Consider the following 81,699-nt stretch of genomic DNA (forward strand, 5'->3'; position numbering starts at 1 on the left):
TTTAGGTCAAAAGCAGCGCATAGCTACCATAAGAGCCTTTTTAAAACCAAGTAATTGTCTTGTTTTAGATGAGCCAAGCAGTGCAATCGATCCCATTATGGAAAAAGAGTTTTTAGATTTTATTTTTAAAAATTCGCAATCTAAGATGGTTTTAATTATTACGCACCTCATGAGTAGCGTCAAACAAACTGATGAAATTATTGTGTTAGATCAAGGCAGACTGATAGAACAAGGCAACTTTGAAACCCTTATGAAAAAACAGGGATTATTTTATGAATTGTTTTTGAAGCAACAATACTCATAAGCGATTGAGCGCTTCCTTGATTTTAAACGCTATTTCAAAAAATGTTTGGTTATTTTTAGGTATAATCTCAAAAGAATCAAATTTAAATAAGGGATACCACCATGTTTGGGAATAAGCAATTGCAACTCCAAATCAATCAAAAAGATTCTGAGATTGCGGAGTTAAAAAAAGAAGTCAATCTCTACCAAAGCCTTTTGAATTTGTGCTTGCATGAAGGTTTTGTAGGTATTAAAAACAATAAAGTGGTTTTTAAGAGCGGGAATCTTGCAAGTTTGAATAATTTAGAAGAGCAAAGCATGCATTTTAAAGAAAATGCAGAGAGCGTTGATTTGCAAGGGGTTTCTTATTCTTTAAAGAGCCAAAATATTGATGGCGTGCAGTATTATTCATTGGCTAAAAAAACAGGTTGTGTGGGGGAATACCATAAAAGCGATTTGTTTAAGACTTTTTGCTCGAGCTTAAAAGAGGGATTAGAGAACGCGCAAGAAAGCATGCAATACTTCCATCAAGAAACGGGCTTGCTCTTAAATGCAGCTAAAAATGGCGAAGCGCATTCTACTGAAGGGTTAGGGACTGTTAATAAAACAAGCCAAGACATTGAATCGCTTTATGACAAGATGCAAAACGCCACTTCGCTAGCGGACTCCCTAAACCAACGGAGCAATGAAATCACTCAAGTCATTTCTTTGATTGATGATATTGCAGAGCAAACCAATCTCTTAGCCCTAAACGCCGCTATTGAGGCCGCACGAGCGGGCGAGCATGGGAGAGGGTTTGCGGTGGTGGCTGATGAAGTGAGAAAACTCGCTGAAAAAACCCAAAAAGCCACTAAAGAAATCGCTGTTGTCGTTAAAAGCATGCAACAAGAAGCGAATGATATTCAAACCAATACCCACGATATTAACTCCATTGTAGGCTCTATTAAGGGCGATGTGGAAGAATTGAAATCCACCGTAAAAAACAACATGATTGTTGCGCAAGCCGCAAAATACACGATTTATAATATCAATAACCGGGTGTTTTGTGGTCTAGCCAAACTTGATCATGTGGTCTTTAAAAACAACCTTTATGGCATGGTCTTTGGCCTTAACTCCTTTGATATTACCAGCCATAAGAGTTGCCGCTTAGGCAAATGGTATTATGAGGGTGCGGGTAAAGAGAATTTTTCCAACACTTCAGGCTATAGGGCTTTAGAAAGCCACCATGCGAGCGTGCATGCTGAAGCTAACGATTTGGTTAAAGCCGTTCAAGAAGACCACATTACTGATTCAAAATACCTAGAGCATAAAGTGCATTTAATGGAAGATAGCGCTAAACATGTTAAAGAAAACATTGATAAAATGTTTTATGAAAAACAAGACGAACTCAATAAAATCATTGAAAAAATTCAAAAAGGCGAGTGATTGAAGTGCATAAAGTGTTTTCATGTTTTCTAAATCTTTAGAAGCCTTATACCATGCCAAACGATACCGCAAAAGAGAGTTGTTTGATCCTTTACTAAGGGATTACGCTTCTAATGATTATTTGGGTTTGAGCGTTAAAAAAGATTTGCTTGAAAACGCTTTTTGTAAGCTCCAATCCTTTAATTCCCATTCCCCCAAAGCCTCCATGCTCGTGAATGGCTACCACCCTTTGCATGCACAATTAGAAAACCAATTAGCCGCTTTGCTAGGGTTTGAAAGCGCTCTTTTAGTGGGGAGTGGTTTTTTGGGCAATCTGGCTTTAATAAACACCCTTTTAGTCAAAAACGCTCTCTTGTTTATGGACGAACGCTACCATGCAAGCGGAATTTTTAGCGCCAAAGCCAAACCTAGCCAGGTGGTTTTTTTCTCGCACAATGACGCTAAAGATTTGAAACAAAAACTCTTTAACGCCCCTAAAAACAAACTCAAATTCATAGCCATTGAGGGGGTTTATTCTATGGATGCGAGCATCGCCCCTTATGATTTTTATGAAATCATTCAAGAAATCCCTAACGCTTTTTTAATCGTAGATGAAGCCCATAGTTTTGGGACTATCGGCGAAAATTTACTAGGCTTTTTAGAATATCATCGCATCAAAGAAAGAAAAAACATTATCAAACTCAGCACTTTCTCTAAAGCGCTTGCAAGCTATGGGGCGTGTATTTTAGCCCCCTTACAAGTGGTAGAGTTTTTAACCAATCGCGCCAAAAGCGTGATTTACACCACCGCTTTAAGCCTGTTAGACACCGCTTTGACTTTAGCCCATTTAGAATACTTTATCGCGCAAAAACAAGAATTAAAAAAGGAGCTTAGCAAACACCAACAGATTATTTTTGAAACCTTAGGTATTAGAACGCTCGCAGGATTTTTTACTCTAGAATTTGAAAACAATCCCGATCTTTTAAACGCTCATCATTTTTTGAAAGAAAAAGGGTTTTTAGTGGGAGCTATCCGCCCCCCCACGGTTTCTAAACCCCTTTTACGAGTTTCTTTATCCCTCAAAAACAGCCTAGAAGACACTAAAGATCTTGCGAACACCCTTTTAAATTATTCTAAAATACAATCTTCTTTTAAGAGTGATTAAATGCTAAAAAAGATTTTTTATGGTTTTATCGTTTTATTTTTGATTGTCATGGGGTTATTAGCCATTCTTATCGCTCAAGTTTGGGTAACTACGGATAAAGATATTGCTAAAATTAAAGATTATCGCCCAGGAGTCGCTTCACAGATTTTAGACCGAAAAGGGCGTTTGATCGCTAATATCTATGATAAGGAATTTCGTTTTTATGCGCGTTTTGAAGAAATCCCCCCACGATTTATTGAAAGCCTTTTAGCGGTAGAAGACACCCTCTTTTTTGAACATGGGGGGATCAATTTAGACGCTATCATGCGCGCTATGATTAAAAACGCTAAAAGCGGTCGTTACACTGAAGGAGGTAGCACCCTAACCCAACAACTCGTTAAAAACATGGTGCTCACACGAGAAAAAACATTAACCAGAAAACTCAAAGAAGCTATCATTTCTTTACGCATTGAAAAAGTCTTAAGCAAAGAAGAAATTTTAGAGCGTTATTTGAACCAAACTTTTTTTGGACATGGGTATTATGGCGTGAAAACCGCAAGTTTAGGGTATTTTAAAAAACCCCTTGACAAACTCACGCTTAAAGAAATCACCATGTTAGTCGCCTTGCCTAGGGCTCCGAGTTTTTATGATCCTACCAAAAATTTAGAATTTTCACTCTCTAGGGCTAATGATATTTTAAGGCGGTTGTATTCTTTAGGCTGGATTTCTTCTAACGAGCTCAAAGGCGCTCTCAATGAAGTGCCAATTGTTTATAACCAAACTTCCACGCAAAACATCGCTCCCTATGTCGTGGATGAAGTGTTGAAACAATTGGATCAATTAGACGGGTTAAAAACTCAAGGCTATACCATAAAACTCACGATAGATTTGGATTACCAACGCTTAGCGTTAGAGTCCTTGCGTTTTGGGCATCAAAAAATCTTAGAAAAAATCGCTAAAGAAAAGCCAAAAACTAACGCATCTAATGAAAATGAAGACAACTTAAACGCTAGCATGATAGTTACAGACACAAGCACCGGTAAGATTTTAGCTTTAGTGGGGGGGATTGATTATAAAAAAAGCGCTTTCAATCGCGCCACGCAAGCCAAACGGCAATTTGGGAGCGCGATCAAGCCTTTTGTGTATCAAATCGCTTTTGATAATGGCTATTCCACGACTTCTAAAATCCCTGATACCGCGCGAAACTTTGAAAATGGCAATTACAGTAAAAACAGCGAACAAAACCACGCATGGCATCCTAGCAATTATACTCGCAAATTTTTAGGGCTTGTAACCTTGCAAGAAGCTTTGAGCCATTCGTTAAATCTAGCCACGATCAATTTAAGCGATCAGCTTGGCTTTGAAAAAATTTATCAATCTTTAAGCGATATGGGGTTTAAAAACCTCCCTAAAGACTTGTCTATTGTGTTAGGGAGCTTTGCTATCTCACCCATTGATGCGGCTGAAAAGTATTCCCTCTTTTCTAATTATGGCACCATGCTTAAGCCCATGTTGATTGAAAGCATCACCGATCAACAAAACGATGTCAAAACTTTCACGCCCATTGAAACCAGAAAAATCACCTCCAAAGAGCAAGCTTTTTTAACCCTTTCAGTGCTGATGAATGCGGTAGAAAATGGCACGGGGCGTTCAGCGCGCATTAAAGGTTTAGAAATCGCTGGCAAAACCGGGACTTCTAATAACAATGTTGATGCTTGGTTTATTGGCTTTACCCCCACCTTACAAAGCGTGATCTGGTTTGGGAGAGATGATAACACACCTATTAGTAAAGGAGCGACAGGGGGGAGTATTGTGAGTGCGCCTGTGTATTCGCATTTCATGCGTAACATTTTAGCGATTGAACCTTCTTTAAAAAGAAAGTTTGATGTCCCCAAAGGCTTGCGTAAAGAAATCGTGGATAAAATCCCCTACTATTCAACCCCCAATTCCATCACGCCCACCCCCAAAAAAACAGGCGATAGCGAAGAACGCCTATTATTTTAAGCCTACATGGCTATAGGGACTTTAATGTCTCCGTAATTGATAGAATCTTTAAAGATTTCTTCCACTTTAGCCACAAGGATGCTCACCGCTTGATTGTCTAAAGACATTTTATGCAACCCTTCGCTTAAAGCGTCCTTATCAAAAGAACGCGCGCGCACTAACGCAAACACTTCCTCATTGTTAGGATTGATATAAATCCCTAAACGATCCACATTCATCAAGCTGTCAAAAATGGGCTTTGTCATTTGGATAAACATTTCATTAGTGATCTTTTGCTTGATGCGGTTGGATTTGGAAAGGTAAGCCTCTTTGAGTTTGTGCACAATATTTTGCGCCACTCTTATTGTCGCTCTTTTGGTAGCGATTTTTTCTATCTCTTCAGTTGTCTTACCATCTACAATGTGCGAGCTATCCACCCCTTGCGTGAGATACTGGCTGCGATTTTGCAACATCCAATAAGGCACATCTTGCAAGAAAGAATTTCTTTGTGAAGTGTTTGGGCAAGTGCAAGCTTGCAACATCAAAACACCCAGTCCGCACAAAACTAATTGCTTGCTTTTTAAGAAAGATTTTTCTAACACGCTATCCCCTTTGATTTTGATTTTACAGAGTGTAACACAAATCTTTAAAATTTTAAACAATAATTAGGGAAAAAAATAAAAAAATAAAATGATTAAAACTTTGTTTAAAAAATCAACACGCAGTTAAGCATTAGAATAAGCCGGGTTCTGTCAATGGATGGCCATTTATCTGGGAAATATTTTGCAATATTCCTCAAGCGAAGCGTGTATCAATTTAGACTTACCATGCGCTTCTTGCTACAAATTGGGTTTGCCAAACAAGCTAAATTGCTTTAGCTTTGGTGGGCTCTTACCCCACCCTTTCACCCTTACCTTAAAAAGGCGGTTTGCTTTCTGTGGCACTTTCCCTTAGCTCGCGCTAGCCATCCGTTAGATGGAATTTTGTCTAATGTAGCCCGGACTTTCCTCTATTTATAAAAATAGCGACCATCTTCTAATGCGTCAGTATATTAGAAAAAAGTAGCTTTAAAAGAGTTTAAAAATCAAGGGTATAGAGAATATTTTTATTATCCTCATAGCTCACAAGGACAAGCTCATTATTTCTAAACCCCCCAGCGCTGATATTTTTAATCTCTTTAGGCAAGCCATAAACTTCAAGGATCTCTTCTTTTGTGGGGTCTATGACTAAAAGCGTGTTAAATTCCTTACTGAATGCATAAAGTTTATTGTCTTTTAAAGCTAACGCGCTAATAACTAATTCGCCCAATTCTCTTTTTTCTTTAAGTTTGGCATGGCCTAATTCAAGAAGAAACTCCGCATGCACTTGTTTATCGCTATTGAGCATGGAGATGATGATCAAATCCTTATAGCGTTTGTTAGGAGCGCTGATCAAATAAGTCAATTTAGCCCCTCTTCTTGCAGCGCTAATGTAATAATTTTTCGCCCTAGAAGTTTTTAAGCGGCTGCGTTCCACTTCATCAAAAGAGTTAGCCCCTTCTAAAAAATAAGGGTAATTTTTAAGTGCGTTAGCGTTTTTGTTAGGAGTGATTTCTACGCTCGTTTTATTATTGCCCATGATCACAATGTTTTCATCTTCATTGAAATCCGCCCCTACAAACGACCCCACCGTCGCGCTATAATAACTATCCAACACCATGTGGCTATGAATGGTTTTCAAATCGTTACCCGCAAGATAAAGGCCTTGGTTTTCTGTGATAAGCATCGTATTGTCTTCATTGAAATTCAAATCCGTAATCGCGCCATTCAATTTCAAAAAAAGCTCTTCTTTTTTTTCAATCTTTAGAGTTTTAGTAATTTCTAAAGGCGAATGGTTGTAATCATTGTCTTTAGGTAAAGCGCTCAATTTCAAAGGCTCGCCCACATCTCTTCTGCCCAAAACGCTTCGTGGGAATTTCAAATGATCCCAATTCTCCATAGACCAGACAGCTTCTTTCAAATTCCAAGAAAAGCGCACCGGATCGCTTTGCCCTATGTAAGGGAAAGGCCCTGTAGAAACAAACGCTTGAATTGCATTAGAACCCACCACAATAAAGAAAACACAAAACACGCTTTTTTGGAGTGCGTTTAATAAACGATCTTTAAAAGGTTGGGTATTAGGGGCAAAAAAGAGTAAAAGCGCTAACAGCACCACCACGCTAAAAAAGACAAAAAGCGCCCAAAACTGCGTGTGCAAGCCCAAAATAGCGAGTGCAAAGCCCTGCCCCACATCTTCTAAAGCATGACTACCCGTATGATAAAAGCTCTCATATAACCCGCTACTAGCCATGAGCAATAGTAAGGCAATGTATTTAGGCTTAAACCCAAAACGCACCACCAAAAGCGCCACAGCCCCTATTAAAATCATGTTGATGCGTTGCGCCCAGCAAAAAATACAAGGCGAATCTTTCAAAACATAGCCAAAATAAAAATTCGCCAAACCCACAGGAAAGATTAAAATCCCTAAAATCGCCAAAGAAAAAAGATTATAAAATCGGGTTTCTTTATTCATGCATCCCCCTTATAGATTCATGTTAGGCAAAACGCTAGAGCTGTGGGCTATAAAAATAATAAGCTCCACCAACCACACCACAATCAAAATCCCAAACGCCCAATTTTCTTTTTCAGGCTTTTTAAACGCTATCAAAATAGCGGCCAGACTTAAAATCAGTCCTAAAAACTCCATGCCGTTCCTTAAAATTTTCGTAGGATTATACTCAAAAACAAAATAAATAAAAAATGAGAACCAAGACCACTCAAGCGGTTTTAACCCCTTTTCTTTTCAGTCAATACACCACGCTTAAACGCTCCTTAAAGCCAGCATTGAGGTTGAGAAAGGCTTCTAAATCTATCTCTTCATAGCCGTCTAAAAACACCATTTCGTTTTTGCTTTTCGCTAAACGCTCTAACACTTCTTTATCGCACGCTATGCAAAAGTAAGCGTCTTCGCATTTGTAGAGTTTGTCTTTGATGATGATTTCTAGCGTTTCATTGAGAACTTTACCGCATTGTAAGGCTAAATTTAGGGCTTTGTCAAAGGGCGTTAAATCCGATCGGTTAAAAAGCGTTATTTCTTCTTTGTCGTTTGTGATTTGCGCTTTGTCTTGCAAGCTAAAAACTTTAAAGCCCAAATCCAAATCGTTTTCTTTGGATGACTCCAGTATTTTTTGAGCGGCTCTTTTGACCCTTTCTATCGTAATATCGCTAATGACAGGCTTTGGGCTTTTTAAAACATTCTTACAAAAATCATAAGCGCTTTCATCTTCTTTTATCTCTTCATCAATTTGAACTAAAATAAATTCCCTATTGCCTTTATCTTCTGCGTTTAATTCCATCACCGCATGCGCGGTTGTCCCACTCCCGGCGAAAAAGTCTAAGATGATGTCGCCCTCGTTTGGCGTGGTTGAATGCAGAATGATTTTTTTCATAAATTCTACGCCTTTTGGATAAGGAAAATATTCTCCCATTCCCAAATTTAAAAGTTCTTTAGTCGCTGCTTGGTTCATATAGTAATTATCGCTAAATATCAAACTATCAAAAGTCTTTTTTGTGGTTTTTAAATCTTTCAAATAGTGTTTATATATAAAAATGCGCTCGTTTTCTTTATGTTCTTTTTTAAATACTAAACGCCCCTCATTAATAAAATTTTGTATTGTTTTTTCTGTAAAAACCCAAGACCTTCCTTCTGGCGGATATTCAATAGCTTTAGTATATGGATTAGTAAGTGGAAAATTTTGTATTTTAGCATAACCTGGTTTTGTAGGATTACCTGATGTCCACGCTCCATTAGGATCGTTATCGGTGTTTTTGTAATTCTCTAAATTCTTTTCTCCCCCCAAGAGATTGACAAATTCTTTATTTTTCGCATAACAGAGTAAAAATTCATGTTGGTAATTGACGCCCGTTTTAGCGTCATTAGTCGTGCTTTTAGTTTTTCTAATGAAATCAGCCACAAAATTATCCTCCCCAAAAATCTCATCGCACAAGATTTTTAAATTCGCGCATTCGTTATCGTCAATACTGATGAAAATCACGCCGTCTTCTTTAAGCAAATCGCGCGCTAATTTTAAGCGAGGCAGCATGAAAGAGAGCCACCCGCTATGCGTCTTGCTCCCTTGATTGTTTTTAAAAAATTTCAAGCTCTCGCTTTCTATTTCCTTTCCGTTTTCATCTGTTTCCATTAAGCCCACTTCCCTTAAAATCTTTTGATAATCTTTCCTGAAATTATCCGGATAAATAAATTCATCGTTTTTAGTGTTGTAGGGCGGATCAATGTAAATCATCTTTATTTTTTCGCTGTAAGCGGATTTTAAAAGTTTGAGCGCATCAAGATTGTCGCCTATGATAATAGCGTTGTTGGGGTGTTTGCTCGCTGAAGTTTGGGGCGTAAAGCTTTCTTGTAATTTGAGTTGTTTTTGGCAAGGTTCAGAATAAAGGGCGTTAGCAAGCCCTTTTCCCGTCCAAGTGAGCTCATAGCCGCTTATATTATGCATGCTTTCATTGAAGCCTAAAAGCATTTTGATAGCGCTCAAGCTCACTTGTCCGTCTTTTACCGTTTGTGGGAAGTTCTTTAAAAGCATGTCAAAAAGGGGATTCTTTTCTTGCTGGCTTTGGATAATGTTGATACCCATTCTTTTGGCTTTATCTGTCATGGCGTTTCCTTTAATGCGTTTTTAAGCGCGTTTAATAAATCTTGTTTGTTAATGCGTGTGGCAAAAACGACTCGTATTTCTTTTTTCGCGTTCTTTAAATTTTGAGATAGTGTTTCAAAAAAGATCTTAGCGTAGTCAATTTTACGCTTTTCATCTTGCGGGATGTCGCTCTCTTTTTCATAACCTTTGGTTTCGCAAACAAAAAAGATTTTTGCACCCTTTTCATCTTTAAGCAAATAAGCAAAATCAGGCTCATAGTTTTTATAAGGCGTTGGGATTTTAAATTTAGGGAGCTTGGCAAAAACTTCTATGCTTTTACCTTCCAGTGTTTGCACCCCCTCTTCACTCACTTCTTCTTCAATTTTAGAATCATAAATGATCGTATCATAAAGATAGTTTTGGTTTGGAGTTTGCGCGCTTTTGTATTTGCCTAATTTGTGTTTTTCAATCTCATTTTTGGGCGAGCCATCTTCAAAATAGAGCGGATCGGTTTTATCAAAAGCCGTGTTAGAAAAGGCGTTTTGACAAAATCCATAACTCACGCAAGAAAGCAAGTTTTCATGCAACTTATCTTTAATGATGCCTTTAAGCAATTTAAAGGCTTTTTTGGGTGAGTTTGTAAAATGCTCTTTGTTTAAAGCGTTGTAGAGTTCAAGCGTGAATTTTAAGGGTAAGCACTCATCTTTGGCAAAGTCAAGTAGAAGCGTGCTTATTTCTTTTTGTAAGGCGTTAGCGTAGTTTTTGATTTTTAGGGTGCTTGATTGCTCTGTGATGATCTTATTGGTTTGTGGGTCATACCTTTTGCTTTCAAAGATGATTGCCTCACACATCACATGGCTTTCATTAAACGCTTTGGCGATAGATTCTATCAGCTTGGTTTTTTGGATATTTTGATAGCTTAATTGGCTTTGCGCGTTGATGGTTTGCCATAACTCTTTAAATTCCTTAGCTAAATTTTGGCGGATTTTGACTTTTTCTGGAGGCTGATTGGCGTTTATAATTTGATCGCGCTTGTTGGTTGGATCTTCAGCCATTTTAAAGGCGCTTAAAACGGCGTGATATTCTTCATCGCTTAAAAAGCTTTTTATCCTTTCTTCGTTGTTTTGCATTATCTCGCAAATAGGGGCAATGATTTTGTAAGCGTTGTTGGTTTCGTCAAATTCTACGGCGTTTAATGTTTCTAATGCATCGCAAAATTTATTGATCTTTCTTTCATTAAGCCCTAACCTGGCTAAAATCTCTCTGTCTAGCACGCTGCCACCACCAATAAAGCTACTCGCTTCAATCTCTTTTTGCAAATCCTCTATAAAGCCCACTTCTTCGCCACTCACTAGCATGTCAAGGTGGTTTATTTTATAAAAGGCGTTGTCATTGCCTTTTAAAAATCCATGCGTAACGCGCTTGCCCTCTTGATTAAGCGCGATTCTTAACCCGCGCCCCACTTGCTGATGGCGGCTTGTTTCGCTAGTGGAATTTGCCAGTTTAATAAGGGTAAAAATGTTTGGATTATCCCAACCCTCTTGCAAAGCCCACACGCTAAAAATAAAACGCAAAGGCGTTTGAAATGAAAGCAGTTTTTCTTTTTCGCTTAAAATCATCTTAATGTCATTGGCTTCAATATTTTCTTTGTTGCTTTCTTTTTTGCCTTTATTGAGCGCTATGCTATCGCCGCTAAAATAGCCTTGATGGACGCGTAAATTACCGCTCTCATCAAAATCTCTTTTCAAATATTCTCTATAGCTTGGCGATAAATTTTCCTTTGCTAGAATTGAAGCGCGTTTGAGTTTGTAAAGCCTTTCAAATTCGGTTTTAATAAAGGGCGTGCCTTTGTTATCAATTTGCCTAAAATCCTCAATTTTTGGGATAAAAAATAGGCTTAACGCTTTGATGTCTTGGTCAAATAAAAACGCCTCTTTTTCAAAATGCAAGTCAATGGCTTTTTCTAAAAGGGTGCTGATTTCATCTTGCGTGAGTTTATAAGAAGCCTTTTCAAGCGTAGCGCCATCGCTCAAATAAGCCTTATCTTTGGTGGTTTTGACCAAGCTAACGCCGTTAAAAGAAGCGTTAATTTTGCCTAAATCCTCTCCTTTTGAAAGCGTGATTTGTTTAAGAATGCCCGCTTTGTAAAAGGCAATTTTTGCGCTTTTTGAATCCGCATTGAGCAAAAACGGGCTTTGCGCATCTTGCATGACAGAATGGATGCGGATTTGTTTGACAAGGTAATTTCTAAACGCACTGATTGAATCCAAACAAAAGGCTACATTGCTTAAAGCATGCTCTTTTTCTTTGGCAAAAGTCGCCCCAAAGCGAAAATAAAGCGCGCCTATTTTACTAAAATACTTACCAAACGCCTCACCTTTAAGCAAATGCGGCTCGTCTATGATAGAAATAGGCTTTAAATCAGCGATATTTTCAAAAATGCTTTTGGTGTTAAAAAGGTTTTCGCTGTTTTTATTGAGTATGTTTTTTTCGCCCTTGTCAATCGCGCTGTTAGTGAGGAGCAAAACACTCAGTTCGTCTTGGTTTTTAATGTAATGATTGATAATGTTGCTTGGCGATTTAACCCCTTCATAAGTGTAGGTTTTCAGGTGGCGTTTAAATTCTAAATAAAAATAATCTTTCGTAAGGCGGATATTTTGCTTAACCGACTCCAAAATGGCTTTTCGTGGGACAAAGATGATGAATTTATTTTGCCCATAAGCCTTATGGAGTGCAAAAATCAAATTCAAATAAGTGAAAGTTTTGCCCGTGCCTGTCTCCATTAAAATATCAACATTAAGCTTGCCGCTTAAATTTTTGACAGGAATTTCGCATGCAGCATGAAATTGATTTAAACAATCTTTTAGATTTAAGGCGTCGTGGCGCTTAAAATCAAAGCCATCTAAAAGCGTAACAATGTTATTAATACACTCTTGCTGATAGTCTTGTTTTTCAAAAATCATTGGTGTTTTTGCCTTTGGTGTTTACGAGCGCCTTAATCTGAAAGTGGTAAAAAAGCAAAGCCCCTTTTTAGAGCTTGAGTTATCTTGAACCCATCGCAATCAAGTTCTCAAAAATTTATTAAGAAAATCAATTCAAAACAAGAGTTTAGAGCCATTAAGCCCTAACTTTCAAAGCTTCTAAAGCATGTTTTTTGCCAATTTCAAAGGCTTTTTTGTTCGTTTCAGCGACTTTTGCAGGGACTTTTTTAAGCATGGTGTCTAGCACGATATTTTCTTCTACGCATTTAGTAAGCTCCACGGTAATGGCTAACGCCACCACAGATTGCGTGATAATGTTACCCACTTCATCTTTAGCGATACTAATGATAGGGATTTTATAAATTTGATACTTTTCTTCATCTTCTTTAGTAGGGGTTACCAAATTGGGATCAATGACAACGATACCGCCTTGTTTAATATCGCTTTTAAACTGGTTGTAGCTGATTTGAGCGACTGAAAGCATGAAATCAATCTCGCCCTCTTTAGCATAAGGGAAAATAATTTCATCTTTATCTAGCAAAATATCCACTTTAGTGGGCCCTCCACGCACTTGCGAAGTGTAGGTGGAAGTCTTAGTGCCATAGCCCCCACTCACGATCTTAGCTTCAGCTAAAATCTCTCCCGCTAACAGCACGCCTTGCCCTCCAACGCCCGTAAATCGTAATTGCGCTTCCATTATTGTTTTCCTTGTGCTTTTTCAATGATTTCTTGATACGCTTCGCAATATTCCTTCCTGTCCGTGTCATGCTTTAAAACGCCTGTAGGGAATTTATCCACCCTTTCTTCAGGGCTCATGGCTTCAAATTGGCGTTTGCTCACCAATCGGCTTTCCATCCATTTTAGCATTTGAGACGCTTCGCCCATTTTATTCTTACGCCCTAAATTGATATGGCAATTACTATGGACATCAAAGAAGCTAAAACCCTTGTGCGAGAAACCTTCTTTAAGCACTTTTTCTAATTTCTGAGGGTCTAAAACGCTCTCTCTAGCCACAAAGCTCGCCCCAGCAGCGGTGGTTAAAGCGCATGGGTCAAATTGGTTATCAATATTCCCCCATTGAGCCGTAACCGTCCACATGCCATTAGGCGTGGTGGGCGAAGTTTGGGAGTTGGTCAAACCATAAATGAAATTATTCACTAAAATAAAATTCAAATCAATGTTTCTTCTGCATGCATGCATGGTGTGATTGCCTCCAATAGCAAAGCCATCGCCATCACCAGAAACCACGATCACATGCTTACTAGGGTTAGCCATTTTAATCCCTGTCGCATACGCTACGGCCCTGCCATGCGTGGTATGAACGGTGTTGCAATTCACATATGAACTCATACGCCCGCTGCAACCAATCCCGCTCACCAAACACACATCATCCATTTTCCAACCTAAAGCGTCAATCGTGCGGATAATGGATTTTAAAATCACGCCATCGCCACAGCCCCAACACCACAAAGTGGGTATTTTATCCACACGCAAATATTCATCATAATTAAACGCCATTTTAAAGCTCCTTCAACTTTGCGATGATTTGTTTGGGCGAAATCGTGCGCCCATTGGCTTGCCCAAAGAAATGCACCTTTCTTTGCATAGCCCTTTCAATTTCTTCTAAATACTGCCCTTTATTCAATTCAATCACAAGGATTTTTTCGTATTTGTCCCCTATTTCTTTCAAGCGTTTAGCCGGGCTTGGCCATAAGGTTTTAGGCCTGAAAAAGCCGACTTTTTGCTTGCTCTCTTTGTTGTAATCTTTCAAGGCTTCTTTAACCGCTAGAGAAACCGAACCATAAGCGATGATAATAATTTCAGCACCCTCTAAATCCATTTCCTCATTTTCATTGATAATGTCTTGTTTGGATTCAATCTTATTAAATAATCTGTCAATCAAATCCCCCCCGATTTTAGCGTCTTCAGTAGGAAAGCCAATAGGCCCATGGTGCAAGCCTGAAACATGGTAGCGATAGCCTTTAAAGAAAGGGTTTAAGACAGCCGGCTCATCTTGCGCGACCCCATAAGGTTTGTAGTCTTTTTTATCGCCCACAAATTCCTTACGATTAATGGTCATCTTTTGCACTTCTTCTAAATCCGGGATTTGCACCTTGCCATACATATGCCCCACGGTTTCATCCATGAGCAAGAATACAGGAGTCATGAGCATTTCAGCCAAATTGAACGCGCGAACGGTCTCTGTGTAAGCTTCTTCCAAACTAGCAGGAGCGAGCGCAACGGCTTTAAAATCCCCATGTATGGGGTGTCTTAAAAAATTCACATCGCCTTGAGCCACACGAGTGGGCATTCCGGTTGATGGGCCTGAACGCATCACATCAGCGATCACTAAAGGGATTTCTGCCATGAAAGAATAACCGATTTGCTCCACTTTCAATGAAATACCAGGCCCAGAGCTTGCTGTCATAGACTTCGTCCCGCTCATGCTCGCTCCTAAAGACACGCTAATCCCGCTGATTTCATCTTCCATTTGGATAAAATGGCCGCCGCATTTGGGTAAAGCCACGCTCATCGCATGCATAATATCCGAACTTGGCGTGATAGGATAGCCCCCAAAAAACCGACACCCCACTTCAATCGCCGCTTTAGCGACTAATTCATTCCCATCAGAAATAATCTCACGCATTACTTGCCTCTCCCTTCTAAAATAGTCTCTTCTAAGAGCATGTATTTATTGGCCTTAACCTTTTCGCTTCTTTCTTGGGCTTCTTTAGAAACTTTAGCGAATTTGAAATCCTTCCTGTCAGCCACATAAATCGCAAAATCCGGGCAGTGCAACTCGCATTGCACGCAACCGATACAGCTCTCTGGGTAGGCTACTTTGGCCACTTTTCCAAGCACCCTTTCTTTTTCAATCCCCATGCCAAGAACCCCAGCAGGGCATACCGATACGCAAATATCACAACCCTTACACCTGTCTTCATTCACCCAAACGGCAACCCCATCTGGAGCGCTCATTTTAGCCATTCATTCTCCTTTGTGCTAAAAGCTGTATTTTAAAGCCCTAGCAATCAAAATTTGCCTAAAATTGTAGCAAGCCTTTTTTAATAAAATCTAAAATGCTTTAATAGTAGGAACTTAAAATTAAAATGAGAAAATACTAAACACTTTTTACTCAATTTAAAAGAAAAAACGCCCCATTTACCTTAATTTTAAAAATGATTATTAGAAAGATTAATGTTTTTTAAATGCTCCTTATAAGTCGCGCTGAAAGCATGTTTTTTATCCGGCATTTTCACAAAATACAAGAAATCTGTTTTTTTAGGGAAAACCACGGCTTTGATTGCTTCTAGGCTCACGCTCCCTACAGGATTTTTAGGCAAGCCCTTAAATTTATAGGTGTTATAGGGGGTGTTATCGGTTTTAATGCGTGCTTTGGTTACTTTAGCGTGTGAAAATTCCTGATAATTCAAAGCCCCATCCATTTGCAAAGGCATGCCTTTTTTCAAGCGGTTAAAAATCACGCTCGCAATCAAGGGCATTTCTTCAACATTAGCGGCTTCTTTTTGCACAATGGAAGCGAGAATGATTTTTTCAAACCACTCTTCTTTATGGTAGTATCCAAGCCATTGTTTGCTTAAAGCTTCGTGTTTTTTGAGAGATTGACTGATCAAAGTTTGCATGATTTTAAAAGCGTCCTCCCCTAAAGGCAAATGATAAGTGTCTGGCCATATCACCCCATCTTCTATCACAGCGCCATTCAATCGTGGAGCGATGCTTTCATAAGCCTGATTGAGATCGCTTGTTTCTAGTTGGTAAGTCTCGCTCAAAATTTGCGTGAAAAAATAGCGGGTTTCTCCAGGGATTAGAGTCGCGCTTTTTTGCGCCGCTTTCGCTTTAATCAAACGGACTAAAAAATCCCCCTTTCTTAAAGCCCCATCGCCCATATCAATATAACCTTTTTTAGGCATGCCAATTAAGCGTAAAAAAAGCAAATCCAAAGCGTTCATATCCACGCCTTGCTCTTTTAAAGAAAAAAACACTTTTTTGAGCGAACCTTGCGGGACAACCACCACTTTGTTAGGATAAATTGGTATACTTAGATAAAAAAGAATACTAATGAATAAAAGAAAACATGTATCCAAGAAAGTATTTAATGTCATTATCTTGTTTGTGGCAGTATTCACTCTTTTAGTTGTCATTCACAAAACCCTTTCAAACGGCATTCACATACAAAATTTAAAAATCGGGAAGCTTGGCATTTCTGAATTATACTTAAAACTTAACAACAAGCTTTCTTTAGAAGTTGAACGCATTGATCTCTCTTCTTTCTTCCATCAAAAACCCACTAAAAAGCGTTTAGAAGTTTCTGATCTGATTAAAAATATCCGTTATGGCATCTGGGCGGTGTCTTATTTTGAAAAACTTAAAGTCAAAGAAATCATTTTAGACGATAAAAACAAAGCCAATATCTTTTTTGATGGGAATAAATACGAGTTGGAATTTCCAGGAGTCAAAGGGGAATTTTCCCTAGAAGACGATAAAAATATCAAGCTTAAAATCATCAATCTGCTTTTTAAAGACATTAAAGTCCAAGTGGATGGCAACGCCCACTATTCACCTAAAGCTAGAAAAATGGCGTTCAATTTGATTGTCAAGCCTTTAATCGAACCCAGTGCTGCAATTTATTTGCAAGGGCTAACCGATTTAAAAACCATAGAATTAAAAATTAACACTTCTCCAATGAAAAGCCTAGCGTTTTTAAAGCCTCTTTTCCAACGCCAATCGCAAAAAAATTTAAAAACATGGATTTTTGACAAGATCCAATTTGCTAGCTTTAAGATTGATAACGCTTTAATCAAAGCTAATTTCACTCCCAGCGAGTTTGTCCCATCGCTTTTGGAAAATTCTGTAGTTAAAGCCACTTTGATTAAACCTTCAGTCGTTTTTAATGATGGCTTATCGCCCATTAAAATGGATAAAACCGAATTGGTTTTCAAAAACAAACAGCTTCTCATACAGCCCCAAAAAATCACTTATGAAACCATGGAATTAACCGGCTCTTACGCCACTTTTTCCAATTTGTTAGAAGCCCCCAAGTTGGAGATTTTTTTAAAAACGACCCCTAATTATTATGGCGATAGCATTAAGGATTTATTGAGCGCTTATAAAGTCGTTTTACCTTTGGATAAAATCAGCATGCCATCTAGCGCGGATTTGAAACTCACCTTACAATTCTTGAAAAACACCGCCCCCTTATTTAGCGTTCAAGGTAGCGTTAATTTGCAAGAAGGCACTCTCTCGCTCTATAATATCCCCCTTTATACGCAAAACGCTAATATAAGCTTAGATATTACCCAAGAATACCAATACATTTACATAGAAACTACCCACACCCGCTATGAAAACATGCTGGATTTAGACGCTAAAATCGCTTTAGATTTGAATAAAAAAACCCTTTCTTTGGATTCTTTAGTCCATAAAATACGATTCAACACTAACAATAGTGTCAACATGCGTTCTTATGGCTTGAATAACGACCAAAATAACCCACAGCCCACTAAATTTTCTTTGGATTTAAAAAGCTTGCATTCTATCATTCAAGAGGGTGAAAACTCAGAGGTGTTTAGAAGAAAAATCATAGACACCATTAAAGCCCAAAGTGAAGACAAATTCACCAAAGATGTTTTCTACGCTACAGGAGACACTCTTAAAAACCTTTCTTTGAATTTTGATTTTTCTAACCCCAACCACATGCAATGGAGCGTGCCGCAACTTTTATTAGAGGGTGAATTTAAAGATAACGCCTATGTTTTTAGAATCAAAGATTTGAAAAAAATCAAGCCCTATTCCCCTATTATGAAATATTTCGCCTTAGAAGATGGCTCTTTAGAAGTTTCTACGAGCGATTTTATCAATATTGATTTTTTCGCTAAAGATTTGAAAATCACTTTACCCATCTATCATAGCAACGGCAAGCAGTTTAATTCCCTCTCTTTATTTGGATCTATTAATAAAGATGAAATTTCTGTCTATACTCCAAGCAAAAGCATATCCATAAAAGTTAAGGGGGATCAAAAGGATATTACCCTTAATAACATTGATTTGAGTATTGATGATTTTTTAGATAGTAAGATGCCAGCGATTGCGGGATTATTCTCCAAAGAACGAAAAGAAAAGCCTAGCTCTAAAGAAATCCAAGATGAAGATATTTTCATTAGCGCCAAACAACGCTATGAAAAAGCCCACAAAATTATCCCTATTTCTACACGCATTCATGCTAAAGATGTCGTGTTGATCTATAAAAAAATGCCTTTTCCTTTAGAAAATCTTGATATTGTCGCTCAAGATGACAGAGTGAAAATTGATGGCAACTATAAAAACGCCATGATCATGGCGGATTTAGTGCATGGGGCTTTGTATCTTAAGGCCCATAATTTCAGCGGGGATTATATCAATACCATCCTCCAAAAAGATTTCGTAGAAGGGGGCTTATTCACGCTTATTGGAGCTCTTGAAGATCAGGTTTTCAATGGCGAATTGAAATTCCAAAACACAAGCTTAAAGAATTTCGCCCTCATGCAAAATATGATTAATCTCATCAACACCATTCCCTCTCTCATTGTCTTTAGGAATCCTCATCTAGGGGCTAATGGCTATCAAATCAAAAAAGGGTCTGTTGTTTTTGGGATTACTAAAGAATATTTAGGGTTAGAAAAAATTGATCTTATCGGTAAAACGCTTGATATTGCTGGCAATGGGATCATTGAATTAGACAAAAACAAATTGGATTTGAATTTAGAAGTTTCCACTATCAAGGCTTTGAGTAATGTTTTAAATAAAATCCCTATTGTGGGCTATCTTGTCTTAGGAAAAGGAGGCAAAATCACCACTAACGTGAATGTCAAAGGCACGCTAGATAAGCCTAAAACTCAAGTAACTTTAGCATCAGATATTATCCAAGCGCCTTTTAAAATCTTGCGCCGTATTTTCACACCCATTGACATCATCGTAGATGAAGTCAAAAAAAACATTGATTCAAAAAGGAAGTAAAATGACGCTCAATGAAGCCATTAAAGACAAAGTTTATGAAATCGTAGAAATCGCTAACTGCGATGAAGCCCTTAAAAAACGCTTCCTCTCTTTTGGTATCCATGAAGGGGTTCAATGCACCCTTTTGCATTATTCCATGAAAAAGGCCACGCTTTCGGTTAAAATCAACCGCATTCAAGTGGCTTTAAGATCCCATGAAGCGCAATACCTTGTCATCAAAGAAAGCGTGTGAAAATGGGTTTAAAACGCGCTAAAACTCACCAAAAAGCCCAACAAATCAAAGAGTTGCTCTTAAAACATTACCCCAACCAAACCACCGAATTGTGCCATAAAAACCCCTATGAATTGTTAGTGGCTACCATTTTAAGCGCTCAATGCACGGACGCTAGAGTGAATCAAATAACGCCCAAGTTATTTGAAAAATACCCGAGCGTGAATGATTTAGCGCTCGCTTCTTTAGAAGAAGTTAAAGAGATCATCAAATCCGTTTCTTATTTTAATAATAAAAGCAAGCATTTAATCAGTATGGCGCAAAAAGTGGTTAGGGATTTTAAGGGCGTTATCCCCTCTACGCAAAAAGAATTGATGAGCCTAGAGGGCGTGGGGCAAAAAACCGCTAATGTGGTGCTTTCAGTGTGTTTTGATGCAAATTATATAGCGGTAGATACCCATGTGTTCCGCACGACACACCGATTAGGTTTAAGCAACGCTAACACGCCCATTAAAACCGAAGAAGAACTCAGCGATCTTTTTAAAGACAACCTGTCCAAACTCCACCATGCTTTAATCTTGTTTGGCCGCTACACCTGCAAGGCTAAAAACCCCTTATGCGGCGCGTGTTTTTTAAAGGAATTTTGCGTTTCTAAGGCTAGCTTTAAAGCGTAGTGGCTTTATTTGTTATAAAATTTATAGTAAAATTAAGATTTCATAATCAAAGTCAAATCATTCTTGAAAGAGTAGAGTTTAATGCCAGAAACAGAAGCTAATAAGTTGAAAATAGCCGAAAAAGAAAAAGAGAAAGCGAATAAAGAAAGAGAATTAGAGCTTTCCACTTATTTAGAAGAACTCATTTGCGATTATAAAAATCTTTTAGACATGGAGATTGTTTTTAGCGCGGAACTTGGCTCTACACAAATCCCTTTATTGCAAATTTTGCGTTTTGAAAAAGGCTCTGTGATTGATTTGCAAAAACCCGCCGGAGAGAGCGTGGATACTTTTGTGAACGGGCGGGTTATTGGTAAGGGTGAGGTGATGGTTTTTGAAAGGAATTTAGCCATTCGTTTGAATGAAATCCTTGATTCTAACGCCATTGTGTATTATCTCGCTAAAAATTCATGAGATTGTTGTTCTTGTTACTGAGCGCTACTTTGATGTTACTGGCTGAAGAAAAAATACCTTTAAATGATGACGCCCCCATTAAATTGGTTCATTGGCAAAATGCATTAAAAGAAATCCAACCTGATTCAAACGCTCTAACAACACCACCTATAAAAGCCGTGCAAACCACGCTCACTTTTGAAACGCCTTTTAACAAAACGCCTAAAATCATGGAAGTTGAAGGGCAAAAGGTGATCGTTTTAAAAAACGCTAAACTAGATTCTAAAAAAATGATGGATTTTAAAGAAGCCTCTTTGAATGCCTTAGAAATGTTTTCCTATCAAAATGACATCTACCTCTTGTCTAAAAAAGCTAAAGCGGAATTAGAAATCCAAGCTTCAAACAGCAAGGATAAAAAACAGCTCCGCTTTCTTTTTTTGCCTAAAGGTTTTCATTTAGCCCCACCGCCTAACCTGAAAGAAAAATCTCAGCATGCCAATCTCGCAAGCCAAGATGAAAAAGAGCGAGCCAAAAACCCCTCAAACGCTCTAGAGTTAAAACCCCCACTGGATTTAAGCCATGCTTACAAGGCGCTAGCGGTTATTGCTGCCTTACTCTTAATATTGTATATAATCAAAAAAAAAATTGTTCCCACACAAAGGTCTTTTTCTGCAAAAGATTTTAAGTTAGAAGTTAGTGTTTTGGGTCGTGTTGGTGCGAACCATAAAATCATTTCCATAGAAACTAATAAGGAGCGTTACTTGGTCTTACTAAGCGATAAATACGGCCTGCTTTTAGACAAAATAAGCCCAAAAACATCTAAAGAAGAACTGATTAAAGAAGCTGAAAATAATATAAAGAATTCAAAATTAGGAAATTTATATGCCGGAAAATTCTAAACTACAACCTGCTAAATTAGGGAAAAATTTTGATCCTGTGGATCATTCTAATAGGAATTTTTTCTTTTCTCTCATTCTGTCTGTATTGTTGCACTGGTTGATTTATTTTTTATTTGAACACAGAGAAGATTTTTTTCCTTCAAAACCCAAGCTCGTTAAATTAAATCCTGAAAATTTATTGGTTTTAAAAAGAGGCCATTCGCAAGATCCCAGTAAAAACAACCCGGGCGCTCCTAAACCCACGCTGGCTGGCCCTCAAAAACCCCCAACACCCCCCACCCCACCCACACCCCCAACTCCGCCAACCCCACCAAAACCTATAGAAAAGCCAAAGCCTGAGCCTAAACCAAAGCCCAAACCAGAACCCAAAAAGCCCAACCACAAACATAAGGCTCTTAAAAAAGTGGAAAAAGTGGAAGAGAAAAAAATAGTAGAGGAGAAAAAAGAAGAGAAAAAAATCGTAGAGCAGAAAGTAGAACAAAAAGTAGAGCAGAAAAAAATAGAAGAGAAAAAACCTGTCAAAAAAGAATTTGACCCTAACCAGCTTTCTTTCTTGCCTAAAGAAGTTGCACCACCCAGAAAAGAAAATAATAAAGGCTTGGATAACCAAACCAGAAGGGATATTGATGAATTGTATGGCGAAGAATTTGGGGATTTAGGCACAGCCGAAAAAGATTTCATCAGGAATAATTTAAGGGATATTGGGCGCATCACGCAAAAATATTTAGAATACCCTCAAGTAGCGGCTTATTTAGGGCAAGACGGGACGAATGCGGTAGAGTTTTACTTGCACCCTAATGGCGATATTACCGATCTTAAAATCATCATTGGCTCTGAATACAAAATGCTTGATGACAACACCTTAAAGACCATTCAGATCGCTTATAAGGATTACCCACGCCCCAAAACTAAAACCCTCATTCGTATTAGAGTGCGTTATTACTTAGGAGGCAATTAAGGAGACAGCATGGAAATCACGCTTTTTGACCCCATAGACGCCCATTTGCATGTGCGAGAAAACGCGCTTTTAAAAGCGGTATTAAGATATTCTAGCGAGCCTTTTAGCGCTGCGGTGATCATGCCTAATCTCAGTAAGCCCTTGATTGACACTCCAACCACCCTTGAATATGAAGAAGAAATTTTAAACCATTCTTCAAACTTCAAGCCTTTAATGAGTTTGTATTTTAATGACGACTTGACTTTAGAAGAACTGCAACGCGCTCACGAAAAAGGCATTAAATTTTTAAAACTCTACCCCAAAGGCATGACCACAAACGCGCAAAACGGCACTTCGGATTTGTTGGGTGAAAAGACTTTAGAGGTTTTAGAAAACGCCCAAAAATTAGGCTTTATTTTATGCATCCATGCAGAACAAGCTGGGTTTTGTTTGGATAAAGAATTTTTATGCCATAGCGTTTTAGAAACTTTTGCCCTTTCATTCCCTAAACTCAAAATCATTATAGAGCATTTGAGCGACTGGCGCAGTATCGCTTTGATTGAAAAGCATGACAACCTCTATGCGACTTTAACTTTACACCATATCAGCATGACTTTAGATGATTTATTAGGGGGGAGTTTGAACCCGCATTGTTTTTGCAAGCCTTTAATCAAAACCAAAAAAGACCAAGAAAGGCTTTTATCCCTTGCTTTAAAAGCCCACCCTAAAATCTCTTTTGGCTCTGATAGCGCTCCGCATTTCATTTCTAAAAAGCATAGCGCTAACATCCCGGCGGGCATCTTTTCTGCCCCTATTTTGTTGCCTGCGTTGTGCGAACTTTTTGAAAAACACGACGCTTTAGAAAACTTGCAAGCCTTTATCAGCGATAACGCTAAAAAAATCTATGCGCTAGACAATTTGCCAGCTAAAAAAGCGCGTTTGTCTAAAAAACCCTTTATAGTCCCTACACACACGCTTTGCTTGAATGAAAAAATCGCTATCTTAAGAGGGGGCGAAACGCTATCTTGGAACCTTCAAGAAATCGCCTAAAGCATGCCGCCTTTTTCGTGGGGCTTTTTATCGTTTTATTTTTAATTATAATGAAGCGCCAAACCCCCCCCCTATGCTTTTGCACACAATCAAACCCTTGTTACTCAAAACCCCCCCTATTTCACGCAACTCACTATCCCTAAACCAAATAACGCTTTAAGCGTGCATGCGAGCGCTTTAATCAGCTTGCCTAATGATAATCTTTTGAGCGCTTATTTTAGCGGCACTAAAGAAGGGGCAAGAGATGTGAAAATCAGTGCGAATCTTTTTGATGGCAAGACTAATCGCTGGAGCGAAGCCTTCACTATTTTAACTAAAGAAGAGCTTTCTCATTATTCGCATGAATACATCAAAAAACTAGGTAACCCTTTACTTTTTTTGCATGACGATAAAATTTTGTTGTTTGTCGTAGGGGTGAGCATGGGCGGATGGGCCACTTCTAAAATCTATCAACTTGAAAGCGTTTTAGAGCCGATTCATTTTAAGTTTGTGCGAAAACTCTCTTTAAGCCCTTTTTTAAACTTAAGCCATTTGATAAAAAATAAACCCTTAAGCACCACTGATGGCGGTTTTATGCTACCGCTCTATCACGAATTAGCCACCCAATACCCCTTGTTGTTGAAATTTGACAAACAAAATAACCCAAGAGAGCTTTTAAGGCCTAATGCCCTAAACCACCAGCTCCAGCCAAGCCTGACCCCCTTTAAAGATTGCGCTATCATGGCGTTTAGAAACCATTCTTTTAAAGATAGCCTCATGCTAGAAACCTGTAAAACCCCCACCGCTTGGCAAAAACCCATGCTTACGAATTTGAAAAACTTGAATGACGCTTTGAATTTGATCAATTTAAACAAAGAATTGTATTTGATCCACAACCCTAGCGATTTATCACTGCGTCGTAAAGAACTCTTGCTTTCTAAATTAGAAAACCCAAACTCTTTTAAAACCTTAAAAATTTTAGATAAAGCGGATGAAGTGAGTTACCCAAGCTATAGTCTTAACTCTCATTTTATAGATATTGTCTATACCTACAACCGCTCTCATATCAAACACATCCGTTTTAATATGGCTTATTTAAAATCCCTTCTCAAGTGATTAATGATGCTTATATCTTCTTCTTACACGCTGAGTTTTATATGGCTTTTTTTAATTTTCTTTTTTTTCAAAAATAAGCCATTGGGTTTAAGGTTTTCGCTCTCTTTTATAAGCGTGATTTTAAGCAATATCGCTTTTAAAGACTCTCTATCGCTCAACGCCTTTTTAAGCAGTTTTACAGCCCCCTTAAGCCCCTTTAGCTGTCTTTTGATCCTTGCGTATGCGCTCTTTTCTTGCCGCTTCCTCCAAAAACCTCCTTTAGAAACCTTGCAATCTTATAGCGTCATGCTGTTTTTCAATCTGTTGCTTTTGACAGATATTTTAGGGTTTTTGCCTTTTTCAATTTATCATCATTTCATGGCTTCTCTTATTTTTAGCGTGCTTTTTTGTGGCAGTTTATTTTTAAGTAGCCCCTTATTAGGCGTGATCGCTTTAGTAGCGTTATCCAGTTCGCTTTTGATGCGTTCTAATTTTCAAATCTTAGATTCTTTATTGGATTTCCCCTTGCTTCTTTTTGTCTTTTTTAAGACTTTATCTCTTGTTAAAAAAAGGTTGTATTAACGCTTATGAAATCCCTATCCCATGCCCTTTTTTCGCTCTTTTTAAAAGGTTTTTATTTCACCTTTTTTATGAGCTTGTTGTTTGTGTTCAATCGTATCGGCTTTATCCTTTATACGGGCTATTATAAGCATGCTTTAAAAAACCCTATTTTTGATGAAATCATCAAAACCCTATTCAATGGAGCCAGATACGATAATCGTGTGGTCTCAAGCTTAGCGATTCTTTTTATCATCATCGGGTTATTGGGGTTATTTATCCCTAAACACCAAACCAAAATGCTTAATATTGTGGCGTATTTTTCTATCGCTATTATCCTGTTTTTAAACATTGCAAACATTGTTTATTATGGCATTTATGGGAATGTGTTTGATGAAAATTTATTGGAATTTTTGCATGAAGACACGCTCACGATTTTAAAAATGAGCGGGGAATACCCTATTCTTTCTAGTTTTTCACTCTTTGTGATCCTTAGCGTTTTAACCTCTTTTATCTATTTCAAACTCCAAAACGCCCTTTTTAAACCCAAAAATGTTCATCAAACCACCAAACCCCTTAAAACTTTCATTTTATTTGCGCTTTTTTCCCTCACGCAAATGTTTTACATTAACGCGCAATTGAGCTTTGTGGGCGCGTCTTTAGATCTCAGCATAGAGCCAGCCAAAGATCCTTTTTTAATGAAAATCACCCCCGGAGCGTTTCGCAACCTTTATCTTTTGGCGCGCAATTACAGACAAAGCCATAACCTTAAATTCAGCGATTTTGCTAAAGAAACGCCTTTAGAAGTGGCGAAAAATTATTTCAATCTTAAAGAAAACCCCCAAAACAACCTCTATGAGTTGCTAACTCAGACAAGCCACAACAATTCCAATCAAACCATTCAGCATGTTTTTTATATCGTTTCAGAGTCCCTGAGTTCATGGCATTTTGATCCAAAATTTGACGCCATAGGGCTAACGAGCGCTTTACAAGATTTGGTTAAAAAAGAACATGCCTACATGCTTTCTGCTTTTATTGAAAGCGCCCCACGAACCGTTAAAAGCCTGGATGTCCAAATCACAGGCTTGCCTTATATCAATGATAATAACTTAGTCAATTCAGGGGTGATTCTCCCTAGTTTTCCTATGGCGATTGGCAATATCACAAAAACTCTGGGTTATAAAAACAACTTTTATTATGGGGGTAGCGGGATTTGGAACAAATTAACCAGTTTCACCAAAAAACAAGGTTTTCACGCCCTTTATTTCAATAACCATCTCTTAGAATTTGCCCAAAACAAGCCCTACCCTAAACCCATAGAGAGCAACTGGGGAGTGCATGATAATATTTTATTTGACTATATTTTAGAAAACACTAACCCCCATGAAAAAACTTTCAGCATGGTGATGACTTTAAGCAACCATGCGATCAAAAATGTGAATCTCAAAGCCTTTGGCGTGCCTTTAGAAAAAATCCAAAAATTTGTGGAAAAAACCCCCAAATCAGAAAATCTACCGGACGCTAATTCTTTAGGGCATATTTACTGGTATGACAAAGTGATAGTCAATTTCATCAAAAAAGCCAGCCAAAAATTCCCTAACTCGCTTTTTATCATCACAGGAGATCACTTTGACAGGAGCTATGAATACGCTAAAAACGATTTATATACCATTAAATCCGTGCCGCTTATTTTATATGCCCCTACTTTAAAGCCTAAAAAAATCAGTCAAGTCGGATCGCATTTAGACATCGCTCCTACGATTGTTGAATTAATCGCTCCTAAAGGTTTTCAATTTGTGAGTTTTGGAAAACCCTTATTTTCTAACAATACAACAAACCCCCCAAGCCACCCCAATTACACGCTAGGTTATGAAGCGATCGCTACCAAAGATTATTTTTATAACCCGAGTTTGGGGTTAAGGTATTTGAACGAAAGCCCTAAAGAGCCAAAGGATAAACAAAACGACAAGAAACAAAACGACAAAACAGAAGCTTCTAAGTTTTACCAGCAATTAGAATCCCTAAAAGCCCTTAGTTTCTACTTGCTCTATCATGGGGCTAATCTTAAAGATTGACAAACTGGGTTTTTAATTCCCTTAAACGCATGATTTTTGCTACAATAATAGGATTTTAATTATATAAAGGATAAATAAGCATGCCAAATAGGGGCGTTGTTTTATTAGACGGGCAAGCGTTAGCTTATGATATAGAAAAAGATTTGAAAAATAAAATCCAAACAATAACCGCACAAACGCATAAACGCCCCAAACTGGCCGTGATTTTAGTGGGAAAAGACCCTGCTAGTATCACTTATGTCAATATGAAGATCAAAGCATGCCAAAGGGTGGGCATGGATTTTGACTTAAAAACCCTCCAAGAAAATATTACTGAAGCCGAATTGCTGTCCTTGATTAAAGATTACAATACCGATCAAAGCATTTCAGGCGTTTTAGTCCAACTCCCTTTGCCCAGACACATTGATACTAAAATGGTTTTAGAAGCCATTGATCCTAGTAAAGATGTGGATGGTTTCCACCCCCTTAATATCGGCAAACTCTGCACCCAAAAAGAATCGTTTCTGCCAGCCACCCCTATGGGCGTGATGCGTCTTTTAGAGCATTATCATATTGGAATCAAGGGCAAGGATGTGGCAATTATTGGAGCGAGCAATATCATTGGAAAACCTTTAAGCATGCTCATGTTAAACGCTGGGGCTAGCGTGAGCGTGTGCCATATTTTGACTAAAGACATTAGTTTTTACACCCAAAACGCTGATATTGTCTGCGTGGGCGTGGGTAAACCTGATTTGATTAAAGCGAGCATGTTAAAAAAAGGGGCTGTAGTGGTGGATATTGGGATCAACCACTTGAACGATGGGCGTATCGTGGGCGATGTGGATTTTACCAACGCACAAAAAGTCGCCGGTTTTATCACCCCTGTGCCTAAAGGCGTGGGGCCTATGACGATCGTTTCGCTTTTAGAAAACACTCTAATCGCTTTTGAAAAACAACAAAGGAAGGGATTTTAAATGAAATTTTTACGCTCTGTTTATGCTTTTTGCTCCAGTTGGGTGGGGACGATTATTATCGTGCTGTTGGTTATCTTTTTTATCGCGCAAGCCTTTATCATTCCCTCTCGCTCTATGGTAGGCACGCTCTATGAGGGCGACATGCTCTTTGTCAAAAAATTTTCTTACGGCATACCCATTCCTAAAATCCCATGGATTGAGCTTCCTGTTATGCCTGATTTTAAAAATAACGGGCATTTGATAGAGGGGGATCGCCCTAAGCGCGGCGAAGTGGTGGTGTTTATTCCTCCCCATGAAAAAAAATCTTACTATGTCAAAAGGAATTTTGCCATTGGAGGCGATGAGGTGCTATTCACTAATGAGGGGTTTTATTTGCACCCTTTTGAGAGCGACATGGACAAAAATTACATCGCTAAACATTACCCTAACGCCATGACTAAAGAATTTATGGGTAAAATTTTTGTTTTAAACCCTTATAAAAGTGAGCATCCGGGTATCCATTACCAAAAAGACAATGAAACCTTCCACTTAATGGAGCAGTTAGCCACTCAAGGCGCAGAAGCTAATATCAGCATGCAACTCATTCAAATGGAAGGCGAAAAGGTGTTTTACAAGAAAATCAATAGCGATGAATTTTTCATGATCGGCGATAACAGGGATAATTCTAGCGACTCGCGCTTTTGGGGGAGTGTGGCTTATAAAAACATCGTGGGTTCGCCATGGTTTGTTTATTTCAGTTTGAGTTTAAAAAATAGCCTGGAAATGGATGCAGAAAATAACCCCAAAAAACGCTATCTGGTGCGTTGGGAACGCATGTTTAAAAGCGTTGAAGGCTTAGAAAAAATCATTAAAAAAGAAAACGCAACGCATTAAGGTTTTTTGTGCAATTTTTTGATTCCTCTTTAGAAAGTTCTATTACCACCTTAATGAAAATCCTAGCCCTTTTAATCGCTATCATAGGGCATGAGATCATGCATGGCTTGAGCGCGTTTTTATTCGGGGACAGGAGCACGAAAGACGCTAATCGTTTGAGTTTAAACCCTATCAGGCATTTAGACATGATGGGTTCGGTGCTTTTACCGGCTTTATTACTCATTTTTCAAGCCCCTTTTTTGTTTGGGTGGGCCAAACCCGTGCCTGTGGATATGCGCTACATTGTCTCTCAAAAAGGCTCTTTAGCATGCGTAGCGGTGAGTTTGGCTGGAGTAATTTATAATTTCATTCTGGCCGTTCTGCTCGCTTTCATCACGCATTGGAGCTTCCAACAACTAGGGATCAACGCTTTAAGCATTGATGAATTGAATCTTTATCAGCTCGCTTTAGTAACCTTTCTCATTCAAGGCATTCTCTATAATCTTGTCTTAGGCGTTTTCAATAGTCTCCCTATCCCGCCTTTAGATGGCTCAAAAGCGCTCGGCTTTTTGGCGTTGCATTTTAAAAGTGCGTTTTTATTGGAGTGGTTTTCTAAAATGGAACGCTACGGCATGTTGGTTGTGTTTGTCTTTTTATTTATCCCCCCTTTATCGGAGTTTTTTATCCATGCCCCCACAAGATTTTTATTTTCCTTACTCCTTTCTTAATCTTTTATCAAGGAGAGCTTATGAATAAGCCTTTAAATATTGCTCAAGTTTTCATAGGAAGCGATCATGCAGGGTTGCATCTTGCAGAATTTGTCCAGCGTTTTTTAGAAGACAAACAATTTAAGATTCAAGCTTTTTTACCCACGGCTAGAGTGGATTACCCTGATTATGCGAAATTAGTGTGCCAAAAAGTCCTAGAAAATGCGCAAAGCTATGGTATTTTAGTGTGCGCCACAGGGATAGGCATGAGCATGGGCGCTAATCGTTTTAAAGGCATTAGAGCCGCTTTATGCCTTGATGCTTACATGGCTAAAATGACTCGCTTGCACAATAACGCTAATGTCTTGTGCTTGGGCGAAAAGATTAGTGGTATTGGCGTGGTGGAAAGCATTTTGGAAGCGTTTTTCTCCACCAAATTTGAACAAGGCCGCCATGTGTTGCGCATCCAAAAGCTAGACGAATCGCTGAAATCATCAACCTAATATAGTATAATGGTATGGTTTCGCTAAAAAGGATATTGTAATAGAATGTTTACCCAATGGTTTATCATCACTATCGCTGTTGTTTTTATCCTTTATATGGGTGTACGCACTTTCTTTTTTAAAACCGTGGCCAAACGGCAAGAGCGCACCAACGCATCCATGAAGCTCACCTTGCAAGAAGCTGAAATTTTAATCCAAAAACACCAGTTGCAACTCCAAAGAGCCTTAGGCAATATTGATATTCTCACCCAAGAAATGAGCTCGTTAAAAACAGAACTGAAAGCCCTTAAACAAAGGAACTCCGAATACAAAGGCGAATCGGATAAATATAAAAATCGTATTAAAGAATTGGAGCAAAAAATAGAAGCTCTTCTCTAAAAACGCTATAATAAATCAAAATTCTACAACCAATCAGTTATACTTAATAAGGATATTCAAATGAATGAAACGCTCAAACAAGAACTTTTACAAAACATCAGAGAAGTGAAAGATTACCCTAAAAAAGGGATTTTGTTTAAAGATATTACCACGCTACTCAACTACCCTAAACTTTTTAACAAACTTATTGATGCGCTCAAAAAACGCTACGCCCCTCTCAATATAGATTTTATCGTGGGTATTGAAGCGAGAGGGTTTATTTTAGGATCGGCTCTCGCTTATGCGCTTGGGGTGGGTTTTGTGCCTATGAGGAAAAAGGGCAAACTCCCCGCGCACACCCTATCTCAAAGCTACAGCCTGGAATACGGGAACGATAGTATAGAGATCCACTCTGACGCTTTTAGGGAGGTTAAGGGGGTGAGAGTGGTGCTAATTGATGATTTATTAGCCACTGGAGGCACGGCTTTAGCGAGCCTTGAACTTATCAAAGCCTTACAAGCTGAATGCATAGAAGCATGCTTTTTGATGGGCTTAAAAGAATTGCCGGGCATCCAACTTTTAGAAGAACGAGTGAAAACTTTTTGTTTGTTAGAGTGCTAAAAGGGTGAGTTTTGGAAGAATACATCATTGAGTTATGGAATCAGCATGCGGCGACTTGGGGGTATCTTATTTTATTTGGGTGGAGCATTTTAGAAGGCGAGATCGGACTTATTCTAGCCGGGATCGCTAGCTATACCGGTCATATGCATTTAGGGTTAGCCATTTTAGTCGCAGGGATTGGGGGTTTTGTGGGGGATCAAATCTATTTTTACATCGGCCGCACCAATAAAGCTTACATCCAAAAAAAGTTAGAAAAACAACGCCGAAAACTAGCCCTAGCCCATTTATTGTTGCAAAAACACGGCTGGTTTATCATTTTTATCCAACGCTACATGTATGGCATGCGCACCATCATTCCCATTAGCATAGGCCTCACGCGCTATAGCGCTTTAAAATTCGCTATCATCAATCTCATTAGCGCGATGGTGTGGGCGAGCATTACCATTATTCTAGCGTGGTATTTGGGAGAAGAGTTATTGCATGCGTTAGAGTGGCTTAAAAAACACCCTTATGCGCTAATATTACTATTAGTATCTTTCTTGGCGTTAGTGCTATGGTATTTCCAATACTATAGTAAGAAAAACCGCTAGAGTGCAATACAATTGTTGAAAGATATGAAATTAAAAAAGGAGACTTTATGTTAAAAATCAAATTAGAAAAAACCACTTTTGAAAACGCAAAAGCTGAATGCGGTTTAGTTTTTATTATCAATAAGGATTTTAGCCACGCTTGGGTCAAAAATAAAGAGTTGCTAGAAACCTTTAAATACGAAGGCGAAGGCGTATTTTTAGACCAAGAAAATAAAATCCTGTATGTGGGCGTTAAAGAAGACGATGTCCATTTATTGAGAGAAAGTGCGTGTTTGGCCGTTCGTACCCTTAAAAAACTCGCTTTTAAAAGCGTTAAAGTGGGGGTTTATACTTGCACAACGCATTCTAAAGACAACGCGCTTTTAGAAAACCTGAAAGCGTTGTTTTTGGGCTTGAAATTAGGCTTGTATGAATACGACACCTTTAAATCCAACAAAAAAGAAAGCGTTTTAAAAGAAGCGGTTGTCGCTTTAGAATTGCACAAACCTTGCGAAAAAACTTGTGCGAATTCTTTAGAAAAGAGCGCTAAAGAAGCGTTAAAATACGCTGAAATCATGACAGAAAGCTTGAATATCGTTAGGGATCTAGTCAATACCCCCCCTATGATTGGCACTCCTATTTATATGGCTGAAGTGGCGCAAAAAGTGGCTAAAGAAAACCATTTAGAAATCCATGTTCATGATGAAAAATTTTTAGAAGAAAAGAAAATGAACGCCTTTTTAGCGGTCAATAAAGCCTCTCTTGCTATCAATCCTCCTCGCTTGATCCATTTAGTCTATAAGCCCAAAAAAGCGAAGAAAAAAATCGCTTTAGTGGGTAAGGGCTTGACTTATGATTGCGGAGGGTTGAGCTTGAAACCGGCCGATTACATGGTTACCATGAAAGCGGATAAAGGCGGTGGCTCTGCGGTGATTGGGCTTTTAAACGCATTATCTAAACTAGGCGTGGAGGCTGAAGTGCATGGCATTATTGGGGCTACAGAAAACATGATAGGCCCAGCTGCCTATAAACCAGATGATATTTTGATCTCCAAAGAAGGCAAGAGCATAGAAGTCCGTAACACTGATGCTGAGGGGCGTTTGGTTTTAGCGGATTGTTTGAGCTACGCTCAAGACTTAAACCCTGATGTGATCGTGGATTTTGCGACCCTTACTGGGGCATGCGTTGTAGGCTTAGGCGAATTCACTTCAGCGATCATGGGGCATAATGAAGAGTTAAAAAACCTCTTTGAAACTTCAGGGTTAGAATCCGGCGAATTATTAGCCAAACTCCCCTTTAACCGCCATTTAAAGAAATTGATTGAATCTAAAATCGCTGATGTGTGCAATATTTCTTCTTCACGCTATGGCGGTGCGATCACAGCGGGCTTGTTTTTAAATGAATTTATTAGAGATGAATTTAAGGATAAGTGGCTACACATTGACATTGCAGGCCCTGCTTATGTGGAAAAAGAATGGGATGTGAATAGCTTTGGAGCGAGTGGGGCTGGCGTGAGAGCTTGCACAGCTTTTGTGGAAGAGCTTTTGAAAAAGGCTTGAAATGGGCTTGTCTGTAGGCATTGTGGGTTTGCCTAATGTGGGCAAATCCAGCACCTTTAACGCGCTCACTAAAACCCAAAACGCGGAGAGTGCGAACTATCCTTTTTGCACCATTGAACCCAATAAAGCCATTGTGAATGTGCCTGATAGGCGGCTTGATGCGTTGGCTCAAATCGTAAAGCCTGAACGCATTTTGCATTCTGTGGTGGAATTTGTGGATATTGCCGGATTGATTAAGGGAGCGAGCAAGGGGGAGGGTTTAGGCAATCAGTTTTTAGCCAATATCAAGGAATGCGAAGTGATCTTGCAAGTGGTGCGCTGTTTTGAAGATGACAATATCACGCATGTGAACGATAAAATTGATCCTTTGAATGATATAGAGATTATTGAATTGGAGTTGATTTTAGCGGATATTGCCACTCTAGACAAAAGGATCGATCGCTTGCAAAAAGCCCTAAAAAGCTCAAAAGACGCTAAAAATCTTTTAGAATGCGCTTTGAGTTTAAAAACGCATTTAGAAGAATTAAAACCGGCGAAAACTTTCCCCTTGAATGCAAGCGAGGCTTTTTTGGAGTTGGACAAGGAATTGCGTTTTTTATCTCATAAAAAAATGATCTATGCCGCTAATGTGGGCGAAGAAGATTTAAACGCGCTCAATGAGCATGCTAAAAAAGTCCAAAATTATGCCAAAGATCAAAAGAGCGAATTTGTCGCCTTGTGCGCTAAATTAGAAGAAGAAATGGTTTCTATGAGCGAAGATGAAGTCAAAGAATTTTTGCAAAGTTTAGGCGTAGAAGAAAGCGGGCTAGAAAAGACCATTCGTTTGAGTTTTAAGGAATTAGGCTTGATCAATTATTTTACCGCTGGAGTCAAGGAAGTGCGATCATGGACGATTAAAAAAGGCTCTAGTGCGCCTGTGGCTGCTGGGGTGATCCATAAGGATTTTGAAAAAGGCTTTATCAGAGCTGAAACCATCAGTTATGATGATTTTATCGCTTATAAGGGCGAAGCCGGGGCGAAAGAAAAGGGAGCGTTACGCATTGAAGGTAAGGACTATATCGTTCAAGATGGCGATGTGTTGCATTTTCGCTTCAATGTCTAGTGTCTTTTCAAACAAGCGTTACTAGTTTCTCATAAGAATTGACACCCAACAAGAAACTTTTTAAAAAAATCTATATAGAGTTAAGCGATATTTGCGGGTTGCAATGCAGTTTTTGCCCTAACCCTAAAAATATCAGAGGCGTGATGCCTTTAGAATTATTTGAAAAAGTTTGTAAAGAAGTGGCCCCCTTAACCCCAATTATCACCTTGCATGTCTTAGGCGATCCTTGCAAACTCAAAAATTTAAACCATTATTTAAGCACCGCTAGACGCTTTTCTTTGAAAGTGGATTTGGTTACTAGCGGGGTGTATTTGCACGATTTTGAAACACTCCTACAAGATGCAATCTATCAAATCTCTATTTCTTTAGACGCAGGGCTAGACCATCATAACAAAATCAACCAGCACCGCTACATCCAAAAAATTTTAGAATTTTGCCGCTACAAATGTGAAAAAAATAGCGAAGTGTTTTTGAATTTACGCATTCAAGACAGTACCCTTGAAAAACACCAGAATTTGATCAAGCCTTTTTTAGAAAGCTTTGAATGTATTTCTTTAGAGACTCTAATATCGCAAGGCCGCGCTCGTTTGTTTAAAAAAAGTTTTTTGAATATCCAAAAGACCTTTAAATGGCCGAATTTGAACGCCCAAAATCCTTTAAACCAAGAATCAAAAATCCCCTATTGTTATGGGCTTATTAAACAAGTCGCTATTTTATCCAATGGCGTTGTCGTGCCGTGCTGCATGGACACGCAAGCTCATATCAACCTTGGCGATTTAAACCATATGCCCCTAAAAGATATTTTAAACAGCCAAAAATCTATAGCTATCAAAACCCATTTTTTAAAGGGCGAAACACTAGAACTTTTATGCAAAAACTGTTCCTACCCTTTGATCCGCTACAAAAAATGAAATTTGTATCTATTAAGATATGGGTTTAAATTTGCGTTCGCATTGAATGAGGTGTTTGAAAATTCTTCATAAGAATGGTCTCTTATATATCATTTTTAAAAATTTCGTTGTGAGCCATAGGGCTTATATCATTCGCATGCTTTTTGATCGTTTTGGATAAAGTAATTTTCATACAATCGCAGTAACGCAATAAAAAACGCCGTGATAGTAGGCCCTACAATAATCCCCCAAAAACCAAATTGTGAAATCCCAGCAATCATGGAAAAGAAAATCAGCATTTCATTGATTTTAAGGGTGGTTTTAAAGATTCTTTTTTTGATGAAAACGATTAAAATTGGCTTGATCACGCTATCAATCAGCACGCTAATCAATAAAATGGAATACAAAGCGATAAATATCGTCTCATTCACATTCCCATGATAAAGCTCATAAATCGCTATAGGGATCCAAATCAAAGCCCCCCCAACAGCCGGCACCAAAGACGCTAGGCCGTATAAAATCCCCAAAGACCAGCCGTCATGCCCAAACCATACGATCATCACCCCAAACGCCACGCCCTCTAAAATAACCGTGATGAGAGAAGTTAAAAGCACAATGCGTAAAATCCCAGCCACTTCTTCAAAAATCTTTTTGCTTTGATTCATTCCAAGAGGCAAGACCCCTAAAAAATAACGATAAAATCTCTCCCCATAATAAAAAAAGAAAAACAACAGCCCCAAGATAAACAAAGCGTCTGTAATGAGTTTCAAGCTGTATCTTCCCACATAGCTGCTTATTTTCAACAAATAACCCGTGATGGAAGCGGCACTAAAATTTTCTAAAAACTTGCTCGCTCCATCATGAATGGCAGGAAAATGCGACAAATTTTCGGTGATTGTCCCCTTAAGCCATTTGATTAGGGCTGAAAATTTTTCAAAATTGATTTCAAAAATGATATTAGAACTTTTATAAACAATAAAATACAACGGCACGATCAAAACGCTCGCTAAAATTAAAACGCATAAAAACGAACTGACAACATTGAAAAAACGCTTATCTAAAAAAACTTTCACTTGAAAAAACCCCACGCACAAAAGCCCAGCAATCAGCGCATCCATTAAAAAATCTTGATACAAATAGATCATCCAATAAAAACCAATCAAAAAAAGAATCCAAAAGAAATACTGAGCTTTCATGAAATTATCCCCATTAAACTGAACCAAAAATTATCAAATGTTAGCTAAAAAACGCTCTTTTAAGGATAAAAAACCTCTTTTAACTTATAATTAAAATTAAAAAGGCTTGCAATCAATGGTGTTTTACAAATATTCAGGGAGCGGGAATGATTTTTTAATCACGCAAAGCTTCAAAAAAAAAGATTTTTCCAATTTAGCCAAACAGGTGTGCCATAGGCATGAGGGTTTTGGGGCTGATGGGCTTGTGGTCGTCTTACCGAGTAAAGATTATGACTACGAATGGGATTTTTACAATTCAGACGGCTCTAAAGCTGGCATGTGTGGGAATGCGAGCCGTTGCGTGGGGTTATTTGCCTACCAACATGCTATAGCCCCTAAAGAGCATGTTTTTTTAGCCGGAAAAAGAGAGATTTCTATTCGCATAGAAGAACCCAATATCATAGAGAGCAATCTCGGTAATTATCAAATCCTAGACACCATACCCGCTTTAAGATACGAAAAATTTTTTTCAAGCGACAGCGTTTTAGAACATATCCCTACTTTCTACCTCATAGATACAGGAGTGCCGCATTTGGTGGGATTTGTAAAAAATAAAGAGGGGTTAAATTCTCTTAACACGCTGGAATTAAGGGCTTTAAGGCATGAATTTAACGCTAATATTAACATCGCTTTTATAGAAAATAAAGAGACGATTTTTTTACAAACTTATGAAAGGGGGGTTGAAGATTTCACGCTAGCTTGCGGGACAGGCATGGCAGCGGTTTTTATCGCCGCGCGCATTTTTTATAACACGCCTAAAAAAGCCACTCTCATCCCTAAAAGCAACGAATCTTTAGAGCTTTCTTTAAAAAATGATGGGATTTTTTATAAAGGAATCGTGCGTTATATTGGCATGAGTGTTTTGGGCATGAGTGTTTTTGAAAATGGGTGTTTTTGATCATTATTTCTTGTAATGGTAATGATTTTGTTGTAATTAAACATAATGCGCTATCATTTGCGAGTTGTTTTTAGCAATATAAAAAATATCCTAAAGGAATAAAACCATGCAAGCGTTAAAATCATTGCTTGAAGTGATTACAAAACTCCAGAATCTAGGCGGCTATTTGATGCATATAGCTATTTTCATCATTTTTATTTGGATTGGAGGGCTTAAGTTTGTGCCGTATGAAGCCGAAGGGATCGCTCCTTTTGTGGCTAATTCCCCTTTCTTTTCTTTCATGTATAAATTTGAAAAACCCGCATACAAACAACACAAAATGTCTGAATCCCAATCCATGCAAGAAGAAATGCAAGATGACCCTAAAATCGTTGAAAACAAAGAATGGCATAAAGAAAACCGCACTTATTTAGTGGCTGAAGCTTTAGGGATCACGATTATGATCCTAGGTATTTTGGTGCTTTTAGGGCTTTGGATGCCTTTAATGGGCGTGATTGGGGGCTTGCTTGTCGCTGGAATGACGATCACGACTCTATCCTTTTTATTCACAACGCCAGAAGTGTTTGTCAATCAGCATTTCCCATGGCTTTCTGGGGCTGGAAGGTTAGTGGTTAAAGACTTGGCGTTATTTGCTGGAGGCTTGTTTGTGGCCGGATTTGATGCGAAACGCTATTTGGAGAGTAAAGGGTTTTGCTTGATGGATCGCTCATCGGTAGGGATTAAAACTAAATGCTCTAGTGGGTGTTGCTCTTAAAGAGCGAATACCTTAAAGTAGGCTTAAAGCCTACTAGAAGAATCATAATTGATAGAAGAATCTTGGTTAGCACCTTTTTTGTAAATGATTGTTTTTAAAATGTGGCGTTTGACAAAGGAATTGACGCTTTCTACTTCTTCATCAGCTAGTCGTCTTAAAACATCATGCTCTTCTTTGGAGAGATAAAAAGTAACTGAAAAATTGCGTTTCAACTCATCTACAGCGACACGCTTACGACCGGGTTTTATATTTTTATTTCCTAATTCCATTAAAATTTCCTTTTTTAGTTAGTATGTTATAACATCATAGTATTCTAACATGAAATAAACGCCATTTTATATTAAATCTAAAGAAAAATATTTTTAGATGTGCTAGAATACCCATTTGTTACAAGATAAGCTTTTTTATCAAAAAAATGATGACATAGGGGTAACAAGTGGCAATAAACACCTTTTTAAAACATTCTTTTTTAGTCTGTTTGTTAGCGGTTAATTCTTACGCTTTTGATTGGAATATTTTTAAATACAATCTGGGTTTCAATATGTTCATCATGGACCATGAAGGCTCAACGCCTTATTGGGTCAATACTAACACCAATCTTAAAACCCGTTTGACTCCAAATTTTGGGATCCAATTTTATACAAGAGGTGTGGAGCAAAGCTTGACTGTAGGGGCGTATTTTTTTCAAAACTTCCATAACTACAGCACTAATTTTCCCTGCCGTTGGGGGCCTACTATGTATTATAAGGCTAGGGGAAAACGTTTTACTTTTTATGGTGGCATCTTTCCTAGGAAAAATCTCTTAGGAAGGTATGGTTTGAATATTTTTGCCCCTTATTATTGGTTTATAGATCCCAACGCTAAGGGGTTTTTATTGCAATTTCAAAACCATTATTCGCCTTCAAAACCCTATTATGGGCATGCGGAGTTTATGCTAGATTGGTTTGGAGGCAATTGTTACAACACTTGTAAATTCGGGAGAAATCCTTATGGTAACGCGATGGACAGGTTTCAAATGAACGGCTCTGTCGCTTATAATTTCTTTAAGGATTTATTGGGTATTGGAGGGTATTTTGTCTTGTTCCATAATGAAGACAAATACCTTTTGAATGGGGCTGATGGCATGCAGTTTAATGAAAAAAAAGCGATTGACAACAATAATATTTATCTTATGGATCGCCTCTACTTTAACGCTTACATAGGGACAAGCCTTTTAGACATCGCCCCCTTTATGGAAAAACTCAACGCCAGTTTTGGCATGGTTTCTGAATTAAGCCGATTAAGGCAAATCCACAAAAATGTGCCTTTTATGAACAGCGTGGGCGGGCAATTTGATGTGGAGATTCAATACAAAGGCTTTGGCATCCACAATTTATTTTTCTTCGCCAAGACCCCAGAGATGCCTTTTTATAACCAATACCAGTATGTTGAAATGTATTGCACGCCTTCGTATTGCCCCACGCCTATTTATCGTGGCGTGCCATTCTTTCAAGCCAACATGTATAACCGTTTTGATTTTTATTACAATTGGAAAAACGACTTCGCATCGGTCCGCATCAACTTCGTGCTTAATGCGATGCGTGGGGGCTTTGATAGGAGCTTGCCTTGGTCAGAATCTTACCAAGTGTATATGACGGTTGCCTTTGATCCTTATAACCTTATTAACAAAATTGCTAGAAAAAAGTGAAAATTCTTGACAACCAGTTAATTCGTCTTATATAATGCTGTTTCATTTGTAGCCATTGTTAAGCAATGATTTTAAGCTATGGAAAAGAGGTGATAGCAATATGCCAGGGATTAAGGTTAGAGAAGGCGATGCGTTTGATGAAGCTTATAGGAGATTCAAAAAGCAAACCGATCGCAATCTAGTGGTAACAGAATGCCGCGCTAGAAGGTTCTTTGAATCCAAGACTGAAAAACGCAAAAAACAAAAAATCAGCGCTAAAAAGAAAGTTTTGAAGCGTCTTTATATGTTAAGGCGTTATGAATCAAGACTATAAGAACTTGAACGAATTTAAAATTTAAGGATTATTGAATAATGCAATTCACAGGGAAAAATGTTCTCATTACCGGGGCTTCTAAAGGCATTGGGGCCGAAATCGCCAAAACTCTCGCTTCTATGGGGCTGAAAGTTTGGATCAATTACCGCAGTAATGCTGAAGTGGCTGACGCTTTGAAAAATGAGCTTGAAGAAAAAGGCTATAAAGCGGCTGTCATTAAATTTGATGCGACTTCTGAAAGCGATTTTGTTGAAGCGATACAAACCATTGTCCAAAGCGATGGGGGTTTGTCTTACTTGGTGAATAACGCCGGTGTGGTGCGCGATAAATTAGCGATCAAAATGAAAACAGAAGATTTTCACCATGTCATAGACAATAATCTCACTTCAGCGTTTATAGGTTGCCGAGAGGCTTTAAAGGTGATGAGCAAAAGCCGTTTTGGGAGCGTGGTTAATGTCGCTTCTATCATTGGTGAAAGAGGTAATATGGGGCAGACAAACTACTCAGCGAGTAAGGGGGGGATGATTGCGATGAGCAAGTCCTTTGCTTATGAGGGAGCTTTAAGGAATATTCGTTTCAACTGTGTAACGCCAGGCTTTATAGAAACCGACATGAACGCCACTTTGAAAGACGAACTCAAAGCGGATTATGTTAAAAACATTCCTTTAAACAGGCTAGGGTCTGCTAAGGAAGTGGCAGAAGCGGTAGCGTTTCTTTTGAGCGATCACTCTAGTTACATCACTGGAGAGACTCTCAAAGTCAATGGCGGGCTTTATATGTAGTCCTAAACAAAGGATTCTTTTAGCGATAAAAGTTTGTAAGTAGCAAAAATCATGCTAACATTATGAGGTTATTCTAAAACAAAGAGGTTATTATCAAATGGGGATTATTTACTTAATATTGTTTCTCATTGTAATTTATTTGTTGTATAGGATTTTAGATGTTTTGGAGCAAAAATAAACGCTCCAATGATTCAATTTAATTTTTACAAAACAAGGGAGTTTTAATCATGGCTTTATTTGAAGATATTCAGGCAGTTATTGCTGAGCAGTTGAATGTGGATGCGGCGCAAGTTACGCCAGAGGCGGAATTTGTGAAGGATTTGGGTGCGGACTCTTTAGATGTCGTGGAATTAATCATGGCGTTAGAAGAAAAGTTTGGCATTGAGATTCCTGATGAGCAAGCGGAAAAAATCGTCAATGTGGGCGATGTGGTGAAGTATATTGAGGACAATAAACTAGCTTAATCTTTTTAACTTGGAGCGGTTTGTCTCCAGGTTTTAGTCAAAAATTTGGCTTTAGCTAAAATCTAGTTTTATTGAATGAAAGTTTTTGAAATGAGGAGCTATTGGTGCGTCGGATTGTAGTAACTGGAATGGGAATGATCAATTCGCTAGGTTTAAATAAAGAAGATTCTTTTTTAGCGATCGCTAAGGGAGAATGCGGTATCAAACACATAGAAAGTTTTGATGCGAGCGCGTTTCCTGTGCGTATTGCTGGAGAAATCACTGACTTTGACCCTACAGAGGTGATGAATCCCAAAGATGTTAAAAAGGCGGGTCGTTTCATTCAATTAGCCTTGAAAGCCACAAGAGAGGCGATGAAAGATAGTGGGATTTTAGACGCTCACAATAGATGCCCTGAAGAATTGGCAAATCGCATGGGCGTAAGCTCTGGCTCTGGGATTGGCGGGTTAGGCAATATTGAAGCGAATTCCATTTTTTGTTTTGAAAAAGGCCCTAGAAAAGTCAATCCCTTTTTTATCACTTCTGCGTTAGTGAATATGATTGGTGGTTTCACTTCCATTGAGTTTGGCATTAAAGGGCCTAATCTCTCTAGTGTAACGGCTTGTGCAGCAGGCACTCATGCCATTATTGAAGCCGTTAAAACCATTCTGCTTAATGGGGCTGACAGAATGCTCGTCGTGGGAGCGGAATCCACCATTTGTCCTGTAGGGATTGGGGGGTTTGCGAGCATTAAAGCCCTTTCTACAAGGAATGATGAGCCTAAAAAAGCTTCAAGACCTTTTGATAAGGATCGCAATGGTTTTGTGATGGGCGAAGGCGCTGGGGCTTTGGTGCTTGAAGAATACGAGAGTGCGAAAAAAAGAGGAGCAAAAATTTATGCAGAATTTGCCGGATATGGCGAGAGCGGCGATGCTAACCACATCACAGCCCCAGCCCCTGAGGGCGAAGGGGCTTTTAGAGCCATGAAAATGGCTTTAGAAATGGCAAAAGTGGAAGTAGGCTATGTGAACACTCATGGGACAAGCACGCATTATAACGATTGGTATGAAAGCATCGCTCTAAAAAATGTGTTTGGCTCTAAAGAAAAAGTCCCTCCCGTCAGCTCCACTAAAGGGCAGATTGGGCATTGCTTGGGTGCTGCGGGTGCGTTGGAAGCCGTTATTTCTATCATGGCCATGAATCAAGGGATCTTACCTCCTACCATCAATCAAGAAACGCCTGACCCAGAATGCGATCTGGATTATATCCCTAATGTGGCCAGAGAAAAACAAGTGGATGCGGTGATGAGTAACTCATTTGGTTTTGGTGGCACTAATGGTGTTGTGATTTTCAAAAAAGCCTAGTTTTACAAAGTTAGGATTTTGAATGGCCATTTATTTAGAGTTTGAAAATCATATTAAAGAGATTCAAAATGAAATTGAATTAGCCCTTATTAGAGGCGATGAGGACGCTAAAGAAATCTTAGAAAAAAGATTGGATAAGGAAGTTAAAAGCATTTATTCCAATCTCACTGATTTTCAAAAACTCCAATTAGCAAGACACCCTGACAGACCCTACGCTATGGATTACATTAATCTCATCTTAAAAGATAAGTATGAAGTCTTTGGGGATAGGCACTATAACGATGATAAAGCGATTGTGTGTTTTATAGGGAAAATTGATAATGTTCCGGTTGTGGTGATCGGAGAAGAAAAAGGCAGAGGGACTAAAAACAAGCTCTTAAGAAATTTTGGCATGCCTAACCCTTGTGGCTATCGTAAAGCTTTGAAAATGGCAAAGTTTGCTGAAAAGTTTAATTTGCCTATTTTAATGCTTGTGGATACAGCCGGGGCGTATCCGGGGATTGGTGCAGAGGAAAGAGGCCAGAGTGAAGCGATCGCTAAAAACCTCCAAGAGTTCGCTTCTTTAAAAGTCCCTACTATTTCTGTAATTATCGGTGAAGGGGGCAGTGGTGGCGCGTTAGCGATTGCGGTAGCTGATAAATTGGCTATGATGGAATATTCCATTTTTAGCGTTATATCCCCAGAAGGTTGTGCGGCAATTCTTTGGGATGACCCTAGCAAGACTGAAGTGGCTATTAAAGCGATGAAAATCACGCCTAGAGATTTAAAGGAGGCGGGGCTTATTGATGATATTATTTTAGAGCCTAGCAAAGGGGCTCATAGAGACAAATTTTCAGCGGCTAACACGATCAAAGAGTATTTTTTAGACGCTCTAAGGACTATCCAACAAGACCCTCATTTCCTTGACAACCGCTATCAAAAATTGATGTCGCTTGGCTCGTTTGTGGAGGGCATGAATTAGATCTATAAAAAACTTTGCCTTAATGAAATCTTGATAATTGGTTCTTTAACTTTTAAAATTGTGTGTTTAAACTTTATTTTAAACCCATTCTCTTAAAGAAATAAGGGGTGTTTTGAAATAATTCCCCAACTAAAATCCCCCCTAAAGACCGCTTTAAAAATACCGCTTGAATAAAATCAAACTCTCTACTATCCAATCTTAAAAAATGCAATATTGTTTAGATTTCATAACCAACGCTCAATAAAAACAAAACCAAATTCTTCACGACTTGCTATCATTTTAGAAAAAAGCGGATATTTTACATAGTTTGTAAAATAATATAAAAAATATCATTGTGTTACCAATCTGCTATCTCTCTCCTTTTGTTTGAATATAAAAAGACAATCATCATGCTCAGCGTATTGAATGAAAGCATTCTTATTTTACAATACAAAAGTTAGGTCTAATGGTATTTTAAAAAAGAAAGAAATCCCATGGTTATATATGAAAAAATCAAAAGTCGCTTTTCTAGGAATTGGTCTTTAAGGAATAGGGGCAGGCATTTTGCATATTCAAGCGTGTATTTTTTCTCACTTTTTGTCATTACAGCGGTTAATAGAAGTAGCGCAGTTGCTTGGTTATTGATGCCTGAACATTTGATTGGGTGGTTTTTGATTTCTTTTAGTGGGGAATTTGTAGCAGACATGGCGTTTGGCAAAAAAAGTAAAATCCTTAAAACCCGCTTTGGAATTTCTATTGTGAGCGGCGTTTCACTATTGCTTGGCGCTTTACCAGCGCATTTGTTTTTTGTATGGTTTGGTTTTATTAATTGGTGGGCTGTCTTTTTTATAGAAGCGGGAGCTGATCTATTGGTGGGCTGTGTGATACAAAAGATTTTTTTTGGTAAATATTGGGTGGATCGCTATTGTTAAGGCTCTCTTTTTTTAAGTCTAAAAGCACATTTTCTTATATTCCAATCAATTGGATAAGGGTTACCCCTACTTAAGGCATCGCATCAAAAACCACGCTGATTCCGTTTTTTAAAATGATAGGGTTTTTCGCGTCAGTGATATGGATAAAACGCACGCCATTGAGCAAATTAAGAGCGATTTCTTGTTGTCTGTTTTCTTTAGCAATGATTTGAATGATCTTTAAGTTTTCATCATAAAAAATGATTTTGGGTTGCCACAAAGGGTTATTAGAGCTTATTTTTAAATACGCGTTTTGATTCACGCTCAGCCAGTATTTCCCGCTCGCTTCCTTAAACTCCACAGGATCGCTGCTCAAAACTAAGGCTCTCGCGTTAGGGAGCTTGACTTCTTGTAAAGAAAAATCGTATTCCCACTCTTTCAAGGATATGCGCCTAATATCCACAAAATCAAAACCATGCCTTTTCATCGTCTCTATCAAAATGTTAGGGTCTAAAACATATTCCGTTTTAAGCTCGTATGAAAAAACATTCTCACCTGAAGAGCTTTGCATCTTAATGGGCAAAACATACGAATACCCCATCATGTTCAAAGAATTATTGATGCTTTTGGCAAACGCCAGGGGATTGCTTGAAGCCTTAAAAGTGATTTTTAACATGCTTGGCTTGTCAAAATTAAAAGACAAAAGCCCGTTTTCTTTGAGAGTGTTGAGCAGTTTCAAAGAATCCAAACGCCCCATTACATAGAAAGCCTTACGATTTTTAAACAAACGCTCTAAAAAAAGCTTGTTCGTATGGTAAGCTCGCTCCCCCATTAAATTCTCAACCTTATCGTTTAAAGCGTCAGCGCTTAATAGCTTTCCTCCAACAATAAAAGCTAAAAAAAGGTTTTTCATTGCTGGAGTTCTTTGTATTGGGCCTCATTGATGAGCGTTAAGCCTTTATTTGGCTCGTATAAAAATCGTTTGGTTTTGCCATCGTTATATTCTTGTTCTTGATGGTTGTTTTTAAGGCTAAGATGCCCATGCCCAAAACGCAACAACAAGCGGTGGTTTTTGGTTTCTAAAGAATAATTTTTTTTAAAAACCTTTTGAAAGGAGTTTTTTTTCTCATCTAAATCAACCACTTCCACCCAAATATCTTTTTTAGGGATAATATAAATGGTATTAGGATCTTCTTTGATCGCTTCTTTTTCTTGCTTGTCTTGTTCTGTTGGTTTTTCTTCTAGTTTAGGCGTTGGCTCTGGCTTGTTTTCTTCTGTAGGATTAGCTTTATTGAAAGAATTCTTTTTAGTGCCGGATTTAATAGCGCTTTCTTGCCCTCTTTCTTCTTTTAAAGAAGAGCTGTTTTGAATGATAACGACCGCCAAAATAATGACAACCACTCCTAAAACCAAAACAAAGGGTTTCCATTTGGAAGATTTTTTGGATAATGAAGTATTGGCCTGATTGATGCTATAATCTATCTCAACTTTCAAAGGGTTTTTTGTTTTTTCTTCGGGGTCTGTTTCTTGATTTTGCTCTTCGCTCACACCCTCTTTAAAAGCACACGCCTTATCAAATTCTTTCATCCATGCGCTCAAATCAATTTTATACTCGCGCTCTAAAATCTGTATAAAACCCCTAGCATGCACCCTTGATAAAGACTCATAGCGTTTTTCCAAGATAGAATGGATATTTTTAGAAGCGATTTTAGTCGCCTTGCAAATTTCTGCCACTCCAACTTCTTTTAAAATCTGCAAATTTTTATCTAAATTTTTAAGCGATAATTCTTCTAAAGCCGCACCAGAAATATCTTTAGAAATGTTTTGAACATCAGAAAGATCTAAATTTTCTAAACTTTTTTTATTCTGTTCCATTCAATTGACCACCTAGTTGATTTTATCCATTAAGATCCCTGCTGCCACGCTCACATTGAGCGAATCAAAGTCTCTTCGCATCTTTACGCTCAATATGGTGTCCATTTTAGCAAGGATTTTTTTAGACAACCCCTCATGCTCGCTCCCCAAAAAAAGAGCGCATTTTTTTAAGGACAGATTTTCTGCTTGGCTAGAGCCTTGCATGCTCGCGCCCAAACATAAAAACCCGCTCGTTTTCAATTCATTGATTAAATCCAGCGTGTTAGGCATAACGCTAAAAGGCAAATCATACATAAGCCCCAAGCTGGATCGCACAATCCCCTCATAAGCCAATTCTTTAGCAAAATCTAAAATAACGCCATCCATTCCTAAGCAATACGCGCTCCTAAAAATACCCCCAATATTCCCCACATCCGTAATCCCGCAAAGCACCAAAAGTTTTTGAGCTTTCTTAACCTCTTTTAAAGAAACCGCTAAAGGCAGTTCTACTTTAGCCAAAACCCCTTGATGATTCCCCCCCCTAGCCAAGCTTTGTGCTTTTTTATTATCCACTTTGATGATATTAGAGCATGCTTTTTTGAGCGCGAAAAAAAGCTTTTTGTCTATTTCTTTAGAAAGATAGATTTCTTGCAATTTTTCTTGATGAGAGTTTAGAATATGCATAATCACCTGCTTGCCATAAATTACTGCTTGCATGCTAAACCCCTTTTATTGATCTTTTTCTTCTAACAAACGCTGGAAATAAAGCTCTTTAGCGTTTTTTTGTGTCATAGCGGCTTCAATTTTAGCCTTAATTTTAGGAGGTAAATCCAACTCCAATAACGCCGATAGCCCCATGCAAGGCTCTATTTTTTTCTCGTTCAAAAGCACTAAAACCCATTCCCCTTGGATATTATTTTGTTGCAACCGCTCTATGATTTGAGAAACCTCTCCTAAATAATATTGCTGGTGGAGTTTAGTAAGCTCTTTAGCCGCAAACAAATGCATGCCTTGAGCCAAATCGTTTAAATCCTTTAAAGTCTCCAACAATCGGTGCGGGCTTTCATAAAAAACCACCGGGGTTTTTTCTTCTAAATACGCTAAAGCGTTTAAAATTTTAGCGATTTTTAAGCGCCTTTCCTTACTCTTATGAGGTAAAAAGCCAGCATAAAAAAACCGCCCTTCTAAAAACCCGCTCGCGCAAAACGCCGTAGTGAGCGCATTAGCCCCAGGCAAAACATCGTATTGAATGTTATGTTTTAAAGCGTAAGCGGCTAAACTCATACCTGGATCGCTCAAACTTGGCATGCCTGCATCGCTCATCACAGCGATTTCTTTGTCAAAAAAAGAAAGCTCTATTTGGTTTAAAAATTCCTGATCGTTGTGTGAATGGAAGGCGATAAACTCCCTTTTTTTAGTAGCGATATTTGGGAAAGAATGGCTAATAACAGGGTTTTGTGCGAGCAAGTGCAACAACCTCTTACTCACCCTTGTATCCTCACACAAAAAAACCTCGCAACGCTCTAAAACTTCTAAGGTGCGCAGCGTGATGTCAGCGAGATTACCTATAGGAGTGGGCAAAAAATATAGCACAAAAAGCCACGCTTTTTAAAAGAGTTACTTCAAGTTGTAGCGTTGCTTGAATTTCTCTACTCTCCCTGCAGTGTCAGCGATCTTATCGCTACCAGTATAAAAAGGGTGGCAAAAGCTAGAAATATCAATACGCATTTCAGGTTTGGTGCTTAAAACCTCAATTTCTTTCCCGCTCGTTACGCAAGTAACTTTGCATGGGATATATTCGGGGTGAATGCCTTTTTTCATCAAGTATCCTTTATTTTTAAATTTAAACTTAAAATTATAGCATAAGTCATAATAAATTAAAACCACTCTAAAGTTAAAATAAAATTTGACTTTGTTAAAAAAATTATGATAGCATAGCAAAGCATTACGGAATTCAACACTTGTGGCATGGGCCACTTATTAGCATCTTTTGGTTACACTAATTTTTTAAGAATGCTTTAGCTTTTTGTATTTTTATCTTAATTGCAACAAACTAGAAATCTCTTTTTGTTAAAAGGAAATTTAATGAACGAAAACGCGCCTACGCACAAAAGTTCGCACAAAGTCAAAACACACACGCCAGTGAGCGGTTATCACATTGAAGATTTACGCACCTACCCTACTGAAAAGCTTTTAGAAATCGCTAACAAGCTCAAAGTGGAAAACCCCCAAGAATTCAAACGACAAGACTTGATGTTTGAAATTTTAAAAACCCAAGTTACGCAAGGCGGATACATTCTTTTTACCGGGATTTTAGAAATCATGCCTGATGGCTATGGCTTTTTAAGAGGGTTTGATGGGAGTTTTTCAGACGGGCATAACGACACTTATGTCAGCCCTTCTCAAATCAGGCGTTTTGCTTTAAGGAATGGCGATATTGTTACCGGTCAAGTGCGATCCCCCAAAGACCAGGAAAAATACTACGCCCTTTTAAAAATAGAAGCCATCAATTATTTGCCTTCAGATGAGATTAAAAACCGCCCTTTGTTTGACAATCTAACCCCCCTATTCCCTGATGAACAAATCAAATTAGAATACGAACCCACTAAAGTTACCGGCAGAATGTTAGATTTATTCAGCCCTGTGGGGAAAGGTCAAAGGGCTTTGATCGTTGCGCCGCCACGGACTGGGAAAACAGAGCTGATGAAAGAACTCGCCCAAGGCATCACTTCTAACCACCCTGAAGTGGAACTGATTATCCTTTTAGTGGATGAGCGCCCTGAAGAAGTTACGGATATGCAACGAAGCGTTAAGGGTCAAGTTTTTAGCTCCACTTTTGATTTGCCCGCCAATAACCACATAAGAATCGCTGAATTAGTCTTAGAAAGGGCTAAAAGGCGAGTGGAAATGGGAAAAGATGTGGTGGTTTTATTGGATTCTATCACCCGTTTAGCCAGAGCGTATAACGCTGTAACGCCTTCAAGCGGTAAGGTTTTAAGTGGGGGCGTGGATGCGAACGCCTTGCACAGGCCCAAGCGCTTTTTTGGAGCGGCAAGGAATATTGAAGAAGGCGGGAGCTTGACGATTATCGCTACGGCGTTGATTGAAACGGGATCTAGAATGGATGAGGTGATTTTTGAAGAATTTAAAGGCACCGGGAATAGCGAAATCGTTTTAGCGAGGAATATTGCAGACAGGCGTATTTATCCGGCCTTTGATATTTTAAAATCCGGCACACGAAAAGATAATATCTTGCTTGGCAAAGACCGCTTGACTAAAGTGTGGGTTTTAAGGAATGTGATGCAACAAATGGATGATATAGAAGCCTTAAGTTTTGTGTATTCTAAAATGCAACAAACTAAGGACAATGAAGAATTTTTAAATTTAATGAATGAAAAATAAAATCCCTAATTAATCCCATTAAATTAAAAAAGTGTCATGAAAATAGGCGTTTTTGATAGCGGTGTGGGAGGGTTTAGCGTTTTAAAAAGCCTTTTAAAAGCGCAACTATTTGATGAAATCGTCTATTATGGCGATAGCGCTAGAGTGCCTTATGGCACTAAAGACCCCACCACGATCAAGCAATTTGGCTTAGAGGCTTTGGATTTTTTCAAACCGCACAAGATTAAATTATTGATTGTGGCATGCAACACAGCGAGCGCTCTGGCTTTAGAAGAGATGCAAAAGCATTCCAAAATCCCTATTGTGGGCGTGATTGAGCCAAGCATTTTGGCGATCAAACAACAAGTAAAAGATAAAAACGCCCCTATTTTAGTGCTAGGGACAAAAGCGACGATTCAATCTAACGCTTATGACAACGCCCTAAAACAACAAGGCTATCTGAATGTTTCGCATTTAGCCACTTCTCTTTTTGTGCCTTTGATTGAAGAAAATATTTTAGAGGGCGAATTGTTAGAAACTTGCATGCGTTATTATTTCACTCCGTTAGAGATTTTACCTGAAGTGGTTATTTTAGGTTGCACGCATTTTCCCTTAATCGCTCAAAAAATTGAGGGCTATTTTATGGAGCATTTTGCCCTTTCAACGCCCCCCCTACTCATCCATTCTGGCGATGCTATTGTAGAATATTTGCAACAAAATTACGCCCTTAAGAAAAATGCACACGCATTCCCTAAAGTGGAATTTCATGCGAGCGGCGATGTGATCTGGCTAGAAAAACAAGCTAAAGAATGGCTCAAATTGTAAAAGGACTTGACATGTTTAAAGATTTTTATCGCACCACCCTCTCTTTTTTAAAGCCTTTATTGCTTTTATTGGGTTTATTGTTGCCGTTTTCACTTTGTATAGCTGATGAATATATTAGCATAAGTGATGATTGGGATGAAAGGGCGCGAAATCATAAGACATATTATTTTGAAAATGGTTTAGACCATTTTAATCAAGGCCAATACAAACAAGCCTTTAAAGATTTTAAATTGGCGCAAGAATACAGCATTGGGCTTGGCAGCGTTTATTTAGCCAAAATGTATTTGGAGGGAAAGGGCGTGAAAGTGGATTACAAAAAAGCACAATTCTATGCACAAAACGCTATCAAAGGGTATGGGAGTGGGTTGTTAGGGGGCGCTCTTATTTTAGGACGCATGCAAGCAGAAGGCTTAGGGATGAAAAAGGATTTGAAACAAGCGCTTAAGACTTACAGGCATGTGGTTCGCATATTTTCTAATAAAAGCACAAATTTTGTTAACAAGTTTGGATCAAACCTTGCGGAATTTACTAGTATGCTTATTGGATCGCGATTCATTGATCTTTCAGGTTTGAGCGCGAATCCTATAAAATTTGGAAAGAAGTTTGGAATACTTGTTATGAAATCCACTCAAATCAAAGATAAGACACTTCTTTGGGAAGATATTGCTGAAATTTCAAGCAATATTATTTTACTCAAACAACAAATGGGGGAGATCCTTTATAGGATTGGGATCGCTTATAAAGAAGGGCTTGGCACTAGAAAGAAAAAGGACAAGGCTAAAAAATTCCTGCAAAAATCCGCAGAATTTGGCTATGAAAAAGCCATGGAAGCTCTGTAGTTTTTAATCAAACTTGTATCAAAGCTTAAGGATTAGAAAAATCCGCTTAGATTACCCTCATTAAAACAAAGCCTTATTTTTCTTATTTTTCCATTATGATAGACACTTGATTGTTTTCAATCTCTATATAGAGTTCTTTTTGAGAATTGGAGCTATAAGAGAGCTTGTTTTGCTGGTAGGCTTTGTAATCTTGGTCAAACGCCACATAAAACAAGCGTTTGTTTTGGGAGTTGGGGTAAGGGATCACATTGATAGAAGAAAAAGCGATATTCTTTTTTTCATTTTTCGCAAACACCCTTTTTTTATACTCTTTAAAAGCGTTAAATTTCATGCCGTCATAACGAGTGAAATTGGGGTTATAAAAACGCATGTAGCGTTCAAAATCGCCCCTAGCCCAGGCTTCTTTCCATTGAAAAAGGGAGCTTAAAATCATGCTCAATTCTTCTTTGGTGCTAGGGAAAAACTTGTCTTCATAGGTGATGAGGAACGCTTTTTCGCCTTTTAATACCTTATCATAAGAGCTTAGAATAGGGTTTTCAATCGCAATACAGCCCTTGGTGTTCAATTCATTCCGATCGCCATTTAAAGGCATTCCATGCACCCAAATGCCATGCCCGGTGCGTTTTTTCAAAGTGTCATACAAATTAGGGTAATTCGTTACAAAAGCCAAAACGCCATAATATTGATCCAAGCGCTCTAATTTCTGCGTGATACGATACACCCCAATAGGCGTGGCCAAATCGCCCTCTAAAGTTTTATCGCCCTTTTTAGAGCCTACAAGGGCTTTAGAGCTGTTGATTTTTTTAAGCATGTTGTTGTCTATTTCATAAAACTCCAAACTGGGCTTGGATTTATCCGCCACAAATAAAAACTGCTTGTTTTGATAATAGCCAAAATCCGTGTCCTTATTTTGAAGCTCTTCTGCCCAAAAAGATTTATCCGCTAAATAAGAATCCAGCTTTTGACCCACCACTTCCAAGCCTTGCTTTTGATAAAGGCGCATGATTTCTAACAAACGATCACTAGCATTCAAGCCCACAAACCCCATCAATAAAGCCGGTAATATTTTTTTCAATCCCTATTCCTTTGATAGATATAGCCTAGTTTTTGCAAGCTTTTTTCTTCCTTGCTCCATGATTTTTGAGCGATCACTTGCAAGTTTAAAAAAACCTTTTTTTCGCCCACTTCTTGCATTTTTAATCGCGCGTTAGTCCCGATGCGTTTGATATTCACCCCGTTTTTGCCTATCACGATTTTTTTTTGGCTTTCTTTTTCTACGATAATATGCGCATACACCTTGTCTATGCGTTCTTCTTCTATAAATTTATCAATCATCACATCGCTTTCATAAGGGATTTCATCGCTCAAAAAATCAAACAAACTCTCCCTAATGATTTCCTTATAAATATCGCGCATTTTTTCATCGCTCATCAAATCCTTTTCAAAAAGCCATGTGCTAGGGCTTAAATGCTTGCTGATGCATTCTAAAAGCGCGTTTAAATTTTGAGATTTTTTCGCGCTCAAAGGCACTAGGGCTAAAAATTGCGAAGCGTATTGTTGATACTCTTGTAATTTTTGCAAAACCTGCTTGTGCGTGGCCATATCAATCTTACTCAAAGCCAAGATGTGGGGTTTTTGGCACAAACTCAAAAACTCTTCATACCCTTTTAAATCGTCATGCACAGAAGCTAAAAAAACGCACAATTCGACATCGCCCATCGCTTTTAAAGCCTGTGAGAGCATGCATTGGTTGAGCAATTTTTCTTGATGATGAAGCCCTGGTGTGTCTAAAAAAATGATTTGGCTCTCATACCCTTCTTTATCTTTGAAAGGCACGATGCATTTCATCAATTTTCTGGTCGCATTAGCCTTATGCGAAACAAGGGCTAAATGAGCGTTTAATAAAGTGTTTAAAAGAGTGCTTTTTCCAGCGTTTGGTTTGCCTATAAGAGCTACAAAGCCTGCCTTAGTTTTCATTATAAAATATACTTCACTAAATTTTCATCAGCCACTAAATCCTCTAGCTTGGATTGAACCAATTCTTTAGTGATAGTAACGCTTTGCCCAGAATAATCCTCCGCTTCAAAACTAATGTCTTCTAGCACTTTTTCAATGGTGGTGTGCAACCTTCTAGCGCCTATATCTTCGCTTTTTTGATTGGCGTTATAAGAAAGTTTGGCTAACTCTTTGATCGCATCGTCTTCAAACGCAATTCCTACGCCTTCCACTTGTAAAAGGGCTTGGTATTGCTTGATGATAGAGTTTTTAGTTTGGGTTAAAATCATATACATGATTTCTTCGGTTAAATTCTCTAACTCCACCCTTAAGGGGAAACGCCCCTGCAATTCAGGGATCAAATCGCTTGGTTTAGAAAGATGAAAAGCCCCGGCTGCAATGAATAGAATATGCTCTGTCTTAATAGAGCCATACTTCGTATTCACCACACTCCCCTCTACAATCGGCAACAAATCCCTTTGAACCCCCTCTTTACTGGGATCTTGACGGCTTCCTTCTTTAGAGCTTACAGCGATCTTATCAATTTCATCAATAAAAATCACCCCTGAACTTTCCGCACGCTTCAAACCCTCCATTTTAATGGCTTCGCCATCTAAAAGCGTGTCACTGATTTCTGCTTTTAGGGCTTCTTTAGCCTCTTTAACGCTTAAAGTTTTTTTGACTTTATCCTGTTCTTTATGGAAAACTTTAATCAAGTTTTCTTGAACCCTTAAAATTTCAGGCGGCACATTAGAATCAATCTCTATGCTTTTTTTACGCACTTCAATTTCAATTTCTCTACTATCCAACTCGCCTTGCACGATCCTTTGTTGCATTTTTAAAAGGCTGTTAGCGTATTCTTGTTTTTTTTCTTCGCTCACGCCACTAGGCAAGGGGGGTAGGAGTTTTTTAGCGATTTTTTCTATAACCGCTTCTTCAATCTTGTCTTTTAATTTTTCTTTATGCTCATTTTCCACTAAAAGCACGCTGTTATTGACTAAATCCCTTACCATAGACTCCACATCACGCCCCACAAAACCCACTTCTGTGTATTTGCTCGCTTCCACTTTCACAAAGGGGAGTTCCATGATTTTTGCTATTCTTCTTGCAATTTCCGTTTTACCCACGCCAGTAGAACCAATCATTAAAATGTTTTTAGGCGTGATTTCTTCTTGTAAGGATTTTTCCAGTTGCAAACGCCTGTAACGATTCCTAAAAGCGATAGCGATAGACTTTTTAGCTTCCTTTTGCCCAATGATGTATTCATCTAAATAAGCGACAATTTCTCTTGGGGTCATATTCAATTTAGACATTAAAGCTCCAAAATTTTAATATTTGTGTTGGTGTAAATGCAAAGATCCCCTGCGATTTTTAAGGACTCTTCTACAAGTTTTCTAGGCTCTAAATGAGCGAAATGATCCAAAGCCCTAGCCGCACTCAAAGCGTAATTCCCCCCACTCCCAATAGCAGCGATCTTATTGTCTTCAGCCTCTAAAACATCGCCCGTGCCGCTCAAAATGAAAATGTGATCCAAATTTAAAACGATCATCATCGCTTCCAGTCGGCGTAAATACTTATCTTTGCGCCATTCTTTACTGAAATCCACCACGCTTTTAAACAAATCCCCTTTTTTGCTCTCTAAAATGCGTTCAAACATATCAAACAAACTAAAAGCATCCGCGGTGCTCCCGGCAAACCCGCTTAAAACCTGGTTGTGATACAAGCTTCTGATTTTTGTCGCATTGGCTTTGACCACGCAATTACCCAAAGTTACCTGCCCATCGCCTCCAATGAGCGCGAACTTCTTATTATCAAATTCCCCTCTATAGCCCAAAATCGTCGTCGCTTCAAACATTTTCTACTCAGCCACCACATCAATTTTAAACGCACCCACAACTCCCGATCCAAGCTTGACTTCAATCTCATAAATCCCTGTGCTTTTAATTGGGTGTTTGAGTTCAATGTCTTTTTTATCTAAATTTAAACTCGCATGTTGCTCTTTCAAACGCTCCGTGATCTCTTCTTTAGTGATCGCTCCAAATAAAGAGCCGTTCGCACCGACTTTTTTATGGATAGTCAGCGTGATGGTCTGTAAAGTTTCTACCATTTGCAATTTTTGTGCCTTTTCTAGGGCTTCTTTTTCCGCTTTCTTTTTGACTTCGGCTTTGTATTTATTGATCACTTCGTTAGTGGCGAGTTTGGCTTTTTGGTTAGCGATTAAAAAGTTATTCCCATAGCCATCTTTAACCTCACACACTTCACCCGCTTTGCCTAAATTTTTCACATCTTCTAATAATAGAACTTTCATCATATCCCCTTTAAGTTGTAAGTAATTTGTAATTATACTCTTTATTTTAATAAGTTGGGTTTTTATTGCCTGTTCTTACCACCCATCTGCTTTTCTAAAATTTGTTTGATCAACCCCAAACAATAAGGGATATCCTCTTTTGTTTCTAGTTTGACTTCTATGTCCCCATTCCCCAAATGACCTTTATTAGTCATATCCCTTGCCAGATTTTTTTCGTCTTACAGTTCATTAAATGGCATATTCAAATACAATTTTAATCCATTTTTTAGCGGGACAATATCCACAAAATTTTTGTCAAACATATAAGAGATATACTCTTGATTAAATTTTTCGGTTATCCTTTCATCAAGAGCTTTAATCTCTTTGCTTAAAATATCAAATAATTCCCTTGAATGAGAACCAAACTTATAAGAGCTTAAATCATAAACCTTTTTTTCTTTCTTGGGTTTATACTTCTCTAATGTTTCTGCATCTAGCTTGGGGTAAGTCCAAATCTTTAAAGCCCAATCCGCTAAATCATTAGCTCTTTTTTCAATCTCTTTTTCGCCAAAAACTTCCAAATCTTTCAAACTTTGATTGAGTCTCAATGGGCTTTGTTTGAAGCCCTTCTCCATATCTCTTTTTTCTTGGAAAGAATTGTTACTATACTTCTCGTTATAACCGGTTAGAGTGAGATTCCCTATTGTGTGGAGGTATTTCTCGTGTATCACTTCAAAATTTTCACCCAAATCCCTTTGCCATTTTGGAGTAAGGGTTTGAGGCATTATATGTTCTATATTGCATTTTTGAGTATCGACCGGTTCTTTTGTGTCAAAATTTTCTAACCTTTCAAGAAAGTATTTATTTTTTTTAAACTTATAAAAATCTATCGTAATAAAAGAATCTTTAAATTCAGAATCTTTAGGAAATTTTCCTGTCGTCTTTTCCAATGATAAAAAATGTGCTTCTATACTTTCAAGATATTGATCTTTATTGATTTTTTTTGTAACAAAGGGAAAGATTTTATTGAGACCTTTTGATCCAGGCCCACACACCGCCCTTCTGCAAATATAGCTCTCTGTTAAAGCGATAATAGGGATAAAATCCTGCTTGGATAAAACGCCATCCTTATAATCGCTATAAAGCTCTAGTAATAGCGGATATACCACATCCATCTCTAAATCCACCAAAAAACCTAAAGCCTTGTTTAAATCTTTATCGGCTTCTTTTTTGAATGCAATCTGGCAAAAATACCCGCAATATTTTTGCAAATCTTTTAATAAATCCTCTATTTCTATCCCTTCTTTTTGCTGATAATCCTTGAAAGCCTCATAAACTCTTTTCTCATTGGGAATCTTTCCTATTTTGATCGTGAGGTAATGCCGGACAAATTGATTAAACAATGTTTCATTTTGTTTAAAATCCTCTTCCATAGCCCTCCAATATTGATTATAAAAGCCTTCTTGCTTTTCAACCTCCGTTTCCATTACGATATAGTTTCTGATCAAATCTGTTTGCGTGAGTTCGATACCTTTTGAGTTCATGCTCTCAAAAATAAGTTGAGGATCATCTTTTCCTTTTTCTAAAGCAATCCAAACTATCATGAGTTTTTTTAATCCTTTAAAAATCGTTTCTAGTTTGCCGGTGTTTTTACGGATCCATTCTTCAAATAATTTAAAATTTTCCATTATTTTTAACGAAGGCTCATTCGGTTTTCTTCTGTTTTCATCAATCAAAGATAGCAAGGTATCTTTATCAGAGTCTGAGAGGATGAGTCTGAATTTCTTATCGCCGTCCTTACCGCTGTTGATAAGATAGCCGTCCTCTATTTCTTTACGCTTATCGCTCCAATGATCTCTCAAAGTGGTGAGTAAAAGCGTGATAGTGGTGAGCCTTTGTTGGCCATCAATAATGAGTAGTGTATTGTCAGAGTGCGTAAAACCATCTAGCACATACAAAATAGAACCGATAAAATGCCCTTCTATTTGATCGTTTCCACCCGTTTTGATAATATCATCCCATAATTCTTCGCATTGTTCCTTTTCCCAACTATACACTCTCTGATAGATGGGGATGACAAATTGATTGTTTTGATTTTCTTCAAAAAATTTTAATAGTGTGGTGGCTTTTGCATCCATAATACACTCCTTGATTTAGCGGATTTTACCGCATGCATCTTAATCAAACTTGATACAGATTTTACTTTTTTACCCCATAAATGCTATAATCACCCCTATCAATCAAACTCAATTCATAACAATTAAAGGTGGTTAATGATAGTAAGAACTCAAAATAGTGAAAGCAAAATCAAAGAATTTTTTGAATTTTGCAAAGAAAATGAAGTGGAATTTGTGGATTTTAGATTCAGCGATATTAAAGGCACTTGGAATCACATCGCTTATTCTTTTGGGGCTTTAACGCATGGCATGTTTAAAGAGGGGATTCCTTTTGATGCGAGTTGTTTTAAAGGCTGGCAAGGCATTGAACACTCCGATATGATTTTAACCCCCGATTTGGTGCGTTATTTCATTGACCCTTTTAGCGCGGATGTGAGCGCGGTCGTGTTTTGCGATGTGTATGATGTGTATAAAAACCAGCCTTATGAGAAATGCCCTAGAAGTATCGCTAAAAAAGCCTTACAGCATTTAAAAGATTCAGGTTTGGGCGATGTGGCTTATTTTGGCGCGGAGAATGAATTTTTTATCTTTGATTCCATTAAGATTAAAGACGCTTCCAATTCCCAATACTACGAAGTGGATAGCGAAGAGGGCGAATGGAATCGGGATAAGAGCTTTGAAAACGGCGTGAATTTTGGGCATAGACCGGGCAAGCAAGGGGGCTATTTGCCTGTGCCGCCAACGGATACGATGATGGATATTCGCACAGAAATCGTGAAAGTCTTAAACCAAGTAGGGCTAGAAACTTTTGTCGTCCATCATGAAGTCGCGCAAGCGCAAGGCGAAGTGGGCGTGAAATTTGGGGATTTAGTGGAAGCGGCTGATAATGTCCAAAAACTCAAATATGTGGTTAAAATGGTCGCTCATTTAAATGGGAAAACCGCCACTTTCATGCCAAAACCCCTATATGGGGATAACGGGAGCGGGATGCACACCCATGTGAGCGTTTGGAAAAACAACGAAAACCTTTTTAGCGGCGAAACTTACAAGGGCTTGAGCGAGTTGGCGTTGCATTTTTTAGGGGGTGTGTTGCGCCACGCTAGAGGGTTAGCCGCTTTCACTAACGCTTCCACTAATTCTTACAAACGCTTGATTCCGGGATATGAAGCCCCATCTATTTTAACTTATTCGGCTAATAACAGGAGTGCGAGCGTGCGTATCCCTTATGGGATTTCTAAAAATAGTGCTAGGTTTGAATTCAGGTTTCCTGACAGCTCATCAAACCCCTACTTGGCTTTTGCAGCGATTTTAATGGCAGGTATGGATGGCGTTAAAAATAAGATCGATCCCGGCGAGGCGATGGATATTAACCTTTTCAAATTGACTTTAGATGAAATTAGGGAAAAAGGTATCAAACAAATGCCCCACACTTTAAGGAGATCGCTAGAAGAAATGCTGGCCGATAAGCAGTATTTAAAAGAGGGTCAGGTCTTTAGCGAAGAATTTATTCAAGCCTATCAGTCTCTTAAATTCAACTCTGAAGTGTTCCCATGGGAGAGCAAACCCCATCCTTTTGAATTTATCACCACTTATTCATGCTAAAACAATGAGTGGGTTAATAATCCCACTCTAAAAGTTTAGAATAAGGAAAAAATACCTTGTTCTCAAAAAAGTGGTTGGAAAAATTGATTTTCTTTGTTTTTTGGATAAGTTACTTAACGCTCTTTAATTTTTTAAAAGTGGGGTTTTAGTCGCCTTAATTTAAGATTTTATTTTATGGTAGAAATTTATTTTCTTTAAGGGAACAGAGGGTATCTAAAATAACACCCCTAAAAACCCAAGACCGCTTAAGAAGATACCACCTGACTTGGTATCAAGCTCTTTAATTCTTAATTATAAAAATGCTTTTAGTATTTTTTATCTTTTAAGAAACCCACCTAAAACCCAGTGCCGGTTTAGTCAGTGTGGTAAGGGCTACTAAAATCTTTGGGTGTGTGGCGTGCTTTTTCCTCTACAAACAAGCGTCTTTAACGCAAGCAACACGCAAAGCGTCAAAATAAGTCTCAACGCTCGCGCAACCGCCGAGTAAAGACGCTCCAATAAACACGCCATTTCTAATGGTTTTCATTTTATATCCTTTTGTTTTAAAATTTTTAATAACTTACATACTTTAATCATGCGTCTATGATAGTTAAGATTTATTATGAAACAAAAAGTAAATAAAACTCAAAATAATCAAAATAACGCCCTAAATCCCAACCAGAAACGCTACCCTTTGTAATCCTTGATAATTTTTGCTATAATAAAGCCCTAACTAAAATTTCTCCTTTTATTTTGGTTAGGCTTCTTGAATTAGAATTATAGTAGGGTTTACCACACTTGCCTTGTGTTATTAACCACACAAGACAAGATCAATCCTTAAAAAAACAAACCCTTCCAATACAGCTTGATTGTCAGCAATATCCCTTATAGCAGTAAAAGCCCTTTAATAAGGCTAATAAATGGCGGTGATTTCATTATAGAAGCGTGCATCTATACAAAAAGAATTAAAACATTCAACCAAACATTTCGCTAATTTCATATTTTTTAGCGGCTTTATCCTTAAGCCACAGAGCCACTTCTAAAGCCCCTTTAGCAAAAATAGATCGGTTAGTCGCCGTATGGCTAAGCTCTATGTATTCGCCCTCTAAATAAAACCCTATCGTGTGCTTCCCAGCGACATCGCCCCCCCTTAAAGCGGCTATGCCAATGCTTTCTTTAGAGCGCAAACCTTCTCTGTGAGTGGTGAGAGCGTTTTTTTCATCATACCCCCTAGCCTTAGTGCAAGTTTCATACAAACTCAACGCCGTGCCGCTCGGGGCGTCTTTTTTGAGATTGTGGTGCGTTTCTATGATTTCAATATCCGCATCTTTTAATTTCAAAGAAGTTAAAAAGGCTAATTGGTTGAGCATCATAATCCCAATAGACATGTTGTGCGCGTGCAAAAGCGGCGCTTTTAAGGCTAATTGTTGCATTTTTTCTAGCGTTTCTTTTTCTAAACCGGTTGTGCCAGAAACTAAAATTTTAGGGCATTCTAAAAGAGCCTCTAGCAAATGATCCACGCCTTTAGGTAAAGAAAAATCAATCACGCATTCGCATGCCCTCACAAACGCTTTTAAATCATTGGTTACTAAAGGGGCGTGTGAAAAAAAGCTGAAATCGGTTTCGCATTTTTGTCTGACAAACACGCTAGATAGCACCAATCCCTTATACCCCCCTTTTAATTCTTCTAAAAGCAGTTTCCCTATACGACCGCTCGCTCCATAAACACCAATTTTCATGCGCTTTCCTTGCTTTAAACCTTACAACCCCATTTTAAAAGGGTTTAAAATATTATTAGGATCAAGGGCTTTTTTAATGTTCCTAAAAAGCTCCATTTCACTATGATTGAACGCTAAAGGCATGAATTTGGCTTTAGACAAGCCTATGCCATGCTCCCCACTTAAAGTCCCCTCCAAACTAATGGCGGCCTGAAAAATCTCTTCCATAGCCTGATGCCCTTTTTCTAAATCCCTTTTGGGATCTTCTAGCATGATATTCACATGCACATTGCCATCGCCCGTATGCCCAAAGCAAGGGATTTTAAAGCCGTATTTTTGGCTTATTTTAGCGACTTCTTGCAACAAACTCGGCAAACTCGCTCTAGGAACGGTAACGTCTTCATTCAATTTCTTTTTACCATAAACGCTAATGCTTTGGGAAGCGTTACGCCTTGAAAACCATAAATCCTGCTCTTCTTGTTCGTTTTGAGCGATCTTAAAATCCACGCAACCATTGGCTTTAAAATGCTTTTCTATCTCATTGAGTTGCCATGCAATCTGCTCTTTAACCACGCCATCCACTTGAGTGATGAGTATCGCTCCAGCGTCTTTGGGTAAGCCTTTAGAAAATCGTTCTTCAACCGCTTTGATGCTCAAATTATCCAAAAATTCCATCGCTACAGGCGTAACCCCACTGCTCATTGTCTTATAAACGGCGTTCATGGCGTCTTCAATATGGTTAAAAACCCCCATCGCGCTTTGTTTTAGGGGCGGTTTGGCTAAAAGCTTTAAAGTGATTTCAGAAATCACGCCCAAACACCCCTCACTAGCGATCATCAGCCCTGCAACATTAAAGCCGGCGACATCTTTGATCGTTTTTTTACCTGCCCTTATGATTTCACCATTCGCTAAAACCACCCTTAAAGCCATGACATAATCTTTAGTGATTCCGTATTTAGCCGCACGCATGCCGCCGGCATTTTCAGCGACATTCCCCCCTAAAGTGCTTTGATTTTCACTCGCTGGATCTGGGGGGTAGAAGAGATTCAATTTTTCCACTTCGTTTTGGAAATGCTTGTTAATCACGCCCGGCTCGACTCTAGCGATTAAATTTTTAGTGTCAATCTCTAAAATCTTATCCAAATGCTTTTCTACGCTTAAAACTAGCCCCCCGCTCACGCTCAACGCCCCCCCTGTAAAACCGCTCCCAGCCCCCCTAGGCACAACGATGATGCGATGCTCGTTGCAATATTTTAAAATCTGACTGATTTCTCGCTCGTTTTTAGGGAAAATCACACCACTAGGCAAATGCCTTTCTTTAGTAGCGTCATAGCAATAAGCGTTCAAATGCGCTAAATCGGTGAAAAAATCCTCTCCCCCTACTAGGTTTTTAAAGTATTTGAGGTGTTGTTGGTCTAACATGTTATTTTTTACCCGCTTCTAGTGCCTTTCTTCGCTCTTCAAGCTCTTTTTCATCTCTTTCTTGATGCTCTCTCGCTCTTTGTTCAAATTCTCTCGCTCTTTGTTCGGCTTTGGCTTTTTTCTTTTCTTCTTTCAAGCGGCGTTTTTCTTCTTTAGAATTTGGTTTTTTCTCTTCTTTTTGAGCCTTGTTCTCTTTAGGAGCGTTTTGTTTTTCGCCTTGTTGGGTGGCGTTATTTCCATTATCTGGCTCTTTAATGGCTTCTTGCTTGATTTCTCGCTCATTTTCTTTGGCATTGACTTTTTCATTGCCTTTATCCATTTCTAAAGCTTTTCTTCTTCCTTCAGTCTCTTTTTCGTCTCTTTCATCATGCTCTTTTTCTCTTTCTTCCAATTCCATAGCCTTTTTGGTGGCTTTGGCTTTTTTCCTTTCATCTCTTAAATAGCGCCTTTCTTCTTTAGCATCAAGTTTGTGCTCTGCTTTTTGGTAGTTTTTCTCTTCTAAAGTGGGAGCGTTTTCTGTGCCTTGATTGGCTTTTTTAGGCTCTTTAATGACCTCTTGCTTGATTTCTCGTTTAATTTCTCTAGAATCAATCTTTTCTTCTTTCTTTTTAATCCTTACTTCTTTGCGTTTTTCTTTTTTCACTAAAGCGTCATAGTAAGCGAAGTAATTTTTAGACTGACTGCCTGAAAAAAGTTTCCCTAGCGTGCCTGCATCAATGCCCTCAACCCTAGAAAAAAACGGCGTAGAAGTTTTAGTAACGCCGCTTGTATCCAACTCTCTTTTTTCTAAAATTTCAAAACTCTCACAGCTTAAAATATTGAGCGTGTTCGTGGTTACAATATAAATCACCCCCACGCTATAAACATTGCACGCTTTCCTTAAATTAGCGATTTTTGGGTCAAACCCATTCAAAAAAGTAACCAACAAATCAGAACTAATAAAATTAATATCAGTGTTAGTCGCTCTGATTTGCTCATAGAGTTCATCATTAGGAGCGATTAAAAACGCTTGGTTGTTGAATTGCCTAAAATAGACTAAATCCCCCTTTCTAGCGACCATTCTTGGAGTGGGTAAATGCCTTTGTTTCATAGACTCAAACGCTCTGAATTTAGCCGTTGCGACTCCATTTTCAACGGCAATAATGACCACTTCAGAATTAACGATTTCATAATCTGAAAGTTTAGTAACGACAAAACCAAACTCCCCCACTTGCAAATCATGAGCAGGAAAACGAATGATTTTTTTAGGCAAATCCACAAATTCTATACTCACTCTTAAGGGTTCTTGCCAAGAGGCTGATTGCAAGCTTATAAAACTCATTAAAAGAAGTCCTATCAAAAGCCTTAACATACAATTCCTTTTAAACATTTTTAAACTTTTTTAAATGCCACAAAATGGCTAAAGACAATCCGGTGGTTTTAGCGTATTGAAAATCCCTTATAAAATCAAGAGCTTTTGATCGCTCTAAAAACAGCACTTCAATCTTTTCTGTATCAATCCCCCCACCCTTTGAAACTTTCAAATCCGCACACACTTCAGCGTAATAGAGCGTTTGCAAACTCCCGCTCAACCCAGTCGCGCTATAAAATTGGCCTATTGTTTCTAAATTTTTAGGGCTAATTTGATAACCGCATTCTTCTAGCGCTTCTTCGCAAGCGATTTCTTCTAAACTCTTATTAGCCTTATCCACAAGTCCCGCGCACAATTCATAAGTGTATCCGTCAATATTTTGATCTTGATCGCGCTTAAAATGAAAATTACGTGCATAAATGGCTGGGCGGAATTGTTTCACAATCACAAAGCAATCGGATTCTTTTTCATAGAGTAAAACCGCCACGCTGTCTAAAGACTTAATAATATCCCATGTTTTCTTAGTATTCTCTTCATTATAATGCATGCGTTTTAATTCTATGAAATTAGAGCTAGAACAAGGCTCTAAATACACACTAGAATCATCTATTAAAGATTTTTGATTGAAAGCATTCTTAAAATAAGACATTAAAACCCCTCTAAAAGATAAAATGAATTTTTTTCAAAGGAATGGGTTTTCAAAAGTTCTTCTAATTTTTGCTTAGAATGCTGAGCTTTTTCTAAAAAAACCTCTCTTTGCTTGCCGTGTAATTTGCTTTTAGCGGTGCGGATATAGCCTAAAGGATTAATGGGGCGGGAGTTTTTATACACGCCAAAATGCAAATGCGGCCCGGTGCTAAAACCCGTGCTTCCCACTCTTCCTATGATTTGCCCTTTTCTAACGAATGATCCTTTTTTCAACCCCTTAGCAAACATGCTCATGTGAGCATACACCAAACGCAATTCATTCAAATGGATTTCAACCACATTCCCATACCCCACCTTAACCCCTATAAAACCCACACGACCATCTGAAGCAGAATGGATCAAACTGCCATGTTTAGCCGCATAATCCACGCCGTAATGAGGCCGTCTGACTTTTAAGACAGGATGGAACCTCCCATACGAAAAAGGCGAAGAAATGCGGGTGTATTTCACCGGGGTTTCTAATAAAAACCCTGCCACTTCTTGCGCTTTTGAGTCATAATAACGCCCGTTTGAATGGGAAAAAAGATAGTATTGGTTAGAGTGAGAGCTGACCATTGCCATTTTGATAGTCGGCTGGCCAAACGCTTGCCCCACACGATAATCTCTTGTATAAACGATAGCGATTTTATCGTTTTTTGCCAGGCGTTTAAAAGGCACGCTTTTTTTATACGCGTTCATCAATTGGTTGGCTAAAAGGGGGTCATTGGTGGCTTTGACAATATCTTGATAGGGCGAAGTTTGTAAGGAAAGGAGAAGGGTTTTTTCTTTACGAGTGAAAATAATAGGGATAAAGTCTAAAAAATAATCCTCCCCTTTTTTGTAAATATGGATTTGCAAATCCTGGCTTATAGGGATAAGGGCTTGAATGAGCGTGTTGTTAGCATCTCTTAAGGTGTAGTAGGTAACATTACTTTGAATTTCAGCGCTCAATTCTTTATCTTGAGAGCTTAGGTTGTAGTAGAGTTTTTGAGGGATATGGTTTTTTTCTAAAAACCCTAACAGCGTGAGCTTATCCCACACAAGCCTTTCACCCACCAATAAAGTTTGCTTTTTAACCATTCCATCGGCTTTTAAAAGAACCCCATGGGATAAAAAAGCAACCATTAAAGAATAGATAACATTTAAAATAATTTTCTTATGAAAAAATACCATGCAGTTGTTTAATGCCTTCAATTGAATCTGTATTTTATTAGTATAACATAAGCCATTAAAGAAAAACGATACAAGTTTAAAGCCTAACCTTGTTTTTATAGCTTTATGAAGCGCGTTTTATTGATGCATGGTGGTTTCTCATAAATGGTTTTATCCCGTCTTATAGCGTTGGATATTCCTTTTTAATCAATCCGTATCATTGTTAATTTTGAAGTATTTTTTCTAAAATCTTTAACACATCGTTATGGTACACTTGGCTTAAAAGTCCAAAAGTTTTAAGCATTTCTAAAAACACAAGAGCGTTGGTTTTATGGATAATCAAAAGAGCATGCTCTTTGAGCATAGCCGTTCTATTTAATAAGGGGGTAGCGGTTTTTAACTCCAAAATAGAAAAGCAAAAATACAGCATGGCTTGGGTTTTAGAGCCGTATTGTTGTTCCCTAATAACAATTTCGCTCAACTGATTATCATTAAAAGAATGAATGAGTAAAGGATAAGAAATGCGTGAAAGTTCAAAATCCATGCCACCAAATTGATGTAATCTAAATCTTTCTCTTGTAATCGTGAAATTATCTTCTATAAATTGTTTTTGTTTTTCTAAATATTTTAAAGTATTTTCTAAATTTTCTAAACTGATTAAACCTAATTGCTTAGCGTAATCAATCATTTCACTTAATTCATAAAGAGTTTTTACTTTATTATTAGCCCCTAAAAAATGATATTTTTCATCTTTTAAAGTAGTGAGTTCAAATTTTTCTTTATCTTTAATGGGGACATCATAACCGATTTGCCACTCTACATAATGTTTTAAACTAAAAGGGATTTTTCTAGTCGCTGTTGAAAGACCATAATCGCTAAAGGCATGTCTGATTTTCACACGCACTTTGCCTGAAATTGAAGTTAAAGGAATAGAAACTTCAATCGCTTTTTTACTATCATCAATCCTAATCAAACTCACAAGGGTGTCCTTGAAACAATTTTTTAAAATATTCTAAACGCGCTCTTTTATCTTTTAAAAAAGCGTCTTTAATTTCTAAAAAAGCGAAATGATCAATGATAATATCCAAATTACCAAAATAATAAGGGATTTTAGGGGCGATTTCCTTAAAATAATGGATATATTGGTAATAAATCAATTTGTCTTGACTGATACGCACCGCATTAGCACTTGGTGCGTTTAAAAAAGTCTTGTTGCGTTTGAGAGCGTTAATGTCTCGCATAGGGAAAAAATAGCCCACGCATGCACCAACCTTTTTAGCGTTAGGGTATTTATCCACATAATTGGCTATATAGTCAAAATCGTTTAAGCATAGCGTCGTATCGCAATCAGTTGGAAAAACAAAACGCCTAATCTCTGCATAGTCCATTCTCCCTCGCTCATATAAAGCTATCACAATAGGAAATTCGTTACTCTTAGTGAAAGATTTAGAAGAAACAACCAAAGCGTCTAAAAGCCTGTAATGATCCTTAAATAGTTTTAATTGCTTAAAATTAGCCTCTTTGATGAGATAAGATAAAGGGTGTAACACGCAAATAAACGCCGGCTTTAAAATTGCAAAAGATTTTAAAAAACTTATCCCTAAATCCCTAGATTTCAAATCGTTGTCTATTTCAAAAATGAAATCTTTATTTTTAATATCTTTTTTGATAAAGGAAGTTCTATCGTTATAGGGGGGATTTCCCACGACGATTAAAGGCTCATCTTGGCTAATGCCATAATTTTCTCTTTTAGGATTAACTAGAGCGTTTATCATTAAAGCACCACACTTAGGGTCAATATCCGCTCCTATTTTTTTAGGGTGGTGGAGTTTTAAAAACTCTTTATTGCCACATGCGGTGTCTAAAAGCGTGTAGTTTTCAATACCAACATGCTTTTTTAAAAGCTTGTAAGCACAATCCACTAAATAAGGGGGCGTGTAATAAACCCCTAAATTCACGCTCTCTTGCTTGGTTAAATGTTTAGGGGTTCTAATCAAAATCCCTTACACATCTAGCTGTTTCACGTCTTTAGCATGCGCTTGGATAAAGGCTCTTCTAGGCTCTACTTCATCGCCCATGCAAAGCGAAAAGACTGCATCGGTTTTTTCCAAATCTTCAATTTTGAGTTTGATGAGACTGCGGTTTTCTTTATGCATGGTCGTTTCCCATAAATCATTAGGGTTCATCTCGCCTAGCCCCTTATAGCGCTGGATATTCGCTCCCTTTTTAGCGTGATTTTCCACTTCTTCTAAAAACGCCAAAATATCCTTATTTTCCAAGAAATCTAAATTATACTCCATAAGCTTTTGATAGGTGTAATTCGCTTCTTCAAACAACACTTCTTTAAAGAGATTGTCATCTAAATTAAATTCCACCAAGCCTTTAGGGGTTTGCGCATGCAAATGCAAGCTTTCTTCAGTAGCAAAAGAGCGTAAGATCTGATAATTCAAGCCCTCTAATTTTTCTAAAATGCTTTTTTCTAAAACTTTCATATCAAGGCTTAAGGCGTCCTTAGTTTCAATGAGAAAGCGTAAAATTTCTAGCAAGTTGTAGCGTTTTTCTAATTCCAAAAGCGCGTAGCGGTAATGGCGCGCCACTTTTAACAAATTCATCAAATCGTTCTTGCCAATCCCTTCAATATCCACCGAATTGATGCCATGCTCAATTAAAAAATGATCCAAAGCGACGCTGTCTTTAAGATAAATTTCTGTTTTGCCTTTCTTGTATTTATAAAGAGGGGCTTGAGCGATATAAACATGCCCTTGTTCAATCAGCGGGCGTAAATAACGATAGAAAAAAGTCATCAGCAAGGTTTGGATATGGCTCCCATCCACATCAGCATCGGTCATGATAATGATTTTATGATAGCGCAATCTTTCTATCTCAAAACTCTCTTGAATGCCGCACCCAAAAGCCGTGATCATGTTTTTAATTTCTTCTGATTTTAGGATCTTTGACAAATGGCTTTTTTCCACATTTAAAATCTTACCCTTTAAGGGCAAGATCGCTTGGAAAACCCTATCGCGCCCTTGTTTAGCGCTCCCGCCCGCGCTATCGCCCTCCACTAAAAAGATTTCACTCTCTAAGGGGTCTTTACTCTGGCAATCGGCTAATTTTCCAGGCAAGGTGCCGACACTCAAATTATCTTTTTTCCTTGTAAGCTCTCTGGCTTTCTTGCTGGCTTCTCTGGCTTTTGCGGCTAGTAGGGCTTTATTAGCGATGATTTTGGCTTCGTTAGGGTTTTCTTCTAAAAACTGATGGATTTTATCATAGACTAATTTTGAAACCAACGCGCGCGCATACGAACTGCCGAGTTTGGATTTAGTCTGCCCTTCAAACAAAGGCTCGCTCATTTTCAAGCTCACAACAGCGATCAACCCCTCTTTAATGTCTTCAGAAATGGGGCGCGACTCTTTGGTTTTAATGTTATTGTCAATGTATTGTAAAATCGCCTTAGACAAGCCCATTTTAAAGCCCGCCTCATGCGTGCCGCCCTCAGAAGTTTTAATGTTATTCACAAAGCTTAAAGTGTTTTCATTGTAATCATCAGTATACGCTAAAGCGACTTCTATAGAAGTGTGCGTTTCTTCATCCATGCTTTTAAACGCAATAATGGGGGTGAGTAATTCTTTTTTAGCGCTGTCTTTAACGAATTGTTTCAAGCCGTCTTCATAGAAATAAGTCTCTTGCAGTTGGGTTTTTTCTTCTTTGAAAGAAATTTTCAAGCCGTCATTAAGATACGCCATTTCTTTGAAGCGCTTTTGTAAAATACCCGCTTGAAATTCAACGACCTCCATCACGCTTTCATCAGGGAAGAATTCAATAGTCGTGCCGCTTTCCTTAGCGCTTTTGGTTTTGCCAATGATTTCAAGCTCGCTAATGGGGATACCCTTTTCAAACTCTTGGCGATAGATTTGACCCTCTTTTTTAATGGTCATGATCAAGCGTTTGCTCAAAGCGTTCACAACCGAAACGCCCACGCCATGCAATCCGCCTGAAACTTTATAAGTATCGTTATCAAACTTGCCCCCCGCATGCAAAATCGTTAAAACCACGGTGCAAGCGGGGATTTTTTCCGTGGGGTGGATATCTACAGGAATGCCTCGCCCGTTATCTTCTACAATGCATGACCCCTCCTCAGTCAAAGTGATATTAATCCTATCGCAAAAGCCCGCCATGCTCTCATCTACAGCGTTATCCACGACTTCATACACCATGTGGTGCAACCCACCCACATTGGTATCGCCAATATACATTCCAGGGCGTTTCCTAACCCCCTCTAAGCCTTTTAAAACCTTAATACTATGGCTCTGGTAATTTTGCATTCAAATCAGCCTTTATAGTGTGATTGGCATCATCAAAGTGGAAATTTTAGCGCTCAAGTGGCTTTGCTTTTCATCAAGGGGTTCTTGGATCAAAAAAGGCGAAGAAGGCTCATTGCATTTTAAAACAAATTGCGTTGTCCCTAAAGCGTTTAAGGCTTCAAGGAAAAATTTAGCGTTCACGCCCAAATGAAAGGCTTTTTCAATATCCAAACCTTTTTCAATCTCAACAGAGGTTTTAGCCGTTTCGCTATGTTCAGAATCCAAAGATTCAAACAAAGCGTTGTTTTTTTCTAAAGTGAGTTTAATGGTGGAGCTTAAAGAACTGCACAATTTAATGCTCTCTTTAAATTCTTCCTTGCCTAAAGTGAAAGAAGAAGTGTATTCTTTGGGGAGGATTTTTTGATAATCAGGGTAATTCCCATCAATGAGCTTGGTGAAAAAAGTGTGCGTTTCGTTTTCAATTACCGCTAACATGCCATCGCTTTTAAAACTGAAATTTTCATAAAAAAGCTTAAGGATTTCTAATAAAGCTCTTTTAGGTAAAATACAAGAGATGTCTTCTTCAGTGGAATGGATAGAGACTTTTTCTAACTGCGTGTAAGAGAGTCGTTTGGTATCCGTGCCTACTACTGAAAGGGTTTGATGTTTTTGATCAAATTGCATTAAAATACCGGCTAATTCCCTTTTATGGCTGGTTTGCTCAATCACAGGAGCGATCTTTTTAAACGCATCTGTTAAAAAGGGGGCATTGACTTCCAAACTCACTTTGGGATCAATAACAGGGAATTCAGGGAACTCATCAGCATCAAACATGGGGAGTTTGAAAGAGCTTTTATTCTGTTTGATCACCAAGCTGTCATCTTTAGTCTCTAAAATAATATTAGAGTCTTTTAAACATGAGATAATATCCAAAAACTTTTTCCCGTTGATCGTGCCAACGCCCTCTTTATCGGTGGATTGCGTAGAAATATAGCTTTTTAGCCCAATATCGGAATCGCTAGCCTTTAAAAAAAGCTTTTCTTTAATGACTTCTAAATGGATGTGTGAAGCGATAGAAGAAGCGTCCTTTTTATCCAAAAAAGCTTGCAAGTAGCGCAAAGCATTTTCTAACTCGTTTTTACTAACACTGATTTTCATAGCTGAATAATCCCCTTGAATTTTTAGTCTTATTATAGCATAAAAGAACGCTTTTTTAAGGGTTCAAGCGTATTCCTACCCCTATACGATTGGAAAAAACATCGTATTCATACAAGCCATCGCCATAGCCGTTAAACCACTGTGCATAAATCCCCACAAAAGGGTTAATGCGGTAGGTATAGCCTAAGCGGAAAGCTCCATGCCAGCGATCATAACGCCAGTATTGCGTGAAAATATCATAAAGTTGCAATTCAAAATGGTGGCGCCCTCTCCTGTAATCAATTTTAGCGTTACCATACCCCATGTAATCAATCAAATTAGGGTTGGATTGATCATAAGGAACATAGGGCCAATAAGCGACCATGATTTTCAAGCCCCCCTTTTCCCACACCAAACGAAACACAGGGCGTTGCCCCGCGCTCACCGAGCGGCACCCCCCCCAGCGCACGTCTTTTTGCCCGTTATAATCTTTAACGATTACAGGCCCTCCTGGAAACTGGTTTTCAGGATTACCCTCTTTATTAAAAGGTTGGTAACATTGCGCGCCTCCCACGCCATTAGAAATGTGCTGCCAACCTATCCAAATTTCAGAAAAATTCCCTATCTTACCCCCAAAAGGTTTAAAATTAATAGGATAAACATAGATGAGTTCAGGCATGAAATTCATCATTCGCATGGGAGCGGATTGGGGGTCATTGTAAATTTGAAACCAGTTAGTTTGGGTATAAGCCAAATAAAGCGTGCCTTTAGTCCAAAGAATATGCCTAAATACAGGCACTCTAAAACTGATTTGGAACTTAAACTCATTGCGTTGATACGGGTTGATATTGGGGTGGTACCATTGAAAAATGGGGGTGAAACTATGATAAAAAGGCAGAAAGTAAGTGCCTAGATAATCCATCATGTTTAAATATTTTTTAGCAAAATCCACCCAAGAATGTTCTTTGGGGGCTTTTTGTGGAGGGAGATACCAGGCATTAGACAAATCGTTTTGCGTTTTAATGATGTGCAAATCCTGTTTGCGCAAATAGTAGTTATAATCCACCTTAAAATTATCTTGTGAAAATTTTTTGCCTTCTAACTGACAAACTACAAAAATCATAAAGAGCAAAATGCTTTTCATCAAGCATCCTTATTTCACTTAAATTGCAAGATGAAAATCGCTAAAATCACTACAGGCGCGATAAAACGAACGCTAAAATGCCACGCTTTGAAAGCGTTTGCATTAAAAAAATGCTTTGTGGCTAAAAAAGAACGCTTTTTATTTAAAATCCATCCTATAAACAAGACTGAAAACAAGCCTCCCAAAGGCATTAAAAACGAAGAAGTGATGAAATCCAGCCACCCAAACACGCTCTTATGCGCAAAGCTCAAAAACTTAGCGTATCGTTCATTCATAGAAAGAATGACTAAAACGCCTAAAACATACACAACAACCCCTATCCATAGCGACGCTTGAATGCGCGAGAAATTAAAACGATTGATGAGATAAAGCGCTAAAGGCTCTATCAAAGAAACCGTGGAAGTGATCCCGGCAAAAACAAGCGCCATAAAGAAAAAAAGCGAAACGATCTGTCCGCTGATTCCCATTTTAGCGAAAGTCAAAGGCAAGGAAATAAAAACAAGCCCCGGCCCTTGAGACACATCCGCATGGTATTCAAACACAAAGGTGAAAATCATCACCCCAGCAATCAAAGAGATTAAAATACCGGGCAAGACAATAAATAAAGAGCTTTTGAGTAGGTTTTCTTTTTTGGGCGTAAAAGCTGAATAAGTAATGATCGTGCCTACCCCTAAACTCAAAGAAAAGAACATCTGCCCCAAAGCGTCCATAACAACCTTAAAATCAATCTTTTGAATCTCAAAATTAAATAAAAAGTGCAAAGCCTTAGGCATGCTTTCTAAAGTCATCGCATAGATTAAAAGCCCTATAAAAATCACAAACAATAACGGCATCAGCACGACATTTAATTTTTCGATCCCCTCTTCAATCCCCCTAGAAACAAACCAGATTGTCGGCAATAAGCATGCGCTAAAGCCAATAACAGGCCAGATTAAACTGCCATTTTGGAGCATGCTAAATTGCATTTTGGCTTGCTCTAAATCTTTAGGCAAATCAAAAGTTACTACAAAAAGATAGTAAAGCACCCAGCCTAACACCACCGCATAAAAGGATAAAATGAGAGGGCCGCCTAAAATAAAAAAAGAAGTGAAAGGGTAATATTTTTTCCTTTTAGGATCTAGTATTTGATAATTAGAAACAACATCTTTTTTACCCAAATTCCCAATCAGCATTTCTACTAAAAGCATAGCAATGCCTAAACTCAAGGTTAGCACCAGATATAAAAGCACAAACGCGCTCCCCCCATTATGACCCACCATATAAGGAAAGCGCCAAATATGCCCTAAACCGATAGAGCTACCCAAAGTGGCTAAAATAAAGCCTAATTTAGAAAATTTTCCCATGCCAAATATTCTAATAAATCTTGCTCAACCAAATAGAAAACACAATTAAAGGGGTGATGTATTTAAGCAAGAAATACCAAGTTGCAAACAATTTAGGGCCTAAAAAGTGCGTGCTCAAAAGACGCAATTTTTCTTTTTTCAAAACCCAGCCCATAAAAATAAAGGTTGCCATCCCACCTAAAGGCATGATAATGGTGCTTGATGCAAAATCCAACCAATCAAAAAGACTTTTTTCAAAGAAAGTGAGGTAATCTTTATAATCCTTATGGAGCGAGAAAATCAACACCACGCCTACCACAAAAATTAGCGCTACAAGACCCCAAGTAACCTTAAAACGAGAGTATTGATACTTTTCGGTAAGATACATCACGCTTGGTTCTAATAAAGCCACCGTAGAAGTGATGCCAGCAAAAGCGAGCGCGAGCAAGAAAAGAATCGAAACAAGAACGCCTATCGCTCCCATTTGGCCAAAAACTACCGGTAAAGAAGTGAAAATTAACCCTGTGCCTTGTGAGACATTAGCCCCGTATTCAAACACAAAAGTGAAAATCATAAGCCCTGCCACAAGAGAAATTAAAATCCCTGATAAAACCACCCAAATCGTGCTTTTAAGCAAATTCTGCGTTTTATCCGTAACCGCAGCATAAGTGATATTGATCCCTAAACCGATGCTTAAAGAAAAGAAAACCTGCCCCAAGGAATAAGTGAACACTTGAGAAGTCAAATCTTTTGGTTTGAAATCAAACATGAAATGGAAAGCTTTAGAAAAAGAATCCATGCTCATCGCATAGAAAAGCAAACCAAAAAAAGTGGCAAAGAGTAAGGGCATTAAGACTAGATTGAGTTTTTCAATCCCTTCTTTAATCCCCCTAGAAACAATCCATCCGGTTATGAATAAAACGCTAAAAAGCCCAATGGATTGTAGCCCTATAGACTGCAAAGTTTGAGTAAAAATTTGTTCAGATTCTTGGATATTGTTAGGCAAATTAAAACTAACACTCACCAAATAATAAAGCACCCAGCCTAAAATCGTGCCGTAAAAAGTCAGTATTAATGGCCCAGAAATAAGCAAAAGCCCTGCGTATTTCCAGCGTTTTTTGGGGTTAATGTCAAGCTCTTTAAAGGCTTCTATTACATTTTTTTGCGTGCTTTGTCCTAATAGCATTTCAGCGATAAACATCGCCGCGCCAACGCTTAAAGATAAAAATAAAAACAATAAAACAAAAGCACCCCCACCACTCACCCCAGTCATGTAAGGAAAGCGCCAAATATGCCCTAAACCTATCGCGCTCCCTAAAGCCGCTAAAACAAATCCTAATTTAGAAAAATGATTACCCATATCTTAACTACCAAACTCCTTGTAAATGATTAGAATTAAAGAGCGATGTCTTCAATCGTCCAACTATTGCTGTATTAGTTTTCTAAAATCTTTAAAAATTTTAAGATTTAAGGAAAAACCCGCTTCAAAAATACCTAAAAAACATAAAGCAACGCCCCTAGATTATACTATAGTTAAGTTACATATTGTATAATTTTAAGAAAATTTCATTATTTAAGTAAGGGGAATTAATGCGCTGTAGGGTATATTACGAAGATACCGACTCTGAAGGCGTGGTCTATCATGCGAATTATTTGAAATATTGCGAAAGGGCTAGGAGCGAGTTTTTTTTTAAACAAAAGGTCTTGCCAGAAAATGAAGAAGGCGTGTTTGTTATCCGCTCTATCAAAGCGGATTTTTTCACCCCCGCAAGCCTTGGGCAGGTCTTAGAAATAAGAACGCAAATTAAAGAATTAAGGAAGGTTTTTGTGGTGCTTTTTCAAGAAATTTATTGCATCCAAAACGCTTCTTTAGAGCCTATGAAGCCTTTTAAGGTCTTTGCTTCAGAAATCAAGTTTGGCTTTGTCAATCGCTCTACATACAGCCCCATTGCCATTCCTAAATTGTTTAAGGAGCTGCTCAATGCCGTCTGATTCAGAAAAACCCACCATTATTTACCCTTGCCTTTGGGATTATAGGGTGATTATGACCACTAAAGATACAAGCGTGTTAAAAGAGCTTTTAGAAACCTACCAACGCCCCTTTAAATTGGAATTAAAGAACACTTCTAAAAACGCTAAATTTTATAGCTTTAATGTTTCTATGGAAGTTTCAAACGAAGCAGAACGGAACGAGATTTTTCAAAGAATTTCACAAGTAGACGGAGTGGTTCAAACGCTTTAATCCTTTAAAACAAACGCTTTAAATTTTTCACCCCTTTCTTTATACGAAGAAAATTGATCCAAACTGGCCGCGCTGGGTGAAAGCAAAGCGATTTCATTTTGTAATAAAACGCTTTTAATTTCTTGAACCGCTTTTTCTAACTCCAAACAAACCTGACAAGAAACATTAAATTCTAACGCTAAGGCTTGGATGATAAAAGCGCTTGATCCTATCGCATAAAGGCTTACTTCATGATTTTTAAATTCTTCAAAAAGGGGGGTTAAATTGACCCCTTTAATATCGCCCCCTAAAATCAAATGGATTTTTTGGTTTTTAAAGGTTTTTAGAGCTTGCAAGGTGGCATCAATATTCGTGGCCTTGCTGTCATCTACCCACAAACGCCCTTCTTTATCCCTAAATTCCTCCATTTTATGCGAGCCAATTTTAAAAGCGTTCAGTCTTTTAAGGGCGTTTTCTCTATAATCTTGCCATTTTAAATTCTTTATTTTTAAAAATTGCTCATAAACTAAAAGGGCTAAAGCCGCGTCTAGTAAAAACGCTCCCTTAAAAAAAAGAGCGTTAGAAGGGATTTTTAAACGCTCTAAAACCTCTTCGCTTTTGTCAAAAAAGATTTTTTGCACTTGCGAGTTTTGAACGCTTGAATGCTCTTTGAATTTTAAAGGGAGGATAGCGAGCGAAGTTTTAGGCATCAATGTTAAAACCTTGAGTTTAGCGTCCAAATAATTTTCAAAATTGCAATGCCAAGTCAAATGATCAGCTTCTACATTGATGAGCAAGTAGATTAAAGGGTAAGCCTTATTCGTGTAATGCAAAGAAAAGGAGCTTGTTTCTAGCACCCACAAGGGCGATTGTTTTTCAAACAATTCAATCAAGGGCGTGCCGATATTCCCCCCACTCACAGCCTTAAAATCTTCTAAAAGCAAGGTGAGCATTTCTGTCGTGGTGGTTTTCCCGTTAGTGCCGCTAATACTGATTATAGTGGGCGTGAAAACCAAATCAAACAAGCTATTAATATAATCGTATTCGCTCACTAAATGCTTGGCTTTTATGACTAAAGGGTGCGTGAAACTAATGCCCGGGCTGACTACCTCTAGTTGGGAATCATTAGGGTTAAAATCCTTACTGGGATAGCAAAGAAAACCCTCGCTATCCTTATGAAATGAAGGGAATTTATCATCAAAAAATTTGACTTCGTTATGGTTTTTTTTAAAAAAACGCCCCAAAGCTAGAGTGGTTTTTCCATGCCCCAATAAAGAGATTTTCATTTTAACGCACCTTCAAGCTTAAAAGAGCGACTAAATTGCTCAGCATAGAAATGATCCAAAAACGCACGATCACCTTGTTTTCTGCCCAGCCCTTTTGCTCAAAATGGTGATGGATAGGCGCCATTAAAAAAAGGCGTTTTTTACGGGTTTTATAGCTCCCTACTTGCAAGATCACAGACAAAGTTTCTACCACAAAAATAGATCCCATTAAAACGAGTAAGATTTCATTATGCGAAACAATAGCGTTATAAGCGATAAACCCTCCCAAAGCCAAGCTCCCGCTATCGCCCATAAACACGCTTGCCGGGTTGCAGTTATACCACAAAAAGCCAAAGAGCGATCCCACTAACGCCAGCGAGACAACAAACAATTCCCCCACATCTATGACTTTAGGATAGAGCAAGTATTTAGAAAATTCCGCATTCCCTGCCACATACACAAAGATAGAAAGGCTTAAAAGGGTGAAAATGCTAGGCACGCTCGCTAAGCCGTCTAACCCGTCGGTTAAATTCACCGCATTGCTCGTGGATAAAAAAACCAACACCCAAAAACCAACCGCTAACATCGTGGGCATTTCAAACAAGGGGTTTTTCAAAAAAGGCGCGTATAAAAAAGTGTCCAACCCCTTAAGGCTCAACAAAACAGACACCACAAGCGAAAGGACAAACAGCATGCCAAATTTCATTTTTGCGCTCATCCCGGCGTTATTTTGTTGGTTGATTTTAGTGTAATCGTCTCTAAAACCCACAAAACTAAAGCCCACTAACACGATTATCCCTAACAACACATAAAGATTGCCCAAAGACGCGCACAACACACTCGCAACAATGGTTGCAAAAACAAAAACAATCCCTCCCATCGTAGGGGTATCCTTTTTATTCTGGTGGTTTGGCACGAAGCTAGAAATGGGCTGGTTAGCCTTTTTAGCCTTGGCCCATAGAATGAATTTAGGCATTAAAAAAAGCGTGAGGAAAAAGGCTATGAAAAACCCTAACCCTGCTCTAAAGGTCAAATACTGGAAAAGATTGATATTGAAATAGCCATATAGTAAAGAATAGAGCATAAAATCCCCTAAAACCGCCATGCTTGAAATTTAGAAAAAAGAAAATTGTAGCGCAAATTGATTTACTTAAAAATAGCATGAATAGGGTAGGATAGAAGTTTATTTTAATTTTTAGGAGTTTTTTATGGAGCGTTCGCTTATTTTTAAAAAAGTTAGAGTTTGTTCTAAAATGCTAGTGGCTTTAGGGCTTTCAAGCGTGTTGATCGGTTGCGCGATGAATCCAAGCGCTGAAACAAAAACACCAAATGGCACCAAAAATCAAGTTCAAACTCATGAAAGAATACAAACAAGCTCTGAACATGTTACGCCGCTAGATTTTAATTATCCAATACATATTGCTCAAGCCCCACAGAACCACCATATTGTAGGTATTTTAGCGCCACGCATTCAAGTGAGCGATAATCTAAAACCCTATATTGACAAGTTTCAAGACGCTTTGGCCAATCAAATCCAAACTATTTTTGAAAAAAGAGGCTATCAAGTGTTGCGTTTTCAAGATGAAAAAGCTTTAAATGTGCAAGATAAGAGAAAGATTTTTTGCGTTTTGGATTTGAAAGGGTGGGTAGGAATCTTAGAAGATTTGAAAATGAATGTAAAAGATTCCAATAATCCTAATTTAGACGCGCTAGTGGATCAAAGCTCAGGCTCTGTGTGGTTTAATTTTTATGAGCCAGAAAGCAATCGTGTAGTCCATGATTTTGCTGTGGAAGTGGGGACTTTTCAGGCAATGACTTATACTTACAAAAACGGTAATTCTGGAGGGTTTGATTCTTCAAACAGCATTATCCATGAAGAATTGGAAAAGAATAAAGAAGATGCGATACACAAGATTTTAAACAGAATGTATGCGGTTGTCATGAAAAAAGCTGTAACAGAACTTACAGAAGAAAATATCGCCAAATACAGAGACGCTATTGATAGAATGAAAGGTTTTAAAAGTTCTATGCCTCAAAAAAAGTAGTTCTTAAACGAACCATTTAAAAATTAGCCTTAAAATCAGTCTTTTTAAAGGCTATTTTAAGTATAATGCAAAGTTTATTTCAATATTTAAGGATACACAATGGCAAAAAGATGCGCTTTAACTTTTAAAGGACCTATGATAGGCAATCATGTCAGTCATGCGAACAACAAAAATAAGCGCCGCTTACTCCCTAACTTGCGATCGATTAAGATCCAATTAGACGACGGCACGACTAAACGCATTAAAGTGGCTGCTTCCACTTTAAGAACCATGCGTAAAGGGGCTTAATTTTTAGAATTTCTGTCCGTTTTGATTGTAGGGGTGGTTTTGATGTTTTTGATAACCTTTTTAAAACTCCCCTTAAAACTAAACTTCTTTTTGAGATTAAAACACAGCTTAGGTTTAGCGTTTTGATTAAATTTAGAGGTAAACGCTTTCAAAAGAATTTATTTTGATCTAGGAATTGGTTTTGTTTGAAAAGTTGAAATTTTTTAAAATCAAAAAAGACGATGAAATTCAGCCAGAAGTCAATTTAAATTCTGAAATCTATGAGCAATTTAAGGTCTTTAGACTCCCGCTTATTTTAATCCAATTGCTTGTGCTTTTAGGCACTCTGGGATACTTCGCCCTAGAAAATTATAGCCTTATGCAAGCTTTCTTCCAAACGACTTACACCATGACAGCTACAGGGTTTGGCGCTTTAAATGAAAGCCAGTTTGGGCCTATAAGTATTTTTTTAACTTCCATTTTAATGTTTTTTGGGGCAGGAATCATTGCCTTTAGCGTGGCTATTTTAGTTAGCGTGGTTAATAAAGGCACGCTTACCAGATTGATTAAGGAGAAAGGTATGATTTATAAAATCGCGCGCCTTAAGGATCATTACGTCATTTGTTACCACAACGAATACACCATTGAATTGAGCAAGCAGTTCCGCTCCGCTCAAATCCCCTTTGTGGTCGTGGATAATGACCCTAGTTTTGAAGAAGAAGCCATTAAGCACAAATACCCCTACTATATCATAGGCGATCCGCACACCAATTTAGCCATGCTCAAAACCCACTTAAGCAGCGCTAGGGGCGTTGTGGCTTTGTCTAAGATTTTACCGGTGAATGTGGCGTTAATGGTGAGCGTGCGCTTGTTTGAAAAGGAATTGAAGCGCAAACCTTACTACATCATTGCGAGCGCGCATAGCGATGAAGGCTTAGAAAAATTAAAAAAATTAGGGGCTGATATGGTGGTTTCCCCTACAAAACTCATGGCACAGAGAGTGAGCGCGATGGCGGTGCGTCCGGATATGGAAAATATCTTAGAGCGCTTTATCAATAAAAAAGACACGCTTTTAGACTTAGAGGAAGTGATTGTCCCTAAAACCAGCTGGCTTGTGTTAAGGAAATTAAAAGAAGCCCATTTTAGAGAGATCGCTAAAGCGTTTGTGATTGGTATCACTCAAAAAGATGGCAAATACATCCCCATGCCTGATGGAGAAACGATTATTGCAAGCGAATCCAAACTATTAATGGTTGGCACTTCAGAAGGCGTTGCGACCTGTAAGCAACTCATTGCCAACCATCAAAAACCCAAAGAAGTGGATTACATTTCCTTGTGATTGATACAGCCCTTTTTAAATAAAAAAGGCTTGACTCTCATCAAATATGGATAATAAAATCTAAAAAATGCTAAAAACATTTTTTACAATCCATAGCAAAGAGCTTGGCGTTAGCCAAAAAGTTTTAGCCATTCATGTTTGATGAGAACAGATCCAAGATTTAAACGGATTTGAGGCTTATTTTTCTCAAACCCATACGCTCAATGAGAGTTAATTATAACCCTTTTAAAGCCCTCTTTGTTAAAAGGATTCTTGAACTTTTTTAAACCATGTTTTAATTTGTCCTGTGATTTATTTATCATGCTCATTCTCTTCGCATTTTTGAAGCGTTGCCCTAAATTCCGCACAAAACAAATATTCATCAATCTTCCAACCTAAAATTTTACTCTCCTTTCTTGCTTTTCTCTAGCGTGTAATCGCTTAAATCCTTGATCTCTTGCTCCCATCCGCCGTTAATATAGATAGTATTATAAACATAATACGCACCCACAAACAAGCCGCTAAATTTCGGCTTTAAGGTTTCTAAAAGTTCGTTAAATGCGGTTTTTTTCGCTTCCGTGATCTCGCTTGTGGCTTGTTGTTTTTCTTGCGTGATGTTGTTTAAAACTTCTTGCTTATT

General features: G+C 38.3%; 78 protein-coding genes, 1 other RNA gene and 3 pseudogenes. 42 read left to right on the top strand and 40 right to left on the bottom strand.

Features of this window, described 5'->3' with window-relative positions:
* The 4 genes from QU01_RS03720 to pbp1a all read left to right on the top strand — a co-directional run.
* A partial coding sequence (locus QU01_RS03720) for an ABC transporter ATP-binding protein (RefSeq protein ID WP_033762391.1) occupies positions 1-304 on the top strand: 304 nt, incomplete at its 5' end.
* 101 nt (positions 305-405) lie between these two features.
* Positions 406-1,707, top strand: coding sequence for a chemotaxis chemoreceptor TlpD (tlpD, locus tag QU01_RS03725; protein WP_033739350.1), 1,302 nt, complete (start codon positions 406-408; stop codon positions 1,705-1,707).
* 22 nt (positions 1,708-1,729) lie between these two features.
* Positions 1,730-2,851, top strand: coding sequence for an aminotransferase class I/II-fold pyridoxal phosphate-dependent enzyme (locus tag QU01_RS03730; protein ID WP_033762388.1), 1,122 nt, complete (start codon positions 1,730-1,732; stop codon positions 2,849-2,851).
* Positions 2,852-4,834, top strand: a complete 1,983-nt coding sequence (gene pbp1a / locus QU01_RS03735) for a penicillin-binding protein 1A (RefSeq protein WP_033762386.1) — start codon at positions 2,852-2,854, stop codon at positions 4,832-4,834.
* A gap of 2 nt (positions 4,835-4,836) precedes the next feature.
* Here the strand turns inward: pbp1a and QU01_RS03740 are convergent, their stop codons facing one another.
* From QU01_RS03740 to mltG, 11 genes are all read right to left on the bottom strand, one after another.
* Positions 4,837-5,415: a tumor necrosis factor alpha-inducing protein gene (locus QU01_RS03740; RefSeq protein ID WP_025451062.1), complete on the bottom strand. Its 579-nt coding sequence runs from the start codon at positions 5,413-5,415 to the stop codon at positions 4,837-4,839.
* Positions 5,416-5,538: 123 nt separating this feature from the next.
* Positions 5,539-5,855, bottom strand: an RNA gene (gene rnpB, locus QU01_RS07875) — RNase P RNA component class A.
* Between the two features lie 35 nt (positions 5,856-5,890).
* A complete protein-coding gene (locus QU01_RS03750) occupies positions 5,891-7,363 on the bottom strand; it encodes a disulfide bond formation protein B (protein WP_033762382.1) in 1,473 nt (490 codons plus the stop codon).
* Positions 7,364-7,372: 9 nt separating this feature from the next.
* On the bottom strand, positions 7,373-7,537 hold the full coding sequence (locus QU01_RS03755; RefSeq protein WP_000394803.1) for a hypothetical protein: 165 nt from the start codon (positions 7,535-7,537) through the stop codon (positions 7,373-7,375).
* Positions 7,538-7,637: 100 nt separating this feature from the next.
* Positions 7,638-9,503 (bottom strand): site-specific DNA-methyltransferase, encoded by a 1,866-nt coding sequence (locus tag QU01_RS03760; protein WP_033762381.1) that lies wholly within the window; start codon positions 9,501-9,503, stop codon positions 7,638-7,640.
* Positions 9,500-12,445: a restriction endonuclease gene (locus QU01_RS03765; RefSeq protein ID WP_033762380.1), complete on the bottom strand. Its 2,946-nt coding sequence runs from the start codon at positions 12,443-12,445 to the stop codon at positions 9,500-9,502. Before QU01_RS03765 ends, QU01_RS03760 begins: the two co-directional genes overlap by 4 nt.
* A gap of 154 nt (positions 12,446-12,599) precedes the next feature.
* Positions 12,600-13,160 carry a 2-oxoacid:acceptor oxidoreductase family protein gene (locus QU01_RS03770; RefSeq protein WP_000388033.1) on the bottom strand — a complete coding sequence of 187 codons (561 nt, stop codon included), beginning with the start codon at positions 13,158-13,160 and terminating at the stop codon, positions 12,600-12,602.
* Complete coding sequence (locus QU01_RS03775) at positions 13,160-13,981, bottom strand: 2-oxoglutarate ferredoxin oxidoreductase subunit beta (protein WP_000885323.1); 822 nt, start codon at positions 13,979-13,981, stop codon at positions 13,160-13,162. The genes QU01_RS03770 and QU01_RS03775 overlap by 1 nt, the downstream gene beginning before the upstream one ends.
* Position 13,982: 1 nt before the next feature.
* Entirely contained in the window at positions 13,983-15,110 is a 1,128-nt protein-coding gene (locus QU01_RS03780) for a 2-oxoglutarate synthase subunit alpha (protein WP_033756399.1), read from the bottom strand.
* Positions 15,110-15,451, bottom strand: a complete 342-nt coding sequence (locus QU01_RS03785; protein ID WP_001096895.1) for a 4Fe-4S dicluster domain-containing protein — start codon at positions 15,449-15,451, stop codon at positions 15,110-15,112. The genes QU01_RS03780 and QU01_RS03785 overlap by 1 nt, the downstream gene beginning before the upstream one ends.
* Positions 15,452-15,636: 185 nt before the next feature.
* The gene (gene mltG / locus QU01_RS03790) at positions 15,637-16,626 is read right to left on the bottom strand and encodes an endolytic transglycosylase MltG (protein WP_033762378.1); all 990 of its coding nucleotides are present in this window, start codon (positions 16,624-16,626) and stop codon (positions 15,637-15,639) included.
* On the opposite strand from mltG, the gene QU01_RS03795 reads away from it, so the two are divergent.
* From QU01_RS03795 to QU01_RS03890, 20 genes and pseudogenes are all read left to right on the top strand, one after another.
* Positions 16,544-19,477, top strand: coding sequence for a DUF3971 domain-containing protein (locus QU01_RS03795; RefSeq protein ID WP_033762377.1), 2,934 nt, complete (start codon positions 16,544-16,546; stop codon positions 19,475-19,477). The two genes, mltG and QU01_RS03795, sit on opposite strands and share 83 nt — an antisense overlap.
* Position 19,478: 1 nt before the next feature.
* Complete coding sequence (locus QU01_RS03800; protein WP_000174139.1) at positions 19,479-19,709, top strand: FeoA family protein; 231 nt, start codon at positions 19,479-19,481, stop codon at positions 19,707-19,709.
* Between the two features lie 2 nt (positions 19,710-19,711).
* Positions 19,712-20,362, top strand: a complete 651-nt coding sequence (gene nth / locus QU01_RS03805; protein WP_033762376.1) for an endonuclease III — start codon at positions 19,712-19,714, stop codon at positions 20,360-20,362.
* 81 nt (positions 20,363-20,443) lie between these two features.
* Complete coding sequence (gene fliN / locus QU01_RS03810; protein WP_001115284.1) at positions 20,444-20,815, top strand: flagellar motor switch protein FliN; 372 nt, start codon at positions 20,444-20,446, stop codon at positions 20,813-20,815.
* On the top strand, positions 20,812-21,693 hold the full coding sequence (locus tag QU01_RS03815; RefSeq protein WP_033762374.1) for a hypothetical protein: 882 nt from the start codon (positions 20,812-20,814) through the stop codon (positions 21,691-21,693). Before fliN ends, QU01_RS03815 begins: the two co-directional genes overlap by 4 nt.
* On the top strand, positions 21,677-22,651 hold the full coding sequence (locus QU01_RS03820; RefSeq protein ID WP_001114790.1) for an energy transducer TonB: 975 nt from the start codon (positions 21,677-21,679) through the stop codon (positions 22,649-22,651). The genes QU01_RS03815 and QU01_RS03820 overlap by 17 nt, the downstream gene beginning before the upstream one ends.
* A gap of 9 nt (positions 22,652-22,660) precedes the next feature.
* Positions 22,661-23,680, top strand: a complete 1,020-nt coding sequence (gene pyrC, locus QU01_RS03825) for a dihydroorotase (protein WP_033762372.1) — start codon at positions 22,661-22,663, stop codon at positions 23,678-23,680.
* A pseudogene (locus tag QU01_RS03830) lies at positions 23,656-24,775 on the top strand (3-deoxy-d-manno-octulosonic acid hydrolase subunit 2). The gene pyrC and the pseudogene QU01_RS03830 overlap by 25 nt, the downstream one beginning before the upstream one ends.
* Before the next feature lie 6 nt (positions 24,776-24,781).
* Positions 24,782-25,336, top strand: coding sequence for a 3-deoxy-d-manno-octulosonic acid hydrolase subunit 1 (locus tag QU01_RS03835; protein ID WP_033762397.1), 555 nt, complete (start codon positions 24,782-24,784; stop codon positions 25,334-25,336).
* Between the two features lie 5 nt (positions 25,337-25,341).
* Positions 25,342-27,387: an LTA synthase family protein gene (locus QU01_RS03840; protein ID WP_033762367.1), complete on the top strand. Its 2,046-nt coding sequence runs from the start codon at positions 25,342-25,344 to the stop codon at positions 27,385-27,387.
* A gap of 80 nt (positions 27,388-27,467) precedes the next feature.
* On the top strand, positions 27,468-28,340 hold the full coding sequence (gene folD / locus QU01_RS03845; protein ID WP_033762366.1) for a bifunctional methylenetetrahydrofolate dehydrogenase/methenyltetrahydrofolate cyclohydrolase FolD: 873 nt from the start codon (positions 27,468-27,470) through the stop codon (positions 28,338-28,340).
* Positions 28,341-29,213 carry a signal peptidase I gene (gene lepB, locus QU01_RS03850; RefSeq protein WP_033762364.1) on the top strand — a complete coding sequence of 291 codons (873 nt, stop codon included), beginning with the start codon at positions 28,341-28,343 and terminating at the stop codon, positions 29,211-29,213. It begins immediately after the preceding gene.
* A gap of 8 nt (positions 29,214-29,221) precedes the next feature.
* Positions 29,222-29,920, top strand: a complete 699-nt coding sequence (locus tag QU01_RS03855) for a site-2 protease family protein (protein ID WP_033762362.1) — start codon at positions 29,222-29,224, stop codon at positions 29,918-29,920.
* 20 nt (positions 29,921-29,940) lie between these two features.
* On the top strand, positions 29,941-30,402 hold the full coding sequence (gene rpiB / locus QU01_RS03860) for a ribose 5-phosphate isomerase B (protein ID WP_033762360.1): 462 nt from the start codon (positions 29,941-29,943) through the stop codon (positions 30,400-30,402).
* Positions 30,403-30,447: 45 nt separating this feature from the next.
* Positions 30,448-30,780 (top strand): hypothetical protein, encoded by a 333-nt coding sequence (locus QU01_RS03865; protein WP_000495091.1) that lies wholly within the window; start codon positions 30,448-30,450, stop codon positions 30,778-30,780.
* Positions 30,781-30,840: 60 nt separating this feature from the next.
* Complete coding sequence (gene apt, locus QU01_RS03870; protein WP_033762358.1) at positions 30,841-31,380, top strand: adenine phosphoribosyltransferase; 540 nt, start codon at positions 30,841-30,843, stop codon at positions 31,378-31,380.
* 11 nt (positions 31,381-31,391) lie between these two features.
* On the top strand, positions 31,392-31,970 hold the full coding sequence (locus tag QU01_RS03875; RefSeq protein WP_000393416.1) for a DedA family protein: 579 nt from the start codon (positions 31,392-31,394) through the stop codon (positions 31,968-31,970).
* A gap of 47 nt (positions 31,971-32,017) precedes the next feature.
* Positions 32,018-33,508 carry a leucyl aminopeptidase gene (locus QU01_RS03880; RefSeq protein WP_033762356.1) on the top strand — a complete coding sequence of 497 codons (1,491 nt, stop codon included), beginning with the start codon at positions 32,018-32,020 and terminating at the stop codon, positions 33,506-33,508.
* Between the two features lies 1 nt (position 33,509).
* Complete coding sequence (gene ychF / locus QU01_RS03885; RefSeq protein WP_033762354.1) at positions 33,510-34,610, top strand: redox-regulated ATPase YchF; 1,101 nt, start codon at positions 33,510-33,512, stop codon at positions 34,608-34,610.
* 38 nt (positions 34,611-34,648) lie between these two features.
* Positions 34,649-35,521: a radical SAM/SPASM domain-containing protein gene (locus QU01_RS03890; protein ID WP_033762353.1), complete on the top strand. Its 873-nt coding sequence runs from the start codon at positions 34,649-34,651 to the stop codon at positions 35,519-35,521.
* Between the two features lie 128 nt (positions 35,522-35,649).
* Here QU01_RS03890 and QU01_RS03895 read toward each other — a convergent pair whose 3' ends face one another.
* Positions 35,650-36,696, bottom strand: coding sequence for an AI-2E family transporter (locus QU01_RS03895; protein WP_033762351.1), 1,047 nt, complete (start codon positions 36,694-36,696; stop codon positions 35,650-35,652).
* A 115-nt stretch (positions 36,697-36,811) separates the two neighbouring features.
* Between QU01_RS03895 and dapF the strand changes: the two genes are divergently transcribed.
* Positions 36,812-37,633, top strand: a complete 822-nt coding sequence (gene dapF, locus QU01_RS03900) for a diaminopimelate epimerase (RefSeq protein WP_033762349.1) — start codon at positions 36,812-36,814, stop codon at positions 37,631-37,633.
* A gap of 106 nt (positions 37,634-37,739) precedes the next feature.
* Complete coding sequence (locus tag QU01_RS03905; protein WP_033762347.1) at positions 37,740-38,387, top strand: YkgB family protein; 648 nt, start codon at positions 37,740-37,742, stop codon at positions 38,385-38,387.
* A 23-nt stretch (positions 38,388-38,410) separates the two neighbouring features.
* Here the strand turns inward: QU01_RS03905 and QU01_RS03910 are convergent, their stop codons facing one another.
* Complete coding sequence (locus QU01_RS03910) at positions 38,411-38,656, bottom strand: ribbon-helix-helix domain-containing protein (RefSeq protein WP_000418870.1); 246 nt, start codon at positions 38,654-38,656, stop codon at positions 38,411-38,413.
* A gap of 167 nt (positions 38,657-38,823) precedes the next feature.
* On the opposite strand from QU01_RS03910, the gene QU01_RS03915 reads away from it, so the two are divergent.
* The 7 genes from QU01_RS03915 (at position 38,824) to QU01_RS03945 (ending at position 44,848) form a co-directional block, all read left to right on the top strand.
* Complete coding sequence (locus tag QU01_RS03915; protein WP_033762345.1) at positions 38,824-40,074, top strand: hypothetical protein; 1,251 nt, start codon at positions 38,824-38,826, stop codon at positions 40,072-40,074.
* A gap of 100 nt (positions 40,075-40,174) precedes the next feature.
* On the top strand, positions 40,175-40,387 hold the full coding sequence (gene rpsU / locus QU01_RS03920; RefSeq protein ID WP_001117778.1) for a 30S ribosomal protein S21: 213 nt from the start codon (positions 40,175-40,177) through the stop codon (positions 40,385-40,387).
* Between the two features lie 38 nt (positions 40,388-40,425).
* The gene (gene fabG, locus QU01_RS03925; protein WP_001160855.1) at positions 40,426-41,169 is read left to right on the top strand and encodes a 3-oxoacyl-ACP reductase FabG; all 744 of its coding nucleotides are present in this window, start codon (positions 40,426-40,428) and stop codon (positions 41,167-41,169) included.
* 227 nt (positions 41,170-41,396) lie between these two features.
* Complete coding sequence (acpP, locus tag QU01_RS03930; RefSeq protein ID WP_001163091.1) at positions 41,397-41,633, top strand: acyl carrier protein; 237 nt, start codon at positions 41,397-41,399, stop codon at positions 41,631-41,633.
* 104 nt (positions 41,634-41,737) lie between these two features.
* Positions 41,738-42,976 (top strand): beta-ketoacyl-ACP synthase II, encoded by a 1,239-nt coding sequence (locus tag QU01_RS03935; RefSeq protein WP_033762343.1) that lies wholly within the window; start codon positions 41,738-41,740, stop codon positions 42,974-42,976.
* A 22-nt stretch (positions 42,977-42,998) separates the two neighbouring features.
* On the top strand, positions 42,999-43,937 hold the full coding sequence (gene accA / locus QU01_RS03940; protein WP_033762342.1) for an acetyl-CoA carboxylase carboxyl transferase subunit alpha: 939 nt from the start codon (positions 42,999-43,001) through the stop codon (positions 43,935-43,937).
* 473 nt (positions 43,938-44,410) lie between these two features.
* Positions 44,411-44,848, top strand: coding sequence for a hypothetical protein (locus QU01_RS03945; protein WP_033762340.1), 438 nt, complete (start codon positions 44,411-44,413; stop codon positions 44,846-44,848).
* Positions 44,849-44,918: 70 nt separating this feature from the next.
* Here QU01_RS03945 and QU01_RS03950 read toward each other — a convergent pair whose 3' ends face one another.
* From QU01_RS03950 to rpmE, 5 genes are read right to left on the bottom strand one after another with little or no spacing between them, the layout of a single operon-like run.
* On the bottom strand, positions 44,919-45,740 hold the full coding sequence (locus QU01_RS03950) for a hypothetical protein (protein ID WP_033762339.1): 822 nt from the start codon (positions 45,738-45,740) through the stop codon (positions 44,919-44,921).
* Positions 45,737-46,702: a hypothetical protein gene (locus QU01_RS03955; RefSeq protein WP_033762337.1), complete on the bottom strand. Its 966-nt coding sequence runs from the start codon at positions 46,700-46,702 to the stop codon at positions 45,737-45,739. Before QU01_RS03955 ends, QU01_RS03950 begins: the two co-directional genes overlap by 4 nt.
* A gap of 12 nt (positions 46,703-46,714) precedes the next feature.
* Positions 46,715-47,398: a 23S rRNA (guanosine(2251)-2'-O)-methyltransferase RlmB gene (rlmB, locus tag QU01_RS03960; RefSeq protein WP_033762328.1), complete on the bottom strand. Its 684-nt coding sequence runs from the start codon at positions 47,396-47,398 to the stop codon at positions 46,715-46,717.
* Between the two features lie 12 nt (positions 47,399-47,410).
* Positions 47,411-48,274 carry a 16S rRNA (cytidine(1402)-2'-O)-methyltransferase gene (gene rsmI / locus QU01_RS03965; RefSeq protein ID WP_033762325.1) on the bottom strand — a complete coding sequence of 288 codons (864 nt, stop codon included), beginning with the start codon at positions 48,272-48,274 and terminating at the stop codon, positions 47,411-47,413.
* A 24-nt stretch (positions 48,275-48,298) separates the two neighbouring features.
* Positions 48,299-48,502, bottom strand: coding sequence for a 50S ribosomal protein L31 (gene rpmE / locus QU01_RS03970; protein ID WP_000715278.1), 204 nt, complete (start codon positions 48,500-48,502; stop codon positions 48,299-48,301).
* Positions 48,503-48,766: 264 nt separating this feature from the next.
* Here rpmE and rho point away from each other — a divergent pair, with 264 nt between their 5' ends.
* The 3 genes from rho to QU01_RS03985 are packed head-to-tail and all read left to right on the top strand — an operon-like array spanning position 48,767 to position 51,726.
* Positions 48,767-50,083: a transcription termination factor Rho gene (gene rho, locus QU01_RS03975; protein ID WP_001004709.1), complete on the top strand. Its 1,317-nt coding sequence runs from the start codon at positions 48,767-48,769 to the stop codon at positions 50,081-50,083.
* Positions 50,084-50,119: 36 nt separating this feature from the next.
* Entirely contained in the window at positions 50,120-50,887 is a 768-nt protein-coding gene (gene murI, locus QU01_RS03980) for a glutamate racemase (protein ID WP_033762323.1), read from the top strand.
* Between the two features lie 11 nt (positions 50,888-50,898).
* Entirely contained in the window at positions 50,899-51,726 is an 828-nt protein-coding gene (locus QU01_RS03985; protein WP_033762320.1) for an HP0519 family Sel1-like repeat protein, read from the top strand.
* 82 nt (positions 51,727-51,808) lie between these two features.
* On the opposite strand, the gene csd6 is transcribed toward QU01_RS03985, so the two are convergent.
* The 6 genes and pseudogenes from csd6 to QU01_RS04015 all read right to left on the bottom strand — a co-directional run bounded on the left by csd6 (position 51,809) and on the right by QU01_RS04015 (position 58,146).
* On the bottom strand, positions 51,809-52,801 hold the full coding sequence (gene csd6, locus QU01_RS03990; RefSeq protein WP_033762318.1) for a cell shape-determining L,D-carboxypeptidase Csd6: 993 nt from the start codon (positions 52,799-52,801) through the stop codon (positions 51,809-51,811).
* Complete coding sequence (era, locus tag QU01_RS03995) at positions 52,798-53,703, bottom strand: GTPase Era (RefSeq protein WP_033762316.1); 906 nt, start codon at positions 53,701-53,703, stop codon at positions 52,798-52,800. The genes csd6 and era overlap by 4 nt, the downstream gene beginning before the upstream one ends.
* On the bottom strand, positions 53,703-55,034 hold the full coding sequence (hslU, locus tag QU01_RS04000; protein ID WP_033762314.1) for an HslU--HslV peptidase ATPase subunit: 1,332 nt from the start codon (positions 55,032-55,034) through the stop codon (positions 53,703-53,705). Before hslU ends, era begins: the two co-directional genes overlap by 1 nt.
* Positions 55,034-55,576, bottom strand: a complete 543-nt coding sequence (hslV, locus tag QU01_RS04005) for an ATP-dependent protease subunit HslV (RefSeq protein WP_000461017.1) — start codon at positions 55,574-55,576, stop codon at positions 55,034-55,036. The genes hslU and hslV overlap by 1 nt, the downstream gene beginning before the upstream one ends.
* A 3-nt stretch (positions 55,577-55,579) precedes the next feature.
* Entirely contained in the window at positions 55,580-56,029 is a 450-nt protein-coding gene (gene rplI / locus QU01_RS04010; protein WP_000866291.1) for a 50S ribosomal protein L9, read from the bottom strand.
* Positions 56,030-56,091: 62 nt separating this feature from the next.
* Positions 56,092-58,146, bottom strand: a pseudogene (locus QU01_RS04015) (GmrSD restriction endonuclease domain-containing protein).
* A gap of 135 nt (positions 58,147-58,281) precedes the next feature.
* Here QU01_RS04015 and glnA point away from each other — a divergent pair.
* Positions 58,282-59,727 (top strand): type I glutamate--ammonia ligase, encoded by a 1,446-nt coding sequence (glnA, locus tag QU01_RS04020; RefSeq protein ID WP_033762312.1) that lies wholly within the window; start codon positions 58,282-58,284, stop codon positions 59,725-59,727.
* Between the two features lie 409 nt (positions 59,728-60,136).
* On the opposite strand, the gene QU01_RS04025 is transcribed toward glnA, so the two are convergent.
* The 13 genes from QU01_RS04025 to QU01_RS04085 all read right to left on the bottom strand — a co-directional run bounded on the left by QU01_RS04025 (position 60,137) and on the right by QU01_RS04085 (position 75,303).
* Positions 60,137-60,253 (bottom strand): hypothetical protein, encoded by a 117-nt coding sequence (locus QU01_RS04025; RefSeq protein WP_033762311.1) that lies wholly within the window; start codon positions 60,251-60,253, stop codon positions 60,137-60,139.
* Positions 60,254-60,680: 427 nt separating this feature from the next.
* A complete protein-coding gene (gene dapB, locus QU01_RS04030) occupies positions 60,681-61,445 on the bottom strand; it encodes a 4-hydroxy-tetrahydrodipicolinate reductase (protein ID WP_033762309.1) in 765 nt (254 codons plus the stop codon).
* A 21-nt stretch (positions 61,446-61,466) separates the two neighbouring features.
* Entirely contained in the window at positions 61,467-62,846 is a 1,380-nt protein-coding gene (gene glcD / locus QU01_RS04035) for a glycolate oxidase subunit GlcD (protein WP_033762307.1), read from the bottom strand.
* 1 nt (position 62,847) lies between these two features.
* Positions 62,848-64,197, bottom strand: coding sequence for a plasminogen-binding protein PgbA (pgbA, locus tag QU01_RS04040; protein ID WP_033762305.1), 1,350 nt, complete (start codon positions 64,195-64,197; stop codon positions 62,848-62,850).
* Between the two features lie 10 nt (positions 64,198-64,207).
* A complete protein-coding gene (locus tag QU01_RS04045) occupies positions 64,208-64,846 on the bottom strand; it encodes an NUDIX hydrolase (RefSeq protein WP_033762304.1) in 639 nt (212 codons plus the stop codon).
* On the bottom strand, positions 64,846-66,057 hold the full coding sequence (csd3, locus tag QU01_RS04050) for a peptidoglycan DD-metalloendopeptidase Csd3 (RefSeq protein ID WP_033762303.1): 1,212 nt from the start codon (positions 66,055-66,057) through the stop codon (positions 64,846-64,848). The genes QU01_RS04045 and csd3 overlap by 1 nt, the downstream gene beginning before the upstream one ends.
* Positions 66,058-66,259: 202 nt before the next feature.
* Positions 66,260-67,015: a R.Pab1 family restriction endonuclease gene (locus tag QU01_RS04055; protein ID WP_033762300.1), complete on the bottom strand. Its 756-nt coding sequence runs from the start codon at positions 67,013-67,015 to the stop codon at positions 66,260-66,262.
* Entirely contained in the window at positions 67,002-67,994 is a 993-nt protein-coding gene (locus QU01_RS04060; protein WP_033762394.1) for a hypothetical protein, read from the bottom strand. Before QU01_RS04060 ends, QU01_RS04055 begins: the two co-directional genes overlap by 14 nt.
* Positions 67,995-68,039: 45 nt before the next feature.
* A complete protein-coding gene (gene gyrB / locus QU01_RS04065; protein ID WP_033762299.1) occupies positions 68,040-70,361 on the bottom strand; it encodes a DNA topoisomerase (ATP-hydrolyzing) subunit B in 2,322 nt (773 codons plus the stop codon).
* A 12-nt stretch (positions 70,362-70,373) separates the two neighbouring features.
* Positions 70,374-71,498 carry a DNA polymerase III subunit beta gene (gene dnaN, locus QU01_RS04070; RefSeq protein WP_033762297.1) on the bottom strand — a complete coding sequence of 375 codons (1,125 nt, stop codon included), beginning with the start codon at positions 71,496-71,498 and terminating at the stop codon, positions 70,374-70,376.
* Between the two features lie 55 nt (positions 71,499-71,553).
* Positions 71,554-72,621 (bottom strand): phospholipase A, encoded by a 1,068-nt coding sequence (locus QU01_RS04075; RefSeq protein WP_000836126.1) that lies wholly within the window; start codon positions 72,619-72,621, stop codon positions 71,554-71,556.
* Between the two features lie 14 nt (positions 72,622-72,635).
* Positions 72,636-73,964 carry a sodium-dependent transporter gene (locus tag QU01_RS04080; RefSeq protein WP_033762295.1) on the bottom strand — a complete coding sequence of 443 codons (1,329 nt, stop codon included), beginning with the start codon at positions 73,962-73,964 and terminating at the stop codon, positions 72,636-72,638.
* 10 nt (positions 73,965-73,974) lie between these two features.
* Complete coding sequence (locus tag QU01_RS04085; RefSeq protein ID WP_033763531.1) at positions 73,975-75,303, bottom strand: sodium-dependent transporter; 1,329 nt, start codon at positions 75,301-75,303, stop codon at positions 73,975-73,977.
* 230 nt (positions 75,304-75,533) lie between these two features.
* Here QU01_RS04085 and ybgC point away from each other — a divergent pair, with 230 nt between their 5' ends.
* Together ybgC and QU01_RS04095 are read left to right on the top strand one after the other, a co-directional pair.
* Positions 75,534-75,935 carry an acyl-CoA thioesterase YbgC gene (gene ybgC / locus QU01_RS04090; RefSeq protein WP_001203785.1) on the top strand — a complete coding sequence of 134 codons (402 nt, stop codon included), beginning with the start codon at positions 75,534-75,536 and terminating at the stop codon, positions 75,933-75,935.
* Positions 75,925-76,185, top strand: a complete 261-nt coding sequence (locus tag QU01_RS04095; protein WP_033753806.1) for an HP0495 family protein — start codon at positions 75,925-75,927, stop codon at positions 76,183-76,185. The genes ybgC and QU01_RS04095 overlap by 11 nt, the downstream gene beginning before the upstream one ends.
* Here QU01_RS04095 and murD read toward each other — a convergent pair.
* Together murD and mraY are read right to left on the bottom strand one after the other, a co-directional pair.
* The gene (murD, locus tag QU01_RS04100; protein ID WP_033762292.1) at positions 76,182-77,450 is read right to left on the bottom strand and encodes a UDP-N-acetylmuramoyl-L-alanine--D-glutamate ligase; all 1,269 of its coding nucleotides are present in this window, start codon (positions 77,448-77,450) and stop codon (positions 76,182-76,184) included. The two genes, QU01_RS04095 and murD, sit on opposite strands and share 4 nt — an antisense overlap.
* Before the next feature lies 1 nt (position 77,451).
* Positions 77,452-78,513, bottom strand: coding sequence for a phospho-N-acetylmuramoyl-pentapeptide-transferase (gene mraY / locus QU01_RS04105; RefSeq protein WP_033762290.1), 1,062 nt, complete (start codon positions 78,511-78,513; stop codon positions 77,452-77,454).
* 124 nt (positions 78,514-78,637) lie between these two features.
* On the opposite strand from mraY, the gene QU01_RS04110 reads away from it, so the two are divergent.
* The 3 genes from QU01_RS04110 (at position 78,638) to QU01_RS04120 (ending at position 81,080) form a co-directional block, all read left to right on the top strand.
* Positions 78,638-79,474: an HpaA family protein gene (locus QU01_RS04110; protein WP_033762288.1), complete on the top strand. Its 837-nt coding sequence runs from the start codon at positions 78,638-78,640 to the stop codon at positions 79,472-79,474.
* Positions 79,475-79,573: 99 nt separating this feature from the next.
* Complete coding sequence (rpmB, locus tag QU01_RS04115) at positions 79,574-79,762, top strand: 50S ribosomal protein L28 (RefSeq protein WP_001118998.1); 189 nt, start codon at positions 79,574-79,576, stop codon at positions 79,760-79,762.
* A 181-nt stretch (positions 79,763-79,943) separates the two neighbouring features.
* Positions 79,944-81,080: a potassium channel family protein gene (locus QU01_RS04120; RefSeq protein WP_000461978.1), complete on the top strand. Its 1,137-nt coding sequence runs from the start codon at positions 79,944-79,946 to the stop codon at positions 81,078-81,080.
* A gap of 382 nt (positions 81,081-81,462) precedes the next feature.
* Here QU01_RS04120 and QU01_RS04125 read toward each other — a convergent pair.
* A pseudogene (locus QU01_RS04125) lies at positions 81,463-81,699 on the bottom strand (ATPase); the annotation flags it as partial.

It is taken from the genome of Helicobacter pylori SA221C (assembly GCF_000476855.1).
Taxonomy (GTDB): Bacteria; Campylobacterota; Campylobacteria; order Campylobacterales; family Helicobacteraceae; genus Helicobacter; species Helicobacter pylori_DK.

Bases quoted from the DNA above. Each gene is read 5' to 3' on its own strand.
- nth (WP_033762376.1), top strand. From the start codon at position 19,712: ATGGGTTTAAAACGCGCTAAAACTCACCAAAAAGCCCAACAAATCAAA.
- QU01_RS04085 (WP_033763531.1), bottom strand. From the start codon at position 75,303: ATGGGTAATCATTTTTCTAAATTAGGATTTGTTTTAGCGGCTTTAGGG.
- QU01_RS04095 (WP_033753806.1), top strand. From the start codon at position 75,925: ATGCCGTCTGATTCAGAAAAACCCACCATTATTTACCCTTGCCTTTGG.
- rplI (WP_000866291.1), bottom strand. From the start codon at position 56,029: ATGAAAGTTCTATTATTAGAAGATGTGAAAAATTTAGGCAAAGCGGGT.
- rpsU (WP_001117778.1), top strand. From the start codon at position 40,175: ATGCCAGGGATTAAGGTTAGAGAAGGCGATGCGTTTGATGAAGCTTAT.
- murD (WP_033762292.1), bottom strand. From the start codon at position 77,450: ATGAAAATCTCTTTATTGGGGCATGGAAAAACCACTCTAGCTTTGGGG.
- QU01_RS03985 (WP_033762320.1), top strand. From the start codon at position 50,899: ATGTTTAAAGATTTTTATCGCACCACCCTCTCTTTTTTAAAGCCTTTA.
- lepB (WP_033762364.1), top strand. From the start codon at position 28,341: ATGAAATTTTTACGCTCTGTTTATGCTTTTTGCTCCAGTTGGGTGGGG.
- QU01_RS03765 (WP_033762380.1), bottom strand. From the start codon at position 12,445: ATGATTTTTGAAAAACAAGACTATCAGCAAGAGTGTATTAATAACATT.
- QU01_RS04075 (WP_000836126.1), bottom strand. From the start codon at position 72,621: ATGAAAAGCATTTTGCTCTTTATGATTTTTGTAGTTTGTCAGTTAGAA.
- era (WP_033762316.1), bottom strand. From the start codon at position 53,703: ATGAAAACTAAGGCAGGCTTTGTAGCTCTTATAGGCAAACCAAACGCT.
- QU01_RS03840 (WP_033762367.1), top strand. From the start codon at position 25,342: ATGAAATCCCTATCCCATGCCCTTTTTTCGCTCTTTTTAAAAGGTTTT.
- hslV (WP_000461017.1), bottom strand. From the start codon at position 55,576: ATGTTTGAAGCGACGACGATTTTGGGCTATAGAGGGGAATTTGATAAT.
- QU01_RS03865 (WP_000495091.1), top strand. From the start codon at position 30,448: ATGTTTACCCAATGGTTTATCATCACTATCGCTGTTGTTTTTATCCTT.
- QU01_RS03945 (WP_033762340.1), top strand. From the start codon at position 44,411: ATGGTTATATATGAAAAAATCAAAAGTCGCTTTTCTAGGAATTGGTCT.
- QU01_RS04025 (WP_033762311.1), bottom strand. From the start codon at position 60,253: ATGAAAACCATTAGAAATGGCGTGTTTATTGGAGCGTCTTTACTCGGC.
- tlpD (WP_033739350.1), top strand. From the start codon at position 406: ATGTTTGGGAATAAGCAATTGCAACTCCAAATCAATCAAAAAGATTCT.
- QU01_RS04080 (WP_033762295.1), bottom strand. From the start codon at position 73,964: ATGGGAAAATTTTCTAAATTAGGCTTTATTTTAGCCACTTTGGGTAGC.
- rho (WP_001004709.1), top strand. From the start codon at position 48,767: ATGAACGAAAACGCGCCTACGCACAAAAGTTCGCACAAAGTCAAAACA.
- QU01_RS03950 (WP_033762339.1), bottom strand. From the start codon at position 45,740: ATGAAAAACCTTTTTTTAGCTTTTATTGTTGGAGGAAAGCTATTAAGC.
- QU01_RS04045 (WP_033762304.1), bottom strand. From the start codon at position 64,846: ATGTCTTATTTTAAGAATGCTTTCAATCAAAAATCTTTAATAGATGAT.
- acpP (WP_001163091.1), top strand. From the start codon at position 41,397: ATGGCTTTATTTGAAGATATTCAGGCAGTTATTGCTGAGCAGTTGAAT.
- QU01_RS03815 (WP_033762374.1), top strand. From the start codon at position 20,812: ATGAGATTGTTGTTCTTGTTACTGAGCGCTACTTTGATGTTACTGGCT.
- QU01_RS03820 (WP_001114790.1), top strand. From the start codon at position 21,677: ATGCCGGAAAATTCTAAACTACAACCTGCTAAATTAGGGAAAAATTTT.
- pgbA (WP_033762305.1), bottom strand. From the start codon at position 64,197: ATGTTAAGGCTTTTGATAGGACTTCTTTTAATGAGTTTTATAAGCTTG.
- QU01_RS03760 (WP_033762381.1), bottom strand. From the start codon at position 9,503: ATGACAGATAAAGCCAAAAGAATGGGTATCAACATTATCCAAAGCCAG.
- QU01_RS03750 (WP_033762382.1), bottom strand. From the start codon at position 7,363: ATGAATAAAGAAACCCGATTTTATAATCTTTTTTCTTTGGCGATTTTA.
- QU01_RS03800 (WP_000174139.1), top strand. From the start codon at position 19,479: ATGACGCTCAATGAAGCCATTAAAGACAAAGTTTATGAAATCGTAGAA.
- QU01_RS03905 (WP_033762347.1), top strand. From the start codon at position 37,740: ATGCAAGCGTTAAAATCATTGCTTGAAGTGATTACAAAACTCCAGAAT.
- ychF (WP_033762354.1), top strand. From the start codon at position 33,510: ATGGGCTTGTCTGTAGGCATTGTGGGTTTGCCTAATGTGGGCAAATCC.
- pyrC (WP_033762372.1), top strand. From the start codon at position 22,661: ATGGAAATCACGCTTTTTGACCCCATAGACGCCCATTTGCATGTGCGA.
- rpiB (WP_033762360.1), top strand. From the start codon at position 29,941: ATGAATAAGCCTTTAAATATTGCTCAAGTTTTCATAGGAAGCGATCAT.
- dnaN (WP_033762297.1), bottom strand. From the start codon at position 71,498: ATGAAAATCAGTGTTAGTAAAAACGAGTTAGAAAATGCTTTGCGCTAC.
- glnA (WP_033762312.1), top strand. From the start codon at position 58,282: ATGATAGTAAGAACTCAAAATAGTGAAAGCAAAATCAAAGAATTTTTT.
- accA (WP_033762342.1), top strand. From the start codon at position 42,999: ATGGCCATTTATTTAGAGTTTGAAAATCATATTAAAGAGATTCAAAAT.
- folD (WP_033762366.1), top strand. From the start codon at position 27,468: ATGCCAAATAGGGGCGTTGTTTTATTAGACGGGCAAGCGTTAGCTTAT.
- QU01_RS03775 (WP_000885323.1), bottom strand. From the start codon at position 13,981: ATGGCGTTTAATTATGATGAATATTTGCGTGTGGATAAAATACCCACT.
- QU01_RS03895 (WP_033762351.1), bottom strand. From the start codon at position 36,696: ATGAAAGCTCAGTATTTCTTTTGGATTCTTTTTTTGATTGGTTTTTAT.
- rlmB (WP_033762328.1), bottom strand. From the start codon at position 47,398: ATGCAAGCAGTAATTTATGGCAAGCAGGTGATTATGCATATTCTAAAC.
- ybgC (WP_001203785.1), top strand. From the start codon at position 75,534: ATGCGCTGTAGGGTATATTACGAAGATACCGACTCTGAAGGCGTGGTC.
- dapB (WP_033762309.1), bottom strand. From the start codon at position 61,445: ATGAAAATTGGTGTTTATGGAGCGAGCGGTCGTATAGGGAAACTGCTT.
- QU01_RS03955 (WP_033762337.1), bottom strand. From the start codon at position 46,702: ATGGAACAGAATAAAAAAAGTTTAGAAAATTTAGATCTTTCTGATGTT.
- QU01_RS03780 (WP_033756399.1), bottom strand. From the start codon at position 15,110: ATGCGTGAGATTATTTCTGATGGGAATGAATTAGTCGCTAAAGCGGCG.
- rpmB (WP_001118998.1), top strand. From the start codon at position 79,574: ATGGCAAAAAGATGCGCTTTAACTTTTAAAGGACCTATGATAGGCAAT.
- QU01_RS04110 (WP_033762288.1), top strand. From the start codon at position 78,638: ATGGAGCGTTCGCTTATTTTTAAAAAAGTTAGAGTTTGTTCTAAAATG.
- hslU (WP_033762314.1), bottom strand. From the start codon at position 55,034: ATGTCTAAATTGAATATGACCCCAAGAGAAATTGTCGCTTATTTAGAT.
- murI (WP_033762323.1), top strand. From the start codon at position 50,120: ATGAAAATAGGCGTTTTTGATAGCGGTGTGGGAGGGTTTAGCGTTTTA.
- dapF (WP_033762349.1), top strand. From the start codon at position 36,812: ATGGTGTTTTACAAATATTCAGGGAGCGGGAATGATTTTTTAATCACG.
- mltG (WP_033762378.1), bottom strand. From the start codon at position 16,626: ATGACAACTAAAAGAGTGAATACTGCCACAAACAAGATAATGACATTA.
- pbp1a (WP_033762386.1), top strand. From the start codon at position 2,852: ATGCTAAAAAAGATTTTTTATGGTTTTATCGTTTTATTTTTGATTGTC.
- QU01_RS03785 (WP_001096895.1), bottom strand. From the start codon at position 15,451: ATGGCTAAAATGAGCGCTCCAGATGGGGTTGCCGTTTGGGTGAATGAA.
- fliN (WP_001115284.1), top strand. From the start codon at position 20,444: ATGCCAGAAACAGAAGCTAATAAGTTGAAAATAGCCGAAAAAGAAAAA.
- QU01_RS03795 (WP_033762377.1), top strand. From the start codon at position 16,544: ATGAATAAAAGAAAACATGTATCCAAGAAAGTATTTAATGTCATTATC.
- QU01_RS03910 (WP_000418870.1), bottom strand. From the start codon at position 38,656: ATGGAATTAGGAAATAAAAATATAAAACCCGGTCGTAAGCGTGTCGCT.
- QU01_RS03770 (WP_000388033.1), bottom strand. From the start codon at position 13,160: ATGGAAGCGCAATTACGATTTACGGGCGTTGGAGGGCAAGGCGTGCTG.
- fabG (WP_001160855.1), top strand. From the start codon at position 40,426: ATGCAATTCACAGGGAAAAATGTTCTCATTACCGGGGCTTCTAAAGGC.
- QU01_RS03835 (WP_033762397.1), top strand. From the start codon at position 24,782: ATGCTTATATCTTCTTCTTACACGCTGAGTTTTATATGGCTTTTTTTA.
- QU01_RS03880 (WP_033762356.1), top strand. From the start codon at position 32,018: ATGTTAAAAATCAAATTAGAAAAAACCACTTTTGAAAACGCAAAAGCT.
- QU01_RS03755 (WP_000394803.1), bottom strand. From the start codon at position 7,537: ATGGAGTTTTTAGGACTGATTTTAAGTCTGGCCGCTATTTTGATAGCG.
- mraY (WP_033762290.1), bottom strand. From the start codon at position 78,513: ATGCTCTATTCTTTACTATATGGCTATTTCAATATCAATCTTTTCCAG.
- gyrB (WP_033762299.1), bottom strand. From the start codon at position 70,361: ATGCAAAATTACCAGAGCCATAGTATTAAGGTTTTAAAAGGCTTAGAG.
- rpmE (WP_000715278.1), bottom strand. From the start codon at position 48,502: ATGAAAAAAGGCATTCACCCCGAATATATCCCATGCAAAGTTACTTGC.
- glcD (WP_033762307.1), bottom strand. From the start codon at position 62,846: ATGTTAGACCAACAACACCTCAAATACTTTAAAAACCTAGTAGGGGGA.
- csd3 (WP_033762303.1), bottom strand. From the start codon at position 66,057: ATGGTATTTTTTCATAAGAAAATTATTTTAAATGTTATCTATTCTTTA.
- QU01_RS03730 (WP_033762388.1), top strand. From the start codon at position 1,730: ATGTTTTCTAAATCTTTAGAAGCCTTATACCATGCCAAACGATACCGC.
- apt (WP_033762358.1), top strand. From the start codon at position 30,841: ATGAATGAAACGCTCAAACAAGAACTTTTACAAAACATCAGAGAAGTG.